The sequence below is a fragment of the Actinomadura meyerae genome, from assembly GCF_900188445.1.
GTDB classification, from domain to species: domain Bacteria; phylum Actinomycetota; class Actinomycetes; order Streptosporangiales; family Streptosporangiaceae; genus Spirillospora; species Spirillospora meyerae.
On record NZ_FZOR01000020.1, the window covers coordinates 56,355 to 143,876 of the forward strand.

An 87,522-nucleotide genomic window follows, 5' to 3' on the forward strand; every position below is an offset into this window, starting at 1 on the left:
CACCAGCGGTCCAGCGAGGCGAGGACGCTGTCGATCTCCAGCCGGGACACCTGCAGGCGCCCGGTGTCGCGGACGAGCGCCGCCGTCATCGCGGTGTCCCGCTCGGCGATCGCGTCCCGCAGCGCGCGCAGCGCCGCCACCCGCCCGGCGGTGCCGAGCGCGAGCCAGCCGGGCTGCGCCGCCCGCGCCCGGTCCGCCGCCGCGGCCACCTCGGCGGCGTCGGCGCAGCGGAGCGTCTCGTCGGTGCGCCCGGTGCGCGGATCCCGCACGCCGATCTGTCGAGCCATCCCAAACCTCCCGGAATCTGTTCCGGCGACTGTAACGCCGTTCCATCGAAACCGGAATGATGGTACGAATAATAGTCTGACCTTTCCCCCCGGACGGAGGCCCCGTGATCGGCACTCATGGATGGACGCTGCACAGCTGGGCGATCCTGCTGCACATCGTCCTGTTCGCCTACTGGCTCGGCGGCGACCTCGGCGTCTTCTACTCCAGCCGGTTCATCCTGAAGCCCGAGCTGTCCACCGAGGCGCGCGGCGTCGCGGTGAAGATCATGCACGTGGTCGACATGTCGCCGCGGATCTGCCTGGTGCTGTTCCTGCCGAGCGGCATCACGCTGATGGCCGCCGACGAGCTCGGCCGCGACATCTTCGGCGGCTGGCGGCTCGCCGTCGTCTGGGTGCTGGCGCTGGTGTGGCTGTGGCTGGTCATCGCCGACTACCGGCGCCGGCCCGGCCGGTTCGGCGACCTGGTGCACCGCGCCGACCTGATCGTGCGCGGCGCGCTGATCGCCGGGCTGCTCGGCGCGGCCGGCTACACCTTCCTCGCCGACGAGCCGTTCGGCGTGACGTCCAACCCCAAGTGGCTGGCCGGGAAGGTCGCCGCGTACGCGCTGTGCATCGCCGCCGGGCTGATGATCCGGGTCAAGCTGAAGCCGTTCGGGGCGGCGTGGGGGACGCTGCTCGCCAAGGGCAGCGACCCGGCCGTGGAGCGCGACATCCGCGGCGCGGTCCAGGGCAGCATCCCGTACGTGCTCGCGATCTGGACGCTGGTCGTGGTCGCCGCCCTGCTCGGCGTGGTCAAGCCCGGCTCGACGGCGTACTGAATGCGGCGCGACTCGCCGGGATCAGGCGGGCCGGTGGCCGAACCGCTCGGACAGCCGGCGCACCGTCTGCAGCAGCGCCGCGGCGCAGAACTCGGTCTCCTCGCGGAACCGGTCGATCGGGCCGCTGACGCTCATCACGGCGATCGGCCGGTCGTTCTGGTCGAGGATCGGCGCGGCGACCGACGCCGCGCCCGCCTGCCGCTCGGCGACCGAGGCGGCGTAGCCGCGGGCGCGGATCTCCTCGATCTCGCGGCGCAGCCGCGGCGGGCTGGCGATGGTGTCCGGCGTGAACTGCTCCAGCGCGGGCTGCGCGAGGTAGTGCTCGATCTCCTCGTCGGACAGGAAGGCCAGGAACGCCTTCGAGGACGCGCCGGCGTGCAGCGGGTAGGGCACGCCGAGCGTCACCGACATGATCAGCTCGCGGCGCGGGGTCACCTGGTCGATGTAGGAGCGCGTCCAGCCGGACCGGACCGACAGCGTCGCGGTCTCCAGCGTCCGCTCCGACAGCGCCGTGAGCTCGGGGCGGGCGACGGTCCGCACGTCGATCCGCTCCAGGTAGGCCATGCCGAGCTTCATCGCGCCGATGCCGAGGGAGTAGCGCCGGGTCTCCTCGTCCAGCTCGATGAGGCCGCGCCCGCGCAGCGAGGTGAGGATGCGGTGCACCGCCGCCTTCGACAGCCCGAGCGCGGTGGCCACCTCGGTGACGCCGAGGGTCGCCGCCCGCTGCTCGGCGAAGTACATCAGGACGTCCGCCGCGCGCTCCACCGTGGCGATGGTCTGGCCGGTCCCCGCGCGCTCCTCGGCGCGTGGGGAGAGCTCGCTCGGCTGCGCGGTGCTGGTCATGGGGGTGGTTCCTTCCCGGTCCCGGTGCTCGGGCATGGCTGACGGACACAAGCGTGCACGGTTTCGATCAGTGTAATGCCGTTCCACTCGGCGAGGCCGGTGACCCGCAGAACCGGGTCCACATTATGAGATGACGCACGTCCACGACCCCGAAACAGGAAGGAAAACAGAGATGAAGACACCGCTCGAAGCCACCGAGGGCATGCTCCAGGCGGTCATCGACCGCGATCTCGACGCCGTCCTCGACGCCTTCTCCAGCGCGCCCGACGCCTACGTCTTCCCCGAGGGCCCGCGCTGGACCACGCGCGGCGGCGACCGGATCGAGCAGGGCTGGCGCGCCTACTTCGAGGCCCCCGTCGGCATCGACGGCTACCGGTGGGTCGAGGGCCCGCACGTGTTCGAGTCCGCCACCCTGGGACAGGTGACCGGCGTGATCGACTACGACGTGCACGGGGACGGCCGCTCGGGACGGCTCCGGATGCGGATGTCCTGGCTCCTGCGCGAGGAGGGCGAGCGGTGGCGCATCGTCCACGAGCACGGGTCGCAGCCGCTCGCCGACCCCTACGGCGCGGGCGACTGGTGGCCCTCCGGAGCCCGTCCCCTCGGCGCGGAGGGCTGACCGCCGCCTGGCGGCGGCGGGCGTGCGGCTCCCCGCCGCCGGCCGCGCCGCCGGGACCTCGGCGGCGCGGCGATGCGGCTGTCGCGGGGCGGGCGGGTCAGGCGACCTTGGACTCGTTGATGACCGTCCGCCTGACGAGGCGGTCGCCGTCCATCCAGTGCCAGGTGCGGCACTTGTGCAGGCCGTCGCGGGAGAGCTGGATGAGCTCGTAGAGGTAGTTGTCCGGGTCGGACTTGTACGACCAGGTCAACACGATGGACTGCGCGTCCACCTGGCTCATCTCGCCGATGATCCGGTCGTTGTCGAAGTGGCAGACGTCGCCGCGCATGCGCCCGCCGAACTCCAGCTCCTGCACCCGCCCGTCCGCCCAGGTGTAGGTGTTGATCTGGCAGATGTCGTACGAACCGTCCTCGGGCACCCAGCACTTCAGGTGCGAGGCGTGCCGGTCGACGACCGTCCCGCCGGCGTCGAGGTGGATGTACTCACCCCGCCATTCGCCGAGGTGCTTGCGGTTGATGGGCATGCCCGGGACTCCGGCGCGCATGGGCTCCTCCTGGTCGGACGCGTGGACGGGGGCGGTGCGGCGGGCGTTGACAGCCCGCCGTCCGCGAGCCTAGCGTCAACGCACCGCAAATTGGAACAGCATTCCGCAAGTCGGAACACGAAAGGGATCTTGGATGAGCGAGCACGGCCCGGCCCTGGTCGAGGGCATCACCGGAGCGGTCATCGGCGTGTCGGACTTCGCCCCCCACCTGGAGTTCTTCGGCGACCGCCTGGGCTACGAGGTCGCCGCCCGGGGCACCGTGTCCGCCGCGGCCGCGGACGCGCTGTGGGGCACCGGGACCGCCGACGTCGAGGCCGTCGCGCTCGCCGCGGCGGGCGCCGGCACCGGCCGGATCCACCTGGTCCGGGTGGCCGAGCCGCTCGCGCCCGCGGCGCGCCCGCACAACCTCGACGACGGCCTGATCGGCATCGACATGTACGCCGCCGACATCGAGGCGGCGCACGCCCGGTTCGCCGCGGACGGCATCGCCTGGTCGACTCCGCCCGCCACCTACGGCGTCGCGGTGGGGGACCGGGAGGTCCAGGTCACCCAGGGCGTGTGCCCCGCGCCCGACGGCACCGCGGTCGTGTTCGTCCAGCCCGCCGCGATCCGCGGGACCGCCGCCTGGGAGGCCGACCCCGAGCGCCCCTACACCGAGCTGACCTCGGTGGTGTGCCACGTCCCCGACGCCGACGCGGAGGTCGGGTTCTGGGGGCCGGACGGCCTCGGCATGTCCGTCTGGTACGACGTGGTCTTCTCCTCGCCGGGCTTCGACACGGTGGCGGACCTGCCGCCGGGCACCCGCATGCGGCTGGCGTTCCTGGCGGGCGAGCGGACGGCCCGCATCGAGGTCACCTCCGCCGAGGGGGAGCACCGCGTCGACCGGCGCCCGCTCCAGCGCCCGGGCCGGTCCCTCGGGCACAGCGGCTGGACGGTCCGCACGCGCGACCTGGCCGCCGCGCTGGAGAGCGTGCGCCGGACGGGCGGCACGATGGTGTCCGCCGAGCCGGTGGAGACCGACGACCCGCTGCACGGCAAGGCCGCCGCGGCGTCGGTCACCACGCCCAACGGCGTCAGTGTGACGCTCTACGAGCCCCGCGCCTGACACGGCCCGTGGACGCGGGCGCGTGCGCGCGGGGCCGCTCCCCGGTGTTCCGGTCAGGCCGCCCAGAGTTCGAGGTGGACGCCGTCGGGGGAGGTCGCGGTGAACGCGCGGCCGCCGCGCAGCGCGCTGTCCACGATGGCGCCCGTGCGCGCGCCCGCCTCGGCGAGGCGCGCGCGGGCGGCGTCCAGGTCGGCGACCGGGAAGACGCCCGCGCGCATGCCGGAGGCGAACGCGCCGCCGCCTTCGGGCAGCTCCAGGCCGGGGAAGCTGATCAGCTCCAGCCGGGCGCCGCGCCCGTCCCAGAACAGGTCGAGGACGATCTCGGCGTCCGGCCGGTCGATGCCGATCAGCGCCGCGACGGCCGGGTTCACCATCCGGTGCGAGTACAGGGACTCCAGGCCGAGGCCCGTCCAGAACGCGGTGTCGCACCGGTCGCTCAGGTGGACGGCGGCCTGCAGCTCGGAGTGCCGCCGCGCCTCGTCGCCGTCCAGCAGGCTCGCCCTGCGGGAGCTGCCCTCGACCAGCACGACGCGGATGCCGCCGGGGCCGACGAGACCGCATTCGGCGAACGGGCGCCCGCCGAGCTCCCACCGGGCGATGGGGGAGGGGACGCCCCCGGCCGCGGTGAGCTCCGCGACGCTCGCCTCGATGTCGCGCGTGTAGACGTCGACGCCGTAGCCGCCGGACGCGATGCCGGTGCCGCCCTCGGGGGCGGCGACGAGCAGGAGGCCCCCGGACTCGGCGCCCTCCGGGAGGTAGAGCACCTCCTCGGCCGGGCCGGCCAGCCTGTACAGGGCCGCCGCCGCGTCCGCGCCGAGGACGCCGCGGCGCCGCTCCCGGAAGCCGAGGGCGGACAGGAAGCCCGCGGCGGCGGGCAGGTCGTGGCATCCGAGCACGGCGTACCGGGGGCTGCTGAGCATGGGGACTCCCTGGGGTCGCGACCTGTGATGTGGCGCATGCTATCTGAAACACTGTTCCGAGAATAGAAACAGCGATGGGAGGGCTCGTGCCCCTGTACCTCGCCGCGGCGGACCCCGCGGACCCCGGGCTGCCCTGGAAGCCGTTCACGATCCCGGGGTCGAACGAGCCCGTGCTGCTGCTCCGGCTGGAGGTCGACCCGGTGGACGGGTCGTCCACCTCGCTCGTGCGGTTCCCGCCCGGCTGGAGGCGCCCGGGGCCGGGGCACTACGCCTGCGGCGAGGAGTTCGTCGTCCTCGGCGGCGAGCTCACCGTCTCGGGGGTGGCCTACGGGCGGGGCGACCGCGGCTGGATCGCGCCCGGCGCCACCCGCCGCGCGTCCGCGAGCCCCGAGGGCGCACTGGCGCTGGCCTGGTTCTCCGGGGTTCCGGCCTGGACGGACGGCGAGGGCGCCGCGCCGGCCGACCCGTCCGGCGGCAGGGTGCCGCTGCTGTCGGTGCACGTCCCGGAGGCGGGGCTGCCGCTGCGCACCGGGGTGGGAGAGCGGGAGGCGCGGCTGTACGAGCGGGCGCCCGCGTCCTTCGGTACGGCCGTCCGCGTGCTGTGGCCGGAGGGCGCCGGCGGCCCGCGCTGGGCGGCGTTCGGGCCGGGCGAGCCGCTCCCCGCCGGGCGCCGCGGCCGGATCTTCGTCCGGTCCGGCTGTTCCATTTAGCGGAAAGCTGTTGCAAGATGTCCGGCAACACGTGACGTTCGTGACGACGTTACGCAGCGCGGAACACCAGGAGGGACCCATGATCTACCTCGTCTACCGGATGAAGCTCAGCGAGCGGTCCAGGCGCAACCAGAAGGAGTTCTGGGCGTGGCTGGAGGACCGCGAGCGCTGGTTCTACCGCGACCTCCCCATGGTGAAGGAGGTGCGCTGGTACTACAGCGTGGTCGGCGACGTCTACACGCTGGAGAACTGGGCCGCGTTCGAGGACGAGGCCGCGTGGGGCGCCTACCGCGCCGCGCTCGGCGGGCTGAAGGCCGACGCCGACTGGGAGGGCGAGCGCGTCACCCAGGACGACTGGTGGGAGTTCCTCGACACGCGGATCGTCACCGATCCGCCCGTGCCCGTCGGGCTCAGCCGCGGCTGAGCGGGGCGTCGCTGATGCCCCAGGAGACCGGCGCCCGCCCCCGCGCCGCCGAGCGGGCCGGGCAGTCGGCGTCCACGGTGGAGCGGGCGGCGGACGTGCTGGTGCTGTTCGCCGAGGCGGGCGCCCGGACGCTCGGCGTCACCGAGATCGCCGACGCGCTCGGGCTCTCCAAGCCCGCCGTCCACCGCATCCTCACCTCGCTGCGCAGCCGCCGGCTGGTCCGGGTCGACGAGCAGACCCGGCGGTACGCGCTCGGGCTGACCGCGATGCGGCTCGGCCTGGCCTACCTCGACCACATCGACGCGCGCCGGCTGGCGGCCCCGGAGCTGGTGGGGCTGTCGCAGGCGACCCGGGAGACGGCGACGCTGTCGATCCGGACCGGCGCGGAGCGGGTGTACGTCGACCAGGTGACCCCGGACCGCGAGGTGATCATGTCGGTGTCGCTCGGGGTCCCCTTCCCGCTGCACGCCGGCGCCTCGTCGAAGGCGTTCCTGGCCTTCCTGCCCGCGGCGCAGATCGAGGAGTACCTGGCCGGCGACCATCTCAGCCGGCTGACCGACCGGACGGTCGTCGAGCCGGACGCGCTCCGCCTGGAGCTGGCGGAGATCCGGCGGCGCGGCCACGCCCGCTCGTTCGCCGAGCGCCAGTCGGGCGCGGCCTCGGTCGCCGCGCCCGTCTTCGACCACCACGGCCTCCCGGCCGCGGTGGTGAGCGTGTGCGGGCCCGTGGAGCGGTTCCGCGGCGAGGCGGACGCCTGCGCCGCGGCGCTGCTGGACGCGACGGCGCGGCTTTCCGCTCTGATGGGACACGTTCCCGATTAGCCCGGACGGCGCGCGGCGCTCCGTGCCGCGCCCGCCGCCCGGCGGGCGCGGTATCCGCGCGCGTTGTGGCAGCTCACCGCGTAACAAAAACGTCATGAGCGAAAAAGTCAGACCTATTGACACTGCTGCGCGGCCCTTTATAGCGTCCAACGTCACGGAACCGCGTTCCGATAACAGGAACATCCTGGCGGAGGTACACATGCGCAGATCAGTCGTCACGGTCGCCGCGGGGCTGGCGGCCCTCGCCGTGACCGCGACCGGATGCTCGGGCAAGGCCGCGGGCGACAAACCGGAGATCCAGATCGGGCTGATCGCGCCGATGAGCGGTCCCTTCGCGGTTCTCGGCATCTCCCAGCAGAACTCGCTGAACGTCGAGATCGAGCGGATCAACGGCGCCGGCGGGCTCGACGGCTCGAAGCTGAAGCTCGTCACCCGCGACTCGGGCCTCGACCCGGGCAAGGCCGTCCAGGCCGCGAACGAGATGGCCGGGAACGACGCGGTCAAGCTCGTCGTCGGCCCGTCCCTGACCGCGTTCTACGACGCGGCCAAGGGCACCTACGAGAAGAACGAGAAGCTCAACTGCCAGCCCGCCGTCTCCACCGGCAGCTTCGCCGACCTGAAGTACGGCTTCCGCTCGCAGGACCCCTCCGAGCTGGACGGCCAGAAGGTCGTGAACTGGCTGAAGCAGGAGGGCGCCACCTCGCTCGGCCTCGTCTACGAGGGCGACGACACCGGCAAGAACACCGACGCGCTGCTCAAGAGGCTGCTGCCCCAGGCGGGCATCAAGTACCTCGGCTGGCAGGTCAGCCGGGCCGACGACCAGAGCCACCGCGCCTACGTCGAGAAGTTCGGCGACGCCGGCGCGATCATGATCTCCAGCAGCGTCGGCGGCGCCAAGACGATGGCCGCGGCCGCGCAGACCGGCTTCAAGGGCAAGATCGTGGGCGCCGGCTCCGGCATGCAGAACATCTCCTTCATCGAGGCGGCCGGGGACGCGGCCAAGGGCGCGGTGTTCCCCGCCGCGCTCTACGAGTACCCGACCCGCAAGGACCGCTCGGAGTGGATGCCGGGGTACCGCAAGCACACCGAGGCGATCGAGCAGAAGTACGGCAAGAACGTCGGGCCGAAGAGCGGGGCGCAGTCGCCGAAGGGCGCGGCCATCACCGCCGACTGCCTGTACGCCTTCGAGCAGGGCGTGAAGGCCGCCAAGTCCACCGACGCCACCAAGGTCGCCGCCGCGATCGAGGCGCTGGACGTCCCGGCCGAGCAGAGCCCGTCCGGTAACGCCATCAAGCCCGGCCCGAGCCACGAGTTCTACCACGCGGTGCACCTGTACCAGTGGAACAAGGACGGCAAGGGCTGGTACACGACGGAGATCAGCTCCTCGTGAGCGCGCAGGTCTGGCTCGACGGCCTCTTCGCCGGGTCCGTCTACGCGCTGGTGGCGCTCGCGCTGGCGATCGTCTTCCAGCCCACCCGGGTGCTGAACTTCGCGCAGGGCGAGCCGATCGTGCTCGGCGCGGCCGTCAGCTACCAGGTGGTCGCGCTGTGGCAGTGGGGCTGGCCGGCGGCCCTGCTGATCACGCTCGTCCTCGGCGCGGCGATGGGCCTGCTCAGCGAGCGGATGATCATGCTGCCGGTGCGGCTGTCCGGATCGCGGTACGCCTGGATCATCGCCACCCTGGCCGCGGCGATGATCTTCCAGGCGCTGTTCACGCTGCGCTACTTCGACGTGGACGCGCTGCGGCCGCGCGCGCTGGCCCCCGGCCACCTGGAGGTCTTCGGGCAGCGGCTCGCCTGGCAGCAGCTGCTCACGATCGCCGTCGCGCTCGCCGTGATGGCCGGATACGACCTGTTCCTGCGGCGCACCGCCTACGGGCGCGCCATCCGGGCGGCCTCGCACGACGCCGACGCCGCCGTGATCATGGGCATCCCGGTCCGCCGGGTCGTCCTGCTCAGCTTCGTGATCGCCGCGGTGATCTGCGCCTTCGCGGGCGTGCTGGCCGCGCCGCTGCTGTTCATCGGCCCGGCCTCCGGGCTGATGTTCACCATCAAGGGCTTCATCGCCGCGGTGATCGGCGGGGTCGGCTCGCCGCGCGGCGCCCTGGCCGGCGGCCTGATCGTCGGCCTGCTGGACGCGGTGGTGCGCAACCTCGCCGGCGCGACGACCGGGGACTTCGTGGTCTTCGGCCTGCTGGCGCTGATCCTCGTGGCGTTCCCGTCCGGGCTGTTCGGCAAGCCGATGGAGGCGCACTGATGCAAGGTGCACACGACGTCATGCGGCGGTGGCTGCCCGGCGCGCTGACCGCGGTGGCCGCCGCGGTCCTGCTCGCCTGGCCGGCCATCACCGACTTCTACAGCTACAACGCCTCGTACTACGACGGGCTCGTCGCCGCCGCGGCGATCAGCGCGATCCTGACGATCTCGCTGAACCTGTCGATGGGCTACGGCGGCCTGCTGTCGATGATGCACACCGGCATGCAGCTGATCGGCGGGTACGCCGTCGCCTACACCACCGTCGAGGCGGGGCTGCCGTGGCTCGGCGGCGTCGCGCTGGCGATGCTGCTCGGCGCGGTGTTCTCCGCGCTCGTCCTGGTCATCAGCCTGCGCGCCACCTACCTGTACTTCGGCATGATCACCCTCGCCGCGAACCTGATCGCGGTGGAGGGCGGCAAGGCCTGGGAACCGGTCACCGGCGGCGTCAACGGCATCGTCGGGGTCGCCCCCGGCGGCCTCGGCAAGGTCCAGTTCTACTACGTCACGCTGGGCGCGCTGCTCCTGGTCTACGTCGTGCAGCGCAACCTCATGCGCAGCGGCGTCGGCCGGGCGGTCATGGCGGTCAAGGAGAGCCCGGACACGGCCGCGGCCATGGGCATCCGCCCGACCCGCACCAAGATCCTGGTGTTCACCGTGGCCGGCGCGATCGCCGGGCTCTCCGGCGGCCTGTACGCGCTGCAGCTCGGCTTCATCAACCCCGACGTCGGCATCCTGGACAACGGGCTGGTGTTCTTCGTCGGCCTGTTCCTCGGCGGCATCGGCACGCTGGCCGGACCGGTGATCGGCGTCGCGATCATCGCCGCCGTGGTCGAGATGATCAAGGACTACGCGCGGTACACGACGCTGTTCCTCGGCTGCACCCTGCTGCTGGCGATGATGCTCGTCCCGCGCGGCATCGTCGGCACCTGGCAGGGCAGCCGGTTCGCCCGGCCGCCCGAGGGGGAGGACCGGGAGCCCGAGGGGAACCTGCCGGCGTCGGTGCTGCCGCCCGCCGCCGACCCGGACGTCCCCGCCCTGGAGGGGCGCGGGCTGGTCAAGCACTTCGGCGGCGTCAAGGCGGTGGACGGCGTCGACATCTCCGTCGCCGCCGGGACCGTGCACGGCATCATCGGGCCGAACGGGTCGGGCAAGTCGACCACCGTCGCCTGCCTCACCCGGTTCCACCGGCTGGACGCGGGCGAGGTGCTCGTCCGCGGGGAGCCGGCCCCCGACCGCCCGTTCGAGGTCGCCGAGCGGGGCGTCACGCGGGTCTTCCAGATCCCGCACCTGTTCGAGCAGCAGACCGTCCTCGACAACGTCCTCGCCGGGATGCGCCGGCGCGAGCGGTACGGGCTGCCGTCGGCGGTGCTGCGGCTGCCCGGCTACCGGCGCCGCGAGGCCGCCTCGCGCGAGGAGGCCGCCCGGCTGCTGGCGTTCGCCGGGCTGTCCGGCCGGGCCGAGCAGCTCGCCGGATCCCTCTCGCACGGCCAGAAGCGGCTGCTGGAGGTGGTCCGGGCGGTGGCGTCGAGCCCGCGCGTGCTCATCCTCGACGAGCCCGCCACCGGGCTCGTCCCCGCCGAGATCGAGGCGCTCGCGCGGCTGTGCCGGGCGTTCCGCGACCACGGCCTCGCGGTGGTGCTCATCGAGCACAACATGGACTTCGTGATGGACGTCTGCGACCGCATCACCGTCATCGACAGCGGCAAGGTGATCGCCTCCGGGGCGCCCGCCGAGGTCCGCTCCGATCCCGCGGTGCTGGACGCCTACCTCGGGCGCTCCGACCTGGTGGAGGACCTGACATGACCGCGTGGAGGACCTGACATGACCGCGCTGCTGGAGATGACCGGGATCCGGGCGGGCTACGGCGGCGTCCGGGTCCTGGACGACGTCGCCGTGACGGTCGGGGAGGGCGAGTTCGTCGTCCTGCTCGGCCCGAACGGCGCCGGCAAGAGCACCACGCTGAAGGTGCTGTCCGGACTGCTGAAGCCGTCCGCGGGGACGGTCTCGTTCGCGGGGAAGGACATCACCCGGGTCCCCGGGTGGCGCCGCACCGGCCTCGGCATCGGGCACGTCCCCGAGGGGCGCCGGATCTTCCCCGACCACACGGTGCTGGAGAACCTCCAGCTCGGCGCGTTCCCGCTGCGGCGCGGCCGCGCCCGGACCCAGCGGCTGATGGACGAGGTGCTGGAGCTGTTCCCGCGCCTCGCCGAGCGCCGCGACCAGGCCGGCGGCACCCTGTCCGGCGGCGAGGCGCAGATGCTCGCCGTGGCGCGGGCGCTGATGAGCGAGCCGAAGCTCCTCGTGCTGGACGAGCCGTCCCTCGGCCTGGCGCCGCTGAAGGCCGCCGAGCTGTTCTCCTACGTCAAGCGGCTGCACACCGAGCGCGGCATCTCGGTGCTGCTGGTGGAGCAGCTGGCCCTGATCGCCCTCCGGCTGGCGGACCGCGCCTACGTGCTGGAGCGGGGCCGTGTGGGCCTCTCGGGGACGGCCGCCGAGGTGGAGGCCGACCCCATGGTCAAGACGCTGTACCTGGGCGGCGAGTCGGCCGCCTGACCGCGTCCCTCCAAGCCCCCCATACAAAAGTCCCCTATATAAAAAGCCCCCATATAAAGGAGCCCCGGGCCGATCGGCCCGGGGCTTCCTCATGGTCTCCGTGCTACATGCCGTCGCCGTTCCAGCGGCCGGCGCTGCGGCTGCGGACCGGGCGGCTGGACAGGATCGGGGCGGGGATGGGGTCGCCCTTCTTCCAGACGCGGCCGGCGCCCCAGACGTGCGCGAGGTCGTCGGTGCGCTCGTCGGCGTGCTCCAGCGACGCGGGGTCGGCGCCCCAGTCGGCGGCGACCGGCTCGTGCTCGTGGTCGTGGTCGTGGCCGTGCTCATGGTCGTGGTCGTGCCCGTGGCCGCCCTGCAGGCGGGCGGCGTCCAGGGCCTTGGCGATGGCGACCAGGCTCTTGTCGGTGCCCGTGCCGTGCTGGACGTAGTCCTCGTCGATCTCGCCCTGGTCGCGCTGGTACTGCACCGAGGCGCGGAGGTCGGCCAGGTCGCGCTCGCTGCGGCCGGGGGAGCCGACGCCCATGTCGTGCGACGACATCGACCAGCGCATGCGGCCGCCGTCCGACGGGCCCCAGTTGATCGCCTCGCCGCCCCAGCGGACCCACTCGCTCTGGGTGTACCAGTTGAACAGCTCGCCGTCGGAGCGCAGCAGCCAGGTCGCGCCGCCCTCCATGCTGGTGAAGTGGCCGTGCTTCACCCGGGCGGGCCGGAAGAAGTAGGTGCCGAGGTCCAGCGTGCCGAAGTTGTACTCCATGTGCCCCTGGACGGTGTACGCCTCCTCGTAGCACGGGTGGTGCGCGAGGCGGTGGTCCGTCCAGCCCTCCTGGGCGTGGACGAGCCGCGTGTAGAAGCCCGTCACCGGGTCCACGTGCAGGTACTTGATGAACAGGCCGGGCATGGGGCCGGGGTTGGGGACGGCGTCCCACTTCATCGCCTCGGAGTCGATGACGATGACGTCCTCGCGGGCGTCCTTCCAACGCGGCGCCTCGACGCTCTGCACCGGGTCGAATCCGGCGTCGCCGTACTCGCGGTAGTGCAGGATGCGGGTGCCCTCGCTGAAGGTGATGGCGTCGGTCGGGACGCCCTTGGGCGCGTACGCGTAGCCGCCCTTGCCGATCCGCCGGCCGCCGTAGGTCATCGACCCTTCGAGCACGTGGTACTCGGTGTTGGCGTGGTGGATGCCGGGGCCGCGGCCCCAGTCCGTGTGGAAGTCGATGCGGAGCGAGCAGGACCCGTCCTCCTCGTCGACCGAAAGGCGGCGCTCGCTGGCGCGGCCCTCGCCGCCCACGAGCTCCGCGGCGTGCCATACGTAGTCGTTCTCCTGGATCAGTTCCACGTGCGGTCGCAAAGGAGCCACCTCTTTCGATGTAGGGAAATGTGAGACCGGGCCCGCCGGAACGGGGTGGGCCCGGTGGTGGGTGAGCGAGCGGGTCGTCAGCGGTCCCGCAGCTCGCGCTTGAGGACCTTGCCCGCGCCGTTGCGGGGCAGGGCCGGGAGGAAGTCGACGCTGCGCGGCACCTTCGGGCCGGACAGCCGCTCGCGGCAGTGGGCCACCAGGTCGTCGGCGGTGACGGACGCGCCCGGCTGGACGACGACGTACGCGGCGACGCGCTCGCCCCACTGCTCGTCCGGGTGCCCGACCACGGCGCAGTCGGCGACGCCGGGGAAGTCGCCGAGCACCTCCTCGACCTCGCGGGGCGCGATGTTCACCCCGCCGGAGATGATCATGTCCTTCTTGCGGTCGACGATGTAGATGAAGCCGTCCTCGTCGCGGACGACGATGTCGCCGCTGGTGAGGAAGCCGTCCTCGGTGGTGCAGGCGGCGGTGGCTCCGTCGTCGCGCAGGTACCCGTTCATCAGGAACGGGGAGCGGCTGAACAGCTCCCCGCGCTCGCCCGGTCCGACGGGGTCGCCCGCCGCGTCCACGACGCGGACCTCGGTCATGTACCAGGGCAGGCCCACCGACCCGGTGCGCGCGGCGTCGGCCGGGCGGCAGTTGGTGACGATGCCCGCCTCGGTGGAGCCGTACAGCTCGTGGACGCCGGCGTGCGGGAACGCCTCCATGACCCACGCCTTCAGGGCGGCGGGCAGCGCCGCCGCGTTGAAGTACAGCGTGTCGAGGCTGGAGGCGTCGTGGCGGCCGAGGGCGCCGGACGAGCGGAGCGTCTGCGCGTGCGTCGGGACGAGGAACGCCGACTGCGCGCGGTGCCGCTCGGCGAGGGCGAGCATGTGCTCGGGGTCCCACTTGGGCAGCATCACCACGGTGCCGCCGGCGACGACCGGGGCGTAGTCGAAGACCATCCCGGCGCCGTGGTACATCGGCGCCACGGCGAGGCTGACGCGCCGCGAGCCGAGGCCCCACTCCATCGCCGACAGGTAGCACATGAGGGTGCGCGCGCGGTGGCTGCTGAGGACGCCCTTGGGCTTCCCGGTCGTGCCCGAGGTGTAGTAGAGGCAGCACGCGTCGTTCTCGTCGACGGGGACCCGCGGGTCGTCCGTCCGCGCCGACTCGAGCGCCTTGTCGTAGGAGTCCGCTCCCGCGCCGCCGATCCGCAGCACCACCTCCGCGGGGGCCTGCGGCTCCTCGTCGGAGATGTGGGCGCGGGCGCCCGAGTGCTCCATGATGTAGGCCGTCTCGGCCTCGGTGAGCCGCGTCCCGATCGGGACGAGGACCAGCCCGGCCTTCGCCGCCGCGGCGATGACCTCCGGGTACTCCAGCCGGTTCCCGAGCCGGACGGCCACGCGGTCGCCGGGCCGCAGCCCGCGCGCGAGCAGGGCCTGGGCGAGCCGGTTCGCCCGCTCGTCCAGCGCCCGGTAGGTGAGACTCCTGTCGCCGTCGACCACGGCGACGGTGTGCGGTGTCGAGGCGGCGAACTCCCGCACGCCCCCGGCCATGGTGAGCGCCGCGCCGCCGGGGTGTACTGCCATGTCCCACCTCCGTGTTCCGTAGATCGGAATACAGTTCCGATCGGCGTACTCCGAGAGCTTGCCGGGTGCCCGCACGGGGAGTCAATGCCTGGCTTCGAGAAAGTCTGACGTTTACCGTACGATGGCCGCGTGACCGTCGAGAGAGCATCGGACCGGCCGCCCGCCCCCGTCCCGGCGTACGCCGAGATCGCGGCCCAGCTGCGCGACAGGATCATCGCCGGGGAGTTCCGGCCCGGCGACCGGCTGCCGATCGAGCCGGAGCTGTCGGCCGAGCACGGGGTCAGCCGCAGCACCGTCCGGGAGGCCCTCCGGCTGCTGGCCAGCCAGAACCTGATCACCACCACCCGCGGCGTCGCCGGCGGCAGCTTCGTCGCCTACCCGCAGCCCGACCAGATCACCGAGTACCTGGCGACCAGCCTCAACCTGCTCGCCCTGGACACGCAGATCACGGTCGACCAGCTGCTGGAGATCCGGGAGATGCTGGAGGTGCCGGCCGCCGGGCTGGCCGCGGTGCGCGGCACCGCCGAGGGCCGGGCCGAGCTGCGCGGTTCGCTGTTCGACCCGAGCACGCTCGACCCGGCGGAGATCTTCGCGCCCAACCGGCACTTCCACGCCGTCCTGCTGAAGCTGGCGGGCAACCCGTTCCTGGAGGTCGTCACCCAGCCGGTGTTCCGGGTGCTCAACGAGCGGTTCCTGCGCGAGAACGCGCCCACCCGGTTCTGGTACGGGGTCGACCACGACCACCGCGCCATCCTCGACCGCATCGAGGCCGGGGACGAGGCGGGCGCCCGGGAGGCGTGCCACGCGCACCTGGAGAACCTGCGCGAGACCTACACCACCATCGACCGCACCCGCCTCGCCGGCTCCCGACCCGGCCCGCCCGGCCACTAACCGATCCTCACCTCGTCGATGAGGGTGCGCTGGTAGCAGGCGCCGTCCCTGATCCACTGCCACACGCGGCTGCGGTTCCGGCCGTCCTCGCTGAGGTGGATCAGCTCGAACAGGCGCAGGTCGTCGCCCTCCGCCTTGTAGATCCAGTTCAGGTAGACGACGCGGTCGTCGAGCTCCCAGAACTCGCCGCGCAGCCGCTCGGTGTCGAACGTGCAGTGCCCGTTCCCTCGGTAGACGCCGGGGAAGACGCGCGTCTCGGTGCGCCCGTCGGGCCAGGTGTACTCGTTGACCTGGTGGTAGTCGTACTCGCCGTCCTCGGGGAAGCTGCAGGTCAGCAACGACTCGTGCCGGTCCGTCAGCGTCCCGGAGGCGTCGATGTAGGTGTAGGTGCCCCGCCATTTGCCCGCGTGCCTGGCGAGCAGCGGCATGTCCTCGCGGATCGTTCCCATGGGTCTTCCTCTCCTGCGGGGTCGAAGGTCAGCGGGGGGCGGTGAGGCGGGCGATCGAGTCCCGCTGGCGTTCGGTGAACCAGGCCCGGTCGGGCGCGCGGCCGTCCAGCCCGTTGGGGCGCTCGACGTCGTGCCGCGCGTACTCCTCGGCCCACAGGCCGGGCTTGACCCGCGACGGCAGGTTGCCCATGCCGGGGCGGGCGCGGGTGCGGCGCAGCGCGGCCAGGTCGATCTCGGCGGAGGCGACGATGCTCTCCCCGCCGGCGGCCTCGGCCAGCACCCGGCCCTCGTAGTCGATGACCTTGGAGCCGCCGGACGTGGAGTCGCCGGGGATCGGGATGCCGTGCAGGCCGCCGCTATTGGCCGAGACCACGTAGGCGAGGTTCTCCACGGCGCGGGCGCGCCGGCCGATCTCCTTCGGCGTGAGCGCCGGGCTCGTGACCTCCGACGTCGAGTGGCAGAACACCTCGGCGCCGCGCAGCGCGAACGCCCGCGCCAGCTCGGGGTAGAGGATCTCCTCCGAGGCGATGCAGGCCAGGGCGCCGATCCCGGTCCTGGCCACGGGGAGCACCGCGTCCATGCCGTAGAGGTCGAGGTAGCGGTCCCACACGTCGTACGGCGTGGGCGAGTACAGCGAGTGCAGGCGCCGGTAGCGCAGCACCACGGCGCCCGCCGGATCGAGGACGAAGGACGCCTGGAAGTACAGTTCGGGGAAGTGCGGGTCGCTCTCGTAGGCGTTCCCGGCCAGGTAGAGCCCCTCGCGCGCCGCGATGCCGGCGAGCGCCTCGTACTCGGGGCCGTCGGGGGCGAGCGCGGCCATGTCCCGCCAGCGCTCGACGGGCTCGCCCATCGGGAAGCCGCTGAGGACGTACTCGGGCAGCACCACGAGCCGCAGGTCGGGGCCCACCCAGCGCTTGGCGGCGGCGACCTCGGCGCCGATCCGGGCGATGGACGCCGCCATGGCGTCGCGCGCCTCACCGGGCGACAGGCCGTTGACGGCCTCCGTCCGTGTCTGCAGTGCCAGCGCCCGGTAGTCGGTTCGCGGCGGTTCCGGGGTCGGATCCACGGCCTGCCCACCTCCCTCTTTCGTCGGAACGCCGTTACGCTAAGCGGAATATTAAGCGGCATGCAAGGGGGTCGGGGTCTTGACGGGAGAAAAGTCTGACCTTTAGGTTCGGTGTCAGCCCCCCGGAGAGGGGTGCCATCCGAGGAGGTGCGGGTTGACCGTCCATGAGGCCCAGATCGGCCGGTACTACGAGGACTTCGCCGTCGGCGACGTGTTCCGGCATCCGTTCGGCCGCACGATTGGCGAGACCGACAACACCTGGTTCACGCTGCTGACCCTGAACACGAACCAGAACCACTTCAACGCCGACTTCGCCGGCCGCTCGCCCAGCGGCAAGATCATCGTCAACTCGGGGCTGACCGTGGCGCTCGTCCTCGGCCTGTCGGTGATCGACGTCAGCCAGAACGCGCTGCTGAACCTCGGCTGGACCGACATCCGCCTCACGCACCCGGTGTTCGTCGGAGACACGATCTACGCCGAGTCGCTCATCACCGGGACCCGCGAGTCGGCGTCCCGCCCCTACGCCGGGATCGTCACCGCCCGGACCCGCGGCCTGAACCAGGACGGCGACGAGGTCGTCTCCTGGACCCGGACCGTCATGGTCTACAAGCGGGACGCCCCGCACGACAAGGGCTACTTCCCCGAGGCCAAGAACGGTCCGCTCACGGCATGAGGATCACCTACGGGCCGTGGGGCGAGACCATGGCCGAGATGGTCGCCGCCGCGCGCGCCGCGGAGGAGGCCGGGGCGGAGGCCCTGTGGGTCCCCGAGCTGCACCGCAGCGCCACGGTGTCGGCGGCGGCCGTCGCCGCCGGCACCTCCCGCGCCCAGGTGGGCACCGCGATCGCGCTGGCGTTCACCCGCAGCCCGATGACCACCGCGCTGGAGGCCCTCGACCTCGCCGAGCTGTCCCGCGGGCGGTTCGTCCTCGGCCTCGGCAGCGGCGTGCGGCGGCTCAACGAGGACTGGCACGGCGTGCACTGGGAGCGCCCGGCGGCGCGGCTCCGCGAGACCGTCCGGATCATCCGGCACTTCGCCGAGCACGCCGCGTCCGGCGAGCCGATGACCGTCGAGGGCGAGCAGGTGAGCCTGCGGGTGCGCGGCTACCAGCGGCCGTTCCCGTCCGTCCCGTTCCCGATCTACCTGGCGGGCATGGGACCGGTCATGACCCGGCTCGCGGGGGAGATCGCCGACGGCTGGATCTCGCACGAGCTGTGCTCGCCGGACTGGCTGCGCGAGCGCGCCCTGCCGCTGCTGCGCCCCGGCGTGGACGCGGTCGTCTCGGCGGCCTGCTCCATCGACCCCGACCCGGCGGCGGCGCGCCGCCGCGCGGCCGGGCTCGCCGGGTTCTACGCCTCCGTGCGGACCTACGCCGACTTCTTCGCCTTCCACGACCTCGCCGCCGAGCAGGACAAGGTCGTCGAGGCGTTCCGGGCCGGCGCCCGCGCCGACGACCTCGCCGCCGCCGTGCCGGACCGGATGGTCGACGCGCTCACCCTGTCCGGCACCGCCGACCAGGTCGCCGAGCGCATCGCCGGGTACGCCGGGCACGCCACCACGATCAAGCTGACGCCGCCCACCCACGGGCTCGACCCCGCGGAGACCCGCACCGCGCAGGCCCGCATCATCGACCTGATCAAGGAGCTGACATGAGGCCGCTGGAGGACGTGCGCATCGTCTCCCTGGAGCAGTACGGCGCGGGTCCGTTCGGCTCCCTGCACCTCGCCGACCTCGGCGCCGAGATCATCAAGATCGAGGACCCCCGCACCGGCGGCGACGTCGGCCGCTACGTCCCCCCGTACGCCGAGGGGGAGGACTCGCTGTTCCACGAGGCGTTCAACCGCAACAAGCGGTCGGTCTCGGTGGACCTGTCCACCCCCGCGGGCCGGACGGTGTTCGAGGAGCTGGTCCGGGTCTCCGACGCGGTCTACTCCAACCTGCGCGGCGACGTCCCCGCCAAGCTCGGCATCACCTACGACGACCTCAAGCACATCAACCCGCGCATCGTGTGCTGCTCGCTCACCGGGTTCGGGATGACCGGGCCGCGCGCCAAAGAGCCGGGCTACGACTACATCCTGCAGGGCCTCGCCGGCTGGATGGACCTCACCGGCGAGCCGGACGGGCCGCCCGCCAAGTCGGGCCTGTCCCTGGTCGACTACTCGGGCGGCTACGTCGCGGTGCTGTCGCTGCTGGCCGCGCTGCACGCCGCCCGCCGCGACGGCGTCGGCATGGACTGCGACGTCTCCCTCTACGACACCGCGATCTCGATGCTCACCTACCCGGGCGTCTGGCACCTCAACGCCGGGTTCACGCCCGTCCGCACCCGGCACTCGGCGCACCCGTCGCTCGTGCCCTTCCAGAACTTCCGCGCCAAGGACGGCTGGCTCGTCGTCGGCTGCGCGAAGGAGAAGTTCTGGCAGCGGCTCACCGCCGTCCTGGAGCGGCCCGACCTCGCCGAGGACCCGCGCTTCGCGACGTTCGCCGACCGGCAGCGCAACGCCGCCGACCTGCTCGGCATCCTCGAACCGCTGTTCCTGACCCGGACCGTTGCCGAGTGGCTGGAGCCGCTGTACGCCGCCTCCATCCCGTGCGGGCCGGTGAACGACGTGGCCGCGGCGCTCGCCGAGGAGCACACCGCGGCCCGCAACCTGGTCGTGGAGACCGAGCACCCCCGCTACGGGACGCTGAAGAACCTCGCCTCGCCGGTCCGGGCGGGCGCGGAGCCGCCCTCCTACCGGCGCGCCCCGCAGCGCGGTGAGGACCTCGCGCACGTCACCGCCGAGGTGCTCGGGTTCACCGGCGAGCGCGTCGCGGAGCTCGCGGCGGCCGGCGCGTTCGGCCCCGACCACCCGTTCGGCCCCGCGCCGGACCGCGCGGACGGCGGGGATCCGGCATGACGGTCGCCCGCGAACTGGCCGGCTGGGCGCTCGGGCTCACCCTCGACGACGTCCCCGAGACCGTCCGCCGCGCCGCCGTCCGGCACGTGCTGGACGGCATCGGCTGCGCGGCCGCCGCCGCCCGGCGCCGGGCCGCGACCGCCGCCGTGCTCACCGCCTGCGACCTCGGCGGGGGCTGCGCGGAGGCGACCATCATCGGCGGGCCGCCCGGCGCGATGCGGGTGACCCGCGCCGAGGCGGCGTTCGCCAACGGCGTCCTGATGCACGCGCTCGACTACGACGACACCCACGCGGGCGGGCTCGTGCACGCCTCCGCACCCGTCGTCCCCGTCGCGCTGGCGGAGGCGGAGGCGCTCGGTCTCACCGGCGAGGACCTGCTGCTCGGCGCCATCGTCGGGCTGGAGACCGTCTGCCGGCTCGGCGCCGCCGCCCCGCACGGCTTCCACGCCCGCGGGCTGCACGCCACGGCCGCCTGCGGGGTGCTCGCGGCGGCGCTCACCGCGGCCCGGATGCGCGGGCTCCTTCCGGACACCGCCGTCCACGCGCTCGGCATCGCGGGCAGCCAGGCCGGCGGCCTGCTGGAGTTCCTCAACACCGGCGCGTCCACCAAGCAGCTCCACCCGGGGTTCGCCGCGCGCGGGGGAGTGCTCGCCGCGACCCTCGCCTCCCACGGCGCCACCGGGCCCGACTCGGTCGTCGAGGGCGAGTACGGCCTGTACGGCGCGCTGCTCGGCCGCCGCGTCGAGCCCGCCGCCGTCCTGGACGGGCTCGGCGAGCGGTGGGAGCTGGCCCGCATCACCGTCAAGCCGTATCCGGCCTGCCAGCTCATGCACGCCCAGCTCGACGCCGCGCGGCGGCTGCACGGCACCGCGGTCGAGAGCATCACCGCCGAGGTCCACCCGGACGCCGCGGCCATCGTCTGCGGTCCGGGCAAGGAGCGGCCGCGCACGTCCTACGACGCGAAGTTCAGCCTGCCCTGGAGCGTCGCCGCGATGGTGCTCGACGGCGAGGTGACCGCCGCGACCTACGACGCGATCGACCGCCCCGAGGTGCTCGACCTCGCCGCCCGCGTCCGCACGGAGGTGGTCGCGTTCGGCGGGGCCGCCGCCGACCAGCCGGGGCGGCTGCGCGCGGTCACCCCCGGCGGCGAGGCCGTCACCGCCGAGGTGCCGCGCAGCGGCGGCGGCCCCGGCGACCCGCACATCGACGCGACCGTGCGGGCCAAGGCGATCGCCAACCTCGGCTCGGCGGACCGCGCCGACCTGATCCTCGGCCTGGCCGGCCTGCCGTCGGTCCGGCCGCTGCTCACCAGTCTGGAGGAAGAGTGACTGTTCGGCTGCCCGCCTTCGCGGGGACGATCGAAGGCGCCTACGAGCGGGCCTTCGCCGCGCTCGCCGAGGCCGGTGCCGCGCCGGGCGACGTCGTGCACGTCGTCGAGTACGCCACGGCCGCCGCGCTCGGCGCCTACGCCGAGGTGGAGGCCGCCCGCGGCGCCGCGCTCGGCGGCCACCGCGCCCCGGTCGCGACCGTGGCGGTGGAGGCCCTGCCCGGCGGCGAGGACCTCTCGGTCGAGCTGACCGCCTACCCGGGCGGCGGCGAGCTGGTCGAGGCCGCCCCGGACGAGGGCCTGCACCGCGGCGCGCTGCGCATCGCGGGCGGCATCGTCTACCTGCCGAGCATCCACCCGCGCGGCGGCGACTTCCGCAGCCAGTACCGGCAGTGCCTGGAGCAGGCCGCCGAGCTGCTGAAGGCCGCCGGGCTCGGGCTCGGCGCGCTCGTGCAGACCACCGACTACACGGCCTCCGCCACCCGCGCCGAGTACCCGCGCTGCGGCCGCCCCCGCAAGGAGCTGCTCGGCACCGCCGACGGGGTGTTCCCCGGCGCGGCGGGCATCATCGTCGACCAGCCGGTCATGCCGGGCGCGATGGTGTCGCTCGACGCGATCGCGTCCACGGCGGAGCTGCGCACCGTCAACCCCGGCTGGAAGCGGTACGACACCCTCACCTATAAGCCGGGCGTCGCGGCCGGCGACACGCTGTTCATGTCGGGCTTCGGCGCGCTGGAGCCGGCGACCCAGAAGGGCATCTTCGACGGCGACCTGCTCGCCCAGGCCGAGTACACCTACGCGTCCATCGCCGCGACGCTCCGCGAGGCGGGCCTCGGCGACCGGCCGCCGTACCCGAGCGTCGTCCGGCTCGTCGAGTACATCACCCCCGCCGCGGTGGAGGGCTACGAGCAGGTCGCCGAGATCCGCCGCAAGTACTTCGGGGACGGGCCGGCGCTGTCGTCGGTGGTGTGCTCGGCGCTGCTGCGCCCCGACTTCCTGATCGAGGTCGTGCCGACGGCGGTCCTGAAGTGAGCGGGGTCGCGGCCTCTGGAAGGGGTGCGGCATGAGCCTGCTGACCGAGGAGATGAAGGCGCTCGTCGGGCGCGAGGTCGTCTACACCGCGCCCGAGGAGCTGGGCCGCGCGTCGATCCGGTACTTCGCGGAGGCCGTCGGCGACGCCAACCCGCTCTACACCGACGACGCCTACGCGCGCGAGCACGGGTACCCCGGGGTGGTCGCCCCGCCGACGCTGATCTTCGAGACGAACCAGTACACCGGCCTGCGCCGGGACGACGACGGCTTCGCCGGGCACAGCTGGCACCTGGACGTGCCCGGCACCCGGCTGGTGCGCGGCGGCAACGCCTACACGTTCCACCGGCCCGTCCGCCCGGACGACGTCGTCACCGCCACCTGGCGGATCACCGACATCACCGAGCGGGTCAACGCGCGCGGGCAGGCGATGCTCATCGTCACCTCGACCGCGACGTACACCGACCGGCACGGCGAGCCGCTCGCCGCCAACGAGGAGACCCTGATCTACGTGGAGATCGCATGACGGCCGCGGGGGAGGCGGTGCCGGAGCTGGTGCGCCGCATCGAGCTCGCCGACATGGTCGCCTACGCCGGCGCCACCTGGGACTGGCACCGGATGCACTACGACCCGGCGTTCCTGGAGCCGCGGAAGCTGCCCGCGCCCGTCGTGGACGGCCAGGTGTTCGGGGCGCTGCTCGCCGAGCAGGTGCAGGACTGGCTCGGCCCGTCCGCGCACCTGGTCACGCTGTCCTTCCGGTTCAGGAACCTGGTGTTCGCGGGGGAGACCGTCCGCTGCACCGGCACCGTCACCGAGGCGCGCGACGGCCTGCTGACCATCGAGCAGCAGGTCTCGGTCGTGGCGGACGGCCGCGTCGCGGTCGCGCCCGCGGGCTGCGAGGTGCGGCTCGGCGGGGGGACGCCGTGACCGTCGCGATCGCGGGCGCGGCCGAGTCCGACCTCGGCGTGACCGGCAAGTCGATCCTCGGCCTGCAGGCGCAGGCCGTCACCCGGGCGCTGGACGACGCGGGCCTCGCGCTCTCCGACGTCGACGGCCTCGCCACGACCGGGATCTCCCGGTTCTCCGCCACGCAGCTCGCCGACTACCTGGGCATCGAGCCGTCCTGGACGGACTCGACGTTCGCCGGCGGGTCGGCGTTCGAGATGTTCGTCGCGCGGGCGGCGCAGGCGATCGAGGCGGGGCAGTGCAGCACGGTCCTCATCACGTTCGCGTCGAACCAGCGGTCCGCGCGGTCCCGGTCGCTCGGCGGCGTGCTCGACCCGCACACCCCTGAGGCGGTGTTCGAGTCGCCGTACGCGCCGCTGTACCCGATCTCGTACTACGCGATGGCGGCCCAGCGGTACCTGCACGCCTACGGCGCCTCCCGCGAGCAGCTCGCCGAGGTCGCCGCCGCCGCCCGCGAATGGGCGCTGCTCAACCCCAAGGCGTTCCGGTACGGCAAGGGGCCGCTGACCGTCCCGGACGTCCTGGACGCGCCGATGGTCTCCACGCCGCTGACCACCGCCGACTGCTGCCTGGTCACCGACGGCGGCGGCGCGGTCGTGGTCACCTCCCTGGAGCGGGCCCGCGACCTGCGCAAGCCCCCGGCGATCGTGCTCGGCTACGGCGAGTCGACCACCAACACCAGCATGACCTCGGCCCCCGACCTGCTGCGGCCCGGCTCGTTCGACTCCGGGCGGCGGGCGTTCGCGATGGCCGGGCTCGACCCGTCCGACGTCGACGTCGCCGAGGTCTACGACTCGTTCACGATCACGGTGCTGCTGACCCTGGAGGGGCTCGGCTTCTGCGCGCCCGGCGAGGCCGCCGGGTTCGTCGCGGACGGCCGGATCCGCCCCGGCGGCGGCCTCCCGCTCAACACCAACGGCGGCGGCCTGTCCTACTGCCATCCCGGCCAGTACGGGCTGCTGCTGCTCGTCGAGGCCGTCCGGCAGCTGCGCGGCGAGTGCGGGGACCGGCAGGTCGCCGGCGCCGAGATCGCGCTCGCGCACGGCACCGGCGGCATCCTGTCCAGCCACGCCACCGTCCTGCTGGGAGCGGACCGATGATCGAGGACGAATGGTGGGACGCGACCCGCGAGCGGCGCCTGCTCGTCCAGCGCTGCGCGTGCGGGCACGCCCAGCACTACCCGCGCGAGCTCTGCACCGCCTGCGGCGGCACGTCGCTGGAGTTCGAGGAGGCGTCCGGGCTCGGCGCCGTCGACTCCTTCACGGTCGTGCACCGCGCGCCCGCCCCGGACCTCGAGGTCCCCTACACGGTCGCCCGGGTCCGGCTCGCCGAAGGCCCGGTCATCCTCAGCCACCTGGACGGCCCCGGGCCGTGGGCGTGCGACGAGCCGGTCCGGCTCGGCTGGCGCCCGCTGCCCGGCGGCCGCAACCTCCCGATCTTCACCAAGGACGCCTGATGGACTTCGAACTGAGCGAAGAGCAGCGCCTCTTCCGCGACACGCTCCGCGACTTCGTCGACCGCGAGATCCGCCCCGTGGTCCAGGAGTGGGAGGCCGCCGACCGGTACCCCACCGAGATCGTCGAGACGATGAAGGAGCTCGGCCTGTTCGGGCTGACCGTCCCGGAGGAGTACGGCGGGCTCGGCGCCGACATGGTCTCCTTCGCCCTCGTCTTCGAGGAGATCTCCAAGGGCTGGATGGGCATCGCCGGCATCCTCGGCAGCCACTCGCTGTCCTGCTGGATGATCGCCCGGCACGGGACGCCGGAGCAGAAGGACCGCTTCCTGCCCGACCTCGCCGCCGGGCGGCGCCGCACCGGCATCGGCCTCACCGAGCCGGGCGCCGGCACCGACCTGCAGGGCATCACCACCACCGCGCGCCGCGACGGCGACCACTACGTCATCGACGGGCGCAAGACGTGGATCACCAACGCCCGGCACGCGAGCCCCCTGCCCGTCCTGGTCAAGACCGACCCCACCGCGTCCCCGGCGCACCGGGGCATGTCGGTCCTGCTCGTGGAGGACGGCTTCGAGGTGCTGCGGGACCTGCCCAAGCTCGGCTACAAGGGCACCGAGTCCTGCGAGATCGTGTTCGACGGCGTCCGCGTCCCGGCCCGGAACCTGCTCGGCGGCGTCGAGGGGCGCGGCATGCAGCAGGTGCTGTCCGGGCTGGAGACCGGCCGCATCAACGTCGCCGCCCGGTCGCTCGGCATCGCCCAGGCCGCCTACGACGAGGCGCTGCGCTACGCGGCGGAGCGGGAGGCGTTCGGCCGCCCCATCCAGGACTTCCAGGCCATCCAGCTGAAGCTCGCGGACATGGCGATCAAGGTGCAGGCCGCGCGGCTGCTCGTCTACTGGGCCGCGTCCCGCGCCGACGCCGGCGACCGCGTCGACATGCAGGCGGGGATGGCCAAGACGTTCGCCAGCGAGGCCGCGATCGAGTGCGCGCTCGCGTCGATGCAGGTCCACGGCGGCTACGGCTACTCCAAGGAGTTCGCCGTCGAGCGCCTCTACCGGGACGCGCCGCTGATGAGCATCGGCGAGGGCACCAACGACATCATGCGCACCGTCATCGCCAAGGCCCTGACCTCCGGCAAGGAGACCGTCGGATGAGGACCACCGCGCTGTACGTGCCGGGGGACCGCCCCGACCGTCTCGCGAAGGCCCTGCGCAGCGGCGCGGCGGAGCTGATCGTCGACCTGGAGGACGCGGTGCCCGTCGCCGCGAAGGAGCGCACCCGCGCCGAGGTCGCCGCCCGGCTCCGGACGCTGCCGCCGGACCGGCCGGCGGTGACCGTCCGGATCAACCCCGGCGAGCAGGGCCTCGCCGACGCCCGCGCGGTCGCCGGGCCGGGGCTGGACGGCCTCTGCGCCGCCAAGACCGAGAGCCCCGCCGACCTGCGCGCCCTGGACGGGGTGCTCACCGCCGCGGGCCTGCCGGAGCTGCCGGTCGTCCCGCTGCTGGAGTCGGCGGCGGCGGTGTTCGCGGCGCGGGAGATCGCGTCGGCCCCCCGCGTCGCGGGCCTCCAGCTCGGCGAGGCGGACCTGGCCGCCGACCTCGGCGTCACGCCGGGGCCGGACGAGGCGGAGCTGCTGTGGGCGCGGTCGCAGGTGGTCGCGGCGTCCGCCGCCGCCGGGCTGCCCGCCCCGATCGCCCCGGTCTCCACCGAGTTCCGGGACCTGGACGCCTTCCGGGCGACGACGCTGCGGCTCAAGCGGCTCGGCTTCCACGGCCGCGCCTGCATCCACCCCGCCCAGCTGCCGGTCGCCGACGAGGTCTTCACCCCGTCGCCGGAGGAGGTCGAGCGGGCCCGCGCGCTGCTCGCGGGCTACGAGGAGTCGCTCGCCTCCGGCTCGGCCGTCTTCACCGACGCCGCCGGCCGCCTGGTGGACGAGGCCGTCATCCGCACCGCCCGCCGCCTCCTCAGCTGACCGGCGGGCGGCCGGCCGGTGACGGCACCACCGGCACGAGGAAAGGCGGGGCCGCCGGCCGCCCGCCGCGGTCACTCATCGGCGAACGCGGCGTCCATGCCCCGCGCCTGCTCCTCCTCGGTCGTCCGCATCCGGAACAGCCGGTCGATGATCGTGCCGACGAGGTAGGTGACGGCGAAGGCGTAGGCGGCGACGGCGAGCACCGCGACGACCTGCTTGCCCAGTACCGAGGCCGGGCCGCCGTAGAACAGCCCCGGCGCGCCGCGCTCCCAGCCGGTGGACAGGAACCCGAGCGCCACCACTCCGACGATCCCGCCGGCGCCGTGGATCCCGGCGACGTCGAGGGTGTCGTCGTAGCCGGCGACGAGCTTCAGTTCCACCGCGTAGGTGCACACGAGCGCGGCCACCACGCCGACCGCGAACGCGCCCTCGACGCTGACGAAGGCGCAGGACGGGGTGATGGCGACCAGGCCCGCCAGCGCGCCGCTGGTGGAGCCGAGCTTGGTCAGATGCCGGAAGCGGAGCCATTCCAGCGTCCGCCAGGCGAGCATCCCGGCGCAGCCCGCGATCATCGTGCTGACGAACGCGCGGGTCGCCAGCGCGCCGTCGGTCAGCGCCGACCCGGCGTTGAAGCCGAACCAGCCGAACCACAGCAGGCCGAGGCCGAGCAGCACGAACGGGATGTTGCCGGGGCGGGGCCCCGCGCCGCGCCGGAACGCGATGCCGCGCCCGAGCACGAGCGCCATCGCGAGCCCGGAGACGCCGGAGTTCAGCTCGACGACGAGCCCGCCCGCGAAGTCCATGACGCCCCATTCGCTGAGCCATCCCGAATCGGCGAAGACCCAGTGCGCGATCGGGAGGTAGACCACCGTGACCCACACGACGACGAACAGGATCCACGGCCCGAACCGGGCGCGGCCCGCGATCGAGCCGCTGATCAGCGCGACCGTGATGATCGCGAACGTGAGCTGGAAGCAGACGTAGATCTGCTTCGGGATGGCGCCCTGCAGCGCGGTCGGCGCGATGTGCCCGAGCCGCCAGTCGCCCCAGCCGATGAGCCCGAGGCCGCCCGCGTCCTCGCCGAACGCGATCCCGTACCCGTAGAGGAACCACAGGATCGTCACCACGCTGATCGAGATGAAGCTCATGTAGAGCATCGACAGCATGTTCTTCGAGCGGACCATGCCGCCGTAGAAGAAGGCGAGGCCGGGAGTCATGAGGAGCACCATCGCGGTGCTCACCATGAGCCAGGCGGAATCCCCCGTATTGAGGCCCGACGGCATATGCGAACCCATCGTCGATCCGTCTCTCCCGGGTATGCGGCGGGTGAGCTTCCGCCTTCATGGTGTGCTTCCGGGAGGTCCGGCAAACTCGACATTCCATGCCTTGACCAATGATTTGCCGCCAACGGTTTTTCTCGGTGGGGTAACGCGGGAAGCGTCCTTCTTGTCGTGCACGTCGATGAATGCCGGGTCGCTCGGGCGATGGGGATTTCCGGCGATCTGTGAGGAGCATCCATGGCGTCATCGCCGCCGTCCGCGGACGCGCCCCGCGAATCGCCCGGCGAGCGCCCGGCCCCCGCCTCCGAGCGGGCGAAGGACGCCCTCCTGACGATCCCGCGGGGCGTCGCACAGGTCGACTTCCAGCCCAGCGTCTGGACGGGGCTGCTCTTCATCGTCGCGCTGTTCGTCGGCGGCTGGCAGTTCGGCGCGTTCGCACTGCTCGGCGTCGTGACCGCCACCGTGACCGCGCACCTGCTGGGGGTCGACCGGGACCGCATCTCGATGGGTCTCGAAGGCTTCAACGGGACCCTCATCGGTGTCGCGCTGGTGCTCTACCTGGGGGCGGACTGGTCGACGGTCCCGCTCGTCATCGGCGGGGCGGTCGCGGGCAGCGTGCTCACCGCGGCGATGAACGCCGTGCTCACGCCGTACGACCTGCCCACATTCACCGCGCCGTTCTGCGTCGTCGCCCTGGTGATGGCGATCGGCGCGCCGTCCTACGCCCGCGTCTGGGCCGGCCACACCAACACCGCCCCGCCGTCCGCCACCGACCCCGGGACCGCGATGACGTGGACCGACTTCTGGCACGGGTTCTTCAACGGGGTCGGGCAGGTGTTCTTCCAGGACACGTGGTACGTGGGGCTGATCTTCCTCGTCGGGCTCGCCGTGTCGAGCCCGCTGGCCGCCGGGGCCGCGGCCGTGTCCAGCCTCATCGGCCTGCTCACCGGCTGGTGGCTCGGCGCGCAGGCGGCCGACCTCGGCGCCGGCCTGTACGGCTACAACGCGGTGCTGACCGGGATCGCGCTGACCGGGACGTTCCTCGTGCTCAGCCCGGCCGGCGCGGTCTACGCGGTGATCGGGGCGGCGACGGCCGCCGGCCTCACCGCCGGTCTCACCAACCTGTTCAACGTGGTCGGCGGCCACACCCTGACCTGGCCGTTCGTGCTAGTCACCTGGGTGTTCCTGGCCGCCGTCCCGATCTTCTCCAGGATCCGGCGGCCCGCATGAGGGGGCGCCGCCGTCCGCGTCCCGGGGGCATCCGGGCAGAAAGGGGCATCGATGAACCTGTCACCACGAGAGATCGACAAGGCGCTCATCTTCACCGTCGCGCAGATGGCGGAGCAGCGCCGGCGGCGCGGCCTGAAGCTCAACCACGGCGAGACGGTCGCGCTGATCAGCTCCGCGATCGTGGAGGCCGCGCGGGACGGCAAGACCGTCTCCGACTGCATGGAGCTGGGCAAGAAGGTCGTCGGCCCGGACGACGTGCTGCCCGGCGTGCGCGGCATGCTGTCGCTGATCCAGGTCGAGGCCGCCTTCGACGACGGCACCAAGCTCGTCTCCTGCCACGACCCCGTCGGCGGCGGCAGGTGACGGAGGCTCCCGGCCGCGCCGTCCTGCGGGTCGGCGGGCACGAGAGCGCCCCCGCGGCCGGGATCACCGGCCCCGGGCGGGGGCTGCGGACCGCGCTGCGGGACCGGCCGCGCGCCGTCGCGGTCCCGATGACGCTGGGCCGCGACCCGGACCTCGCGCCCGCGGCGGCGCAGACCCTGGCCTGGGCGGCGCGCGACCGGGCGCCGGGCGACCTGCTGCTCGCCGGGCCGCTCGGCACCGTCACGCACCTCGTGGGGTGGATCCGCGCCGCGGTCGAGCGCGCCGTGCGGGCGGCGCCGGGCCTGGACGCCGCGCTGCTGGTGGCACCCGCCGCCGGACCCGGCGCCGACGCCGAGCTGTTCAAGGTCGCGCGGCTGGTCTGGCACCACCTGCCGGTCCGCCGGGTGGAGGTCGCCTTCGATGGCGGCGAGCCCGGCGTGGCCGAGGGGGTGGAGCGCTGCCGGCTGCTGGGGGCCCGCCACGTGGCGGTGGTGCCCGCCTCGCTCGTCCCGCCCCCGCCCTGCCGCAGGGCGGCCGCCGCCGGGCCGCTGCTCGCCCCGGCGGCCGTGGCGGCGCTGGTCCGCGAGCGCGCCGCCGAAGCGGAGCGGCGCTGGGCGCACGCCCGCGACGACGGCCTCGCCGCGGCGGCGGGGCACGGGCACGGCCACGGGCACGCTTTTTCCGGAAACACCGAGACGACCCTGGAGGGGATGACCGCTCATGGCTGAGGACGTCTACATATTCGGCGACGGCGACCTGGAACTGAATTCCGGTCAGCGCCGGGAGACGCTGACCGTGCAGAATACCGGGGACCGGGCCGTCCAGATCGGCTCGCACTTCCATTTCTTCGAGGTCAACCGGGCGCTGAGCTTCGACCGGGAGAAGACCTTCGGAATGCGGCTGGACATTCCGGCGGGAACCGCCGTCCGGTTCGAGGCCGGCGACACCAAGGAGATCCAGCTCGTCGAGTACGGCGGCGGAATGCGCATCGTCGGGTTCGGGGGGCTGCTCAACGGCAGCGTCCGGTCCAAGTCCGCGCGGGAGGCCGCCTTCAGCCGGATGCACGAGTGGGGCTACCTGGACACCGAGGCGCCGAGCGGCGACGGGTCGGGCAACGGGCACCGGGCCCCCGCCGAGCGCGGCGCCCGCGCGAAGGCCGGCGCCGGCCGGTCGAGGAGGGGCTGACGATGGCGACCACGATCTCCCGCCAGAAGTACGCGAGCATGTACGGCCCCACCGTGGGCGACCGCATCCGCCTCGCCGACACCAACCTGGTGGTGGAGGTGGAGAAGGACTACAACGAGGGCCACTACGGCGACGAGACCCAGTACGGCGGCGGCAAGACCGCCCGGGACGGCATGTCCGCCGACCCGGCCTCGCTGAGCGCGACGACGACGCTGGACACGGTCATCACCAACGTGGTGATCATCGACCCGCTGCTCGGTGTCGTCAAGGGCGACATCGGCATCAAGAACGGGCGGATCGCCGGGGTCGGCAAGTCCGGCAACCCGCACACTCAGAACGGGGTGGACCGGCGGCTGATCGTCGGGGTGGGCACCGAGGTGATCTCCGGGGAGAACCTCATCGCGACCGCCGGCGCCATCGACTCCCACGTCCACTTCCTCGCGCCGCAGCAGGCGCAGCACGCGCTGAGCAACGGCACCACCACGCTGCTCGGCGGCGGCACCGGGCCCGCCGACGGCAGCCGCGGCACCACCTGCACGCCGGGACCGTGGAACATCTCCCGCATCCTGCAGGCCTACGAGGACATCCCGATCAACATCGCCGTCTACGGCAAGGGCAACGGCAGCCTGCCCGGCCCGCTGGACGAGCAGCTGCGCGCCGGCGCCTGCGGGCTGAAGGTGCACGAGGACTGGGGCACCACGCCCTCGGTCATCGACTGCGCGCTGCGCGTCGCCGACGACCACGACGTGCAGATCTCCATCCACACCGACACGATGAACGAGGCCGGTTTCGTGGAGGACACGATCAGCGCGATCGACGGCCGCGCGATCCACACCTACCACTCCGAGGGCGCCGGCGGCGGGCACGCGCCCGACATCCTGCAGATCACCTCCGAGCCGAACGTCCTGCCCGCCTCGACCAACCCGACGCTGCCCTACACGGTCAACTCGGCGGACGAGCTGCTGGACATGACGATGGTCTGCCACCACCTCAGCTACGACGTCCCGGAGGACCTCGCGTTCGCCGAGAGCCGCGTCCGGCCGGAGACCATCGCGGCGGAGACGGTGCTGCACGACCTCGGCGTCATCAGCATCATCGGGTCGGACTCGCAGGCGATGGGCCGGGTCGGCGAGTCGGTCACCCGCGCCTTCCAGGTCGCCCACCACTGCAAGGACAAGCGCGGCCCGCTGCCCGAGGACTCCTCGCGCAACGACAACACCCGCGTGCTGCGCTTCCTGTCCAAGGTCACCATCAACCCGGCCCGCACCTGCGGGATGGCGAACGAGATCGGGTCGCTGGAGGACGGCAAGCTCGCCGACATCGTGCTGTGGCCGGTCCGCTCGTTCGGGGCGAAGCCGGCCATGGTCATCAAGGGCGGGCTGATCAGCTGGGCGCAGATGGGCGACCCGAACGCCTCGCTGCCCACCCCGCAGCCGGTCTACTTCCGGTCGACCTTCGGCGCGTTCGGCAGGGCGCTGCGCGAGACCTGCGTGACGTTCATGTCGGACGCGGCGATCTCCGAGGGCGTCCCGGAGAAGCTCGGCCTGGAGCGGATCATCCGGCCGGTGCAGCAGTGCCGCACCGTCGACAAGCGGCACATGATGTACAACTCCACGCTGGCCGAGGTCAGGGTGGACCCGGAGACGTACCGGGTCACGGTGGACGGGGAGCGCGTCACCATCGACCCGGCGAGCTCGCTGCCGCTGAACCGGCTGCACTACATCGCATGACCGGCGTCCGGGCGGAGGGGAGGCCGGGGGCCGGCGGGCTGGAGACGCTGCTCGCGCAGCTGCAGCTCACCGACTCCGGCTTCCCCAGCGGGCTCTACACCCTGTCGCACGGCCTGGAGGGCCACACCCAGCTCGGCCTGGCCGGCGCGGACGACCTGCCCGTGCTGGTGGCGGACCTGGTGCGGGCGGCGGGCACCGGCGACGCGGCGGCGCTGGCGCTGGCGCACCGGGCGGTGACCGCCGGCGACTGGGACCTGGTCGTGGAGACCGACCGCAGGCTGCACGCGCTGAAGCTCGGCCGCGAGCAGCGGACGGCGTCGGTGCGCACCGGCCGGCAGGTGCTGGAGAACGCCGGGCCCGCGTTCGGGTCGGCCCCCGCCGCCCGGCTCGCCGGGCTCGTCGCGGACGGTGCCGCGCCGGGCACCCACCCGGTCGCCGTGGGCGTGATCCACGCGGGGCTCGGCGTGCCCGTCCGGGACGCCGTCGCGAGCGACCTGTACGCGTTCGCGGCGAGCTGCGCGGCGGCGGCGGTCCGGCTCGCCCGGATCGACTTCCGGCGGGCGCAGGCGCTGCTGCGCGAGCTGCGGCCGGATCTCGTCCGCGCGGCGGAGACGGCGCTGGCCGCCCGGGACCCCCGCGACCTGCACGCCTCGACGCCCGCCGCGGACGCGGTCGCCGCCCTGCACGAACGGGCCGAGGCCCGCCTGTTCATCACCTGAGAGAGCGAGGACGGACGCCATGGAACTGGACCAGGTCTACAAGGTCGGCATCGGCGGGCCGGTGGGGTCGGGCAAGACGGCCCTCATCGAGGCGCTGGTCCCGATCCTGGTGGAGCGCGGGCACCGGCCCGGCGTGATCACCAACGACATCTACACGCAGGAGGACGCCCGGCACGTCCGCCGCACGCTGGCGGGCACGCTGGACGCCGAGCGCGTCGTCGGCGTCGAGACGGGGGCGTGCCCGCACACCGCCGTGCGGGACGACCCCACGATGAACCTCGCGGCGGCGGCGGAGCTGCTCGACCGGTTCCCCGACATCGACGTGCTGCTGTTCGAGAGCGGCGGCGACAACCTGACGCTCACCTTCAGCCCGGCGCTCGCGGACGTGTACGTGTTCGTCCTCGACACCGCCGAGGGGGAGAAGATGCCGCGCAAGCGCGGTCCGGGTACCACCGACTCCGACCTGCTGGTCATCAACAAGATCGACATCGCGCCGTACGTGCGCACCGACCTCGCGGTGATGGAGGGCGACGCGCGGAGGGTGCGCGGGACGCGGCCCGTCGCGCTGACCGACTGCCTCACCGGGACCGGGGTCGCGGAGGTCGCGGACTTCGTCCTGAAGCGCCGGGAGGCGCTGTGCTCACCGGCGTGACGGCCCCGCCGGAGGGCGTCCCCGGCGGGCTCGACCGGGCGGCGCCGGAGCGGTGCGCGCCGGGGTGGCTGCCCGCCGGGGTGGCGCGGTACGCCGCGGTGCCGGACACGCTGCCGGTCGGCGCGCCGGGCAAGGTCGGCGTGCTGGAACTCGGCTTCGCGGTCGCGGGCGGCCGGACGGAGCTGACCGGCTGCTTCCAGAAGGCGCCGCTGCACACCACCCGCCCGCTGTACCCGGACACCGGCCGGCCCGGCATGCCGTACGTGCTGGTCATGACGGCCGGCGCCGGCGTCCTGCAGGGCGACCGGTACCGGCTCGCGCTGGACTGCGGGCCGGGGACGGCCGTGCACGTCACCACCCAGACCGCCACGCGGATCTACCGGATGGAGCACGACTACGCCACCCAGGTCGTCGACCTCGCCGCCGGGCCGGGCAGCCACGTCGAGTACCTCCCCGCGACCACGATCCCGTTCGGGGAGTCGCGGTTCTACCAGCGCATGAGCGTCACCGCCGACCCGGAGTCGACGGTCGTCATCGGCGAGAAGCTGATGGCCGGGCGGCTCGCCCGCGGCGAGTGGCACGCCTACGACGCCTACTGCACCGACCTGGAGGTCCGCGACCCCGGCGGCCGGCTGCTCTTCGCCGACCCGCTGCGGCTCATCCCGGCCGAGCACGGCCCCGGCGGACCCGCCGTCATGGACGGCTTCGGGCTCATGGCGTCGCTGTACGTCGTCACCGGGACCAGGCCCGCTCGGGAGGTCGCCGACGCCATGCACGAGGCGCTCGCCGGGACGGGGCTGCGCGGCGGGGCGAGCATCCTGCCCGGCGGAAGCGGGGCGTGGGCGCGGATGCTCGGCGACCGATCCCCGGAGGTGGACGCCGCGTTCCACCGCACCTGGGACGCCGCGCGCCGGCTGCTCCTCGGCGTCCCCGCACCGCGCCCGGGTGCGGGCGCGTGAAGGAACCGCTGCGGGGACGCCTGCACGACCGCGAGCGGGCCGAGGCCCGGGTCCTCCACCCGCACGAGGGGCGGCCGCCCCTGCCAGGGCTGAAACCGAGGGTGATCGGGGAGATCGCGGTGGGCGGTGCGCTCGGCGCGCTCGCCCGTTACGGGCTCACCCAGGCGATCCCGGCGGCCAGGCTCGGGTTCCCCTGGAACACCTTCACCGTCAACATCCTCGGCTGCCTGGTCATGGGCGTCCTGACCAGCTACCTGCTCGGGGGCCGCGCGCACCCCTACGTGCGGCCGCTCGCCGTGACGGGCTACCTGGGCGGGTTCACGACGTTCTCGCACCTGATCGACGGCGTCTACACCCTCGGTGACGGAGGCGAGCCGTCCCTCGCCGTCCGCTACGCGCTGATCAGCGTCGCCGCCGGCTGGGCCGCGATCGCCGTGGGAATGGCGATCGGGCGCAGGATCCCGCACCGCGACCCCGGGAGCGCGCCGTGACGACCTTCGTCGTGGTGCTCCTCGTGCTCGCGGGCGGCGCCGTGGGCGCCTCGCTGCGCTACGTCCTGGACGGCTACGTGAAGGCCGCCGCCGGCAAGTCCATGCCGTGGGGGACGCTCGCGGTGAACCTGCTCGGCGCGGGCGCGCTCGGCGCCCTGCACGGGGCGGGGACCGGGACCTACGTCGAGGCGCTGATGGGAACCGGCCTGTGCGGCGCGCTGACCACGTTCAGCACCTTCGAACTCGACACCGTCCACCTGATCCAGGACGGCGCGTACACCCGGGCGGCCGTGAACGCGGCGGGCAGCCTGCTCCTCGGGTTCGCCGCCTTCACCGCCCTGCACGCGGCCTTCGCCTAGCCGGCCTCACCTCCGGCCCGACACCCGCGCCCGCGGCTCGGCCCTCGTCCTCCCCGCGAAGCGGAGCGGACGAGGGCACCGGCCGTCACTTCAGGCGGGACTCGATGGCCTCGATGATGCGGGGGCGCAGTTCGGCGGCGGGGATGACGGCGTCGACGGAGCCGACCTCGACCGCGCGGCGGATGTCGTGGACGCGGTCGAACTCCGCGGCGACCTCGCCGAGCTTCTCCGCCCGGACCGACGCGCGCAGCTCGTCGAGCTCGGCGATCAGCGCGGCGCGGTCGGCGCCGGTCGCCGCGGCGACGCGCGGCTCCAGCGCGCGGACGCGCGGGTCGGCGGCGGTGCGGGCGTCCACGTCGCGGGAGAACACCGCCGCCGCGGCGGGCGCGCCGCCGAGCACCGACGCGAACGAGCCCTCCAGCGCGAGGACGGTCATGTTCGGGTTCAGCGCCTTGGAGAACACCACGAACGCGCCGCCGTGGTAGCGGGAGATCACGCAGAACACGATCGGGCCGCGGAAGTTCACGATCGCGCGGCCGATCTCCGCGCCGTACTCCAGCTGGAGCTTGCGCAGCGACTCCGGCGAGCCGTCGAAGCCCGACAGGTTCGCCAGCACCACCAGCGGCCGGTTCCCGCTGGCCGCGTTGATCGCCCGCGCGGCCTTCTTGGACGACTGCGGGAACAGCGTGCCCGCGGTGTAGGAGTCGGGGCCGTCGGTCGGCGGGAACCCGCGCCGCGGCACCGCGTGCGACTCGATGCCGAGCAGGCACACCGGGATGCCGCCGAGGTGGACGTCCTGCACCACCGCGGTGTCGGCGTCGGCCATGCCCGCCCAGCGCTCCAGGACCGGGTGGTCCTGGTCGGACAGCGCCCGCATCACCGTCCGGATGTCGAACGGCTTCTTGCGGTCCGGGTTGGCCGCGGCGGAGAAGATCTCGCCGACGGTGGTGAAGTCGCTGCCCTCGACGATGTGCGGGAAGTCGGAGACGTCGCGGTCGGCGGGGTCGGTGGTGGCGGCGCGGCGCGGGGCGTCCTCGCCGGGGACGACGTAGGTGTGGTCGTAGTGCGCCATCAGCACGTCCCGCGCGGCGACCAGGTTCGGCGCCCAGTACTGCGCCTGCCCGTTCGGGCCCATCACCCGGTCGTAGCCGCCGATGCCGAGGTTGTCCTCGGCCGAGACGCCGCCGGAGAAGTCGAGCGCCTGCTTGCCGGTCAGCACCATCGCCGACTCCGGCGTCATCACGAGGACGCCCTTGGTGTGCATGAGCATCGTCGCCTCGGCGTTCCAGTACGGCTGCGCGCCGACGTTGATGCCCGCGACGACGACGTTGATCTCGCCGCCGTCCTGGGTGAACTCGACGATCCGCTTCAGCGCCGCCGCCACCCAGTCCATGTTCTCCGTGCCCGACTCCATGGAGATCCGGGCGCCGGCCGACAGCGCGTACCATTCCACCGGCACCCGCATCCGCTCGGCCAGGTCCAGCGCCGCGATCACGCGGCGGCACTCCGGCTCCGACAGGGCGCCGAGCGCCTTGGTCGGGTCGCCGAGCAGCACGACCCGGGTGACGCCCTCCGGGTGCCGGGGCGTCGGGGTGGTGACGACGCCCGCGACGATCGCGGCGGTGTTGCGGCCCGCCGGCCGGTCGACCGGCACCAGCGCGTGCGCGGCGTCGAGGTCGTGCTCGGTGAAGTCGCCGAGCATCGCGGTCAGCTCGTAGGGGTACACGGTGTTGCGGCTGCGGGCGCGCAGCACCTTCTGCCGGTAGCCGTCGACCGGCTCGACCGGGTCGTCGGACGGCTCGCCCACGGTCAGGGACGTGCCGCCGGCGGCGTCGAACGCGATCCGGACGGTCCGCTTGAGCAGCTCGCCGGTCTCCGGGTCGCGGCGCCGCCCGATGATCTCGATCTCCTCCAGCCCGGCGCCCGCGGCGGTCGGCAGCATCCGGTCGACGAGCATCTCCAGCTCGGCGCGGGCGAGGTCGCTCGGCGGCCAGACGTAGATCACGATGCGGTTGGTGGGCAGCCGGTTCTTGGACGGGCGCCGCTCCTGGGCCCGCCGGATCGAGTCGAGGCAGGTGGCGATGATGAACTCGGCGGTCGGCAGCGACAGCAGCCGGCCGTCGTGGTCGCGCAGCCCGGTCAGGTCGCGGACCTGCGCGAACGCCACGAGCCGGTCGTCGGAGGGGTTGTCGCGCGCCACGCACTGGAACAGGTAGACCTCCTCGTCGGAGGACGGGAGCCGGGTGAGGTCGAACCCGCTCAGCCGCTCCATCCGCATCCGCTGCGCGATGTGCGGGTGCAGGCCGCGGATCAGCCGCTCCTCGGCCATCCCGTCCCCGTACGGGCGGAAGGTGAAGTGGTGGTGCATGACCGCGCCGCTGCTGCCCGCGACGGTGGCGGTGATCCGGCGGACCCCGCCGGGCATCGGATGCTCGGCGAGGACGCCGCTCAGCGCCTCCGCCATCGCCTCGAAGTCCTCCGGCTGGTTCTCCCAGGAGAGGTAGATGTCGGCGTCGACGACCTCGCCGCCGGTGGCGAGGCCGGCGAGCCCGGCCAGCGCCCCGCCGAGGGCGTCGAAGCTCACCGCGGCGGACACCAGCCGCGAGCCCTCCCGCTCGGCGACGACGAACGAGCAGCCGCCGGCCTCGGCGGTGCGGACGCCGGTCAGGCCCTTGTTGCCGTAGTAGCGCCGGGTCAGCACCTCCAGCATGACCGCGTTGTCGCGGTCCCCGCGGCGCAGCCGGCGGCCGAGCAGCCGCACCAGCGGCTCGGTGCTGCGCACCATCTCGGCGATGCGGTCGGCGCGGTCGGGCGAGTCCGGGTGGGCGTCGAGGTGGCGCAGGTGCCGCCGGACGTCGGCGTAGACGCGGGCGCGGTCGCGGCGCAGCATCGGCTGGGCGTACCAGGCGAACACGACACCGCAGGCGAGGTCGTAGACCACCGGGAAGCGCACCTGCGCCGCGTTGATCAGCCGCTGGAGCGCGAGCCCGGCGGGCTCGCGGAGCGCCTCGACCGGCGGGGGCTCGCGCAGCCACGCGCGCAGCAGCGCGCTGACGACCGCGGCGTCCGCGGACGCGCGCTGCCGGGACAGGAAGATCCGGAAGACCGCCGCCTCCAGTTCGGGGGAGCGGTCCAGGCTCGTGACGCCGTAGTGGCCGAGCGCCTTCGCCAGCCGGTCCTGGAACGCCGCCGGCAGCCCGGCCCGCTCCACGTCGAGGCTCTGCAGGTAGGTGTGGAAGTACTCGCGGGCGCTGTGCACGTGCCCGTCCGCGCCGTCCCCGCCGGCGGGCCGGTCGCGGGTCAGCTCGGCGAGGTCGGCGAACACGTCCAGCAGCGCGATCTCCTCGGCCAGCGGCCGATGGCCCTCCGCGGCGGCGGCCTGGCGTGCGGCGAGGTAGCCGGCGAGCGCGCGGCGCTCGTCGTGCGGGTCGACGTCGAAGCCGAGCAGCAGGCCGCGCAGCTCCTCCCGGCCGCGGGCGGCGCGCTCGGGGGCCGGGACCGCGGCGGGCGCCGCGGGCAGGTCCAGCTCGGCGGCCGCAGCGGCCGCGCCGTCCCCGGCCTCGGCGTCGGCGAGCGGCTCCAGCCGCAGCAGCGGCGCGCCGGTCTCCACCTGGCTGCCGACCGACACGACGCATTCCTTCAGCCGCGCCTTGAACGGCGCCCGCAGCACCGTCTCCATCTTCATGCTCTCCAGCACCAGGACGGGCGCGCCCGCCTCGACCTCGGCGCCGGGCTCCAGCGGGGTCGCGACGACCAGCGCGGGCGCGGGGGAGCGGACGACGCCGCCCTCGTCCCGGCTGACCCGGTGCGTCACGCCGTCCACCTCCACCAGGTGGACGGGCCCGTGCGTCCCGGTGAGCAGCCGGTACCGGGCGCCGTTGACGGTGATCTGCGCGGTGTGCCGGTCGAAGCGGTCCAGTTCGACATCGGCGGTGCGGACGTCGTCGCCCGCCTCGACGGCGACGCGGAACCGGTCCGCGCCGACCCGTGCGACCCGCACCCGGTAGGCGGCGCCGCGCAGCTTCAGGTCGAGCGGCCTGCCGCTCTCGTGCCGCACCTGCGGGCGCCCGCCGGACGCGGTGGACAGCAGCCGCCGCCGCGCGGCGCGCTCGTCCTCCTCGTACGCCTCGATGGCGGCGGCGGCGAGCGCGACCGCCGAGTGGCGGCTGGTGACCAGGCCGCCCGCCGCGCGCTCCCGGTCGATCCAGCCGGTGTCGGCGCTCGCGGCGACGACCTCCGGCCGGTCGAGCAGGTCGAGTACGAAGCTCTTGTTCGTCGCGCCGCCCTCGATGATCACGGTGGTCTGCGCCATCGCCCGGCGCAGCCGGCCGAGCGCCTCGTCCCGGTCCCGGCCGTAGGCGATGATCTTGGCGATCATGGAGTCGAAGTCGGCGGGGATGGTGTCGCCCTCCCGCACGCCGGTGTCGACTCGGACGCCGGGCCCGGCGGGCAGGTCGAGCCGCGCGATGCGGCCGGGCGCGGGGGCGAAGTCGCGGTCGGGGTCCTCGGCGTTCAGCCGGGCCTCCACGGCGTGCCCGCGCTCGACCGGCCGCGGGCCCTCCAGCCGGCCCCCGGCGGCGACGTGCAGCTGCGCGCGCACCAGGTCGAACCCGGTGACGGCCTCGGTGATCGGGTGCTCGACCTGCAGCCGGGTGTTGACCTCCAGGAACGCGAACAGCTCGTCGCCGGGGTGGTAGAGGAACTCGACGGTCGCCGCGCCCCGGTAGCCGACCGCGACGGCGAGCCGCTCGGCGGACGCCTTCAGCTCCGCGGCCTGCTCGGCGCGCAGCACCGGCGACGCCGACTCCTCGATGACCTTCTGGTTGCGGCGCTGCACCGAGCAGTCGCGCACGCCGAGCGCCCACGCGGTCTCGCCGTCCGCGATCACCTGCACCTCGACGTGCCGGGCACCGGTGACCAGGCGCTCCAGGAACACCACGCCGCTGCCGAACGCGCGCGCGGCCTCCTGGCTGGTGCGCTCGTAGGCGTCGGCCAGCTCGGCCTCGTCGTTGATCACGCGGATGCCGCGCCCGCCTCCGCCCGCGGTCGCCTTCAGCATCAGCGGGTAGCCGATCCCGGCCGCCGCCTCGCGCGCCGCGTCCAGCGTCTCGACGGCGCCGCGGCTCCACGGTGCGACCGGGACGCCGACCTCCTCGGCGATCAGCTTCGCGCCGATCTTGTCGCCGAGCCGGCGCATGGCCTCGGCGCTCGGGCCGACGAAGGTGACGCCCGTCCGCTCGCACAGCTCGGCGAACGCCGGGTCCTCCGCGACGAAGCCCCAGCCGACCCACGCGGCGTCGGCGCCGGTCTCCACCAGCGCCCGCTCCAGCACCTCCGGGTTCAGGTACGGCCGCTCGGCCGCCGGGCCCAGGTCGTAGGCGAGGTCGGCCTCGCGGACGAACGTGGCGGTGCGGTCGACGTCGGTGTGCAGGGCGACCGTCTCGATCCCGGCCCCGGTCTCGGCGGCCAGGGCCCGGACGGCGTGGATGAGCCGCATGGCGGCCTCTCCGCGGTTGACGATGGCGACACGACTGAACACCCGACCGAGCCCTCCTGTAGACCACGGCGCACGCCGCGCGACGGCGCCCCCGACGGTGCCACCTTTCCGCCTACCGGCCCGTAGCGCCATGTCGCAGACATCGCACGCTGAGCGGTTGGAGTTGTGGGAATCGTGCAAAGCCGGGACCGGGACGCCGCCTTACGGCGCGTCCGGAACCCGGACGGCGATGACGGCGATGTCGTCGGTGCCGGTGGTCGGGAGGCCGGTGAGGATGCCGTCGCAGAAGGCGGGCAGGGGGGCGGTGGCGAGCTCGGCGGCGCGGCGGCGGAGCCTGTCCAGGCCCCGGTTCAGGTGCTCGTGGGGATGCTCGATGAGCCCGTCGGTGTAGAGGAAGAGCGTGGAGCGGGGCGGCAGGGGCTCGACGGCGCTGACGCAGGGATCGTCCACGAGCAGGCCCAGGAGGGGGTTGGTGGCGTCCTCCAGCAGCCGGGTGTCGCCTTCTGCGGTGACCAGCAGCGGGGGCGGGTGCCCTGCGACCGCGTAGTGGAGCTGGAGGCCGCCGCTCCGGGCCTTCTCGACCCGGGCCAGCACGCAGGTGGCGGTGCCCTCGGGCGTCAGCGTGTCCAGGGCGACGTTCAGCCGGCGCAGGATGTCGCCCGGCGGCCCTTCGCGGTCGACGGCGAGCCCCCGCAGCATGTTGCGGAGCTGGCTCATCGCGACGGCGGCGCCCAGGTCGTGCCCGGCCACGTCCCCGATGACGAGGACGGTGGTGCCGTCGCGGAGCACGAAGGAGTCGTACCAGTCGCCGCCCACCTCGGCCGCGGCGGGGCTCGCCCGGTACCTGGCGACGATGCCCAGGCCCGGGACCTCGGGCGGCTGCGCCAGGAGGCCGTGCTGGAGGGCGAGCGCGACCCGCTGCGTGCGCTGGAAGAGCATGGCGCTGCTCAGCGCGTCGTGCGCGTGGTCGAACATCTTCCGTATCAGCGCGACGTCCTCGTCGTCGAACGGCGGGCGGTCTCCGCAGGCGGACGCGGTCACCGCGGCCGCGACCGTGCCGTCCACGATCACCGGCAGCAGCATCACCGTGTGGGCGCCGGCGTCGGTGAGCCACGACACCGAGCTCGCGGGCAGCAGGTCCCTCGGCGGCTTCCCGGGCGGGAAGCTGCGGCGCACCGGGCGCCTCGCCAGCACGGCCCGGACGAAGCCGCTGTCGGGCGAGAACCACTCCTCGCCGGCCGGGAGCCGCGCCGGCAGCCCCTCCCGTGCGGCGGTGGCGATGCGGCGGGACAGGACGGGCGCGCTCGGCGGGCGCTCGCCGAGCTCGGGCAGCAGGTGCACTCCGCAGCCGTCGGCGAGCGCCGGGACGAGGACGTCGGCGAGCGCGCCGAGCATGTCGTGCAGCTCGGTGTGCTCGGCGGTCGCGACGGCGGCGCGGCCGAGCAGCTCCTGGCGGCGCTCCCGCCGCCAGCGCTGCTCGATGTCGGTGCAGGTGCCCACCCATTCCACGATGGCGCCGTCCTCGTAGACCGGCGCGGCGTTCACCTCGAAGTGCCGGTACTCGCCGCCGGTGTTCCGCAGCCGGTAGACGTGGCGCCAGGGCTGCTCCCGGCGCAGCGCCTCACGCCAGGAGCGCACCGTCGCGTCGCGGTCGTCGGGGTGCACGGCCCGCAGCCAGCCCTCGCCGCGGAACTCCTCCCAGCCCTGCCCCGTCACCCGCTCCCAGCCGGGGCTCGGCTCGATCGGGCGGCCGTGCGGCCCGGCCACCCACACGACCTCGGCGCTCACCTGGACCAGGCTCCGGAAGCGGTGCAGCAGCCGGCGCCGCGTCTCGGCCATCTCCCGGGCGCGCCGGGCCGTGGCCACCTCCTCGGTGACGTCCGCGGCGACGGTGAGGACGCCGGGCTCGCCGTCCTCGAACCGGGAGAGGCTGAAGGAGAAGTAGCGCTTCTCCATGCCGGAGCCGAAGTGCAGCGTCACCGGCGTGTCCGTGACGCTGATCGCCTCCCCGGTGGCGTACACGCGGTCGAACAGGTCGAAGTGGTGCTTCTCGAGGAGCTCGCCGAACGCCTCGCGGATCGGCTGCCCGACCGGCCGTACCCCGAAGCTCAGCCGGTAGGCGGTGTTGGTGTAGACGAGCCGGTGGTCGGGCCCGGTCGTCACGGCCACGCCCACCGGCGCGAGGTCGAAGACCTCCAGCGTGAGCTTGCGGTACCGATCGGCGCCGAGGCGCCGTTCCGCTCCGGCGTCGTCCATCGTCCCCCCGTCGGCCGGCCGTCCTCCTGAGTCGCCGTACCCCGCGAGCAGGGCGGACATCGCGATTTTTACCCGCGGTTGGCGAAGAGGTTCACCGATGGGTGCGGGCCGTACCCGGCGCGGGTGTTCCCCCGGCCCGGACGGGCAGCCTGGAGAGCGTGGAACCGCTGCTGACGTTCGGCCACGGCACGGCGGGGCGCGCCGAGCTGGCGCCCCTGCTGCGCGGCGCCGGGGTTCGGTGCGTCGTGGACGTCCGCACCGCGCCGGGGAGCCGCCGCAACCCGGACGTCCACCGCGACGCCCTCCGCGAGTGGCTGCCCGCCGAGGGCATCGGCTACCGCTGGGAGGAGCGCCTCGGCGGCTTCCGCCGCGCCGCGCCCGGCAACCCCGACACCTTCTGGCGCAACGACTCCTTCCGCGGGTACGCCGGGCACACCCGCAGCCCCGAGTTCCTGGCCGCCATGGACGAGCTGCTGGGCGCGGCCGCGCGGACCCGGACGGCCGTCATGTGCAGCGAGTCGGTGTGGTGGCGCTGCCACCGCCGGCTGATCGCCGACTTCGCCGTCCTGGCGCGCGGCCGGCCCGTCCTGCATCTGGCCCACGACGGCCGCCTCACCGAGCATCCGCCCACGTCAGGAGCCCGCCTGCGGGAAGACGGGAGGCTCGTCTACGACGGGGAATGACCGCCCGGGGGCCCGGCGCGCCCGGGACTCCCGTGGGGCGGCCAGTGTCCCACCCTGGTGCCCCCGGCGGGCCCGGCGGCGAGGGTTGACGGTGTCGGCGGGCCGGTCGGGTGACCGGCGGGTCATGACAGGGACGGGCCGCTCGGGTCGCGAAAAGTCCGGGGGAACTGTCACGGGCGGGCGGCCCGCCTTGTCCTAGATGGCGGCCGGGCGGCGACGGACGCCGGCCGGCGGACTGGAGGGGAGCGACATGAAGATCGTGGTCATCGGAGGCACCGGCCTGATCGGGTCGAAGGTCGTGGAGAGGCTGAGCGCCCAGGGGCACGAGGCGGTGGCGGCCGCGCCGAACACCGGGGTGAACACGCTGACCGGCGAGGGCCTCGCGGAGGTGCTGGAAGGGGCCTCGGTGGTGGTCGACGTGGCGAACTCGCCGTCGTTCGAGGACGCCGCCGTCCTGGAGTTCTTCGAGAAGTCGACCGGCAACCTGCTCGCCGCCGAGGAGGACGCGGGCGTCCGCCACCACGTCGGGCTGTCGATCGTGGGCACCGACCGGGGGCCGTCCCGCGGCTACTTCCGCGCGAAGCTCGCCCAGGAGGACCTGATCCGCAAGTCGCCGATCCCGTTCTCGATCGTGCACGCCACGCAGTTCTTCGAGTTCACGCGGGGCATCGCCGACGACGCCACCGACGGCGGCGTCGTGCGGATCGCGCCCGTGGCCTACCAGCCCATGGCCGGCGACGACGTCGCCGCGCGGCTCACCGAGGTCGCGCTGGGCGCCCCGCTGGACTCCCCGATCGAGATCGCCGGGCCCGAGCGGTTCCGGATGGACGAGTTCATCCGGGACGCGCTCGCCTACTGGAACGACCCGCGCGAGGTCGTCACGGACCCGCACGCGCACTACTTCGGGGCCGAGGTCGAGGAGGACAGCCTGGTCCCGCTCGGCGACGCCCTCCTCGGCTCGATCCGCTACGCCGACTGGCCGGGCCGCGACGCGGTGAAGAAGTAGGCCGCGCCGGACGATCGGGGGAGTGCCATGACCGCACCGGCGATGGTCGCCGAGTTCGACGACGTGGCGGAGTGGACGGCCGAGGCCGTCGAGCTGCTCGGCGGCCGGCACGCGATCCCGGCCGCCTGCCGCGGCAGCGCGAGCCCGGCGGCGCTGGCCTGGCTCGCCGAGGCGTGCGAGCTGGCGCCCGGGACGGCGCTGCTGGACGTCGGCGCCGGCGCGGGCGGCCCGGCGGCCTGGGCGGCGGAGCGGTTCGGCGTGCGGCCGGTGCTGCTGGAGCGGATGCCGGCCGCGTGCCGGGCGGCCGCGCGGCTGTTCGGGCTGCCGGTCGTGACCGCCGACGCGGCGCGGATCCCGCTGCGCACCGGGTCCGCGGACGCCGCCTGGTGCCTGGGCGTCCTGTGCACCGTCCGGGACAAGGCCGCGCTGCTCGCCGAGATCCACCGGGTGCTGGCGCCCGGCGCGTCGCTGGGGCTGCTGGTCACGGTCGCCCGCGGCCCGGTGCTCGGCGCGGTCCCGGACGGGAACCACTTCCCCACCCAGCCGGAGCTCGCCGGACTGCTCGACGGGGCCGGGTTCGACCTCGTCGAGCAGATCGACAGTCCGGGCGACGCGCCGCTGGCCTGGTCGCGGCGCGCCGAGCGGGTCGCCGAGCTCGTCGCCGCCCGGCACCGCGGCGACCGCGCCTACGCCCTGGCCGCCCATCAGGGGGAGCGCTTCTCCCGCCTGCTCGCCTCCGGGCGGCTCTCCATGCAGCTCGTCCACGCCGTCGCCCGGCAACGTGCGGCGCGACCCCCGGGGAGGGGACATGACCTCAGCGGATGAGGACAGGAGTTTCGAGGTGGAACTCGAGATCGAGATCGAGGAGGAGCTGACGCTGGTCGCGTCGAGCCGCCCGGAGGAGGCGGCCGCCGCGCCGGTCGGCGAATGGCTGTTCGACCCGGCCGACGCCGAGCGCGACGAGATCGGACTGCGCAACCTCCTCGGCGCCGTGGAGAAGCTGGAAGGCGACTCATGACCCGGGCGACCGCCTGCCCGGCGCGGATCGCGACGCTGGAGAGCCTCCGCGAGCACCTGCAGTGGGCGATCGAGCTGGAGCACGCGACCCTGCCGCCGTACCTGTGCGCGCTCTACTCGCTCGACCCGGAGCGCAACCCCGAGGCCGTCCAGGTGGTGGCGAGCGTGTTCGCCGAGGAGATGCTGCATCTGGCGCTCGCGGCGAACCTGCTCAACGCGGTCGGCGGCCGGCCCCGGCTGGACGTCCCGGAGATGCTCCCGCCGCATCCGAGGCCGCTGCCCCACGGCGACCGCTCCCTGCGGCTGTCGCTGCTGCCGTTCGGGCCGGAGGCGATCGAGGCGTTCCTGCGGATCGAGCGGCCCGCGCCGCCCGGTGCGCCCCCGGAGGACGACGCCTACGAGACGATCGGGCAGTTCTACGACGCGGTCGAGGACGGGCTGCGGGGGCTGTGCGACCGGCTCGGCGAGGACGCGGTGTTCACCGGCGACCCCGCCCGCCAAGTGACCTCCGTCCACTTCCGCAACAGCGCCGGGCGGCTGTTCGCGGTCACGGACCTGACCTCGGCGCTGGCCGCGCTGGAGGAGATCGTCGAGCAGGGCGAGGGGACCGCGCGCGGCGAGGTCTGGGACGGCGACCGGGACGTCTTCCACCCCGAGCGGGACGAGGTCGCGCACTACTACCGGTTCCAGGAGCTGAAGGCGGGCCGCCGCTACCGGCGCGGCGACACCCCCGAGTCGGGGCCGACCGGCGAACCGGTCGACGTGGACTTCGGCGGCGTCCGGCCGATGCGCCGCGACCCGCGCCTGGACGACCATCCGCCGGGCAGCGCGATCCGCACGGCGCAGGAGGAGTTCAACCGCACCTACTGCGGCGTCCTGCACCTGCTCGAGCTGGCGTTCGACGGCAGCCCGGGGATGCTCCCGGTGGCGGTCGGGACCATGTACGCCCTGAAGGCGCAGGCCGAGGCGCTGATGACCATGCCGGCCGGGGACGGCGCGACCGCCGGGCCCACCTTCGAGTACGTGCCGGAGGAGGCCCGCGGCTGGAGCCGGGGGGACGGGCGGCGCATCGTCGTGCTCCGCGACGGCCCCTACGTCGTGTACGGCGGGATCCCGCTGCGCCGCAAGCGCAAGATCGTCTCGTCGGAGGGCGCCGCGCTGACCTGGCAGACCGGCGAGGACCTGCCCACCGAGGACGTGTACGCGCTGTGCCGCTGCGGCCGGTCGGGGTCCAAGCCGTTCTGCGACGGGTCGCACGCGCTCACCCGGTTCGACGGGACCGAGGCCGCCCCGCTCCGCCCCTACGCGGAGCTGCAGCACGTCCACGACGGGGAGGGCGTCTCGGCGCAGCGGGTCGGCGAGCTGTGCGTCCACGCCGCGTTCTGCATCGGCCGCACCAGGCCGATCGCCGAGATGCTCGCCGACACCGCCGACAGCGACGTCCGCGCCGAGATCATGGGGCGGATCGACCACTGCCCGTCCGGCTCCTACAGCTACGCGCTCCGGCGCGGCGGCGAGACGATCGAGGCCGACCTGCCGCAGGCGGTCTCCGTCCTCGCCGAAGAGGACGGCCTGGCGAGCGCGCTGTGGGTGACCGGCCGGGTGCCGGTCGTGCGGTCGGACGGCCTGCCGCAGGAGACCCGCAACCGGGTGACGCTGTGCCGCTGCGGCCACTCGCAGAACAAGCCGCTGTGCGACGGCACCCACCGCGACATCGGCTTCCGCGACGAGAACGCGCCGTGACTCCGCCGCGCCGCGACGCGGCCGCGCCGCACCCGGACTCCGGCATCCGGATCCGGGTGCGGATGCGGGCGCGCCCGATCGACGAGCCGCACCGGGCCGCGAGCCCGCTGGAGCTGCTGTTCGACCTGACGTTCGTGATCGCGGTCGCGGCGGTCACCGCGGAGCTGGCGCACGAGATCGCCGCGGGCCACGGCGGCGCCGGGGTGGTGCCGTTCCTGCTGGTGTTCTTCGCGATCTGGTGGGCGTGGATGAACTTCACCTGGTTCGCCTCGTCCTACGACACCGACGACGTGGCCTACCGGCTGCTGACCATGGTGCAGATGGCGGGCGTGCTGGTGCTCGCCGCGGGGGTGCCGGCGGCGGCCGACCACGACGACTTCCGCGGCGTCACGCTCGGCTACTTCATCATGCGGACCGGGCTCGTCACGCAGTGGGTGCGGGCCGGGATCGAGGACCCGGAGGGCCGCCGCACCGCGTTCCGGTACGCGGGCGGCATGGCGGCGCTGCAGGTCGGCTGGATCCTGCGGCAGGCGGCGGCGGAGACCGGCGCGCTGCCGCCGTCCGCGTTCGTGCCGGTCTTCCTGGTGCTGGCCGCGCTGGAACTGGCCGTGCCGGCGTGGGCGGAGCGCGCCGCGCCCACCACCTGGCACCCGCACCACATCGCCGAGCGCTACGGGCTCTTCACGATCATCCTGCTCGGGGAGAGCGTCCTCGCGGCGACCCGGGGCGTCGCGGGGGCACTGGAGGAGACCGAGGTCAGCGGCCCGTTCCTGGTGATCGCGGTGTCGGGCCTGGTGGTGCTGTTCGCCCTGTGGTGGCTGTACTTCCTCGCGCCCGCCGGCGCGGGGCTGCGCGACCGCCGGCACCGCTCCTTCCCGTGGGGCTACGGCCACTACGGGATCTTCGCCTCGCTCGCGGCGCTCGGCGCCGGGCTGGAGGTCGCGGTCGAGCAGACCGGCCACCACGCGGAGGCGTCGCCGACGGCGATCTGCTACGCGGTCGCGATCCCGGTGGGGGTGTTCCTCGGCCTGCTGTGGCTGGTGCACGCCTCGATCGTCGCGCGTCCGCCGGCCCACCCGGGCACGGTGGCGGGGTGCGTCGCGGCGGTGCTGCTGGTGCCGCTGGCGGCGCCGCAGCTGGGCGTGGCCGCGGTGATCGCCGTGATCGCGGTGCTGTGCGTGCTGCTGACCGCCGTCACGATCGCGTTCCGGTGACCGCCGGGCGGCGGGTCAGTCCTCGCTCCAGCCGTGCTTGCGGGCGAAGGTCAGCAGGCTCTCGCGCAGCCGGACCAGGTGGGCGCCGCTCAGCTCGGGCACGGTGTCGAGGATCAGCTCGGTCAGCTCGATGCGCAGTTCCGTCGTGGTGAGGACGTCGCAGAGGACCTCGTCGTCGGACGGGTGGACGCGCCCGCCGCCGGCGGCGGGCGCGCGGTCGCCGATCACGCTGACGTCGAACGCCTTCAGCCCCCGCTCGCCGTCGATCAGCTCGTATTCGACCGACGTCCCCGTGGTGATCAGCGTCTTGTCGTCGTTCAGATCGTTCACATGGACGAAGACGTCGGGACCGCCCTCGTCGGGCGTGATGAATCCGTAGCCGCGAACCTCGTCGAACCGCGCGATCTTTCCCACATGCACCACGACAGCATCCTTCACCGAACGCATCCGTCACCATCATCCACCGAAATGCGCGGAGGGATTCCCGATCGCGCCGCGTCGTCCCGGCCTTCGCCCCCAGGGTATCCAACGGCCCCCGCCGCGTCCGGGAGCGAAATCGCGCGATCGCGCGCCTACCAGGCCGCGGCCCCGGGGACGCGGTCCGGGCGGTAGGGGGCGAGGGCCGGCTCGCCGCCGCGCAGGTCGGCGGCGATCAGGTCGGCGAGGTGCGGGGCCAGCGTCATGCCGCTGTGCGCGACGGCGGTGTAGAGGCCGGGGAGGTGCGGGCCGGCGAGCGGGTACCCGTCGACGGGCAGCGGCCGGACGCACCGGTGGACCGCCTCGACACCGGCGGTGAGGCCGGGGAGCACCGCGCGGGCGCGGTCGAGGAGCTCGGCGGCGGCGCGGTCGAGGGCGGCCGCGGGGGTACCGAGGTCGGTGGCGTCGTCGATGTCGGCGGCCTCCAGCACGAGCCCGCCGCCCGGGACGGGCCGCAGGTCGACGCCGGGGGAGTGGACGACGCCGTTGAGCGGCTCGGGGACGGGGCCGGTGAGGGCGGTGAGGCCGGGCGCCGCGGACCCGGGCGCCTCGGCGTCGACCAGGGGGAGGGAGAGCCCGGCGGTCGCGAGCAGGGCGGGGGAGTGCCGGCCCGCCGCGCAGATCGTGAGGTCGGCCTCCAGGTCGTCGCCGCTGCCGAGGCGGACGCCGGTGACCCGGTCGCCGCGCAGGTTGAGGCGGGTGGCGGCCATCCCGGTGATCAGCCGCGCCCCGGCCGAGCCGGCCCGGGCGGCGAGCGCCGCGACCGCGTCCGGGCCGTGCACGTGGCCCTCGCCGGGATAGTGGGCGATGACCGCGCCGGGGCCGGGAGGACGCAGGGCCGGTTCGAGCTCGCGCAGCCGGTCCGGCGTGATCAGCACGGCCGGGTAGCCGAGCGCGGCCAGCCGCGCGACCCGGCCGGCCAGCCGGTCCGCGGCGGGGCCGGCGGCGGCCCAGGCCGTGTTGCCCGAGATGCGGAACCAGGCGGGGTCGCCGAACTCCCCGGCCAGCCTCCGCCAGGCGCCCAGGGCGGCGACGCGGAGCGAGTGGTAGGCGGGATCGCCCGGGTCGTTGGCGTTGAGCCAGGCGAAGCTCGCGCCCGAGGTGCCCGCGCCGGGCCTCTCCCGCTCGACCAGCGTCACCTCGGCGCCGCCCGCCCCGCGGGCCAGCCGGTCGGCCAGCGCGGTGCCGATGATCCCGCCGCCGACGATGACGATCCGCATGCGTCCAGGATCGCAGTCTCCGCGGCGGGCGGCCAGGCCCCTGCGGGCCCGGCCCCCGGCGGCCGCGCTCAGCCGGTGAGGCTCATGACGGTGACGAGCAGGACGAGCAGCAGCGGCACCAGCGCGCCGATGATCGCGATGGGCCGGGCCATCAGCGGCGGGCCCGGGTCGGCGGGCCGCCCGTGCGGCCGTCCGTCGGGCGGCGGCATCGGGGCCGGGAGGCCGGCCACCTTCCCGTGCCGGGTCAGGTTGATCAGCACGGTGACCGGCGTGGCGATGAACGAGATGTAGCCCCACCAGCCGCCGATCAGCGTCTTGGCGGTCATGTCGCGGAACACCGACAGCCCGCAGTCCCGGCAGAAGGGGCCCTTCAGGTGCAGGAAGGACATGACGATGATCATTCCGCGGTGGCCGCGGAAGGTCGTGTCCACGGCGGGGACGCAGCCGCAGAAACGGCATTGCGGATCCATCGGCGCCCCCTGCGGCATGCCGTACGGCATTTGCTGCTGCGGCGGCGCATAAGGCGCCTGCTGAGCGGCGCCGTAGGGCGCATTCGGCGGTGTGCCATAGTGCGCATTCGGAGGCGCCGCATAAGGGGGATTAGGCGGCGCACCGTAAGGCGCGCCGCCATTCCCGTAGGGATTCGGTTGCTCCACGGGCGGAGATCATGCCACGCGCGCCCGGGGCGGCGTTCGCATTTTCCTCCATTCCCCGGTTTACGGACGTTCCCGGGGGCGTTTGCGGGCGCGCGGCAGCGGACCGGCCGGCCGCGACGCCGCCGCCGATGTCCTGGAGTCTTCCCGGCCTGACGCTCGTCAGGCGGAAAGCTCCGACTCGCGCCGGGTGAGGACGAGCGGGCCGTCCTCGGTGATGGCCACCGTGTGCTCGGAGTGGGCCGTCCGCGAGCCGTCGGCGGACCGGATCGTCCAGCCGTCGGGGTCGTAGACGATCCGGTCGGTGGTGCGGGCGAACCACGGTTCGAGCGCGAGGGTGAGGCCCGGCCGGAGGGTGAGCCCGCGGCCCGCCTTGCCCTTGTTCGACACGTGCGGCCCCTCGTGCATGGTGCGGCCGAGGCCGTGGCCGCCGAACTCGTCGTTCACCGGGTAGCCGTAGTCGGCGGCCACCGCGGAGATCGCCGCCGAGATGTCGCCCAGCCGGTTGCCCGGCCGCGCGGTCTCGATGGCCGCCTCCAGGGCCTCCTCGGTGGCGCGGATGAGCCGCACGTCCTCGTCGGCGGGGGTCCCGACGATGACCGTGCGCGCCGAGTCGGCCACCCAGCCGTCGATGCTGACGGCGATGTCCGCGCTGAGGACGTCCCCGTCGCGCAGCGTGTAGTCGTGGGGGAGGCCGTGCAGGACGGCGTCGTTCACCGACAGGCAGATGACGTTGCGGAACGGGCCGTTGCCGAAGGAGGGCGCGTAGTCCCAGTAGCACGACTCGGCGCCGCGCCGCTTGAGCATGGAGCGCGCGTGGTCTTCCAGGTCCAGCAGGTTGACGCCCACCTCGGCCAGCCGGCCGACCTCCGAGAGCACCTCGGCGACGAAACGGCCGGTCACGTGCATGCGCTCGATCTCCGCGGGCGTCTTCAGTTCGATCACGGGTACCTCGGTCCAGGGAGTTTCGGTATTACTATACCGGCACGACTGTAGCGCTTGACGGTATAGAAATACCACTCCTATCCTGGGCGCATGGTCCGCCAACCGCTCACGCCCGAACAGATCGAGGCCGGCAGGCGCCTCGGCGCCCTGCTCCGCCGGGCGCGGGCCGGACGCGACCTCGCCGACGTCGCGCTCGCCGCCGGCATCTCCCCGGAGACCCTCCGCAAGATCGAGACCGGCCGCCTGCCCACCCCCGGCTTCGGCACGATCGTCCGCCTGGCCGAGGCCCTCGACGTCCCGGTACAGGACCTGGCCGCCACCTGGCGCGGGACCGACCACCCCCTCGAAGCCGTCTCCTAGGCCCGTCCTCCCCGGCCTGCGGACGCACCGGTCGGTCAGTGGGCGTTCAGGGCCTTGGCGATCTCCTGTGCCGCCGCGTACGCGCCGCGGACCGCGTGCTTTCTGCTGAGCGGGTGGCGTTCGTCCGTCGCCTCGTAGGTCACCCTGACGACCACGTTGCCGTCCCGGAAGACGATCTCGCCGGGGATGACCTCGGGGACGTGCACGGCGAACGCCTGGTCGCCCAGGCCGGTCACGGCGCGGAAGTACTTCCTGTCATGGACGCTGAGCGTCTCCTCCGCGCGGGCGTCGTGGTGGCGCATCTCGTACTCGCGGGTGGCGAGCCGGGCGCCGTCGAACAGCTCCGAGCCCGGCACGACCGCCGCCGAGACCGCCAGCTCGCGGCCGTTCGACCTCCACGAGCAGCCGCCGGTGTCGGCGTCCCTGATGGCGAGCGCGGCGCTGCCCGCGCCCGTGCCGCCGGTGACGGAGTCGTCCTTCACCAGCCGTCGCAGGGTCCGCTTCGGCACGGCGGCGCACAGGTCGGGCACCGTGCGTGCCGGTGTCGGGCGCGGCGCTCCGGCGATCGCGGGCTGCGCGGGCCGTCCGCCCAGGGCGGCGACCACCTCGGACGCGGCGGCGAACGCGCCGTCCCGCGCCGTGGCCTCCTGAAGCGTCCCGAGTAGCGAGCGGTACTGGACGGTGACGTTCGCGCTGCCCACCCGCATCACGACCGTCGCGCCGGTGGACCCGGAGAGCTGCACGAACGCCTCGTCGCCGAGGCCCGTCACCGCCTTGCCGGGCACGTTGGACCATTTCGGGCCGAGCGCCGTCATGGCCGCCGCGACGGGAGCCCGTCCGGTCTGCGGTACCCCGGGACGCAGCCCGGTGCCGCGGAACAGGGTGATGCCCACCGACAGCCGACGATCGGACTTCCGGTCGTCGGTCCGGGACGACCAGGTGCAGGTGCCCTGGCCGCCGTCACTCGCCGTCCGCGCGTCGGGCACCAGCCGGGCGAGAGTGGCGGCGGAGATCCCGCAGTGCTCCGGATGCGCCTTGACGATCGGGCCGTCCGGGATCCGGTCGGGTCCCGCGGGCGGATCCGGCAGCCGGTCGAGGGCGTCGGGCGAGCCGAGCGCCTTCACCGCGACCGCGCTGAGCACGAGGACGACGATGGCGGCGAACAGGACGGCCCCACCGGTCTTCTTCGGGGATGCGGCGAACCGCTTCGGTGATGCGGCGAACCGCGGCGTCTCCGTCACGTTCGCAACGACCTCTCCACCGCGACGGCGACCGTGTAGGCGCTGTCGATCAGCCGGCTCCCGCTCAACTTCGTCTCCTCATCGGCGCCCTGGTAGGACACCTCGACCAGCAGGTTGCGCTTCTGGAAGACCACGAACCCCTCGTCCCCGCTGGACGAGGTCCGCGCGCCCCGGATGACCGCGAACGCCCGGTCGCCGGGCCCGGACAGGGGCTTGAACCCGGTGAACCGGTCCGTCCCCAAAGTTCTGCCCGCCCGCAGGTTCTCGTAGACGCCCAGGTACCGGCGCCCGGCCGTGAAGGCCCCGAGACCCGGCAGGCGGTCCTCGTCGACGATGATCGCCACCGTGAGGGTGCGCGACCGCCCCTCGTTGTAGTACTGGGACGTGCGCGCCTTCCACGTGCAGGCGTCGGCGGACGCCCCCGGCCAGGTGACGGCGGGGAACAGGGAGGCGGTGCCGCGCTCCCGGTACGCGCCGCGCGCCACCTTCTCGACGGTCGCCGCCGGGACCGCGTCGCACGGCTTCGGGACGTTCCGCACCGGCGGCGTCACCGGATGCTTCACCCGGCTCAGGACGGGCCGCGCCGCCGTGCCCATGCTCTTCGCCGTCTCGGCCGCCGCCGCGAAGGCGCCGTCCAGCGCGGCCTTCTCCGGGATCGTCCTGCGCTCGCCGCGCACGGAGTCCCAGCCGCGGTAGCGGACCGTCGCGACGGCGTTGCCGACGCGGAACCTGACGATCGCGCCCTCGGTCTCGGTGTCCGCCGAGTAGCGGGCGGTGGCCTCCTCGCCCAGCCCCTCCACGATCTGCTCCGCGGCGGAGGTGCGCACGTAGGGCGGTGTCTCGTCCATCTGCCGCAGCGCTTCGCTGATCGGCGACTGGAGCCGGCTCTCGGCGAGGACGATGTCGACGTTGAGGACGCGCTCGTTGCGGAAGTCGCCGGTGCAGAAGTCGCACTTGGCCTTGCCGTCGTCCAGCGAGTACCACATGCAGCTGCCCGGCCCGCCCTCCCGGAAGAGGCCGCCCTTCTCGGCGTCGGGATCGGAGCCGGGCGCGAGCCGCGCCGCCGTGGCCTTCGCCACCCCGCAGTTGGCGGGCGGCTTCTTCACGATCCGGCCGGCGGGAACGGTGTCGGCGGCCGCGGGCGCGGCCGCCAGCGGCCCGTCGGAGATCCCGGCCGGCTCGGACGGCCGCATGGCGGCCACGACGGTGGCGACGCCCACGACGAGGACGAGCGCCGCGGCCACCGTGCCGAGCTGCCACTTGCGGTCCGTCCGCAACCGGTACGCGAGGCCCGCGGATGCGTGATCGGGATCGGGATCGGGATCGGAATCGGGCATGCGAACTCCAGACCGGGGCGGATGACGGACGTTAGAGCCCGGTGGGGGAGGCGGCGGTTCCCATGGACCGTCGTCCTGTTTCGGCCAGTCTCCTGGTCCGGGCAGAGCTGCCGCACCGGCGCCGACCCCCAGACCGCGACCGGCCTCCGCATAACCGTCACCTACCCGAACGCCTGACGCCGCCGGCCCGGCCTCGAAATGGACACGCCGGAACGTCAGTACGCGACGCGGTACCAGTGCGCGGACTCGCCCGCGATCGGCTCCAGCCGGACCTGCTCGCCGCCCGGGTCGTCGAAGAGCGGCACCCCGTCCCCGAGGAGCACCGGGGCGATGAAGACGAGCACCTCGTCCAGGATCTTCGCCTCGATGCACTGCCTGGCGACGTCCGCGCCCAGGACATTGACGTAGCGGTCCCCGGCGGCGGCCCTGGCCTGAGCCACAGCCGTCTTCAGATCACTCGCGAAGGTGACCCCCGGCACGGGCCCGGCGGGCGGCCGGTGCGTCAAGACGATCACCGGCCCCCGGTACCGGCCGCCGAACGCGCCCTCCTTGTCGGTGCCCTTGTTCGGGTCGTCGCCGCCGTAGGTGCGGTTGCCGACGAGGAGGGCGCCGATCTGCGCGAGCAGGCGCTCGGCGGTCGGATTCGGTCCGCCCAGGTGCTCGGCCAGCCAGGACATGTCCCCGCCCGGCCCGGCGATGAAGCCGTCGAGCGACATCGTCGCCGAGTACAGCAGCTTGGCCACGGATCTTCCTTTCATCGTCTCCTGAAGGGAAGACTCCCCCCGAACCCGAAAGTCATCGAACGGGCAGGGGGACGGGCTGCCGCGGAGACGCGCGTCAGTGCACCAGGACGATCTTGCCGCGCGCGTGGCGGGTCTCGCTGAGCTCGTGCGCGGCCGCGGCCTCGGTGAGCGGGAACGCCGCCGCGACCGGCACCCGCAGCCTCCCCTCTCCGGCGAGGCGGACCGCGGTCTCCAGCCCGTGCACCGCCGCCGGGTCCGCCGAGGCGCCGAGCGTCGCGCGTGCCTCGTCGGCCGGTGCTCCGTGCGACATGTGCACGCCGTGGGACGCCGCGTCGAAGTCGGCGATCGTCACCACGCGCGCCCGGTCCCCGGCGATGGCGATCAGATCGGGCAGGGCGCCTCCGGCGCAGTCGAACACCGCGTCCACGCCGTCCGGCGCCAGCGCGGCCACCCGTTCGATCAGCCCCGCCCCGTAGGTCGTCGGCTCGGCGCCGAGGGAGCGCAGGAAGCCGTGGTTGTGCTCGCTCGCGGTCCCGATCACGCGGGCGCCGCGCGCGACCGCCATCTGGACGGCGACCGTCCCGACGCTCCCGGCCGCGCCCTGGACCAGCAGCGTATGCCCGGCGCCGACCGCCAGGCGGTCGAGCACGCGGGTGGACGTCTCGACGGAGCCCGCCGCGCCGCCCGCCTCCTCCCAGCTCCACGCCGCCGGTTTGGGCGCCCAGGCGACCAGGACGGCATGGTCGGCGTTGGTGCCGCGCGTGGTCATGGCGGCCATGCCGAACACCTCGTCGCCGATGCGGGCGCCGGTGACCCCGTCGCCGACCTCATCGACGACGCCCGCGGCGTCGAACCCCGTCCGGAAGGGGAACGCGGCGGGCATGACGTCGCCCATCCTGCCGGAGCGGAGGAGGGTCTCTCCGGCGGAGACCCCGGACGCCCGGACGGCGATGCGGATCTCGCCCGGCCCGGCATGCGGCGCCGCCACCTCGGCGACGTGGACGACGCTCGGCGGGCCGTACTCGGTGAACTGAACAGCTCTCATGCCGTGGACCGTAAAGGGAGGCCGGCCCCGGCTGGCTAAAGTGAGAACGGTGAGGGCCGAAGTGGGAACGAGTCGCCGGTCCGACGCCCGCGACAACCGGGCGCGCATCGTCATGGCCGCCCGCACGGCCGTGGCCGCCCGCGGCGCCGACGTGCCGATCCGGGAGATCGCCCGGCTCGCCGAAGTGGGCGTCGCGACCGTCTACCGGCACTTCCCGTCCAAGGAGGCCCTGCTCGCCGAGGCGTTCGCGGCGCAGACCGAACTCTGCTCGGCGGTCGTGGCGCAGGGCCTGGCGGTGCCCGACCCCTGGGACGGCTTCCGCCTGGTGATCGAGAAGCTGCTGGAGGCGCACGCCCGCGACCGGGAGTTCCGCGCCTACGTCGCGCAGCTGCCCCGGACGGCCGCCGTCACCGCCGACCGCGACCGCGTGCTGCGCCTGCTGCGCGAACTGATCCGGCGCGCGAAGGAGTCCGGCGACCTGCGCCCCGACATCGTGGTGGAGGACGTCGCCCTCGCGCTGATGGCGAACGACGGCATCCGCGCCGGCTCACCGGAGATGCGGGCGGCGGCGTCGCGCCGCCTCGCCGCCCTGATGCTGGAGTCGTTCCGCGCGACCCCGGCCCGCGGCCCGCTGCCCCCGGCCGTCCGCCTCCCCCTCACCGCCCGCTGACCCGCGGGCCGGTGCCATCGGGCTCGGGCGAGGAGCGCGAGGATCACCGGACCCGCCGCGTCGTCAGCGGGTGAGGCGGGCGGCGGTCAGAGCTTGAAGAGTTTGGCGAAGGGGGCCAGGATCTTCACTTTCTGCGTGCCGAAGTCGACCAGGACCGAGCGGCCGTCGTGGACTTCGAGGATGGTGCCGAGGCCGTACTTGTCGTGCGTCACCCGGTCCTCGGGGGCGAAGACCTTCGCGGGCGGCGCGGCGGGCGGTGGCTTGAAGGGGCTGGTGGGCAGGTGTCGCCGTCTGGCTGGTTCGGTAGGTTTCATCACCTGCAAGTATGCGCTCACCAGGGCGGTGACGGGGGGCTGTTCGTAAGCTGATACCGAAATCACAGTGAATCCTTGATTCAGCCGACGCCGGGCGGGCATGTGGTACTGTCGGGCTAGTTGCGGTTCCCAAGACATGTGCATGCGCCTGCGGATCAACTTCAGCAGGCGCATTTTTTGTTGCTCTGGATCTTCCGGATGGGCCATCGCGGCGTCCCCGGCCGCGCACGGTGTGCGGGCGGGACCTAGCAGAGGAGATCGACATGGCCACCGGTACCGTCAAGTGGTTCAACGCGGAGAAGGGCTTCGGCTTCATCGAGCAGGACGGCGGCGGCGCCGACGTCTTCGCCCACTACTCCAACATCGCGGCCCAGGGCTTCCGCGAGCTGCAGGAGGGCCAGAAGGTGTCGTTCGACGTCACCCAGGGCCAGAAGGGCCTGCAGGCGGAGAACATCGTCCCGGCCTGACGCCGGTCCGCGCGGCGGGCGGCCTCCCGGGGCCCGTCCGCCGCGCGCGGGTGTCCGCAGGGGCACCGCCTCCGGAGGGGCGTCCTCCGGCCACTCCCGCGGCACCGCGGGTCCCACCAGGTTCGTCTTGAGCTGTTCGTCCGGCCCTGGCCGCGCCTCCGCGCGGTGGAGGACTTCCTCGACACGCACCGTCTTCGAGGAAGGCACTCCATGTCACGCGCGCCCCGAGCAGGCTCCACCTCGCGGCCCCGCCGCCGTCCGGCACGGCGGCAGGACGCCGCACCATCCGCACCGAAGGCACCACCCGCACCGAAGGCTCCGCCGCTTCCCGCGGTCGAGTCGTTCGCCGACCTTCCGCTCCCGGCGCCGCTCCTGGCGGAGCTCGCGCGCCAGGGAGTGACGGCGCCGTTCCCCATCCAGGCCGCGAGCCTGCCGAACGCCCTCGCCGGGCGGGACGTCCTCGGCCGGGGCCGCACCGGCTCCGGCAAGACCCTCGCGTTCGGGCTGGCCGTCCTCGCCCGCACCGCCGGGCACCGCGCCGCGCCCCGCGCGCCCCTCGCGCTCGTCCTGGTGCCGACGCGGGAACTCGCCCAGCAGGTCACCGCCGCGCTCACCCCGTACGCGGACGCCGTGCGGCTGCGGCTCGCGACCGTCGTCGGCGGGCTCGGGATCACCCGCCAGGCGCAGGCGCTCGCCGCCGGCGTGGACGTGCTGATCGCCACGCCCGGCCGCCTCGCCGACCTGATCGAGCGCGGCGACTGCCGGCTCGGCGAGGTCGCGGCCACCGTGCTGGACGAGGCCGACCAGATGACCGACATGGGGTTCCTGCCGCAGGTCACCCGGCTGCTGGAGCAGACCCCGCCCGGCGGCCAGCGGATGCTGTTCTCCGCGACCCTCGACGGCGACGTCGACCGGCTCGTCCGCCGGTTCCTCAGCGACCCGGTGACCCACTCGGTCGACCCGCCGGCCGGCGCGGTCGCCTCGATGGAGCACCACCTGCTGCACGTCGCCGACACCGACAAGCAGGAGACGACCGCGCACATCGCCTCCCGCGCCGACCGCGTGATCATGTTCGTGGGCAAGAAGCACGTCGCCGACCGGCTGGTCCGCAAGCTGGGCGCCCGCGGCGTCCGCGCCGCCGCCCTGCACGGCGGCAAGACGCAGTCGCAGCGCAACCGGGCGCTGGACGCCTTCCACGCCTCGGACGTCACCGTGCTCGTGGCCACCAACGTCGCCGCCCGCGGCATCCACATCGACGACCTCGACCTCGTGGTCAACGTCGACCCGCCCGCCGACCACAAGGACTACCTGCATCGCGGCGGCCGCACGGCCCGCGCCGGGCGCACCGGCACCGTGGTCACGCTCGTCCTGCCGGACCAGCGGCGCGAGATGGACGCCCTGATGGCCAAGGCGGGCATCACCCCGGTGACCACCAGCGTCCGGCCCGGCGACTCCGAGCTGTCCCGGATCACCGGCGCGCGCACCCCGGCCGCGGCCCCCGCACCGGCGGCCGCGGTCGCGCGCACGCCGCGCGACCGCGCGCAGACCGGAGCCGCCCGGGGCGCGGGCCAGGGTCAGGGACGCGGGCAGGGGCAGCGGTCCGGCCAGGCGCAGCGGTCCGGCCAGGGCCAGGCGCGCGGCCAGGGGCGCAGGCCCCGCCGCCGCGCATCCTGACCGCCGCCACCGGTCGCACACCCCCGGAGCCGCACGCTGCCGCCCTTGATTGTGGACACCTGTCCAGACTAGATTCCGGGACGTGCAGCGCGCCGATCTTCCCGAACTGGGCTTCTACGGGCTCGCCGGCCACTCGGCCAGCCCCCGCGACCTGATCGCCGAGGTGGCCGAGGGGGAGCGGCTGGGCCTCGGCTCGGTGTTCCTGTCCGAGCGCTTCGCGACCAAGGAGGCCGCCGCGCTCTCGGGCGCCGCCGCGGCCGCGAGCGAGCGGATCGGCATCGCGACCGCCGCCACCAACCACAACACCCGGCACCCGCTGGTGACCGCGGCGTTCGCGACGACCATGCACCGGATGTCGGAGGGGCGGTTCGCGCTCGGCCTCGGCCGGGGCTTCGACATGCTCTTCGACGTCATGGGCCTGCCCAGGGTCACCATGGCCCAGCTCGAGGACGTCATCGGCATCCTGCGCCGCCTCTGGCACGGCGAGGCCGTCGCCGGGCACGACGGGCCCGCCGGAACGTTCCCCTACCTCAGCCAGGACCCGTCCTTCGACGAGGACGTCCCGGTCATCCTCACCGCGATGGGGGAGCGGACGCTGGAGTTCGCGGGACGGGTCGCCGACGGCGTCGTCCTGCACACCTTCTTCACCGACGAGACCCTCGCCAAGGCCGTCGCGGCGGTGCGGCGCGGGGCCGACCGGGCCGGGCGCGACCCGGCGTCCGTCCGCGTGTGGTCGGTGCTGGCCACGGTCGGCGACCACCTGGACGAGGAGGCGCGGCTGCGCAAGCTCGCCGGCCGCCTCGCCACCTACCTCCAGGGCTACGGCGACCTGCTGGTGCGGGTCAACGGGTGGGACCCGGCGCCGCTGGCCCGGTTCCGCACCGACGACCTCGTCTCCGGCTACCCCGGCGCGTTCGACGCGATCGGCAAGCCCGACGAGCTGCGGCACGTCGCCGGGCTCCTCCCGGACGAGTGGCTCGCGGCGTCCGCCACGGGGTCGCCCGAGGCGTGCGCGGCCCGCGTCCTCGACCAGTTCGCCGCGGGCGCCGACGGCGTGATCCTGCACGGCGCCACCCCCGCCGAGCTCGCGCCCGTGCTGGACGCCTACCGGGCCGTCCGCCCGGACGGGTTCGCCGGGCTGCCCCGCAACCCCGGCCGCGGCCGTTGATCACCGCGTCCTGGCTCGGCGGCGTGCTGGGCGCCCGCGTCGGCGACGTCGCCACGGAGCCGATCGGGACCGGGCAGATCGGCTCGGTGCACCGGCTGCGGCTGACCGGCGATGACGTCCCGCCCCGGCTGGTGGCGAAGCTGCCCCTGGCGGACCCCGCGGCCCGCGCCATGCTCGGCGGCGCGTACCGCACCGAGGTGCTGTTCTACCGCGACATCGCCGGCACCGTCGCCATCCGCACCCCGCGCTGCCACCACGCCGAGATCGACCCCGAGACCTTCGAGTTCGTCCTGCTGCTGGAGGACCTCGCCCCCGCCGTCCAGGGCGACCAGCTCGCCGGCTGCCCGCCGCGGCGCGCGCGCGAATGCGTCGAGGAGCTCGCCGGGTTGCACGGCCCGCGCTGGTGCGACGCTTCGCTGCTGGACGCCGAAGGGCTGAGCCGTCCGGCCGAGGCGGACGCACGTGCCCTGGCCGAGGTGTACGCCCCGGCCGTCGAGACCTTCGTCGAGCGGTTCGCCGACCGGCTCGGCGACGCCGACAAGGACACCCTGCGCGGCACGGCCGAGGGGATCGGCTCCTGGCTGCTCGCCCGCCCCGAGCGGTTCGGGCTCGTCCACGGCGACTACCGCCTGGACAACCTCCTCTTCCCGCCGGACGGCGCGGGCGCGCCCGTCACCGTCGACTGGCAGACCCTCACGATCGGGTTGCCCGCACGCGACCTGTCCTACTTCCTGGCGACCAGCCTGGACGCCGCCGACCGGCGCGCCCGCGAACGCGACCTCGTCGCGCACTACCACCGGGCCCTCCTCGGCCACGGCGTCCGCGACTACCCCTTCGACCTGTGTTGGGACGACTACCGCTTCGCCCTCCGGCAGGCCCCGCTCATCATCGTGCTGGGCTGCGCCTACGGGACGCCCACCGAGCGCGGCGATGCGATGTTCCTCGCCATGGCGGCCCGCGCCTGCGCCGCGCTCCGCGACCACGCGCCAGGCGCCTGACGCCTCGCGGAAGGGGCCTGTAGGGTCGGCCGGTGACTCCCGAACTCCGCACGGACCGCCTCGTCCTGCGCCGCTGGAAGGAGGACGACCGCGCGCCGTTCGCCGCGCTGAACGCCGATCCGGTCGTCATGGAGCACTTCCCTGCGCCGCTCACGCGCGCGGAGAGCGACGCGATGATCGACCGCATCGAGGCGTTCTTCGACGAGCACGGCTTCGGGCTCTGGGCCATGGAGGCCGCCGGGACGGGCGAGTTCCTCGGCTTCACCGGTCTGTCGGTGCCGCGTTTCGAGGCGCACTTCACCCCGGCGGTGGAGATCGGCTGGCGGCTGGCCCGCTCCGCCTGGGGCCGCGGCTACGCGAGCGAGGCCGCCCGCCGCGCGCTGCGCTTCGCCTTCGAGGACCGGCGCCTGGACGAAGTGGTCTCGTTCACCAGCCCCACGAACGTCCGGTCCCAGGCGGTCATGGGGCGCATCGGCATGGCCCGCGACGCGTCCGGCGACTTCGACCACCCGCTCGTGCCGGACGGGCACCGCCTGAAGCGCCACGTCCTGTACCGCGTCACGGCCGCGGAGTTCACCGCCGGAGTGTCCGGAACGTAACGATCCTCCCTGGGGCATCACCGGGCAAAGAACCCGATCGGCCACAAGATTCCGGGTCACGGGACGAACGTCCCCTTCTGCCGGCGCCGGACCGCGCGCAGACTGGCAGGAGGGAGGCAGGCATGAACGGCGAGGAGAGGACACGCTGGCCGCACGTCCTGTTCGGCTACGACGGGACGGCGGAGAACGACGCGGCCCTGCGCTGGGCGGTCGAGGAGGCCCGGCTCCGCGGGATCGGGCTGCTGATGTGCCACTGCTGGCACTGGCCCTACCCGGCCGGCCACACCGATCCCGAGATCGAGACGATCATGAAGCGGACGGGGGAGAACCTGCTCGACAGCGGCGTGCGCCGCGCCTACGAGCTGGGCGTGCCCGGCGCCGTCCGCAAGCGGCTGCGGCGCGGCCCGGCCCTGGAGGCCCTGCTGGGCGCCGCCGGCGGCGCCGAGCTGGTCGTGATCGGCACGTCCGGTGACCCGGTGGACGGGTCGATGGCGCTGGAACTGCCCGCGCGCTCCCCGTGCCCGGTCGTCGCGGTCCGCGAGGGCGACGGGCCCGTGCCGCGGCGGGTCGTCGTCGGGACCGACCGGTCGGCGGGCTGCCGGCCGGCCGTGGGCTTCGCCGCCGAGGAGGCCCGGCTGCGCGGCTGGGACCTGCACGTCGTGTACGGCTGCTGGGAGCCCGGCGCGGTCGCCGAGTCCGAACTCGCCCTGTTCCACGACCGGGACCGGCTGGCGGCGACCCGCGCGGCCGAGCTGGAGGAGGCCGTGGAGCCGGTGCGCCGCCGCTACCCGGACCTGCGGGTCGAGGCGTCGCCGATGCTGGAGCGCCCCTTCGACGCCCTGCGGGAGGCCGCGGACGGCGCCGGGCTCGTGGTGCTCGGGGAGCGGGCGGCGGGCCCCGGCCTCGGGCCGCTCGCCACCGGCATGCTGCGCCGCGACCGCCGCACCCTCGCGATCGTCCCGTCCGGGTGGGCGCCCGAGCCGCGCGCGCACGGCCCCGGCACGCCCGTCCCCGCCCGGCAGGGCTAGCGGGCGGCCGCGGCGGCGGCCGGTCGGCGCGTCAGGGGTCGGTGACCAGGGCCTCGGTGGCGTGCAGCGCCGGGCCCGTCGGCAGGTCCGGGTCGAGGATCAGCTGGAGCAGCAGGCCGTCCAGCATGGCGGTGAACAGCATCGCGGTGCCCTCGTGCCGCTCGGCCGGCCAGTCCGGGCACAGGTGCGCCAGGCGCGCCGCGATCCGGGCCCGGACGGTGCGCGACCAGTCCCGCCGCTCGGCGCCCATCCGCGGGTCGCGCAGCGCCCTGACCAGCAGCTCGGCCGCGAGCCGCAGGTTGCGCTCGCCGGCCGCCATGCGCGGCACGAGATCGCGGAGCGCGCGCAGCGCCGCCGGGGTGTCGGGCGCGGCGACCAGCGCGTCCACCACCGGATCGATGATCATCTCGCTGGCCCGCTGCGCCACCGCGATGTGCAGGCCCGGCAGCCCGTTGAAGTAGTGGTGCAGCAGCCCCGGCCGGGTCCGCGCGCGGTCGGTGACGGCGCGCGCCGTGACCGCGGGCCAGCCGCCCTCGGCGAGCAGGTCGAGGCCGATCCCGACCAGCTGGTCCCTGCGCGCCCGCCCGCGAGGAGTCGACGCCTCCCGCGCGCCGGAGGGGTCCTCGTGGGTCATGCCGCCCAAGCTATCCCAACCCTTGCACCATGCAAAGATCAGCTTCGCTGGGGGAAAGTCCCTCCGCCATCCTCGCACGGCGCCCCCGCCCCACCGCGGAAGAGCGCGGCGGCCGGGTGCGACCGGCCACCGCGCCCCCCGCCCGGAGGGTCAGGACTCCGCGCGCTCGCGCTCCGCCCGCAGCTGGAGCGCCACGTCGATGATCATGTCCTCCTGGCCGCCGACGTAGCCGGCCTCGCCGACCTTCTGCAGGATCTCGTGCACCGGCACGTCGTAGCGCTTCCCCGCCCGCTCGGCGTGCAGCAGGAAGCTGGAGTAGACGCCCGCGTAGCCCTGCGTGATCGCGCCCCGGTCGGCGAACGGCAGCCGGTGCAGGAACGGCTTCACCACGTCGTCCGCGGCGGCCATCACGCCCTGCACGTCCACGCCCGTCGGGACGCCGAGCCGCTCGAACGTCGGCACCAGCACCTCGGTGGGGGAGTTGCCCGCCCCCGCGCCGAGCGCGCACAGCGCCCCGTCGATCTGCAGCGCGCCGTTCTGCTGCGCCAGCACCGAGTTCGCGACGCCCAGCGACAGGTTCTGGTGGCCGTGGAAGCCGACCTGCGCCTCGTGCCCGATCTCCTTGACGACCGCGCTGATCCGCTCCTGCGCCTCGCCGAGGACGAGCGCGCCCGCCGAGTCGACGACGTACACGCACTGCGCGCCGCCGTCCACCATGATCCTGGCCTGCCGCGCCAGGACGTCCGGCTGCACCCGGTGCGACATCATCAGGAACCCGACGGTCTCCATGCCGAGGCCGCGCGCCGCGGCGAAGTGCTGGAGCGACACGTCCGCCTCGGTGCAGTGCGTCGCGATGCGGGCGACGGACGCGCCCGCGTCGTGCGCGAGCTTGAGGTCCTCGACCGTGCCGACGCCCGGCAGCATCAGCACCGCGATCTTCGCGCGGGTCGCCTCGTCCACCGCGGCGGCGACGAGCTTGACGTCGTCCTCCAGCGAGAAGCCGTAGTTGAACGACGAGCCGCCGAGGCCGTCGCCGTGGGTGACCTCGATGACCTCGACGCCGGCCGCGTCCAGCGCGTGCACGACCCCGCGGACCTGCTCCTCGGTGAAGCGGTGCGCCATCGCGTGGCTGCCGTCCCGCAGCGTCGAGTCGGTGATCCGGATCTTCGCCGGGGTCTCCTGCGCGGTCTCCTGCGCGGTCTCCTGCGCGGGGCTCATGATGCCACCTTCCTACGGGCGATCTGCTCGCCCACCCGGGCCGCGGCCGCGGTCATGATGTCGAGGTTGCCGGCCCACGGCGGCAGGTAGTCGCCGTTCCCGCGGACCTCCAGGAACACCGCGACGCGGGCCATCCCGTTCCAGATGTCGCGGGGCTCGTCGAACTGCGGCTCGGCGCGCAGCGTGTAGCCGGGCACGTACACCGCGACCTCGGCCACCATCTTCTCGATCGACTCCTGGATCGCCCGGGTGTCGGCGTCCGACGGGATCGCGCAGAACACCGTGTCCCGCATGATCATCGGCGGGTCCACCGGGTTCAGGATGATGATCGCCTTGCCCCGCCCGGCGCCGCCGACCGTCTCGATCGCGCGGGCCGTGGTCTGGGTGAACTCGTCGATGTTCGCGCGGGTGCCGGGCCCGGCCGACCGCGACGCGATCGACGCGACGATCTCCGCGTACGGGACCGGGACGACCGACGACACCGCGTGCACGATCGGGATCGTCGCCTGCCCGCCGCAGGTGATCATGTTGAGGTTGGGGGCGTCGGAGAGCGTGTCCAGGTTGACCGGCGGGCACACGAGCGGGCCGGTCGCGGCGGGCGTCAGGTCGATCGCCGTGATCCCCGCCTCCTCGTAGCGGGGCGCGTTCGCCAGGTGCGCCTTCGCCGACGTGGCCTCGAACACGATGTCGGGCAGCGTGGGCTGCTCGAGCAGCCAGTCCACGCCCTCCGCCGACGCCGGTACGCCGAGCTTGCGGGCGCGCTCCAGCCCGTCCGACTCCGGCACCACCCCGATCATCGAGTGGACGTCGATCAGCTCGCTGCGCATCAGCTTGACCAGCAGGTCGGTGCCGATGTTGCCCGGCCCGACGATCGCCGCCGTCAACTTGCTCATGAGCGCTCCTCCTTCCCGAACCGGGCGGTCACGGAACCGATCCCGGCGAACGTCGCCGTCAGTGTCTCGCCGGGCGCGACCGGCACGGCCGCCGTGATCGAGCCGGGCAGCACCACGTGCCCCGCCTCCAGGGACACGCCGCGCTCGCCGAGCACGTTCGCCAGCCACACCAGCGCGTTGATCGGCGAGCCGAGCACGGCGCCGCCCGCCCCGGTGTCGATCAGGTCGCCGTCGCGGCGCAGCAGGCAGCCCATGAGCGACAGGTCCTGGTCGTCCAGCCGGACGGGCCGGGTGCCGAGCACCACGGCGCCGCTGGAGGCGTTGTCGGCGATCGTGTCGGGCAGGGTGATCTTCCAGTCCGCGATGCGGGAGTCGATGACCTCCAGCGCCGGCAGCACGTACTCGACGGCGGCGACGGCGTCCGCCGCGGTCGCGCCGGGTCCGGACAGGGGGCGGCCGAGCACGAACGCGATCTCCGGCTCGATCCGGGGCTGCAGGAACCGGCCGGTGTCGATCGGGGCGCTGTCCTGCAGGAACATCGTGTCCAGCAGGACGCCGAAGTCCGGCTGGTCCACGCCCATCTGGCGCTGCATCGCGGCCGAGGTCAGCCCGACCTTGTGCCCCTTGATCCGCGCCCCGGCGGCGGTCCACGCCTCGACCTGGGCGAGCTGGACCGCGTAGGCGTCGGCCACCGACATCTCCGGATGGTCCTTCGTCAGCGGCGGGATCGGAGTGCCGGTGGCGTACGCGTCCAGTAGCGCCGCCGCGGCCTTCTCCACGGAACCCGGGTCCATTGGGGCCGTCCTTTCGTTGTCTGCCGAGGCCGAGCCTCCCCCGTCCGGCACGCGGCGGGCAACGCGGGCGTCCCGCGTGGTGGGACACATCTTCTACAGTGGCGCCATGCCGCCCGACGACACGTTCCTGCGCCGCGCCGTCGCCGTGCTGAGCGCGTTCCGGGCCGACGACGACGGCCTCGGCGCCGCCGAGCTGGCGCGCCGCAGCGGCCTGCCCAAGTCCACCGCGCACCGGATCGCGCTCGACCTCGCCGAGGCGGGCCTGCTGGAGCGCGACGGCGCCCGCGTGCGGCTCGGGCTGAAGCTGTTCGAGATCGGGCAGCGGGTACCGCGCCAGCGGGTGCTGCGGGACGCCGCCGCGCCCTACATGTCGGACCTGCGGGAGGCCACCCGGCAGACCGTCCACCTCGCGGTGCTGGAGGGGACCGAGGTCGTCTACGTGGAGATCCTCGGCTCGTCGCGCGGGCCGCGGCTGCCGTCCCAGGTCGGCGGGCGGCTGCCCGCGCACGTCACCGGGGTCGGCAAGGCGATCCTGGCGTTCTCCCCGCCGGAGGCGGTGCAGGCCGTGCTGGACGCGGGCCTGGTCAAGCGGAGCGAGCGCAGCGTCACCGCGCCGGGGCTGCTGGCCCGGGAGCTGGCCCGGATCCGCCGCGAGGGCGTCGCCTACGACCGGGAGGAGTCCGGCGCCGGCATCGTGTGCGCGGCCAGCCCCGTCCTCGGCGCGGACGGCCTGGCGCTCGGCGCGCTGTCGGTGTCGGGCTGGGCGGCGAGGATGCGCCTCGCGGCGGTGGCCCCGGCCGTCCACACCGCCGCGCTCACCCTCTCCCGCACCCTCTCAGCCGGGAAGGCGGCGGGCCAGTAGCTGGGCCAGGTGCTCGCCGCCGCGGCCCGCGAGGTCGTCCAGCTGGGTGCGGCAGCTGAACCCGTCGGCGAGCACGACCTCGCCCTCGCCCGCCTTCCGGACGGCGGGCAGGAGCGCGGTCTCCGCGACCGCCGCCGACACGTCGTGGTGGCCCTTCTCGACCCCGAAGTTCCCGGCGAGGCCGCAGCAGCCGCCGACCCTCGCGACGTCCGCGCCCGCCCGCTTCAGCAGGGCGGCGTCGGCGGCCCAACCCATGACCGCGTGGTGGTGGCAGTGCGGCTGCGCGACGCCCGTCACGCCGGACAGGTCGGGCGGCGTCCAGCCGGAGGTCTCGGCGAGCAGCTCGGCGAGGGTGCGGGTCGCGGCGGCCACCTCGCGCGCCGCGGCGGCGTCGACGCCGCGCAGCAGCTCCGCCGCGTCCGAGCGCAGCACGCCCGTGCAGGACGGCTCCATCCCGACGACCTTCGCCCCGCGCCGGACGTGGGGAAGCAGCGCCCGGACGGTCTGCCGGGCCTGCGCGCGCGCCCCGTCGAGCTGGCCGGTGGAGATCCACGTGATGCCGCAGCACACCGGGCGCTCGGTCACGGTCACGCGGTAGCCGGCGTGCTCCAGCACCTTCACCGTCGCCTTGCCGACCTCGGGGGAGAACGCGTCGGTGAAGGTGTCGACGAACAGCACCACGTCGCCGTGCCGCCCCTCGGGGCTGCGGTGGGACGCGAACCAGCGCCGGAACGTCACCGGCGCGAACGCGGGCAGCGAGCGCCGCCGGTCGATGCCCGCCGCCCACGCGAGCAGCGGCTTCAACGCGCGCGACCGCAGCACCGCGTTCACCGCCCTGACCGACGCGGGCGCCTTCGCCGCGAGCCGCGTCCACCGCGGGAGCAGGCCGAGCGCGTAGTGCGAGCGGGGCCGGACCCGCCGGCGGTACCGCCGGTGCAGCGCCTCGGCCTTGTAGGACGCCATGTCGACCCCGGTCGGGCAGTCGGACGCGCAGCCCTTGCAGGACAGGCACAGGTCGAGGACGTCGTGCAGCGCGTCGGACTTCCAGCCGTCCGGGCCCAGATGCCCGCTGACGACCTCCTGCAGGACGCGCGCCCGCCCGCGCGTGGAGTCCTTCTCCTCGCGGGTGGCGAGGTAGGACGGGCACATCACCCCGCCCGCCGCGGTGTTGTCGGCGCGGCACTTGCCGACGCCGGTGCACCGGTGCACGGCGCGCGACAGGTCGCCGCGGTCGTCCCGGTGGGCGAGGCCGAGCCCGCGGTTCAGCGGGACGAGCCCCACCGCGCGCAGGTCGCGGTCCACCGGCGCCGGACGGACGATCACCCCCGGGTTCAGCACGTCCTCGGGGTCGAACACGTCCTTGACGGCGGCGCACAGCGCCAGCGCCTCGGGCGAGTACATGTGCGGCAGCAGCTCGCTCCGGGCGCGGCCGTCGCCGTGCTCGCCCGACATGGTGCCGCCGTGCCGCGCCGCCAGCGCGGCCGCGCCGTTCAGGAAGTCGCGGAAGACCCGCGTGCCCTTCGCCCGCCCGAACGGGAAGTCGATCCGGACGTGGACGCAGCCGTCGCCGAAGTGCCCGTACGGGACGCCGAACAGCCGGTACTCCGCCAGCAGCGCCTCGAACTCCCGCAGGTAGGCGCCGAGCCGCTCGGGCGGGACGGCGGCGTCCTCCCACCCGGCGTGGGCCTGCTCGCCGTCCGGCGTCCGCGCGACCAGCCCGGACCCGTCCTCGCGGATCCGCCACAGCGCGTCCGCGAGCGCCATGTCCTCCACGACCATGGAGCCGGTGCCGCCGGAGTCGCCGACGACCTTGCGCGCCCTGTCCCGCAGCTCCCCGAGCTCCGCCCCGGCCAGTTCCACCAGCAGCCACCCGGAGCCGTCCGGCAGCGCGGGCACCGCGGCGTCGCCCCGCCGCTCCCGCACCACGCCGGTGATGCGCGAGTCGAGGCCCTCGCAGGCCACCGGGCCGTGCGGCAGGATCGCCGGGACCGCGTCGGCGGCCTCCGCCATCGACCCGTAGCCGAGGACGACCAGCACCCGGCGGGCGGGCTCGCGCACCATCCGCAGCCGCGCGGCCAGGGTCAGCGCGAGCGTCCCCTCGCTGCCGACCAGCGCCCGCGCGACGTCGAAGCCCTTCTCCGGCAGCAGGTGTTCCAGGGAGTAGCCCGACACCTGCCGCCCGAACCGCCCGAACTCGGTGCGGATCAGCGCCAGCTCGCCGTCCACCAGGTCACGGAGGCGGTCCAGCAGGGGGCTCTCGGACGGCCCCCCGGGGACGTCGCCGAGCCGGAGCCGCTCGCCGGAGCCGGTCACCACGTCGAGGCCGAGGACGTTGTCGCTCGTCCGGCCGTAGCCGAGCGCCCGCGACCCGCACGCGTTGTTGCCGATCATGCCGCCCAGCGTCGCCCGCGTCCGGGTGGACGGGTCGGGCCCGAACCGCAGCCCGTGCCCGGCCGCCAGCTCGTGCAGCCGCGCCTGGACGATCCCGGGCTCGACCAGCGCCGTCCCCGCCTCGGGATCGATCTCCAGCACGCGGTCGAGGTGGCGGCTCACGTCCACGACGACGCCCGGCCCGACCGCGTTGCCCGCGATGGACGTTCCGCCGCCGCGCATCGTCAGCGGCACCCCGAGCCGCCGGCACACCTCCAGCACCGCGGGCAGCTCCGCCGTCTCCCGGGGCGTCACCACGACCGCCGGCGGCACCCGGTAGAGGGAGGCGTCGGAGGAGTACATGGCCCGTGCGAGCGCCGAGCCGTCCACGCCGCCGATCCCGGCCGCCCGCAGCTCCGCCGCCAGTTCGCCCCGCTCAGGATGCTCGGTCACGGTCTCCACGGTAGGACATCGGGCCCGCCCGGGGGGCGGGACCGTCGGCGGGACGAAGGTCCCTTCAGGGCGTCCCCCGCCCTCCGCGAGGGTGAGATCGAACCGGCGGGCGGCGATCGATCATGGTTACCCGCCGGGGGTCCGGGAACGACGACGGAAACCTGGCGGGAGCTATGGAAGCGGTGCGTGCGGTGGCCGAGCGACACGACGACGACCCGGGGCCGGCGGGGACCGGGCGGCCGTGGGTCATGCTGGCGGTGGCCACGCTCGGGTTCGCGGTGAACTTCTGGGCGTGGGCCCTGCTGAGCCCGCTCGGCCCGCGGTTCAAGGACGAGCTCGACCTGACGTCGTTCGAGCAGTCGCTGCTCGTGGCGGTGCCGGTGGTGGTCGGGTCGCTCGGGCGGATCCCCGTGGGGGCGCTGACCGACCGGTTCGGCGGGCGGGCGATGTTCCCCGCGGTGTCGCTGATCACGATCGTGCCGGTGCTGTACCTCGGGCTGGCCGGGCACTCCTCGCTGCCGGCGCTGCTGGCCGGCGGCTTCTTCCTCGGCATCGCCGGGACGGCGTTCGCGATCGGGGTGCCGTTCGTCAACGCGTGGTTCCCGCCGGAGCGGCGCGGGCTGGCGGTCGGTGTCTTCGGCGCCGGCATGGGCGGCACCGCCGTCAGCGCGCTCACGACCGTCAAGGAGGTCGACAGGTACGGGATGGAGTTCCCGTTCGAGGTCATGGCGGCCCTGCTCGCGGTGTACGCGGTCGTCGCGTGGCTCGTGCTGCGGGAGGCCCCGGGGCACACCGCCCCCGCCGAGCCGCTCGCGAAGCGGCTGGCGGCGACCGCCCGGCTCGGCGTCACCTGGCAGATGTCCGCCCTGTACGCGGTGGCCTTCGGCGGCTACGTGGCGTTCTCGGTCTACCTGCCCACCTACCTGAAGGCGGAGTACGGGCTGTCGCAGGCGGACGCGGCCAACCGGATGGCCGGGTTCGTGCTGCTGGCCGTGCTGATGCGGCCGGTCGGCGGCTGGCTGTCGGACCGGACGGGCGCGGTGCGGGTGATGACCGCGGCGCTCGCGGTGACGGTGGCGGGCGCCGTGGTCCAGTCGTTCGCGCCCGCGCTGATGCCGGTCGGGACCATCGCGTTCCTGGCCATGGCCGCCGCGCTCGGCGCCGGGAGCGGCGCCACGTTCGCGCTGGTCGCGCAGCTCGCCCCGGCGAACAAGGTCGGCGCGGTCACCGGCGTGGTCGGTGCCGCGGGCGGGCTCGGCGGGTTCGTCCCGCCGCTGGTGATGGGCGCGCTCTGGGGCAGCCTCGGCGAGTACCGGATCGGCCTGCTGCTCCTCGCCCTCGTGGCGGGGGCGGCCGGGGTGTTCACCGCCACGTCCGTCCGGCGCGCCGTGGCGGCGCGCGCGAACGGCTGACACCGCGCCGTCCGGCCGGGGCCCCGGCCGGACGGCGCACTCCGAGGGCGTTTTGCCCCGGTTGATGCGAAGAAGGGGATCCGAGATGAGTTCCACCGACGGCCGTCCCGGCATGGACGGTCCGCTGGAAGACGCGCTGGTGAGCACCCGGAGGTACTTCACCCGCACGCGCGTGTCGCCCGACCTGCGGACGGTGACCAAGAAGGGCGGCCGGGAGGCGGACTCCTTTTACCGGGACCGCTGGTCGCACGACAAGGTGGTGCGCTCCACCCACGGCGTGAACTGCACCGGGTCCTGCTCGTGGAAGGTGTACGTCAAGGACGGCATCATCACCTGGGAGGCGCAGCAGACCGACTACCCGTCGGTCGGCCCCGACCGCCCCGAGTACGAGCCGCGCGGCTGCCCGCGCGGCGCGTCCTTCAGCTGGTACACCTACTCGCCGACGCGGGTGCGGTACCCGTACGTGCGCGGCGTCCTGCTGGAGATGTACCGGGAGGCCAGGGCCCGCACCGGCGACCCGGTGGCGGCGTGGCGCGAGGTCGTCTCCGACCCGGAGAAGGCGCGCGCCTACAAGGACGCCCGCGGGCGCGGCGGCCTGGTCCGGGCGACGTGGGACGAGGCGACCGAGATGATCGCGGCCGCGCACGTGCACACCATCAAGGAGTTCGGCCCCGACCGGGTCGCCGGGTTCTCCCCGATCCCGGCGATGTCGATGGTGTCGCACGCGTCCGGCGCCCGGTTCGTGTCGCTGCTCGGCGGGACGATGCTGTCGTTCTACGACTGGTACGCCGACCTGCCGGTGGCGTCCCCGCAGGTGTTCGGCGACCAGACCGACGTCCCCGAGTCGGGCGACTGGTGGGACGCCGGGTACCTCATCATGTGGGGCTCCAACCTGCCGGTGACCCGCACCCCGGACGCGCACTGGATGACCGAGGCCCGCTACCGGGGCCAGAAGGTCGTCGCCGTGTCCCCGGACTACGCCGACAACGTCAAGTTCGCCGACGAGTGGCTCGCCGCCCAGCCCGGCACGGACGGCGCCCTGGCGATGGCCATGGGCCACGTCATCCTCAAGGAGTTCTTCGTCGACCGGCAGGTCCCGTACTTCACCGACTACGTGAAGCGCTACAGCGACCTGCCGTTCCTGGTGCGCCTGGAGGAGCGCGACGGGAGGTACGTCCCCGGCAAGTTCCTCACGGCCGCCGACCTGCCGGGCGCCGAGGCCGAGTCGGAGCACGCCGCGTTCAAGACCGTGATCCTGGACGCGGCGACCGGGCGCCCGCTCGTCCCGAACGGCTCGCTCGGCTTCCGGTACGGCGAGGCCGGCGAGGGCCGGTGGAACCTCGACCTCGGCGGCGCCGACCCGCTGCTGTCCGCCGCGGGCGGCGCGGCGGTCGAGATCGACCTGGCCCGCTTCGACGGCGTCGACGGCGCGCCCGGCACGCTGCGGCGCGGCGTCCCCGTCCGCGAGGTCGGCGGGCATCTGGTCACCACCGTGTTCGACCTGCTGCTCGCCCAGTACGGCGTCCGGCGGGACGGCCTGCCCGGCAGCTGGCCCACCGGGTACGACGACGCGTCCGAGCCGGGCACCCCGGCGTGGCAGGAGACCTTCACCGGCGTCCCCGCGCGGGCCGCCGAGCGGATCGGCCGCGAGTACGCCGCGAACGCCGAGGAGACCCGCGGCCGCTCGATGATCATCATGGGCGCGGGCACCAACCACTGGTTCCACTCCGACACCATCTACCGGACGTTCCTCGCGCTGACCACGCTGACCGGCGGCCAGGGCGTGAACGGCGGCGGATGGGCCCACTACGTCGGGCAGGAGAAGTGCCGCCCCGTCACCGGGTGGGCGCAGCTGGCGTTCGGCCTGGACTGGTCGCGCCCGCCCCGGCAGATGATCGGCACCGCGTTCTGGTACCTGCACACCGACCAGTACCGCTACGACCACTTCGACGCCGGCACCCTGTCGGCGGCGACGGCCGGCGGCGCGTTCGCGGGCCGGTCCACCGCCGACGTGATCGCGCAGGCGGCGCGGCTCGGCTGGATGCCGTCCTACCCGACGTTCGACCGCAACCCGCTCGTCCTCGCCGACGAGGCGGAGGCCGCCGGGAAGCAGCCCGGCGAGTACATCGTGGACGAGCTGAAGGCCGGCCGGCTCAGGTTCGCCTGCCAGGACCCGGACGCGCCGGAGAACTTCCCCCGCGTCCTGACGGTGTGGCGGTCCAACCTGCTCGGGTCGTCCGCCAAGGGCAACGAGTACTTCCTGCGGCACCTGCTCGGCGCGGCCGACGCGATCCGCGCGGAGGAGGCTCCGCCGGAGTGCCGGCCCGAGGAGGTCGTCTGGCGGGACGAGGCGCCCGCCGGCAAGCTCGACCTGCTGCTGTCGCTGGACTTCCGGATGACCAGCACCACCGTCTACTCCGACATCGTGCTGCCCGCCGCGACCTGGTACGAGAAGCACGACCTGAACACGACCGACATGCACCCGTTCGTGCACTCGTTCAACCCGGCGATCGGCCCGCCGTGGCAGACCCGCAGCGACTGGCGGGCCTTCCAGGACATCGCCAACGCGTTCAGCCGGCTCGCCGAGGGGCACCTCGGCGTCCGCAAGGACGTCGTCGCCGTGCCGCTGCTGCACGACACCCCCGACGAGATGGCGACGCCGCACGGCCGCGTCCTCGACTGGGCGAAGGGCGAGTGCGAGCCGGTCCCCGGGGTGACGATGCCGAAGCTCGTCACGGTCGAGCGCGACTACCCGGCCGTCGCGGCGAAGATGACCGCGCTCGGCCCGCTCGCCGAGCGGCTCGGCGCCACCACCAAGGGCGTCACGTTCGACGTCGGGCGCGAGGTCGAGTACCTCAAGCACAAGAACGGCGTCGTGCGCGGCGGCCCGGCCGACGGGCGGCCCTCCCTGAAGCGGGATGTGCACGCCTGCGAGATGATCCTCGCCTTCTCCGGCACGACGAACGGGCACCTGGCCACCCAGGGCTTCCGGACCGTGGAGCGCCGCACCGGCACCCGGCTCGCCGACCTCGCCGCCGAGCACGAGGGCAAGCAGATCACCTTCGCCGACACCCAGGCCCGCCCCGTCCCCGTCATCACCTCCCCGGAGTGGTCGGGGTCGGAGAGCGGCGGGCGCCGGTACTCGCCGTTCACCATCAACGTCGAGCGGCTCAAGCCCTGGCACACCCTCACCGGCCGGCAGCACTTCTACCTCGACCACGACTGGATGGCCGAGCTGGGGGAGCAGCTCCCGGTGTTCCGGCCCCCGCTGAACATGTCCGCCCTGTTCGGCGAGCCGGAGCTGGGGGAGACCGGCGAGCTCGGGCTGACCCTGCGGTACCTCACCCCGCACAACAAGTGGTCGATCCACTCCGAGTACCAGGACAACCTGTTCATGCTGTCGCTGTCGCGCGGCGGCCCGGTCATCTGGATGAGCGGGATCGACGCCGCCAAGATCGGCGTCCGCGACAACGACTGGATCGAGGCGGTCAACCGCAACGGCGTCGTCGTCGCCCGCGCGATCGTCACGCACCGCATGCCGGAGGGCACGGTGTACATGCACCACGCCCAGGACAAGCTGATCGACGTCCCGCGCGCGGAGGCGTCCGGCCGGCGCGGCGGCATCCACAACTCCCTGACCCGGCTGCTGATCAAACCGAGCCATCTCGTCGGCGGGTACGCGCAGCTGTCGTTCGCGTTCAACTACCTCGGGCCGACCGGCAACCAGCGCGACGAGGTCACCGTCATCCGCCGCCGCTCCCAGGAGGTGCAGTACTGATGCGCGTCATGGCGCAGATGTCGATGGTCATGAACCTCGACAAGTGCATCGGATGCCACACCTGCTCGGTCACGTGCAAGCAGGCGTGGACGAACCGCAGCGGCGTCGAGTACGTGTGGTTCAACAACGTCGAGACCCGCCCCGGCCAGGGCTACCCCCGCCGGTACGAGGACCAGGAGAAGTGGCGCGGCGGCTGGACGCTGAACCGCCGCGGGCGGCTCGCCCTCAAGGGCGGCGGCCGCTGGCGCAAGCTGCTCACGATCTTCTCCAACCCGAAGCTGCCGGGGATCGACGACTACTACGAGCCCTGGACCTACGGCTACGAGACCCTCACCAACGCGCCGCTGCAGGAGCACACGCCGGTCGCCCGGCCGAAGTCGCTGCTGTCCGGCAAGGACATGAAGGTCACCTGGTCGGCGAACTGGGACGACGACCTCGGCGGCTCGGTCGAGCACGGCGACAAGGACGTCCTGCTCAAGGAGATCTCCGACAAGGTGAAGATGGAGTTCGACAAGACCTTCATGTTCTACCTGCCGCGGATCTGCGAGCACTGCCTCAACCCGTCCTGCGCGGCGTCCTGCCCGTCCGGCGCGATCTACAAGCGCACCGAGGACGGCATCGTCCTGGTCGACCAGGACAAGTGCCGCGGCTGGCGCATGTGCGTGTCCGGCTGCCCGTACAAGAAGATGTACTTCAACCACCGGACCGGCAAGGCCGAGAAGTGCACTTTCTGCTTCCCGCGCATCGAGGTCGGCCTGCCGACGGTGTGCGCGGAGACGTGCGTCGGGCGGCTCCGCTACATCGGCCTGATCCTCTACGACGCCGACAAGGTGCTGGAGGCCGCGTCCACGACCGACGACAAGGACCTGTACGAGGCGCAGCGCGGCGTGTTCCTCGACCCGAACGATCCCGAGGTCATCGCGGCGGCCGAGCGCGAGGGCATCCCGCAGGACTGGATCGAGGCCGCGCAGCGGTCCCCGATCTACGCGCTCATCAACACCTACAAGGTGGCGCTGCCGCTGCACCCGGAGTACCGGACGATGCCGATGGTCTGGTACATCCCGCCGCTGTCGCCGGTCGTGGACGTCATCCGCGACACCGGCCACGACGCCGAGGACAAGGGCAACCTGTTCGCGGCGATCGACGCGCTGCGGATCCCGGTCGAGTACCTGGCGGAGCTGTTCACCGCCGGGGACACCGCGGTCGTTGACGGCGTGCTGCGCCGCCTCGCCGCGATGCGCTCGTACATGCGCGACCTCAACCTCGGCCGCGACGCCGACGAGGCGATCCCCGCCGGCGTCGGGATGTCCGGCGAGCAGATGTACGACATGTACCGGCTGCTGGCGCTCGCCAAGTACGAGGAGCGGTACGTCATCCCCACCGCGCACGCCGAGCAGGCGCACAGCCTGGAGGAGATCGCCACCGAGTGCAGCCTGGACTACGAGGGCGGGCCCGGGATGGGCGGCGCGGGCCTCTCCGGCGGCTCGGGGCCGTTCGGCGAGGCGTCCGGGCGGCCCAACCCGATCGCGGTGGAGAACTTCCACATGCTGCGCGACCGGCAGACCTCCGACAACCCGGTCGATCCCGCCGACAAGCACAAGCGCGTCAACCTGCTCAACTGGGACGGCAAGGGCATGCCGTCCGGGCTGTTCCCCGAGCGCCGGGGCGACGCGGACGGAACGGAGCCGAAGCCATGAGGACCAAGCCCCCGAAGACCGCCGGGTTCGGCGACGCCGAGCTGGCCACCGCCTGGCAGGCGGCCTCGCTGCTGCTCGGCTACCCCGACGAGGAGCTGCTGGCGCGGCGGCCGCTGCTGCGCCGCGCCGTCGCCGCCCTGCCCGCGCCCGCCGCGGAGCCGCTCGGCCGCTTCCTCGACCACCTGGACGCGACACCGCCCCAGCGGCTCGCCGCCGACTACGTCACGACGTTCGACCAGCGCAAGCGGTGCTGCCTCTACCTGACGTACTACGCGTGCGGCGACACCCGCAAGCGGGGGATGGCCCTGCTGCGGTTCCAGCAGGCGTACCAGGCGGCCGGGCTCGAACTGGACGGCACCGAGCTGCCCGACCACCTGGCCGTCGTGCTGGAGTTCGCCGCGACCGGCGACCTCGCGGAGGGGCGGCGGCTGCTGGTCGAGCACCGCGCCGGGCTGGAGCTGCTGCGCCTCTCGCTCACCGAGGCGGGGTCGCCGTGGGCGCCCGTCCTGGACGCGGTGTCGGCGACGCTGCCGCCGCTCACCGGCCGCACCGAGGAGGCCGTGGCCCGCCTCATCGCCGAGGGCCCGCCGGAGGAGACCGTCGGCCTCGCGCCCTACGGCGCCGACCCGGCCACCGCGGGCCCCGTCCCGCTGCCCGATCCCGTCGTTCCCGTCGCTGGAGCACGCTCATGAGCACCCTGCTGTGGGTCGTCCTGCCCTATCTCGCCATCGCGGTGTTCGTCCTCGGGCACGTCTGGCGGTACCGCTACGACAAGTTCGGCTGGACGACCCGCTCGTCCCAGCTGTACGAGCGGCGCCTGCTGCGCATCGGCAGCCCGCTGTTCCACTTCGGCATCCTGGTCGTCGCGCTCGGCCACGTCGGCGGGCTCGTCATCCCGGACGCCTGGACCGAGGCGGTGGGGATCACCGAGCACATGTACCACGTGGTCGCGGTCGTGCTCGGCACGATCGCCGGGTTCTGCACCCTGGCCGGCCTCGCCATCCTGATCTACCGGCGCCGGACGGTCGGCCCGGTGTTCCTCGCCACGACCCGCAACGACAAGCTGATGTACGCGGTGCTCACGATCACCATCGCGCTCGGGCTGGCCGCGACGGTCGCCGCGAACGTCGTCGGCGGCGGCTACAACTACCGCGAGTCGGTGTCGCCGTGGTTCAGGTCGGTGTTCTACCTCCAGCCGGACGCCGGCCTGATGACCGGCGTGCCGATCCTGTTCCAGCTGCACGCGCTCAGCGCGCTCGCGCTGTTCTGCATCTGGCCGTTCACGCGGCTGGTGCACATGCTCACGGCCCCGATCGGCTACGTGACGCGCCCCTACATCGTCTACCGCAGCCGTGACGAGCACCTGGGGATGCACCGGACGCGGCGCGGCTGGGAACGGGTCCAGTAGCCCGCCCGCTCGCACAACGAGGACGCTCCCACCCCGGGCCGGAGTGGGAGCGTCCTCGTTGTGCGAGGGTGCGGGGGTCAGCGGATCCAGAGGTCAGCGGATCCAGAGGTCGGGGCCGAACACCTCGTAGTGGATGCGCTCGTCGGAGACGCCCGCGTCGAGCAGCCCGCGCCGGATCTCCCGCATGAACGGCAGCGGCCCGCACATGAACACCCGGGCCTTGTCCGGCAGCGGCAGCGCCGCCACGTCGATCCGGCCGGCGCGGACGTCGTCGCCGAGTTCCGCGTCGCCGGGCTCCTCGTACCAGGTGAGCTGCCGGAATCCGGGGATCCGGCGCCCGGCCTCGGCGGTCTGCGCCCGCAGCGGGTGGGTGCGGGGGCTCCGGTCGGCGTGGACGGCGAGGACCGGCCGGTCCGGGTCCGACGCCGCGAGGTGGTCCAGGACGGCGGCGGCGGGGGTGATGCCGATGCCCGCGCTGATCAGGACGAGCGGCTCCTCCCCGTCGTCCAGCACGACGTCGCCGAACGGCCGGGACACCTCCAGCACGTCGCCGGGCGCGGCGTGGTCGGCGAGGTACCCGGAGACGGCGCCGTCCGGCGCCCCGTCCTCGCCGCGCACCCGCCGGACCGTGATCTGCGCCGTGCCGCCCGCCGCCCGCGACAGCGTGTACTGGCGGGGCTGGCGCAGGCCGTCCGGCAGCGTCACGGCGACGGAGACGTACTGGCCGGGCCGGTGCGCGGGGACCTCGCCGCCGTCGGCGGGCTCCAGGACGAGCGAGAACACGTCCTCGGCCTCGTCCCGCCGGTCCACGACCCGCCACGGCCGGTACGGGGCGGCCGGGTCGCAGCCGGCGTCCCGGTAGAGCCGCGCCTCCTCGGCGATGAGCAGCGTCGCGAACAGCCAGTACACCTCGGACCAGGCCGCGTTTACGGCGGGCGTCACCGCGTCGCCGAGGACGTCGGCGACCGCGTCCAGCAGGTGGCGCCCGACGATCGTGTACTGCTCGGGGCGGATGCCGAGCGAGGCGTGCTTGTGCGCGATCCGCGGGAGCATCTGCTGGAACGGCGTGGTGGACCCGGGGTCCACCAGGTGCGCCGCGAACGCGGCCACCGAGCCGGCGAGCGCCTGGCGCTGCTCGCCGTTGGCCTGGTTGCCCTGGTTGAACACGTGCCGGAGCTCGGGGTGCGCCTCGAACATCGAGTCGTAGAACCGGCCGGTGATCTGCACACCGTGGGCGCCGACGGCGGGGAGCGTGGCCCGCACCGTCTCGGCATGGTCGGACGACAGCATCGGATCCCTTCCTGTGGGGGCGTCGCCGCGGGACGGCGGCGACGACAGGAGAGCGCGTCCGGACCGCTGGACCGGACGCACTCTCCATATACTTATTGGCGGGGCGACAATAAGCGCTGTGACATTCGTCACGGCACGGCGGGAGGACTCACGGCGCGAGGGCCGCGCCCTTCCCGATCCGGCGGCCGGTGATCAGCTGGGGCCGGATCCGGACGAAGTGGTCGCGCTCACCGGGAGCCCAGCTCCGCAGCGGCAGCGCCGCCAGCGCGGCGGCGTCGGCGGGGTCGGCGACGTGCCGGGCGGGCCCGACCGCGACCACCGACCAGCCCGTCTCGGCGTCGGTGTCGAACTCGTCGATCTCGAACGCCACGATCGTGTCGGCGGCGGCGCGCGCCAGCCGCGACGTCCGCGACGTCCGGAACACGATGTCGCCGTCGCTGACCGCGAAGTTCACCGGCTGGACGGCGGGCAGCGCGTGATGGGTGAACACGATCCGCCCGATCGTCGCGCCCGCCAGCAGGGCGCGGCACTCGTCCTCGCCGAGGACCTCCAGGCCGCTGTGGTCGAGCTCCATGCCACCAGGGTGCGCCGCGCGCGCCCGCCGCCGTTAGGGACCAAGGTCCCGAGAACCGGGGTGGTGCCGGAGCTGCCCTCCGCGGGCGGTAACGTCCCGCACAAGGACAGACGACGACCCCGTCCAGGAGGACCCCCGTGCTCGCCCTCACCACCGCCGACGTGCGGATTTTCCTGCATGTGCTCGCCGCGACGATCTGGGTCGGCGGCCAGATCACCCTCGGCGTGCTGGTACCGGCGCTGCGCGGCTACGAGGGCGTCACCAAGGTCGCCGCGCGCCGCTACAACATGGTCGCCTGGCCCGCCTTCGCCGTGCTCGTCCTCACCGGCGCCTGGAACATCAGCGCCGGGGACATGGGCGACGCCGCGCAGCGGACCCTGGAGGTCAAGCTGGTGTTCGTGCTGCTGTCCGGGGTCGCCGCGTTCCTGCACACCCGCGCCAAGTCCAAGGCCGGGCTCGCCGTCTGGGGGGCGCTCGGCATGGTCGGCGCGCTCGCCGCGCTGTTCTTCGGCGTCCAGCTCGGCTGACCCGGCCACCTGGCGAATCGTCTAGGTTTGCCCCATGAGCGATTCTGTGGCGGTGGGGCTGGTCGGAGCGGGCCCGTGGGCCGGGATGGTGCACGCGCCCGCCCTCGCGGCGGGGCGCGCGACCCGGCTCGCCGGGGTGTGGGCGCGGCGCCCGGAGGCGTCCGCCGAACTCGCCGGCCAGCACGGCGCGCCCTCGTTCGAGCGGATCGAGGAGCTGTTCGACGCCTGCGAGGCCGTCGCGTTCTCCGTCCCGCCGGACGTCCAGGCGGCGCTCGCCGCCCAGGCCGCCCGCGCGGGCAAGGCCGTGCTGCTGGAGAAGCCCCTCGCCATGGACCTCGACGGCGCGCGGCGGGTCGCCGGCGCCATCGCCGAGGCGGGCGTGGTCTCCCAGATGGTCTTCACGCTGCGCTACTCCCGCGCCGCCCGCGACTTCCTCGCCCGGGTCGCCGGCCTCGACCCGTTCGGCGGCTACGGCTCGTTCGTCTCCTCGGTGCTGAGCGGCGGCCCGTTCGCCACCCCGTGGCGGCTGGAGAAGGGCGCGCTGCTCGACCTCGGCCCGCACATCGTCGACCTGCTGGACGCCTCGCTCGGCCGCGTCGCCGGCGTCCGCGCGCACGGCGACCCGCTCGGCTGGCTGGGCCTCACGCTGGAGCACGAGGGCGGCGCCGTCAGCCAGGCGTCGGTCTCCATGGCCGGCACGGGGGAACTGCCGCCCGCCCGCGTCGAGGTGTACGGGCGCAAGGGGCACGCGATCCTCGACTGGTCCCAGCTCGGCGACGACGCGTTCGCCACGATGGTCGCCGAGTTCGCCGCGGCCGTCCGCGGTGGCCCGGCCCCGCAACTCGACGCCGCCCACGGCCTGCGCATCCAGGAGGTCCTCGCCTCGGCGGAGGAGCAGCTCACCTCCTGAGAACCGCCATGATGGACCCATGGCACAGACCATCGACGACATCCTCGCCGCCGCCCGCGCGCGCCTCGACCGCGTCCGCCCCGACGAAGCCCATGCCGAGGCGGGGGCCGGAGCGGTGCTGGTCGACATCCGGCCCGCCGCCCAGCGCGCGGAGGAAGGCGAGATCCCCGGCGCGCTGATCGTGGAGCGCAACGTCCTGGAATGGCGCTTCGACCCGGCGTGCGACGCCCGGCTGCCCGTCGCGACCGGGCACGACCTGCGCGTCATCGTGTTCTGCTCGGAGGGCTACACCTCCAGCCTCGCCGCCGCGTCCCTGCACGACCTCGGCCTCACCCGCGCGACCGACATCGTCGGCGGGTTCAAGGCATGGCGCGCCGCCGGGCTCCCCGCGACGGGCGGCACCGGCCACTGAGAGCCGCCCATGCGCCGCGCGCTCATTCCGGGCGGCCCGGTCCGATCAGCCCGCCCGACCCGATACGCCGATCCGGGCGGGCTGTATCGTATTCGCTTTAGTGTCGCGTTCCGCACTTTTAGCGGGGTCCGATAAAAGGCGATCTTCTTTCCGGACAGGCCTTGATTTCCGTGATGACTCGGGTAGAAAAAGTGAAACCCGCCCCCCGAGGAGGAAATCCCCCGTGAAGGCTCCCATCATCAGGCTCGCCGTTCCCCTGGCCGCCGCGACCGCCGCCCTGGCCTTGACCGCCACCGGCGCGTCCGCCGCCTCGACCACCGTCCGCGCCGACAACGCCACCGGAGCGCCCTACTCCGGCAACTGGCAGGTCACCACCGTCGGCGCCCTCACCTTCTCCGTCGACTACCTGGGCTCGAAGATCACCGGCTCCTGCGACGGCGCCACCCTCCAGGGCACCGTCGAGTCCACCGGCGCCGGCGAGCTCACCGCCGCCTCGATCGGCGCCTGCCAGACCTCCAACGGGCTCAGCTCGCCCGCCACGGACCTCGACCTGTCCGAGCTCCCCGACAAGAGCGGGCAGATCACCTACGACCCCGTCGCGGGCGGCCGCGACGGCGTCCTGGCGATCAACGGCGGCCTGAACTTCAAGCTCGAAGGCAAGATCCTCGGCATCACCGTCACCTGCTACTACGGCTTCCAGACGGCCGGCGCCCCCGGCCTCAGCCTCGACGTCTACAACCGCGACAACCCGAACCGACCCCTCGCGGACCAGGACGACGCGCAGGGCAAGTCCGACGACATCAAGCTCGTGCGGCAGTCGGGCAGCAGCTTCCTCTGCCCGTCCAACGGCACCGGGAGCGGCGCCGGGATCGCCCGCGGCGAGACCGCGCCGGGCTCCGGCGTCTTCGACGGCAAGCTCTACCTGACCTCGTAGCGCGGAGCGGCGGCCGGACCCCGGGACCGGTGCAAGGGAGTGATCATCCACCCCGGGGCCCGGCCGCCCCCCACTTGCCCTCGCGGTGCTGGGTCGCCGTGTCGGAACGACCGGGGGCGTACGGCCGGAATCCTTCTGACGATTCGCGAGGAATTAGAGCCTAACTCCACTGGTCAGCGTGACGTAATGACATCGTGCTTACAGTTGTTTCCCACCGGTGTCCGGGCCGGGCCGTGGCAAAATCACCCGAATACCCGTGCGGAGTACCGGGCCGCGTGCGGAACAATGGGGGGCGTGAGAGCGGTGGCCATCTCCGACACCCACGCGCCCCGGCGCTGGAAGTCCTGCCCGCCGCGGGTGGCCGAGCACCTGCGCGGCGCCGACGTGATCCTGCACGCCGGCGACGTCTGCACGGCCGCCGTCCTCGACGAGCTCGCCGAGTACGCGCCGGTCCACGCCGTCCTCGGCAACAACGACGGCCCCGACGTCGCCGCCTGGGGCGCCCCCGAGCGCCTCGAACTCGACCTCGGCGGCCTCGCCGTCGCGATGGTCCACGACAGCGGCCAGGCCCGCGGGCGCACCGCCCGCATGCGCCGCTGGTTCCCCCGCGCCGACCTCGTCGTCTTCGGCCACTCCCACATCCCGCTGGACGAGACGGGCGACGGCGTCCGGATCTTCAACCCCGGCTCGCCCACCGACCGCCGCCGCCAGCCGCACGGCACCCTCGGCCTCCTCGACATCAACGGCGGCCGCCTCACCGGGGCCCGCATCGTCCCCGTCACCTGACCCGCCCTCGACCGGCCGCGGGCGGCATGGAATCGTCCCCGTGAGACGATCCGCCACGACGGAGGAGTGCCCGGGATGACCGACCGCGTCACCGTGAGCGTCCACGAAGGAGTCGCCGACGTGCGGCTCAACCGGCCCGACAAGCTGAACGCCCTGGACATGGCGATGTTCGACGCGCTCGCCGAGACCGGGGACGCGCTCGCCGCCGACGCGTCCGTGCGGGCCGTGGTCCTGTCGGGGGAGGGCCGCGCCTTCTGCGCCGGGCTCGACTTCTCCGGCTTCGCGGCCATGGCCGGCGACGGCGTCCGCACCGGGGAGAGCGAGCGCGCGCGGCGGCTGCTGGGCGACATCACGGACCGCGAGCCGGGCCGCATCACCAACCTCGGCCAGCAGGCCGTGCACGTGTGGCGGGAACTGCCGCAGCCCGTCATCGCCGCCGTCCACGGGCACGCCCTCGGCGGCGGCCTGCAGATCGTCCTCGGGGCCGACATCCGCATCGTCGCGCCGGACGCGAAGCTGTCGGTGCTGGAGATCCGGTGGGGCCTCGTCCCCGACATGACCGGGACCGCCGCGCTGATCCGCCTCGTGGGCGAGGACGTCGCGAAGGAGCTCACCTTCACCGGCCGCATGGTCTCCGGCGAGGACGCCGCCCGCATCGGCCTCGCCACCCGCGTCGACGCCGACCCGCACGCCGCCGCGACCGCACTGGCCCGCGAGATCGCCGGGAACAGCCCCGACGCCGTGCGCAGCGCCAAGCGGCTGCTGAACCGCGCCGCCGACCACGACCTGGCCGGCCAGTTCCTGGAGGAGTCCCGGGCGCTCGGCGCGCTGCGCGGCACCCCCAACCAGGTCGAGGCCGTCCGCGCCTACTTCGAGAAGCGACCGCCCTCCTTCACCTGATGCTCCGAAGCCGTCCCCGACTCGGTGGGCCGAGCCCCCGGACTGCACGGCAGCACGCCGTCGTCCATGGGCACGCGGGGCGGCGTGTACTCGGCGCCACTCGCGCGAGCAGGGCACGCCGCACTCGCTCAGCCCCAGAAGGGGGCGATCTTCGCGGCCGCCGCCTCGCCCTGCGCGAGGCCCGCGTTCGCCGCCGGAGTGCGGCTGGACGGGTCGAGCGGGTCGCCGCCGAAGGCCGCCAGCGCCGCCTCGTCCGGCACGATCACCTCGACTCGCCCGCCCGCCTTCTCCACGGCGGCGATGTCGGCGGACAGCCCGGGGTCGTCCATCGGCGCGACCAGCAGCACCCGACCGAACCCCGCCGCGAGGTCGAGGTTGTTCACCGAACGCACGCCGCCGTCCACGTAGCGGATCCCACCGATGGTCACCGGCGGCCAAATCAGCGGAACGGCGCAACTGGCGGCCACAGCGTCCACCAGGGAAACGCCCGAGCCCCGGTCGAACACGCGAAGGTCGCCGGTCAGCGCGTTCACCGCGGTGATCCGCAGGTCCCTGGACGGCCACTCGTGCACGGGCAGGCGCCCCGCGATCACCTCACGCCGCGCCGCCTCGTCGACGGTGTCCGCGGCGAGGGCCCGCGCCCCCAGCCCGCGGCGGATCGCGGCGGGGTCGTCGTCCTCCTGCGCGAGCCGCATCCAGATCTCCCCGAGCTCGGCGACCGTCACGCCCCCGGACGGCACCAGCTCCCGGTTCTGCAGCGCCGGGTCGGCCTGCCGGGCGAACAACTCTCCGATGGGCGACCCGCCCGCCACCTGCGCGGCGACCGCGGAGCCCGCCGACGTACCAAGCAGCAGATTCGCGCCCGTGACGTCCGTCCCCTCGCCGGCCAGGCCCGCGAGCACCCCCGTCAGCCAGGCGATCCCCGCGACACCGCCGCCCCCGAGCACCAGGGCGCGTCCGTTCTCACTCATGATCGATCCTCCGTTCAGACCGTGAGAGCGTAGAGGCGCGACGGGACATTCCCGTGCGCGGCCGGCCCGTCGATTTGACGTTGCCGCGGCGACCACGTAAGTTAACCCCTCGTCCCCTCCCGGATGCAGGACGCCCGCATGGCGGCCGGCCGGACGACGGGGAAACCTCCACCGAACCAGTCGACGCGGTCTCGCCGTGTCGACCGTGTCGTGGTGGGCGTCGGAAAGGCTCGGTTTTGACAAACGGGCCGGATCTGATGAAATAGCACCACCGCCCGGAAGGCGCCGCGCAAGCGGAATCGGATGGGCGTTATCGGAGAAAGCCGAAATTGACAGACCGGCCGGAACCGATAAAGTAAGAGAGTCGCCCCGGGGCGGGAAACGCGAAAGCGGATCCAGCACGGTGGGTGTCCGTTTCTTGAGAACTCAACAGCGTGTTAAAAGCCAGTGCCTTTATCGGCTCGGTCCTCTTCGGAGGGTTGAGTCGCCCCGTGGC

At 73.8% G+C, this 87,522-nt stretch carries 86 protein-coding genes (1 of these 86 cut by a window edge); 58 read left to right on the forward strand and 28 right to left on the reverse strand.

The features are described from left to right. Positions 1–287, reverse strand: partial view of an aldehyde dehydrogenase family protein gene (locus CHF16_RS20900; RefSeq protein WP_089327769.1) — the 5' portion only. 1,135 nt of this gene lie to the left of the window's left edge; 287 of the gene's 1,422 nt are visible here — the first part of the coding sequence; the start codon lies at positions 285–287; its stop codon lies off the left edge, out of view. A gap of 104 nt (positions 288–391) precedes the next feature. On the opposite strand from CHF16_RS20900, the gene CHF16_RS20905 reads away from it, so the two are divergent. After that, complete coding sequence (locus tag CHF16_RS20905; RefSeq protein ID WP_245868930.1) at positions 392–1,105, forward strand: hypothetical protein; 714 nt, start codon at positions 392–394, stop codon at positions 1,103–1,105. Positions 1,106–1,126: 21 nt separating this feature from the next. Here the strand turns inward: CHF16_RS20905 and CHF16_RS20910 are convergent, their stop codons facing one another. Continuing rightward, positions 1,127–1,948: an IclR family transcriptional regulator gene (locus CHF16_RS20910; RefSeq protein ID WP_089327770.1), complete on the reverse strand. Its 822-nt coding sequence runs from the start codon at positions 1,946–1,948 to the stop codon at positions 1,127–1,129. Between the two features lie 172 nt (positions 1,949–2,120). Here CHF16_RS20910 and CHF16_RS20915 point away from each other — a divergent pair, with 172 nt between their 5' ends. Next, positions 2,121–2,567, forward strand: coding sequence for a nuclear transport factor 2 family protein (locus CHF16_RS20915; RefSeq protein ID WP_179271624.1), 447 nt, complete (start codon positions 2,121–2,123; stop codon positions 2,565–2,567). A gap of 97 nt (positions 2,568–2,664) precedes the next feature. On the opposite strand, the gene CHF16_RS20920 is transcribed toward CHF16_RS20915, so the two are convergent. Then, positions 2,665–3,111: a hypothetical protein gene (locus CHF16_RS20920; RefSeq protein ID WP_089327772.1), complete on the reverse strand. Its 447-nt coding sequence runs from the start codon at positions 3,109–3,111 to the stop codon at positions 2,665–2,667. A 133-nt stretch (positions 3,112–3,244) separates the two neighbouring features. On the opposite strand from CHF16_RS20920, the gene CHF16_RS20925 reads away from it, so the two are divergent. After that, positions 3,245–4,216 carry a VOC family protein gene (locus CHF16_RS20925; protein WP_089327773.1) on the forward strand — a complete coding sequence of 324 codons (972 nt, stop codon included), beginning with the start codon at positions 3,245–3,247 and terminating at the stop codon, positions 4,214–4,216. Positions 4,217–4,269: 53 nt separating this feature from the next. Here the strand turns inward: CHF16_RS20925 and CHF16_RS20930 are convergent, their stop codons facing one another. Beyond that, on the reverse strand, positions 4,270–5,136 hold the full coding sequence (locus CHF16_RS20930; RefSeq protein ID WP_089327774.1) for a VOC family protein: 867 nt from the start codon (positions 5,134–5,136) through the stop codon (positions 4,270–4,272). Positions 5,137–5,210: 74 nt separating this feature from the next. On the opposite strand from CHF16_RS20930, the gene CHF16_RS20935 reads away from it, so the two are divergent. From CHF16_RS20935 to CHF16_RS20965, 7 genes are all read left to right on the forward strand, one after another. Further along, entirely contained in the window at positions 5,211–5,846 is a 636-nt protein-coding gene (locus CHF16_RS20935) for a cupin domain-containing protein (protein ID WP_089327775.1), read from the forward strand. 79 nt (positions 5,847–5,925) lie between these two features. Beyond that, positions 5,926–6,270 (forward strand): hypothetical protein, encoded by a 345-nt coding sequence (locus CHF16_RS20940; RefSeq protein ID WP_089327776.1) that lies wholly within the window; start codon positions 5,926–5,928, stop codon positions 6,268–6,270. Between the two features lie 14 nt (positions 6,271–6,284). Then, positions 6,285–7,091: an IclR family transcriptional regulator gene (locus CHF16_RS20945; RefSeq protein ID WP_089327777.1), complete on the forward strand. Its 807-nt coding sequence runs from the start codon at positions 6,285–6,287 to the stop codon at positions 7,089–7,091. Between the two features lie 199 nt (positions 7,092–7,290). Beyond that, positions 7,291–8,481: an ABC transporter substrate-binding protein gene (locus CHF16_RS20950; RefSeq protein WP_179271625.1), complete on the forward strand. Its 1,191-nt coding sequence runs from the start codon at positions 7,291–7,293 to the stop codon at positions 8,479–8,481. Further along, positions 8,478–9,347 carry a branched-chain amino acid ABC transporter permease gene (locus CHF16_RS20955; RefSeq protein ID WP_179271626.1) on the forward strand — a complete coding sequence of 290 codons (870 nt, stop codon included), beginning with the start codon at positions 8,478–8,480 and terminating at the stop codon, positions 9,345–9,347. Before CHF16_RS20950 ends, CHF16_RS20955 begins: the two co-directional genes overlap by 4 nt. Beyond that, positions 9,347–11,149 carry a branched-chain amino acid ABC transporter ATP-binding protein/permease gene (locus tag CHF16_RS20960; RefSeq protein WP_089327780.1) on the forward strand — a complete coding sequence of 601 codons (1,803 nt, stop codon included), beginning with the start codon at positions 9,347–9,349 and terminating at the stop codon, positions 11,147–11,149. Before CHF16_RS20955 ends, CHF16_RS20960 begins: the two co-directional genes overlap by 1 nt. An 18-nt stretch (positions 11,150–11,167) precedes the next feature. Beyond that, on the forward strand, positions 11,168–11,899 hold the full coding sequence (locus CHF16_RS20965) for an ABC transporter ATP-binding protein (protein WP_089327781.1): 732 nt from the start codon (positions 11,168–11,170) through the stop codon (positions 11,897–11,899). 103 nt (positions 11,900–12,002) lie between these two features. Here the strand turns inward: CHF16_RS20965 and CHF16_RS20970 are convergent, their stop codons facing one another. Both CHF16_RS20970 and CHF16_RS20975 read right to left on the reverse strand, forming a co-directional pair. Continuing rightward, positions 12,003–13,247, reverse strand: coding sequence for a DUF4437 domain-containing protein (locus CHF16_RS20970; RefSeq protein ID WP_179271627.1), 1,245 nt, complete (start codon positions 13,245–13,247; stop codon positions 12,003–12,005). Positions 13,248–13,333: 86 nt separating this feature from the next. Next, positions 13,334–14,827 carry a class I adenylate-forming enzyme family protein gene (locus CHF16_RS20975; protein WP_089327783.1) on the reverse strand — a complete coding sequence of 498 codons (1,494 nt, stop codon included), beginning with the start codon at positions 14,825–14,827 and terminating at the stop codon, positions 13,334–13,336. 129 nt (positions 14,828–14,956) lie between these two features. Here CHF16_RS20975 and CHF16_RS20980 point away from each other — a divergent pair, with 129 nt between their 5' ends. Further along, a complete protein-coding gene (locus CHF16_RS20980; protein WP_089327784.1) occupies positions 14,957–15,718 on the forward strand; it encodes a FadR/GntR family transcriptional regulator in 762 nt (253 codons plus the stop codon). On the opposite strand, the gene CHF16_RS20985 is transcribed toward CHF16_RS20980, so the two are convergent. Beyond that, a complete protein-coding gene (locus CHF16_RS20985) occupies positions 15,715–16,167 on the reverse strand; it encodes a DUF3598 family protein (protein WP_089327785.1) in 453 nt (150 codons plus the stop codon). The genes CHF16_RS20980 and CHF16_RS20985 overlap by 4 nt on opposite strands. Positions 16,168–16,195: 28 nt before the next feature. Next, positions 16,196–17,233 (reverse strand): nitrilase-related carbon-nitrogen hydrolase, encoded by a 1,038-nt coding sequence (locus CHF16_RS20990; protein WP_218826759.1) that lies wholly within the window; start codon positions 17,231–17,233, stop codon positions 16,196–16,198. Between the two features lie 154 nt (positions 17,234–17,387). On the opposite strand from CHF16_RS20990, the gene CHF16_RS20995 reads away from it, so the two are divergent. Genes CHF16_RS20995 through CHF16_RS21045 form a run of 11 tightly spaced genes read left to right on the forward strand, consistent with a single transcriptional unit; the run spans position 17,388 to position 26,880 of the window. Then, the gene (locus CHF16_RS20995; RefSeq protein WP_089327786.1) at positions 17,388–17,906 is read left to right on the forward strand and encodes a MaoC family dehydratase; all 519 of its coding nucleotides are present in this window, start codon (positions 17,388–17,390) and stop codon (positions 17,904–17,906) included. After that, the gene (locus CHF16_RS21000) at positions 17,903–18,886 is read left to right on the forward strand and encodes an LLM class flavin-dependent oxidoreductase (protein WP_089327787.1); all 984 of its coding nucleotides are present in this window, start codon (positions 17,903–17,905) and stop codon (positions 18,884–18,886) included. Before CHF16_RS20995 ends, CHF16_RS21000 begins: the two co-directional genes overlap by 4 nt. After that, the gene (locus CHF16_RS21005; RefSeq protein WP_089327788.1) at positions 18,883–20,130 is read left to right on the forward strand and encodes a CaiB/BaiF CoA transferase family protein; all 1,248 of its coding nucleotides are present in this window, start codon (positions 18,883–18,885) and stop codon (positions 20,128–20,130) included. The genes CHF16_RS21000 and CHF16_RS21005 overlap by 4 nt, the downstream gene beginning before the upstream one ends. Next, positions 20,127–21,458 (forward strand): MmgE/PrpD family protein, encoded by a 1,332-nt coding sequence (locus CHF16_RS21010; protein ID WP_089327789.1) that lies wholly within the window; start codon positions 20,127–20,129, stop codon positions 21,456–21,458. Before CHF16_RS21005 ends, CHF16_RS21010 begins: the two co-directional genes overlap by 4 nt. After that, positions 21,455–22,489, forward strand: a complete 1,035-nt coding sequence (locus CHF16_RS21015; protein ID WP_245868933.1) for a RidA family protein — start codon at positions 21,455–21,457, stop codon at positions 22,487–22,489. The genes CHF16_RS21010 and CHF16_RS21015 overlap by 4 nt, the downstream gene beginning before the upstream one ends. Positions 22,490–22,520: 31 nt before the next feature. After that, entirely contained in the window at positions 22,521–23,012 is a 492-nt protein-coding gene (locus tag CHF16_RS21020) for an FAS1-like dehydratase domain-containing protein (protein WP_089327790.1), read from the forward strand. Then, positions 23,009–23,413, forward strand: coding sequence for a MaoC/PaaZ C-terminal domain-containing protein (locus CHF16_RS21025; protein WP_089327791.1), 405 nt, complete (start codon positions 23,009–23,011; stop codon positions 23,411–23,413). Before CHF16_RS21020 ends, CHF16_RS21025 begins: the two co-directional genes overlap by 4 nt. Continuing rightward, positions 23,410–24,552: an acetyl-CoA acetyltransferase gene (locus CHF16_RS21030; protein WP_089327792.1), complete on the forward strand. Its 1,143-nt coding sequence runs from the start codon at positions 23,410–23,412 to the stop codon at positions 24,550–24,552. The genes CHF16_RS21025 and CHF16_RS21030 overlap by 4 nt, the downstream gene beginning before the upstream one ends. Next, the gene (locus CHF16_RS21035) at positions 24,549–24,908 is read left to right on the forward strand and encodes a Zn-ribbon domain-containing OB-fold protein (RefSeq protein ID WP_089327793.1); all 360 of its coding nucleotides are present in this window, start codon (positions 24,549–24,551) and stop codon (positions 24,906–24,908) included. Before CHF16_RS21030 ends, CHF16_RS21035 begins: the two co-directional genes overlap by 4 nt. Next, on the forward strand, positions 24,908–26,062 hold the full coding sequence (locus CHF16_RS21040; RefSeq protein WP_089327794.1) for an acyl-CoA dehydrogenase family protein: 1,155 nt from the start codon (positions 24,908–24,910) through the stop codon (positions 26,060–26,062). The genes CHF16_RS21035 and CHF16_RS21040 overlap by 1 nt, the downstream gene beginning before the upstream one ends. Next, on the forward strand, positions 26,059–26,880 hold the full coding sequence (locus CHF16_RS21045) for an HpcH/HpaI aldolase/citrate lyase family protein (protein ID WP_089327795.1): 822 nt from the start codon (positions 26,059–26,061) through the stop codon (positions 26,878–26,880). The genes CHF16_RS21040 and CHF16_RS21045 overlap by 4 nt, the downstream gene beginning before the upstream one ends. Positions 26,881–26,951: 71 nt before the next feature. On the opposite strand, the gene CHF16_RS21050 is transcribed toward CHF16_RS21045, so the two are convergent. Continuing rightward, positions 26,952–28,175 (reverse strand): ammonium transporter, encoded by a 1,224-nt coding sequence (locus CHF16_RS21050; protein ID WP_342750104.1) that lies wholly within the window; start codon positions 28,173–28,175, stop codon positions 26,952–26,954. 222 nt (positions 28,176–28,397) lie between these two features. On the opposite strand from CHF16_RS21050, the gene CHF16_RS21055 reads away from it, so the two are divergent. Genes CHF16_RS21055 through CHF16_RS21100 form a run of 10 tightly spaced genes read left to right on the forward strand, consistent with a single transcriptional unit; the run spans position 28,398 to position 35,848 of the window. Continuing rightward, positions 28,398–29,390 (forward strand): urea transporter, encoded by a 993-nt coding sequence (locus CHF16_RS21055; protein WP_089327797.1) that lies wholly within the window; start codon positions 28,398–28,400, stop codon positions 29,388–29,390. A 51-nt stretch (positions 29,391–29,441) separates the two neighbouring features. Next, complete coding sequence (locus CHF16_RS21060) at positions 29,442–29,753, forward strand: urease subunit gamma (RefSeq protein ID WP_089327798.1); 312 nt, start codon at positions 29,442–29,444, stop codon at positions 29,751–29,753. Next, positions 29,750–30,481 (forward strand): CbiX/SirB N-terminal domain-containing protein, encoded by a 732-nt coding sequence (locus tag CHF16_RS21065; RefSeq protein ID WP_089327799.1) that lies wholly within the window; start codon positions 29,750–29,752, stop codon positions 30,479–30,481. Before CHF16_RS21060 ends, CHF16_RS21065 begins: the two co-directional genes overlap by 4 nt. Continuing rightward, a complete protein-coding gene (gene ureB / locus CHF16_RS41900; protein ID WP_089327800.1) occupies positions 30,474–30,938 on the forward strand; it encodes an urease subunit beta in 465 nt (154 codons plus the stop codon). The genes CHF16_RS21065 and ureB overlap by 8 nt, the downstream gene beginning before the upstream one ends. Positions 30,939–30,940: 2 nt before the next feature. After that, complete coding sequence (ureC, locus tag CHF16_RS21075; protein ID WP_089327801.1) at positions 30,941–32,668, forward strand: urease subunit alpha; 1,728 nt, start codon at positions 30,941–30,943, stop codon at positions 32,666–32,668. Beyond that, on the forward strand, positions 32,665–33,387 hold the full coding sequence (locus CHF16_RS21080) for an urease accessory protein UreF (protein WP_089327802.1): 723 nt from the start codon (positions 32,665–32,667) through the stop codon (positions 33,385–33,387). The genes ureC and CHF16_RS21080 overlap by 4 nt, the downstream gene beginning before the upstream one ends. A gap of 19 nt (positions 33,388–33,406) precedes the next feature. Continuing rightward, positions 33,407–34,039: an urease accessory protein UreG gene (gene ureG / locus CHF16_RS21085; RefSeq protein ID WP_089327803.1), complete on the forward strand. Its 633-nt coding sequence runs from the start codon at positions 33,407–33,409 to the stop codon at positions 34,037–34,039. Then, the gene (locus tag CHF16_RS21090) at positions 34,036–34,998 is read left to right on the forward strand and encodes an urease accessory protein UreD (RefSeq protein ID WP_089327855.1); all 963 of its coding nucleotides are present in this window, start codon (positions 34,036–34,038) and stop codon (positions 34,996–34,998) included. The genes ureG and CHF16_RS21090 overlap by 4 nt, the downstream gene beginning before the upstream one ends. Beyond that, complete coding sequence (locus CHF16_RS21095) at positions 34,995–35,489, forward strand: fluoride efflux transporter FluC (RefSeq protein WP_179271628.1); 495 nt, start codon at positions 34,995–34,997, stop codon at positions 35,487–35,489. The genes CHF16_RS21090 and CHF16_RS21095 overlap by 4 nt, the downstream gene beginning before the upstream one ends. Next, a complete protein-coding gene (locus CHF16_RS21100; RefSeq protein ID WP_089327805.1) occupies positions 35,486–35,848 on the forward strand; it encodes a fluoride efflux transporter FluC in 363 nt (120 codons plus the stop codon). Before CHF16_RS21095 ends, CHF16_RS21100 begins: the two co-directional genes overlap by 4 nt. 85 nt (positions 35,849–35,933) lie before the next feature. Here the strand turns inward: CHF16_RS21100 and CHF16_RS21105 are convergent, their stop codons facing one another. Beyond that, positions 35,934–41,387 carry an ATP-binding protein gene (locus CHF16_RS21105; protein WP_089327806.1) on the reverse strand — a complete coding sequence of 1,818 codons (5,454 nt, stop codon included), beginning with the start codon at positions 41,385–41,387 and terminating at the stop codon, positions 35,934–35,936. A 159-nt stretch (positions 41,388–41,546) separates the two neighbouring features. Then, positions 41,547–43,601, reverse strand: coding sequence for a SpoIIE family protein phosphatase (locus CHF16_RS21110; protein WP_089327807.1), 2,055 nt, complete (start codon positions 43,599–43,601; stop codon positions 41,547–41,549). A gap of 158 nt (positions 43,602–43,759) precedes the next feature. On the opposite strand from CHF16_RS21110, the gene CHF16_RS21115 reads away from it, so the two are divergent. The 6 genes from CHF16_RS21115 (at position 43,760) to CHF16_RS21135 (ending at position 49,264) form a co-directional block, all read left to right on the forward strand. Continuing rightward, positions 43,760–44,284, forward strand: a complete 525-nt coding sequence (locus tag CHF16_RS21115; protein ID WP_218826760.1) for a DUF488 domain-containing protein — start codon at positions 43,760–43,762, stop codon at positions 44,282–44,284. Positions 44,285–44,534: 250 nt separating this feature from the next. Beyond that, a complete protein-coding gene (locus tag CHF16_RS21120) occupies positions 44,535–45,290 on the forward strand; it encodes an SDR family oxidoreductase (RefSeq protein WP_089327809.1) in 756 nt (251 codons plus the stop codon). A 27-nt stretch (positions 45,291–45,317) separates the two neighbouring features. Then, positions 45,318–46,115, forward strand: coding sequence for a class I SAM-dependent methyltransferase (locus CHF16_RS21125; protein WP_218826761.1), 798 nt, complete (start codon positions 45,318–45,320; stop codon positions 46,113–46,115). Next, the gene (locus CHF16_RS39570) at positions 46,099–46,308 is read left to right on the forward strand and encodes a hypothetical protein (protein WP_143228074.1); all 210 of its coding nucleotides are present in this window, start codon (positions 46,099–46,101) and stop codon (positions 46,306–46,308) included. Before CHF16_RS21125 ends, CHF16_RS39570 begins: the two co-directional genes overlap by 17 nt. Further along, positions 46,305–48,050 (forward strand): ferritin-like domain-containing protein, encoded by a 1,746-nt coding sequence (locus CHF16_RS21130; protein ID WP_089327810.1) that lies wholly within the window; start codon positions 46,305–46,307, stop codon positions 48,048–48,050. The genes CHF16_RS39570 and CHF16_RS21130 overlap by 4 nt, the downstream gene beginning before the upstream one ends. Further along, on the forward strand, positions 48,047–49,264 hold the full coding sequence (locus tag CHF16_RS21135; protein ID WP_245868940.1) for a low temperature requirement protein A: 1,218 nt from the start codon (positions 48,047–48,049) through the stop codon (positions 49,262–49,264). Before CHF16_RS21130 ends, CHF16_RS21135 begins: the two co-directional genes overlap by 4 nt. 15 nt (positions 49,265–49,279) lie before the next feature. Here CHF16_RS21135 and CHF16_RS21140 read toward each other — a convergent pair whose 3' ends face one another. From CHF16_RS21140 to map, 4 genes are all read right to left on the reverse strand, one after another. Next, positions 49,280–49,687, reverse strand: a complete 408-nt coding sequence (locus CHF16_RS21140; RefSeq protein ID WP_089327811.1) for a cold-shock protein — start codon at positions 49,685–49,687, stop codon at positions 49,280–49,282. Positions 49,688–49,836: 149 nt separating this feature from the next. Then, positions 49,837–50,961, reverse strand: coding sequence for an NAD(P)/FAD-dependent oxidoreductase (locus tag CHF16_RS21145; RefSeq protein WP_089327812.1), 1,125 nt, complete (start codon positions 50,959–50,961; stop codon positions 49,837–49,839). 68 nt (positions 50,962–51,029) lie between these two features. Continuing rightward, complete coding sequence (locus CHF16_RS21150; RefSeq protein ID WP_089327813.1) at positions 51,030–51,392, reverse strand: hypothetical protein; 363 nt, start codon at positions 51,390–51,392, stop codon at positions 51,030–51,032. A gap of 384 nt (positions 51,393–51,776) precedes the next feature. After that, a complete protein-coding gene (gene map / locus CHF16_RS21155) occupies positions 51,777–52,559 on the reverse strand; it encodes a type I methionyl aminopeptidase (RefSeq protein ID WP_089327814.1) in 783 nt (260 codons plus the stop codon). Between the two features lie 90 nt (positions 52,560–52,649). Here map and CHF16_RS21160 point away from each other — a divergent pair, with 90 nt between their 5' ends. Further along, positions 52,650–52,919, forward strand: a complete 270-nt coding sequence (locus CHF16_RS21160) for a helix-turn-helix transcriptional regulator (protein WP_089327815.1) — start codon at positions 52,650–52,652, stop codon at positions 52,917–52,919. Between the two features lie 35 nt (positions 52,920–52,954). Here the strand turns inward: CHF16_RS21160 and CHF16_RS21165 are convergent, their stop codons facing one another. From CHF16_RS21165 to CHF16_RS21180, 4 genes are all read right to left on the reverse strand, one after another. Further along, complete coding sequence (locus tag CHF16_RS21165) at positions 52,955–54,160, reverse strand: hypothetical protein (protein ID WP_089327816.1); 1,206 nt, start codon at positions 54,158–54,160, stop codon at positions 52,955–52,957. Beyond that, the gene (locus tag CHF16_RS21170; RefSeq protein WP_089327817.1) at positions 54,157–55,497 is read right to left on the reverse strand and encodes a hypothetical protein; all 1,341 of its coding nucleotides are present in this window, start codon (positions 55,495–55,497) and stop codon (positions 54,157–54,159) included. Before CHF16_RS21170 ends, CHF16_RS21165 begins: the two co-directional genes overlap by 4 nt. 215 nt (positions 55,498–55,712) lie before the next feature. Then, on the reverse strand, positions 55,713–56,240 hold the full coding sequence (locus tag CHF16_RS21175; RefSeq protein ID WP_089327818.1) for a dihydrofolate reductase family protein: 528 nt from the start codon (positions 56,238–56,240) through the stop codon (positions 55,713–55,715). 94 nt (positions 56,241–56,334) lie between these two features. Further along, positions 56,335–57,285, reverse strand: a complete 951-nt coding sequence (locus CHF16_RS21180; RefSeq protein ID WP_089327819.1) for an NADP-dependent oxidoreductase — start codon at positions 57,283–57,285, stop codon at positions 56,335–56,337. Between the two features lie 49 nt (positions 57,286–57,334). On the opposite strand from CHF16_RS21180, the gene CHF16_RS21185 reads away from it, so the two are divergent. Continuing rightward, positions 57,335–57,955, forward strand: a complete 621-nt coding sequence (locus CHF16_RS21185; RefSeq protein ID WP_245868944.1) for a TetR/AcrR family transcriptional regulator — start codon at positions 57,335–57,337, stop codon at positions 57,953–57,955. A gap of 86 nt (positions 57,956–58,041) precedes the next feature. On the opposite strand, the gene CHF16_RS41485 is transcribed toward CHF16_RS21185, so the two are convergent. Further along, a complete protein-coding gene (locus CHF16_RS41485) occupies positions 58,042–58,476 on the reverse strand; it encodes a hypothetical protein (RefSeq protein ID WP_245868947.1) in 435 nt (144 codons plus the stop codon). 56 nt (positions 58,477–58,532) lie between these two features. Between CHF16_RS41485 and CHF16_RS21195 the strand changes: the two genes are divergently transcribed. The 6 genes from CHF16_RS21195 (at position 58,533) to CHF16_RS21220 (ending at position 64,203) form a co-directional block, all read left to right on the forward strand. After that, positions 58,533–58,736: a cold-shock protein gene (locus tag CHF16_RS21195; protein WP_067460243.1), complete on the forward strand. Its 204-nt coding sequence runs from the start codon at positions 58,533–58,535 to the stop codon at positions 58,734–58,736. 210 nt (positions 58,737–58,946) lie between these two features. After that, positions 58,947–60,410, forward strand: coding sequence for a DEAD/DEAH box helicase (locus tag CHF16_RS21200; protein WP_089327821.1), 1,464 nt, complete (start codon positions 58,947–58,949; stop codon positions 60,408–60,410). Between the two features lie 82 nt (positions 60,411–60,492). After that, positions 60,493–61,578, forward strand: a complete 1,086-nt coding sequence (locus tag CHF16_RS21205; protein ID WP_089327822.1) for a TIGR03857 family LLM class F420-dependent oxidoreductase — start codon at positions 60,493–60,495, stop codon at positions 61,576–61,578. Further along, positions 61,575–62,576, forward strand: a complete 1,002-nt coding sequence (locus tag CHF16_RS21210; protein ID WP_089327823.1) for a phosphotransferase — start codon at positions 61,575–61,577, stop codon at positions 62,574–62,576. Before CHF16_RS21205 ends, CHF16_RS21210 begins: the two co-directional genes overlap by 4 nt. A 32-nt stretch (positions 62,577–62,608) precedes the next feature. Next, positions 62,609–63,175, forward strand: a complete 567-nt coding sequence (locus CHF16_RS21215; RefSeq protein ID WP_089327824.1) for a GNAT family N-acetyltransferase — start codon at positions 62,609–62,611, stop codon at positions 63,173–63,175. 122 nt (positions 63,176–63,297) lie between these two features. Next, positions 63,298–64,203 carry a universal stress protein gene (locus tag CHF16_RS21220; protein WP_089327825.1) on the forward strand — a complete coding sequence of 302 codons (906 nt, stop codon included), beginning with the start codon at positions 63,298–63,300 and terminating at the stop codon, positions 64,201–64,203. Between the two features lie 31 nt (positions 64,204–64,234). Here CHF16_RS21220 and CHF16_RS21225 read toward each other — a convergent pair whose 3' ends face one another. The 4 genes from CHF16_RS21225 to CHF16_RS21240 form a co-directional block, all read right to left on the reverse strand. Further along, positions 64,235–64,837 carry a TetR/AcrR family transcriptional regulator gene (locus CHF16_RS21225; RefSeq protein WP_089327826.1) on the reverse strand — a complete coding sequence of 201 codons (603 nt, stop codon included), beginning with the start codon at positions 64,835–64,837 and terminating at the stop codon, positions 64,235–64,237. 150 nt (positions 64,838–64,987) lie between these two features. Then, on the reverse strand, positions 64,988–66,055 hold the full coding sequence (gene dmpG / locus CHF16_RS21230) for a 4-hydroxy-2-oxovalerate aldolase (RefSeq protein ID WP_089327827.1): 1,068 nt from the start codon (positions 66,053–66,055) through the stop codon (positions 64,988–64,990). After that, positions 66,052–66,948, reverse strand: a complete 897-nt coding sequence (locus tag CHF16_RS21235) for an acetaldehyde dehydrogenase (acetylating) (RefSeq protein ID WP_089327828.1) — start codon at positions 66,946–66,948, stop codon at positions 66,052–66,054. Before CHF16_RS21235 ends, dmpG begins: the two co-directional genes overlap by 4 nt. Next, positions 66,945–67,742, reverse strand: coding sequence for a 2-keto-4-pentenoate hydratase (locus CHF16_RS21240; protein ID WP_089327829.1), 798 nt, complete (start codon positions 67,740–67,742; stop codon positions 66,945–66,947). Before CHF16_RS21240 ends, CHF16_RS21235 begins: the two co-directional genes overlap by 4 nt. A gap of 106 nt (positions 67,743–67,848) precedes the next feature. Between CHF16_RS21240 and CHF16_RS21245 the strand changes: the two genes are divergently transcribed. Beyond that, the gene (locus CHF16_RS21245; protein ID WP_089327830.1) at positions 67,849–68,604 is read left to right on the forward strand and encodes an IclR family transcriptional regulator; all 756 of its coding nucleotides are present in this window, start codon (positions 67,849–67,851) and stop codon (positions 68,602–68,604) included. On the opposite strand, the gene CHF16_RS21250 is transcribed toward CHF16_RS21245, so the two are convergent. Continuing rightward, positions 68,578–71,337: an FAD-binding and (Fe-S)-binding domain-containing protein gene (locus CHF16_RS21250; protein WP_425427502.1), complete on the reverse strand. Its 2,760-nt coding sequence runs from the start codon at positions 71,335–71,337 to the stop codon at positions 68,578–68,580. The genes CHF16_RS21245 and CHF16_RS21250 overlap by 27 nt on opposite strands. A gap of 281 nt (positions 71,338–71,618) precedes the next feature. Here CHF16_RS21250 and CHF16_RS21255 point away from each other — a divergent pair, with 281 nt between their 5' ends. The 5 genes from CHF16_RS21255 (at position 71,619) to narI (ending at position 79,722) form a co-directional block, all read left to right on the forward strand. Then, on the forward strand, positions 71,619–72,839 hold the full coding sequence (locus CHF16_RS21255) for an MFS transporter (protein WP_342750105.1): 1,221 nt from the start codon (positions 71,619–71,621) through the stop codon (positions 72,837–72,839). An 85-nt stretch (positions 72,840–72,924) separates the two neighbouring features. Beyond that, complete coding sequence (locus CHF16_RS21260; protein ID WP_218826763.1) at positions 72,925–76,617, forward strand: nitrate reductase subunit alpha; 3,693 nt, start codon at positions 72,925–72,927, stop codon at positions 76,615–76,617. Further along, positions 76,617–78,314: a nitrate reductase subunit beta gene (narH, locus tag CHF16_RS21265; RefSeq protein ID WP_089327833.1), complete on the forward strand. Its 1,698-nt coding sequence runs from the start codon at positions 76,617–76,619 to the stop codon at positions 78,312–78,314. Before CHF16_RS21260 ends, narH begins: the two co-directional genes overlap by 1 nt. Next, positions 78,311–79,006, forward strand: a complete 696-nt coding sequence (gene narJ, locus CHF16_RS21270) for a nitrate reductase molybdenum cofactor assembly chaperone (RefSeq protein WP_089327834.1) — start codon at positions 78,311–78,313, stop codon at positions 79,004–79,006. The genes narH and narJ overlap by 4 nt, the downstream gene beginning before the upstream one ends. Continuing rightward, positions 79,003–79,722, forward strand: coding sequence for a respiratory nitrate reductase subunit gamma (gene narI, locus CHF16_RS21275; RefSeq protein ID WP_089327835.1), 720 nt, complete (start codon positions 79,003–79,005; stop codon positions 79,720–79,722). Before narJ ends, narI begins: the two co-directional genes overlap by 4 nt. Positions 79,723–79,815: 93 nt before the next feature. Here narI and CHF16_RS21280 read toward each other — a convergent pair whose 3' ends face one another. Both CHF16_RS21280 and CHF16_RS21285 read right to left on the reverse strand, forming a co-directional pair. After that, complete coding sequence (locus CHF16_RS21280; protein ID WP_089327836.1) at positions 79,816–81,012, reverse strand: globin domain-containing protein; 1,197 nt, start codon at positions 81,010–81,012, stop codon at positions 79,816–79,818. Positions 81,013–81,160: 148 nt separating this feature from the next. After that, complete coding sequence (locus CHF16_RS21285; RefSeq protein ID WP_089327837.1) at positions 81,161–81,586, reverse strand: pyridoxamine 5'-phosphate oxidase family protein; 426 nt, start codon at positions 81,584–81,586, stop codon at positions 81,161–81,163. 137 nt (positions 81,587–81,723) lie between these two features. Between CHF16_RS21285 and CHF16_RS21290 the strand changes: the two genes are divergently transcribed. The 6 genes from CHF16_RS21290 (at position 81,724) to CHF16_RS21315 (ending at position 86,055) form a co-directional block, all read left to right on the forward strand. Next, complete coding sequence (locus CHF16_RS21290; RefSeq protein ID WP_089327838.1) at positions 81,724–82,113, forward strand: hypothetical protein; 390 nt, start codon at positions 81,724–81,726, stop codon at positions 82,111–82,113. A 34-nt stretch (positions 82,114–82,147) separates the two neighbouring features. Further along, the gene (locus tag CHF16_RS21295; protein ID WP_089327839.1) at positions 82,148–83,023 is read left to right on the forward strand and encodes a Gfo/Idh/MocA family protein; all 876 of its coding nucleotides are present in this window, start codon (positions 82,148–82,150) and stop codon (positions 83,021–83,023) included. A gap of 19 nt (positions 83,024–83,042) precedes the next feature. Continuing rightward, positions 83,043–83,435: a rhodanese-like domain-containing protein gene (locus CHF16_RS21300; RefSeq protein ID WP_089327840.1), complete on the forward strand. Its 393-nt coding sequence runs from the start codon at positions 83,043–83,045 to the stop codon at positions 83,433–83,435. 223 nt (positions 83,436–83,658) lie between these two features. Beyond that, positions 83,659–84,369 carry a hypothetical protein gene (locus tag CHF16_RS21305; RefSeq protein ID WP_089327841.1) on the forward strand — a complete coding sequence of 237 codons (711 nt, stop codon included), beginning with the start codon at positions 83,659–83,661 and terminating at the stop codon, positions 84,367–84,369. Positions 84,370–84,663: 294 nt separating this feature from the next. Then, positions 84,664–85,155, forward strand: a complete 492-nt coding sequence (locus tag CHF16_RS21310; protein WP_089327842.1) for a metallophosphoesterase family protein — start codon at positions 84,664–84,666, stop codon at positions 85,153–85,155. A 75-nt stretch (positions 85,156–85,230) separates the two neighbouring features. Beyond that, a complete protein-coding gene (locus CHF16_RS21315) occupies positions 85,231–86,055 on the forward strand; it encodes a crotonase/enoyl-CoA hydratase family protein (RefSeq protein WP_089327843.1) in 825 nt (274 codons plus the stop codon). 128 nt (positions 86,056–86,183) lie between these two features. On the opposite strand, the gene CHF16_RS21320 is transcribed toward CHF16_RS21315, so the two are convergent. Next, positions 86,184–87,026, reverse strand: a complete 843-nt coding sequence (locus CHF16_RS21320) for a patatin-like phospholipase family protein (RefSeq protein WP_089327844.1) — start codon at positions 87,024–87,026, stop codon at positions 86,184–86,186. Positions 87,027–87,522 lie beyond the last annotated feature (496 nt).

Bases quoted from the DNA above. Each gene is read 5' to 3' on its own strand.
- narI (WP_089327835.1), top strand. From the start codon at position 79,003: ATGAGCACCCTGCTGTGGGTCGTCCTGCCCTATCTCGCCATCGCGGTG.
- CHF16_RS21050 (WP_342750104.1), bottom strand. From the start codon at position 28,175: ATGGGTTCGCATATGCCGTCGGGCCTCAATACGGGGGATTCCGCCTGG.
- CHF16_RS21110 (WP_089327807.1), bottom strand. From the start codon at position 43,601: ATGGACGACGCCGGAGCGGAACGGCGCCTCGGCGCCGATCGGTACCGC.
- CHF16_RS21280 (WP_089327836.1), bottom strand. From the start codon at position 81,012: ATGCTGTCGTCCGACCATGCCGAGACGGTGCGGGCCACGCTCCCCGCC.
- CHF16_RS20925 (WP_089327773.1), top strand. From the start codon at position 3,245: ATGAGCGAGCACGGCCCGGCCCTGGTCGAGGGCATCACCGGAGCGGTC.
- CHF16_RS21225 (WP_089327826.1), bottom strand. From the start codon at position 64,837: ATGACCCACGAGGACCCCTCCGGCGCGCGGGAGGCGTCGACTCCTCGC.
- CHF16_RS21300 (WP_089327840.1), top strand. From the start codon at position 83,043: ATGGCACAGACCATCGACGACATCCTCGCCGCCGCCCGCGCGCGCCTC.
- CHF16_RS21235 (WP_089327828.1), bottom strand. From the start codon at position 66,948: ATGAGCAAGTTGACGGCGGCGATCGTCGGGCCGGGCAACATCGGCACC.
- CHF16_RS21010 (WP_089327789.1), top strand. From the start codon at position 20,127: ATGACGGTCGCCCGCGAACTGGCCGGCTGGGCGCTCGGGCTCACCCTC.
- CHF16_RS20930 (WP_089327774.1), bottom strand. From the start codon at position 5,136: ATGCTCAGCAGCCCCCGGTACGCCGTGCTCGGATGCCACGACCTGCCC.
- CHF16_RS21045 (WP_089327795.1), top strand. From the start codon at position 26,059: ATGAGGACCACCGCGCTGTACGTGCCGGGGGACCGCCCCGACCGTCTC.
- ureG (WP_089327803.1), top strand. From the start codon at position 33,407: ATGGAACTGGACCAGGTCTACAAGGTCGGCATCGGCGGGCCGGTGGGG.
- CHF16_RS21120 (WP_089327809.1), top strand. From the start codon at position 44,535: ATGAAGATCGTGGTCATCGGAGGCACCGGCCTGATCGGGTCGAAGGTC.
- CHF16_RS21180 (WP_089327819.1), bottom strand. From the start codon at position 57,285: ATGAGAGCTGTTCAGTTCACCGAGTACGGCCCGCCGAGCGTCGTCCAC.
- CHF16_RS21035 (WP_089327793.1), top strand. From the start codon at position 24,549: ATGATCGAGGACGAATGGTGGGACGCGACCCGCGAGCGGCGCCTGCTC.
- CHF16_RS21220 (WP_089327825.1), top strand. From the start codon at position 63,298: ATGAACGGCGAGGAGAGGACACGCTGGCCGCACGTCCTGTTCGGCTAC.
- CHF16_RS21240 (WP_089327829.1), bottom strand. From the start codon at position 67,742: ATGGACCCGGGTTCCGTGGAGAAGGCCGCGGCGGCGCTACTGGACGCG.
- CHF16_RS39570 (WP_143228074.1), top strand. From the start codon at position 46,099: ATGACCTCAGCGGATGAGGACAGGAGTTTCGAGGTGGAACTCGAGATC.
- CHF16_RS21130 (WP_089327810.1), top strand. From the start codon at position 46,305: ATGACCCGGGCGACCGCCTGCCCGGCGCGGATCGCGACGCTGGAGAGC.
- CHF16_RS21005 (WP_089327788.1), top strand. From the start codon at position 18,883: ATGAGGCCGCTGGAGGACGTGCGCATCGTCTCCCTGGAGCAGTACGGC.
- CHF16_RS21315 (WP_089327843.1), top strand. From the start codon at position 85,231: ATGACCGACCGCGTCACCGTGAGCGTCCACGAAGGAGTCGCCGACGTG.
- CHF16_RS21080 (WP_089327802.1), top strand. From the start codon at position 32,665: ATGACCGGCGTCCGGGCGGAGGGGAGGCCGGGGGCCGGCGGGCTGGAG.
- CHF16_RS20945 (WP_089327777.1), top strand. From the start codon at position 6,285: ATGCCCCAGGAGACCGGCGCCCGCCCCCGCGCCGCCGAGCGGGCCGGG.
- CHF16_RS21285 (WP_089327837.1), bottom strand. From the start codon at position 81,586: ATGGAGCTCGACCACAGCGGCCTGGAGGTCCTCGGCGAGGACGAGTGC.
- CHF16_RS20985 (WP_089327785.1), bottom strand. From the start codon at position 16,167: ATGGGAACGATCCGCGAGGACATGCCGCTGCTCGCCAGGCACGCGGGC.
- CHF16_RS21195 (WP_067460243.1), top strand. From the start codon at position 58,533: ATGGCCACCGGTACCGTCAAGTGGTTCAACGCGGAGAAGGGCTTCGGC.
- ureC (WP_089327801.1), top strand. From the start codon at position 30,941: ATGGCGACCACGATCTCCCGCCAGAAGTACGCGAGCATGTACGGCCCC.
- CHF16_RS20965 (WP_089327781.1), top strand. From the start codon at position 11,168: ATGACCGCGCTGCTGGAGATGACCGGGATCCGGGCGGGCTACGGCGGC.
- CHF16_RS20940 (WP_089327776.1), top strand. From the start codon at position 5,926: ATGATCTACCTCGTCTACCGGATGAAGCTCAGCGAGCGGTCCAGGCGC.
- dmpG (WP_089327827.1), bottom strand. From the start codon at position 66,055: ATGAGCCCCGCGCAGGAGACCGCGCAGGAGACCGCGCAGGAGACCCCG.
- CHF16_RS21040 (WP_089327794.1), top strand. From the start codon at position 24,908: ATGGACTTCGAACTGAGCGAAGAGCAGCGCCTCTTCCGCGACACGCTC.
- CHF16_RS20920 (WP_089327772.1), bottom strand. From the start codon at position 3,111: ATGCGCGCCGGAGTCCCGGGCATGCCCATCAACCGCAAGCACCTCGGC.
- CHF16_RS20950 (WP_179271625.1), top strand. From the start codon at position 7,291: ATGCGCAGATCAGTCGTCACGGTCGCCGCGGGGCTGGCGGCCCTCGCC.
- ureB (WP_089327800.1), top strand. From the start codon at position 30,474: ATGGCTGAGGACGTCTACATATTCGGCGACGGCGACCTGGAACTGAAT.
- CHF16_RS21000 (WP_089327787.1), top strand. From the start codon at position 17,903: ATGAGGATCACCTACGGGCCGTGGGGCGAGACCATGGCCGAGATGGTC.
- CHF16_RS21020 (WP_089327790.1), top strand. From the start codon at position 22,521: ATGAGCCTGCTGACCGAGGAGATGAAGGCGCTCGTCGGGCGCGAGGTC.
- CHF16_RS21025 (WP_089327791.1), top strand. From the start codon at position 23,009: ATGACGGCCGCGGGGGAGGCGGTGCCGGAGCTGGTGCGCCGCATCGAG.
- CHF16_RS21145 (WP_089327812.1), bottom strand. From the start codon at position 50,961: ATGCGGATCGTCATCGTCGGCGGCGGGATCATCGGCACCGCGCTGGCC.
- CHF16_RS41485 (WP_245868947.1), bottom strand. From the start codon at position 58,476: ATGGCCCATCCGGAAGATCCAGAGCAACAAAAAATGCGCCTGCTGAAG.
- CHF16_RS21160 (WP_089327815.1), top strand. From the start codon at position 52,650: ATGGTCCGCCAACCGCTCACGCCCGAACAGATCGAGGCCGGCAGGCGC.
- CHF16_RS20915 (WP_179271624.1), top strand. From the start codon at position 2,121: ATGAAGACACCGCTCGAAGCCACCGAGGGCATGCTCCAGGCGGTCATC.
- CHF16_RS21125 (WP_218826761.1), top strand. From the start codon at position 45,318: ATGACCGCACCGGCGATGGTCGCCGAGTTCGACGACGTGGCGGAGTGG.
- CHF16_RS21250 (WP_425427502.1), bottom strand. From the start codon at position 71,337: ATGTACTCCTCCGACGCCTCCCTCTACCGGGTGCCGCCGGCGGTCGTG.
- CHF16_RS21200 (WP_089327821.1), top strand. From the start codon at position 58,947: ATGTCACGCGCGCCCCGAGCAGGCTCCACCTCGCGGCCCCGCCGCCGT.
- CHF16_RS20975 (WP_089327783.1), bottom strand. From the start codon at position 14,827: ATGGCAGTACACCCCGGCGGCGCGGCGCTCACCATGGCCGGGGGCGTG.
- CHF16_RS21055 (WP_089327797.1), top strand. From the start codon at position 28,398: ATGGCGTCATCGCCGCCGTCCGCGGACGCGCCCCGCGAATCGCCCGGC.
- CHF16_RS21060 (WP_089327798.1), top strand. From the start codon at position 29,442: ATGAACCTGTCACCACGAGAGATCGACAAGGCGCTCATCTTCACCGTC.
- CHF16_RS21295 (WP_089327839.1), top strand. From the start codon at position 82,148: ATGAGCGATTCTGTGGCGGTGGGGCTGGTCGGAGCGGGCCCGTGGGCC.
- CHF16_RS21320 (WP_089327844.1), bottom strand. From the start codon at position 87,026: ATGAGTGAGAACGGACGCGCCCTGGTGCTCGGGGGCGGCGGTGTCGCG.
- CHF16_RS21260 (WP_218826763.1), top strand. From the start codon at position 72,925: ATGAGTTCCACCGACGGCCGTCCCGGCATGGACGGTCCGCTGGAAGAC.
- CHF16_RS21245 (WP_089327830.1), top strand. From the start codon at position 67,849: ATGCCGCCCGACGACACGTTCCTGCGCCGCGCCGTCGCCGTGCTGAGC.
- CHF16_RS20960 (WP_089327780.1), top strand. From the start codon at position 9,347: ATGCAAGGTGCACACGACGTCATGCGGCGGTGGCTGCCCGGCGCGCTG.
- CHF16_RS20910 (WP_089327770.1), bottom strand. From the start codon at position 1,948: ATGACCAGCACCGCGCAGCCGAGCGAGCTCTCCCCACGCGCCGAGGAG.
- narJ (WP_089327834.1), top strand. From the start codon at position 78,311: ATGAGGACCAAGCCCCCGAAGACCGCCGGGTTCGGCGACGCCGAGCTG.
- CHF16_RS20935 (WP_089327775.1), top strand. From the start codon at position 5,211: ATGGGAGGGCTCGTGCCCCTGTACCTCGCCGCGGCGGACCCCGCGGAC.
- CHF16_RS21170 (WP_089327817.1), bottom strand. From the start codon at position 55,497: ATGCCCGATTCCGATCCCGATCCCGATCCCGATCACGCATCCGCGGGC.
- narH (WP_089327833.1), top strand. From the start codon at position 76,617: ATGCGCGTCATGGCGCAGATGTCGATGGTCATGAACCTCGACAAGTGC.